The sequence below is a fragment of the Ruegeria sp. ANG10 genome, from assembly GCF_040705255.1.
In the GTDB taxonomy this organism is placed as follows: domain Bacteria; phylum Pseudomonadota; class Alphaproteobacteria; order Rhodobacterales; family Rhodobacteraceae; genus Ruegeria.
In genome coordinates this window covers 164,712-252,908 of sequence record NZ_JBFCVU010000006.1, presented here as the reverse complement: position 1 = coordinate 252,908, position 88,197 = coordinate 164,712, and the positions used below count along the sequence as shown (strand labels likewise).

The following is an 88,197-nucleotide window of genomic DNA, read 5'->3' as shown; positions in this document are numbered from 1 at the left end:
CCTCGGCAGGCTCATAACCTGAAGGGTGAGGAAGAACAGAAATCGATCCAGTGGATCGATTACCTGACGAACGCGCAAAGCGCTGGACCGTAGCTTCAAATCCTAATCCCGCAACCAGCGTCGGAATGTAAGCGTTGCATCTGACCCCCTAAATCACCCCTGATCAGCTCATACCTGGCAGTTTATGATGTCCGAAAAAGGATACAGGCATCATGAATTCTCAAGCTCTAGGTGAACTCGCAAGTGACCAGAAAATCGAAAAAGTCTTCCATGCCTAGCTGAGAAAAACCCGCTCTTTCTAAAACAATCCACAAAACCGCTGACGTCAGTCCCTGGGATCAAAAGCCTAAAACCCACTGACACGCTCGATCAGCCAATAGACCGACACGCTGCCGATGAGATAGCCAGTGATTGGTCGGGTAACCTCGCTCAGCCGTGATGGATTAAAGCGCGCCACCTGACGCCACAGAAACATTCCTACTGACAGGCCCGCAATAAAGGTAAGTTGTCCGGCCTCGACACCAAGGTTAAAGGCCAGAAGTGCAGCTGGGATATCCTGAGAGGGCAAGCCGATCTCGGACAGGGCACCGGCGAAACCCAGCCCGTGTAGCAGCCCAAAACAAAAGCAGACAATCCATGGGTATTGCTCGGACAGTCTGATACGCCCTTCTTTGTGTTTGAGAATTTCCAGGGCCAGGAACACGATCGACAGGGCAATCACCGCTTCGACCGGGGCGGCAGGAACGTGCAGCACCCCCAGCGTTGCCATTGCCAGCGTGATCGAATGCGCGACTGTAAAGGCCGTCACTGCGCCGACCAGCCGCCAAGGATCGCGCACCAGAATGAACAAGGCGAAGACAAACAGAAGGTGGTCCCACCCTTCCAGGATATGCTCGAAGCCAAGCCAGAAATAGCTGATGAAAACGGACCATGTGGTTGGATCCATTGGCAAAGTCAGGGTCGGCTCTTCAGGCGTGAACCGGAGGGTGGCAATTGCAGAATCCAGTGGCTGAACGCGTAGAAGAACATCATTGTTTTGTCGTTCGAGGCCCCGGATCGTGACTGTGTGTCCTTCGATCTCGGCCGCGCATTCGGTAACCCAAGAGGACACCCAAGCAACCGAGTCGAAGATTGGCGGTGGCCCGTGCGATGGCGCGCAAGCTTCGGGCAGGATCGCGTCGATCCCCATGGGGTGACCGTTTACATCCGGTATGCGCCACAGAACTTGCCAGGTGCCTGACGTCAATTGGCGAAGGTCCAGATATCCGGGTTCAAGCGCGTGTGTATTGCCAGGCTTTGGGGTGCAGACCAACCAGATTGCTATTATCAAGCAAAACAGCGCCCTCATTCACCGGACCCCGGTGTTTCAACCCGGTACTGCGCGGCAAGGATTTCGTATTGCGCCTGCGCCAGCTCCTCGGCCGTGTCCCGACGCCACGCTATCAGAACCGCATCGCGAATGTCCGTAAGTGGCGGCAGATATTCGGGGCGCGTTTCGGTGACACGGACCAGATGCATCCCATATCCCGATTGAATCGGCCCGGCCCAGACGCCCGGTTCTAAAGGGACCAGCGCAGCCGAAAACCCCGGGCCAAATGCGGCATCGACGGCGCTGGGGGGCGACAGCAGCATTGATCGAGGCATCAGGGATCGTACACCAATCTCTGACCATTCCCCGCCCGCTGTTAGTGCGGTAAGCGCGGTGTCCACATCCTCGGGCATCGGCTGATCGCCCAGATACACCTGATCGAATGCCATCTGCCGAGGTTTAGTGAAGCGTGCCGGGTTTGCCGCGACATAAGCTTCAAGCACAGCATCTTCGGGGTCTACCGAGGCGGCGATTGCATCCGACAGGAAATCCATCTTTTGTGCCAACCTTGCCCGGATTACCTGATCCCCGCGATCCAACCCCAGATTGCGCGCCTCGCGCACCAGAATTTCCTCACGCACCAAGGCGTCGATCAACGCCTGCAACTCGGTGTCATTGGGTGGGCGTTTCCAGGTTGTTTCAAAGCGGCTGACCAAAAGCGCGATATCAGTGTCGTCGATAACAATTGCATCGCCCCGTTCAACGTCTTCGTCCTTTGGGCCCACAATGGCAAACCAGCCAAAGATGGCTGCTCCGATCAGAATAAAGTGGAACAGGGGTTCTTTAAAAATATGCATGCTTAGTTCCGAAGACGCTTTCAGACCCGCCTCAATAGTAGTGGCGGGTCTAGTAACAAGTCAAACAGGCTGCTGAGAAATTACTCTTATATTCCAAAGCAGTGGTGGTTCTTCAAAAATGGCCATTCACCCGGGGGTGTACCATATCGGCGAGGAATAGGCGCGTTCCTGATGGATCAGTTGCGCGTTTTCAGGCAGCTCAATGCCAAACCGCAACTTGTCGTATAACAACCAACGCGGGGTCGGAATTTCCAGAACCCTGACATAATAAAAGGCCCGTTCATTCGGGTCGAAATCCGGGTCGGACCAAACGGTGATCAACTCGGACGCGCCGATTGTATTGCTCCAGCTTGCGGTTTCCACATCCACAGTGTTACCGACCTCGGGCAGGTTGCCGTCTGCATCCTGTGCCCGATCATCAGACCAGGCGACATTATAGACCTTTTCCTGCATCGCTCCGTCTGCATCTAGCCATCCCTTGACGACCTGAACCCGATCCAGATTTGCACCGATCGGGTCGCGCAGAGCACCGATCAAGAAATTCGGTGCGCCATCGCCTTCGCGCGGGCGCAGGTCACCTCCCATGGGGACACCCTTCGTGTAACCGACATCCGCCAGAAAGCGCGTCTCAAGGTCGCCCTCATCAAACGCCCAGCCGCCAAAGAATCGCAAGCCGATCCGAGGACCGGTGGTCGCGTAGGTTTCGCGGCGCTTGAACGCATCGAAAATGGCCGAGCGTGTGTTTTCAGTGGCCCAGACAGCCGTGTAGCCCGAGGCGACCAGCAGATCGCCCGGTATCTCGCCCAGTTCATTGGCAATAAAGGGATGTTGTATCCGGGTGGCCGACGGCTCCACACTGACGGATTTTCCAAAAAAGTTGTCTTCTTCGGCGGTTGCCAGCGAGGTATGGCTGTCAGTCGCGCCGCCCATCCCGAATTTATAAGGATTCACGCCGAACTTCTCTTCAAGCATCAGGCCGCGCTTGAGGGCTTCGCGCGCATACTCACCCGCCAGCATGTCCTCAGTTTTCAACTCGGTGATATCGAGGTTACCGACATCCCAGTTCTCATAGTCGGCAAAGGGGTCATCCGGGCTGAGATACGGGTGGGCCTCGCCGTCTCCTTTGATTTGCGTGACCTCGTAATGAGGCTCCCACCTTGCGCGGTTCTGGACGTATTCTTCGTCAACCTTGCCGCCGTGATACGTGTCTTCTGTTGGGAACATCCAGCCGTTCGACAGGTTGCCGTTATGGGCGAAAGCCACCGCCCGGCCGCCGGTTTTTGCCTCGTAATCCTCCAGCCAAGAATAAAGTGCCTTGGGATCGGTGTTACCGTAGGGTGGCTGTGTCACTGGCGGAACAACCTGCAATGCTCGGATTGGTCCGTCGCGCAACATAACATTCCGGTGTAGGTTGAAGCCCTTGGGCACCGAGGTCCATTCGAAGCCAATAAATGCGGTGAATTGACCGGGATCGTTGTGCCGTTCCGCGGCCAAGACGATATGTTCCCAAGTGAACGCAAAGGCATCTGCCCCCGGACTGTAGGACTCCAGCAAAATCTCCGGCAACGTCATCTGAGAGAAGTTTGTGATGATGTCGAAGGCTGCTTTACCGGCTTCTTCGCCACCGGCCTTGTATCCTTCGTACCATTCCAACCCTTTCGGGTCTGAGATCACACCGGGTTTGCCCGCTTGCAGATCGGGCGCAAAACCCATCAGGTCAGTATGATCGGTCAGAACCATCCAATCCAGCGGTCTGGCCAGTCTGACCGGTTGCCCGGTTGAGGAAATCACCTGCTCGCCCTTGGCAAATCGCCATGCGTCGTCAGGCAGCAGCGTGTTGCCGAATGCGCCGGCATCCAGCGACAACCCAGTATGCAAATGGGTGTCGCCCCAAAGCGGGCGCTCGGGGAAAGTGCGATTGGCGTAGGGTGAAAAGGGGCGCTCGGCAAACATCCCCTCGGCAGCTTCCTTGGAGGGAACTGCATCAGCAATGGCGGTTGCTGGGGCTGAGACCAAAGTAAGTAAGCAGATAGACAGTCGAAGCATGTGAACCTCCCCATTCACAGAGTTCGCGGAATTATCCTATGAAATGTTGGTATTATATATTCTAATTTGACGATATCATGTTGAGTGCTTCACGTGTGAAAAACTTTTTTGGCCATTACCCAGCAGGCGGCGTGGCCTGTTTCAAAGTGGCGACTGTATAAGAGAAACCAGCCGATCCGACGCGTCTGACAGGGTATCTTCGTCAAACGCCGCGTAACCTAGCAGAAGGCCCTGCATCTTTTGCGGCAACACACATTGGTCTGACAGCGCGCTGATACGCAGTCCATTTTCCCCGGCCCTCTGGCTGATTTCAATGTCGGACATTCGGGCCGCCAGGGCCGTGCGAAGTGCAACGCAAAGATGCATGCCCGACGAGTCGGGCTGAAGTTCCAGCAAGTCACAGACGAGGGCGAGCTTGCTGAGCAGATGGCCCTGACGTCGCGCGTAGACGCGGCGCATGCGTCTCAAATGCATGGCAAATTCACCGCTGTTCATGAATGTCGCCAAGGCGGGTTGCGGGATCAGCGAGGCGCGTGGCCCCACACGATCAAGATAGGCTCGCGTGCTTTGCAGCATGCGTTTGGGCACAACCAGATACCCGATCCTAAGCGCCGGGCTGACGAGTTTTGAAAAGCTGCCAAGGTAGATCGTGTCTTTGAGGCCATCCAACCCCGAAAGCGATGGCAAAGGTTGCCCCCGATAGCGGAATTCGCTGTCGTAGTCGTCCTCGATCACCACCGCACCGGTTTGTCTGGCCCAATCCAGCAAGGCGACCCGGCGGGGCAAGGGCAAGCTGACCCCTGTTGGATAATGCCGCGAGGGCGTGACGATTGTGGCATGGGCCTTTTGGGGAAGGCGCGTCACATCCAGCCCGTCCTGATCGATACGCACGGGGCAAGCTACGTTTCCTGTATCCGTCAGGATCGTGCGCAGTTTCGGCCAGCATGGGTCTTCGATCGCGACCTGTTTGCCCGCACCAAGCAGCCCGTGGAAAATCACCTCGAAGGCTTCGCGTGCACCCGAAGTGATCACAACCTGCCCCGGATCACAGGACAAGTGTCGCCACGCGGCAAGGTGGTCCGAGATGGCCGCGCGCAGCGGATACCAACCCAAAGGGTCCGCTCGCGCCAAAAGCTCGGGCGTTGGGCTGCGCCATGCGCGTTCAAGGTGGCGGGCCCATTGTTTGTGCGGCAGCAGGGATTGATCCGGCAGACCGGTTTGAAAGGGCTGCCATTTCTGGGTCTTTGGACCCGCCGGGCGGGGGATGGGCTGCGGTTGTGACAAGTGGGTGATCTCGCTGGCGACATAGGTGCCGCTGCCTTGTCGGGTGACCAGATACCCTTCGCTGATCATCTGGTCATAGACGGCCTGAACCGTTGTTCTGGATATCGACAACTCGGATGCCAGTGTGCGGCTGGCTGGCAGCCGCGCCCCAACCAGATCAGGGGACGAGGATATGAGACCGCGCAGCGCCTCAAGCAGCTGTGCCTGCAGCGAGGTCTTCAGCGATGCATCCAACGAGATCGCAAAAAGATCGCGATTTAAATTGGCCTTAGAAAAAGTTTCAAAATTGGACATTTGAAAATATCCAATACCCGGGCACTACAGTCATAGCAAGATCAAACCTGAGCTATGACCATGAACCAGACTTTAAACATCACCGACAGATCCCGCCTGCGCCGATCGCATGAGCGGGGGCATTTCGACCGTGCCACCATCAACAGCATTCTGGATGCCCAACCCATGTGCAGCGTGGGTTATGTGATTGATGGAAAACCCTTTGTCACGCCGACCCTGCAATGGCGCGAAGGCAATCGCATCTATTGGCATGGCTCCTCGGCCAGTCGTGCGCTGCGCAATTCCCGCGATGCGCAGGTTTGTCTGTCGGTCGCAATTCTGGATGGGTTTGTCTTGGCTCGGTCAGGTATGCATCATTCCGTCAACTCGCGGTCGGTCACGTTGTTTGGCACCGCTGTCAAGGTTGAAGACCCGACTGAAAAGCTGGACAAGTTGGGCCGGTTCGTGAACGGCCTGTTCCCGGGGCGTTATGAAAGCCTGCGGCCCGATCACGCGCAGGACTTGAAGGCAACAATGGTGCTGGGCATGGATATATCGGAAGGCAGCGCCAAGGTCCGCACGGGCGGCCCAAATGACGAGGAAGAGGATTATGATCTGCCCATCTGGGCCGGGGTCATTCCCGTCCATACCTCGGTCGGTGATCCGATCCCCGATCCGCGGAACATCGACGGCGTGCCGGTGCCCGAACATGTGCAAACCTTTCGACTGTAGGGCAGGGTGATGACGGAGCTCTCGGTAAATCTGAATGTTGCGGCCCTTTTGCGCAACCGGCGTGAACACCCCTGGCCGGATTTGATCGGTCTGGCCAGGATCGCCTTGAACGCGGGCGCGGCGGGCGTGACGGTGCATCCCCGACCGGATGAGCGTCACACCCGTGCCGATGACGTGCGCGGGTTGCGCGCCATGCTTGACGCGGAATTCCCAGATCGAGAGTTGAATGTCGAAGGCTATCCAGATGTGCGGTTTCTGTCGCTGGTGCAGCAGGTGCGCGCGGATCAAGTGACGTTGGTGCCCGATGATCCGGGTCAGGCGACAAGTGATCATGGTTGGGATTTCCCGGCACAGGGCGCGATGCTTGCGGATGTGGTTGCCGGGTTACAGGCGAACGGTCGCCGCGTGTCGCTGTTCTGCGACCCGGAGGCAGCGCACATGCCCCATGCCGCGATGACCGGAACAGATCGGGTTGAACTTTATACCGGCCCGTTCGGCGGATCTTATGACGACCCAGTCGCTGAGACGCGGGAACTTGACCGTCTGGCCGCCGCATCGACAGCGGCCGCGGCGCAAGGGCTCAAGGTCAATGCGGGCCACGATCTGACGGTCAGTAGCACGCGCAAACTGATCGCCCGGATTCCGTCGATTGCCGAAGTGTCCATCGGGCACGCTTTGTTCTGCGATTCCCTAACCTTTGGAGTGGCTGAGACGGTTCGCCGGTATCTTGGGGTTTGCAGTATCCCTCAGGCAGATGATCTGCGGGTGGAAACTGTCTGAAGCAGACAGGTGACGCCGACCATGGTCTCACCCGGCTTTTGGCGTGACATTTTCACTGCTATTTGAATAAGCCTTTGCGGCAATTCATCTGCAAATACTGGCGAGCCTGGATTGGCTGTAGTACACCTTTGCAGGTATGGGGAAGATTGCGGATAAACCTAAGCGGGAACAAGCAGATAGCGAGCAACGGCGTCAGGTCACGGTGCTGTTTGCGGATATGGTCGGCTATACCGCAATTGTTGCATCGCTTGGGGAAGAACAGGCGTTGGGCTTTGTTCGGCTGACTTACGATACGCTGGTCCGGGCGGTCGAGGCCCACGGTGGAACGGTGCGCGATTTTGCTGGCGACAGCATCATGGCGCTGTTCGGCATCCCCGACGCGGCCGAAGATACCGCACTGCGGGCTTGCCGGGCTGCCATGTCGATCCATGCGGCATTCGAAGCGTCCGCTGCAGATATCGAAGCGCGATTTGGTGTCCGCCCGAAGGTGCGTGTTGGGATCAGTTCCGGCACGGTTCTGATGGCGACGGTCCAGGGCGAGAGCGGCCCGACGACCGCTGTGGGCAGTACGGTGAATCTGGCCGCGAGGCTTGAAAATCTTGCCCCGTCGGGCAGCAGCCTGATCTGTGACACCACGCGGGGGCTTGTCGAATGGGTGACCGAGCTTGGCTTTTTCGGCAAACATCAGATCAAGGGTTTGTCCGCGCCGCAAAAGCTGTGGCAGTTGCAGGCCGTTCACCCCGACGCAACCCGGTTCGACGCATCAGTGGCGCAAGGGTTGAGCGGCTACGTCGGCCGAACCGACGAACTAAGCAGGATGTCCAGCGCGCTTGAACGTGCGAAAGAAACCCGGTCCGTGATTGATTTGGTTGCCGAGCCGGGGTTGGGCAAAACGCGGCTGGTGTTCGAGTTTCTTCATCGTCTACCCACGGAAGAGGTCTCGGTCCTGACGGGAAACTGCTTTGCCGATGGCCAGCAGGTTCCGTTTCTGCCGTTTCTGGAAATCACGCGAAACTCATTTCTCATCACTGATGCCGACAACCCGCTGCGGGTTCGGGCCAAGCTTGAGGCGGGGCTGAAAAAATCCGGGTTGTTCACGCAACAGAACCTTGGGTTGATGATGAATTTCCTGGGGCTCACGCCGCCCGAGGGGGCTCTGGACGGTCTCGACGGAGTTCTGATCGGCCTGCGCATTCGCGAGTTGCTGACCGAGTTGCTGCGCCTGAAATGCATCCGGAGCCAGGTTGTTCTGCTGATCGAAGATGGCCATTGGATCGACAGCGCGTCAAAGGATTTGCTGGCGAATATGGTCGAGGCTCCGGGTCTGTCGAACTTGCTGATCATCCAGACACGGCGACCCGAATATACGCCGGATTGGCAAAACATGGCCGGGGTGACAACCGTGGCGCTACGCCCGCTGAGGGTCGAAGACCTTGCCACCCTGGCGCAAAACCGTCTTGGAGTGGACGCTCTGCCCGAGGGGTTGGCCGAACAGCTCGCGGACCGTGCCGGCGGAAATCCACTGTTTGGCGAAGAAATCCTGAGCTTTCTGCTGGATCAGGGAGTTTTGCGCGTCAAAAATGGCCGCGCCCATATCGAAGCGGATATCAGCGACAGCGGGTTGCCCGTCACCATGCGCAGCCTTTTGACAGCCAGAATTGAACGGCTTGATCCCGAAGATCGCGCCTTGCTGCAGGCCGCGGCCGTGATTGGTCGCCGCTTTGATCCCGGCCTGTTGTCCCAGATCAGCGAGACGGTCGAAGCAACCGGTGGCGCCCTGCAACGTCTGCAAGCACAGGATGTGCTGTACCGCGAGCCGAACTCGTCGGATTACATCTTCAAACATGTGCTACTGCGGGATTCGGTCTATCAAAGCCTGGTTCTGTCCCGCCGATCCGACCTGCATCTTGCCGTTGCCGAGGCATTGGAGGTGCGCAACGCCAACCGGTTGCACGAGGCCGCTGAGGTGCTGGCTTTTCACTATGGACAGACAGATCGGGCAGATCAGGCGTTTCACTACAGTGCAATGGCTGGTGATAAATGCCTGGGCGTTTATTCGCTGGACGAAGCCAATCGTTATTTTGTTGACGCTCTTGAGCTGTACCAAAACGACCCAAGCTGCGCCACAGATGCCGAATTCGCCGGGTTCATGGCCAGTTTCGCACTGTGTTCCAATATCTCACTGCGGGTCAAAAAGATTATCGAACTAGCCGGGACAGTGCGTCCGATCCTGCAAAAGATCGGTGACAGTCAGGATCACGCGCTGTTCCTGCACCACTATGTCTCTTGTCTGGTCTGCAATGGCAAGTACCACAAGGCGCATTGGGTTCAACAGGAACTGACAGACATGGCCGGTCGTCTGAATGACCCGGCCTCCAAGGCGTATGCCATGGTGAATGAGCTGTCGGTCTCGATATATCACGCGTCGATCGACAATGACCGTTTCGAGGCGCGAAAACGCGATGTCGAGGCTGTGCTGGAACAGATCGACGACGCCTATATCCACAATTTTTATCAGGCCACTGTTGGTTGGAACGAACTGACGCGGGGGCGGGTGGCGCGGGCGCATGCCGCATCGGATCGAATGATCGCCTTGGGAAAAGCCAAAAACGACCCGCGTGCGCTGGGTTATGGAACCGCCATGAAGGCGCTGATCGCGATGGTCACCGATGATCACGAACTGGCGCTTGAAATGGCTGAGAAGGCGCGCAAAGCGTCAAAGGTCCAGTTTGAGCTGGCCATAGCCGAAGCAGCCAGAGTAGGGGCCATGGTGCCGCAGGAAGTGCAGGGCGTGACCGAGTTGGTTCAAAACCACATCAAGGCGTGCGACGAAAAGGGGTGGACGCTGTTCACCTTCGGGCCCGCGGCGATGCTGGGGGTGGCCTACGCGCTAAACGGTCGGATCACGGACGGGTTGCGCCAGATTGAATGCGCCATTCAGAAACGTACCGACGAGGGCACCCAGATTTCCGCTGACTGGGCCCGTCTGTTTCTGTGCGAGATGTACCTGGCCATCCTAACTGGTGAAGGCGGCGGTTCGCTGGGGGTTCTGTTTCGAAATTTCCGGTCGATCCTTTGGGTTATGCTGTTTGGAAAAAAACGTCTGATCGCGATGGTCGAGCAGGTGCGCAAGAACCCTCAATTCGACCAAAAGGGCCACTATATCGCGCGCTGTGATATGATCATGGGGCTGTTGTACAAGGCGAAGAAAAAGAAGGCGCAGGCTATCGAGCATCTAAGCCGGGCCCGCGTCATCGTCGAGTCTGCAGGGCGATCTCCGATGCTGACACGCATTGATACGGCGCTGGCGGAATTGGCATAGCCTTTCTATTCAAATTGCTCAGGCTGAGGGTTTTCGGGCGCGTCTTTGGTGGCTGAAGATCAACTGATTGGATTGGAAATCCGACCGGAAATCGGCGGCCCTGCCGGACAGCGCGTAATAGAACTTCATCAATCCGGGTTCGATATGGTGGGCTTGTTCGATGCAATCCTCGCATATTCGTTCAATCCGGTCCTGAGGGTGCCGGTCCCGAATGGCCGCGATCAGCCTTTGGTGGGTTGCTTCCAATTTCTGAAATTCAGGGGTTTCCAGTACGTCTTGATTGCCAACCAGCACGAATACGGGTTCCAGGTCGGTTCGTCCCTTAAGGTCGACATATCCGGCCTCAAGCATCGCCATTTCGTGCCGCGTTTTCTCATACACCGAACTTGAGACAACGATGTCATAGTCCACATGGCGGCAGCTTTGTTCGATCCGCGCGGCGACGTTCACCACATCCCCGATGACGGTATAGTTAAACCTGCGCTTTGATCCGATATTGCCGACGCAGGCCCGACCCGTGGCACAACCAGTCGCCAGCGCAATAGGCGGCCGCCCCTGCATGACGTCCGAGGCGTTGAACTCTACCAGCGCCCGTCGCATCAACAGCGCCGCCTTTGCGGCACGGCACGGGTGATCTTCGACCGGCAGGGGGGCGTTCCAAAAGGCCATCACCGCGTCACCGATGAATTTGTCTATGGTGCCCCGTTCCAGCAATATCTGGTCGCCGATCTGAGAAAACAGTTGATTCAACAAGGTGACGAGATCGGTGGCCGAAACCGACTCGGACAAAGGTGTAAAGCCCCGGATATCCGAGAACATGACGGTGATCTCTTGTGTCTCACCGCCCAGTTGAAGCTGATGCCCCGACACCTCAATTTCATCCAGAATCTCGGGCGCGACATAGTGGGAAAAAATCTGTCGGATCACACGTTTTTCGCGCTCGGTCGAGATGAACAGATAGCCCGCCAGCAGGCCGAAATTTGCCATGCCCCCCATTAGCGGAAAGGTAACGTCGAACAGAACCAGTTGGTGCTGGAATGCCAGCCAACTGATGCCAAGGACAACCGCCGCCGCCACGCCACCTGCAACAAATGACGCAACCGCCCCGAACCGCGCCATAACGGCCGTGACCACTACGCCAAGAATGACGAAAGACAGCAGTTCAAGCGCCGACGTCACATCCGAGCGGCTTAGCATTTCGTCGGTCAGGACCTGTTCAAGAATTTGCGCATGGATCGAGACGCCCGGAACGGATTCGCCCAAAGGTGTCTGGTGCATATCGAACAATCCGGCGGCCGACGTGCCGACCAGAATGATCCGCCCTTCGATTTCGGCGCGCAGATCGGGATTATCCTGTGGCTGCATGATATCATCAGCCGACAGATACAGGTCCGGATTATCGCGCCTGTACCTGACCCAGACCTCGCCGTTTTCGGTGGTTGGCAGGCGGAACTGGCCGATCTCGACCGCCAGCATGATACCGGCCTCATCCGGCATGCCTTCGGCAATGATGACGGGTTCGTCTATGGCAACCCTTAGCGCCTCAACCCCCAGCCCCGGCAGCGCACCATCCGGCCCGCCCCACAAGATAGGCACGCGGCGCACGATGCCCATACCGCCAAGGGGTGAGACATTGACCCCTCCGATGCCTGCCGCTGTCCGATCCAGCGGTGGGGCGGGTGGGGTCCAATGAGGAACGGTAACCAGCCCCGAGGTCGGCGATTCCCCAATTTCGATGATCCCGACCATCGGCGTGACGTGCCTACCGTCGCTGGATTGCCGGGCAGCTGCGCCTAATACAACCGGCCAATTGGCGATCTCCATTCCGAACAGCACGTCATGGTCCAGCTTCTCGGCGTGGCGCTCAACTGACAACACCCCAGAAAGCGAGGGTTCTTCCAGCAAACGTGCAGGCGAGAACCTGTCAGGTTCGACGAACAGAATGTCAAAGGCGATAGCGGCGGCCCCATATTCACCCAGGTTCTGGACCATCTGTGCCAAAAGGGTTCGGGGCCAGGGCCATTGCCCCCAGTTTGCCAGCGACTGTTCGTCGATATCCACCACGCGGACCGGCAAATCAGGGTTGTATTCGCGGGGTGAGATGCGTTGGAGAATGTCGAAATAGATCAGCCGTGTCATCCGCACCGGATACGGATCGAGAACACGGACAAAGCACCCGAAAAGGATCAGGCCCAGCCCGACCAGCTGGAAGGCCCGCCGCCGCCCTGTTCGTTCTTTGGGCTTCCCGGTCACGTTTGCCTCCGAATATCGTGGTCAGCCCGGACGGACCTAAACGGGATGTGCGCATTTTTCTGCGACAACGACTGATCTGATGTCATGCAGCGGGGCCTGTGTTTGCTCAACCGCCGCTATTGCCGCCGTTACCACCAGTGGTGCCACTGCCGCTGCCGCCGCCAAATCCCCCTGTTCCGCCACCCCCAATCGTGCCACCGCTGCCTGGCCCGCCGCTGCCGGAACCGCCGCCGATCGAGCCGCCACTGCCATCGCCACTGCCGCTACCGTTTCCGACATTGCCGCCACTGCCGTTGCTGCTGCCAGTGCTGCTGCCGACGCTGCCGCCATTGCCGCTGCCGACGCCGCCGCTGTTTGACGGGGACGACCCGAAGGCCCCAGCGCTTTGAACCTCACGCGGTCCCCAGTCCGAGTCGGATGCGGGGACCTCTGATCGTTGCGGCAGAGGTGGCACGGCGTCCCTTCCGCAGCCCGTCACATCCGTTTGCAATGGAATCAGCAATTGCTCTTGTGACTGAACAAAGGGGAACCCTTCTTTCACCGCTTGTTCGTAACTTTCCTGATCGACAGAGCGCCCGATACGTCCACTCTGTGTGGTGGCGAGAAGGTTGCATTTGCGCCCGGACTCTTGGCAAGTGCCGTTCTGACCACACATTTCTACCCGGCCCTGTAAGATCAGCATTGCACTTTGCGCACCGGGCGCGACCCATATGTCAAAAGTCGTTCCGCGTACGGCCATAGTCGCAGTGGGCGTTTGAATCGAGTAGGCGCGCTTTTTGCTTTTACCAGAGATAAAGCGGAAACTGCCGCCAAGGGCCTGAACCGCGAAGTTCTTGGCCTTTTTGTTGCCGCGCAGCATTGTCACATCCAGTGTCATCCGAGCATTCGGGCCAATCGCGATCTTGGTTTCATCAACGAAAACCAACTGAACCAGACCGCTGCCGTCGGTGGATATGGAATCGCCTGACGCAACTTCCATCCCTGCGCGCAGGGGCTGCGATTTCCCTGCGCGCGTTAATTCAGCGCCTTGTTCGACGCCGATGACTTTTCCTATGTTGGCTAAGGCCTGTGACGGCAGAAGCAAAACACAACAAACAATGAGTAACGATTTCAACCAAGCCAACCTAACGTCCTTCCCCCACAGATAGGTACTGAGCGCATCGCGCTCACCGCTCGGTTTGCTCCTCAATAAATTCGTATTTTTGAATTATGCGCTAATAAATCCATACAAATATGCCTTATAGCCTGTGTATTTGGCAAGTTTTCAGTTCAGAGCGTGTCATATTGGGCTGTTTGAAGATTTCCTTCGCGAAGATTCGACTGCCCTTTTTGGCCCTCAAAGGCGTCGAATTCCCGCTGATTGTGGGTGTGATTGTGACGAATGTGAGAAAAGTGAACGAGGTACAGAAAATCGCCTTGTATCCGGGTGACAGGCAAGGATATACCCGCCAGCGGAGACGTGGCCGAGTGGTCGAAGGCGCTCCCCTGCTAAGGGAGTAGGCCCGGAAGGGTCTCGAGGGTTCGAATCCCTTCGTCTCCGCCATCAACCTATTTCGGTGAATTGGCATGGCCTGTCTATCATGCCATATTCCTTTAAATAATCAGCACTTCCCATCTCATAGTATTATCTTGAGTTTTGTTGAGTGGTCCTTAATGTATTGCGTTGAGTGGTATGTTTTGTGGTATTTTCATGGCTGCGCTCAGCAGGAAGCTGGTAGAGAATCTTGGTACGGGTCGGCATGGCGACGGTTCTGGCCTGTACCTTGTTGTGGATCCTTTTGTCATATCATGCGTTCCAAAAAGGATTCAGCAGCCGTGACGTGTTGCTCTTTGACGTCCGGCGGCATGCGCTGTGCCGTGCGGCACATCATGGCCCATCGTGGATTGCTGGAAAGTCTATCAGCGTGCTTCAGGATAAAGCGCCAGTACAAACCATCCCATACATCCGCCCAGGGCCCTTTCCCCCAATGGCTCATTTTGCGAATGTAATTTGATCCGGAAAAATAGGGCTTTGTGGTGATCAACCCGCCATCGGCGTGTTGGCTCATCGCATAGGCGTTGGGCACCATAACCCAATCGTAGCTGTCCACGAACATCTCCATAAACCAGCGATAGACCGCGTCTGGGTCGATCTCACACAGAAACATGAAGCCGCCCAGAACCATGAGCCGCTCGATATGGTGACAATATCCGGTTTTGAGCACCCTTTGGATTGTATCATCCAAGGGATCAATTCCCGTGGTGCCCTGGTAGAATGCATCCGGCATCGGACGGGTATGGCCCCAGTGGTTGGTCGTCCGCATCTGTACGCCAAGGTCTTCGTACGTGGCGCGCATGAACTCGCGCCAGCCGATGAGCTGGCGGATGAACCCTTCGACCGAGTTAAGTGGGATACCCCTACGATCAGCATGCATCAAGGCTCCATCCAACACTTGTTGAGGTGTCAAAAGCCCGATGTTCAAAACGGGTGTCACCACGGCGTGCCAAAGCCAGCTTTCGCCTTCGACGATGGCATCTTCGTAGTCGCCGAAAAGATCGAAACGCCTTTCCAGAAACTGGGCAAGCCAATCGGCCGCAGCCTTGTGAGATGTGGGATAATAGAGCGTGTCTAGATCGCCCAAAGCCTCTGGAAACTCGGCCAGAACTTGCGCCTTTGCGCTTTCATCCACCGCATCATGGGCAGGCCAGTCGATCCAAGGCAAACTGGCCAGTTGGCTTTTGGGGACCTTTTTACGGTTGTCTTCGTCAAAGCTCCACTGACCGCCACGTGGTTGATCGCCCTCCATCAACACCTTCAAACGGCGGCGCTGGCTTTTGTAGAACTCGGCCATAAACCAGCGTTTGCGACCTGCCGACCATGCAAGATTGTCGGCGCGCGCGTTCAAAAAGCCAGGCGATGGCCGGAGATCAAGCGTGATGTTCGTGGCTTCTGCCGCCCTTCGCAGCCGCTTTTCGCATATATAATCAACCGGGTCCGCCATGATGACTTGACCAACACCGCACTGCCGCAGGTCTTCAAACAACCGCATACACGCCCCGGCCTCTGTCTCGTACGTCCAGACCGTGGCTTTGAAGCCCTGCGCCACCAGATCGTCGCGATACCGTGCCATCGAGGCCCGGTGCAGCCACAGCTTTTGCTTGTGCATTTTGGCAGGATAGATCGCATCGCCGAAGAACAGTGGATCCTCAAACAGCACGACGTGGTCGGGCGACGTAGAAAGACCTGGGTGGTCGGCAAAAAGCTGGTTTGGCAGAAGGATGGTGGCAGAGGGCATCGGGCGTTCGCGTGACTTGGTCAGGTGGCCAAATTCAATTGGCTCAAGATGGATGGGATCTTCTTTCTCAGGCCGAAGAAACCGGCTTTGGCGTGCGGCCAAGCCACAGCGTCATATGTTCGAACAACCCGGCGCACAGAAATACCAGCTTCTTTCAAGCCAGGTTCTGCGCGATCCAATCGGGACCTTACGGGACCTATGGGCGCGTAGGCCGTTGCAATGGTCGACACGCCGGCGGCCTTTGCCGCTTTGATCAGTGAGGTCGCCCAATCCTCGGCCGTTTCCGCATGCTGCGAGAAGGGAGCCAGAGCGTCGTTCATTGCGCCGAGGGCAAATGCCTGTGCCGTCGCGCCTATCGGATTTGGGGAACGACCATGTGTCGCGCTGAGACCGATCGCGCCAGCGGGCACAGACGACATTAGTGCCGCGCCCGACAGATCCTCTTCGGTCAAGAGCAGAAGATATGGGGTGTCGGGCAGCCTGTCAGGCAAGGCCAGAGGGACCCGCATGTGATCTGTCATTTCTGTCAGCGGTTCGGCAAAGGCCGCCAAACCCTGGGGCCGAAACTGGCCTTCGGTGTATTTGGCGATGTTATCGGGGCGCGCCAGATATGTTTTACCTTTGGTATGCAGGCCCCCAACCCACCGCCAGCTCAGCGTGTTTGACGCAGGATCGCCATCCAGCAGATGCCGCAGAAAGAAATCAGCGCCAAGCTGCCACGGCAGGCGTAGCGTGAAGGCCCAAATTGACGCAAACCACATGCGGGCATGGTTGTGCAGATAGCCGGTTGCCACCAGTTCGCGCGCCCAATGATCAAAACAGTCTATGCCGGTATTCCCGGCGACGGCATCTTTGAAACTGGTCGCCAATGCGGCGTCACGCTCCAGCCTTTCGAGCGCGCGCATAAGATCCCTTTGGTAGTGCGACCAAACGCTTGGCCGTTGCTCCAGCCAACCCTTGAAGTAAGTGCGCCAAAACACTTCTTGGATGAACTTTTCTGCGGCGCTGCTGCCATGCGCGGCCAGAACCCGTTCAAGCACCTCTTCTTCGGTGATCAAGCGGTGCCGCAGCCAAGGCGATAGGCCCGAGACGTTGCTGCGCCGTGCAGCTCCGAAATCATAGTTGCGTGTTCGGGCATAGTGCCGCCCGGTACGCGCCGAAAACTGCTCCAGCCTTTTGAGGCCATCGGCGCGGGTGGGCTGGAACGTGATCGGTTCCGCCGTGTCCGCAAGCTCAGGAAATACCTCGGTCATGCGGCCGACCTGCATTTTTTCGAGCAGTATTTCACCCCATCCCAATCCTTTGCCCATTTCTTGCGCCAGGTGAACGGGCGTTGGCAGACAGGGCAGATTTTCTGCGGCAGGTCGGCTTTCTTGCGATTCTTCATGATGGATCTCCAAAGGGCAGACTTAGCTGTGCTGGATTATCCGTGCCTGGCGCCCGCTTGTGCGGCCCCCGTCTGTTCTTTCGGCTGGCGTGTTTTGCAGAAATCGCTTGCGCCTGCTTGCGAAACTCAGGCCCACGCCGAATGCCCCAAACGCGCTCGCGCGCTAATTTGGCCGCGGCCAGATGGTCAAAGACCCGCTCTGGATAGAGGGTGCCAATGACCTCGGGCGCATTGGTTGCCGTCCAGGGCTCGTGGATATGTTGATCCGGGATTGCAGCCAGTTCCGGTATCCATTTTCGAATAAACACACCTCGGGGATCCTGATCGTACCCCTGTTTGACGGGATTATAGATGCGCACGGTGTTGATGCCGGTGGTTCCCGATTGCATCTGCACCTGGCTCCAATGAATGCCCGGTTCATAGTCCGTGAACATGCGCGCCAAATGCAATCCCGGTTCCCGCCAATCGAGCCAGAGATGGTAACTCGCCGTGGCCATCATCATCGCGCGCATGCGGAAGTTGAGCCATCCCGAGGCACGTAAGGACCGCATGCAGGCGTCCAGAAACGGATATCCTGTTTCACCGTTGGTCCAATCGGCCAGCAGCGCGGCATCCGGTTCTTTGGGCCGAAGTCCATCGTAGAGGCGGTGCAAATTCTCAAACTCGATACGCGGTTCGTCTTCGAGCTTTTGGATAAAGTGGCAATGCCAGTGCAATCGACCCGAAAATGACCGAAGGGACTTACGCCAATCCTTGGCCTGGGGTGGCAAGCTCGCTCGTTGTTTCTCGGTCGCTTGCGAGACCTCGCGCATCGACAGAGCGCCCCAGGCAAGATAGGGCGAAAGGCGCGAACACGCGACGGCCCCGGCAACAGGACTGGACATTTCGCGTTGATAGTGTTCCCCGCGATGAGTCAAAAAGCTGTCTAACCGTTCCAGTCCTGCACGCCGCCCGCCCAGTTGCCGCGCCCCGCATGGATCGGTCTGCAAGCCGAGGTCGCGAGCGGTTGGAACAGCACCAAGTTCTATCTCGATAGGTTCCAATGCGACCGGAGCAGACATCGGCTGTCGCATGAGAATGTCCCAACTCTCCGCCCACCCATCGCGCGATTTGAGCCTGCGAAACACGCCATGATTTTGAGCTTCATGCCATCGTATGCCATTGTCCCTGCACCAGGCAGAAACCTGTATGTCCCGCTGATACGCCCAGTTGTTTCCAGTCTCCTCATGTGACCACAGCCCTTCGACAAGTCCCTTGTCGCGCAACTCGGAGAGTACCGCCGTAACTTGTCCCGTTCGCAAAACAAGAGGTTGGCCCAGTCTGCCGAGATCTGCGCGCAATTGGGCAAGGGTTTCCGCAACAAACCCCCACTGGCGCGCTGACATATCGGGCTGCATCCAAAGTTCGCGTTCCACGACATACAACGGCAAAATCGGACCAACGCGCGCTGCTTGCGTCAATGCTGGATGATCTTCCACCCGCAGATCGCGTTTAAACCAGACAACCTGCACAATATCTCCATAGGGTTTATTGTGAGGGTACGTATGGCTAACTCCGATGGATTAATATTCAACTTTGGCTACTTGTGATCGTTGCCGCGTTCCGCGCAAAGCGGCCGTCGGCAATCAGTATCTCAATAGCTGGTTTGTCCGCGGAGCAGACATTGTGCGAACTTCCTAGAATGACCGCTACGCGGACAAAACGGACATGTGTTCAAGGTCTGTTTTCTATGCGCAAGATCCGAAATGATCTATCGTTGAAGAATGCCAACGCCCGCCGACAGGTCCTTTTCGGAAATCATTAATGCCCGCGGTGTTTTCACACCGCTTGGTGTGTCCCGTTCCCCTAAAGAAGTTTCCGATGCTGCGGCTGAAGCACTGAGCCGATATTTCGTGATGGGAGAGCTTCATGACGCCGTTGGACAACACATTGCAGACTCCACCGGCGCACCGGCGGCAACAGTTGTGCATTGCGTTGCCTCTGCAATTACGCTGGCGGTTGCAGCTTGTATAACTGGTACCAACAAAAAGCTAATTGAGCGACTTCCATTCACGAGCGGATTGAAAAACCGAGTTGTCCTTCCGCGACCTCACGCAGTCAACTACGGGCAGCCGATCGAACAGGCTGTCAAGCTCGCCGGTGCGGAACCCGTCCTAACCGGCACCCTAACATCTTGTAGCGAAATCGACATTGATGAGGCTTGTTCAAGGCCCAACACCTGTTGCCTTCTGCTGGTGTCATCGCGTCTTACCACAACGAAGGCGATCGACTTTGAAAAGGCAGTCTCGGCAGCGCACAGACATGGTGTTCCAGCCATTATCGACGGAGCCGCACAAGATTTTCGATTAACTGAACTGCTCGATACAGGAGCAGACGCAGTATTGATCAGCGGTCAGAAATATCTGGGTGCGCCAACTTCGGGGTTGGTCTTAGGACAACCTGATCTCATCAGTGCAGTCCGAGCTCAAGAAAATGGGATTGGGCGGGGAATGAAAGCTTCTAAAGAAGCGCTTCTCGGTGTCAGCGCCGCCGTAGAGTTGCGAAAGCACTTAAACGTGGACAACTGGGTATTAGAGCAAAGAGCAAAAGTATCGCGGTTTGTGGCTGCAGCCAACGAAATCGAAAATGTTACTGCCCAAACGCGCCCAGACCCCACTAACCTCCCCTTTGAGCGAGCGCACCTGCGCCTCGTATCAACATCCGATTCTATCAATGCAGCCAAAATAGCAGGCGATTTACGCACCGGATCACCCTCAATCTGGGTCATGGATCACCTTGTTGAGCAATCGGAAATCGTTTTTGAACTCGTCCAGCTCACAGATGGGGAAGTCAACGTGATCATCAAGCGTTTACGTGAGCTGATGTCCTTTGCTTGAAGGAAGAGAACAGATGTTAGCTAAGCGCCTTCGAATGAGCAAGTTGGGTTCAAAGCAGTCATCTGCGTCTTTTGGTCAGAAGACGGCTTAGGAACGGATAGCGGTCATTGTTGGTGGTCATTCCGAGAAATTTCGTCTGAAGGTTTGCACTGAACGGCAGCGGAGGTTCGCTGAAATCTTCTGAATAGCAGAGTTGCGGACGAACCCGCCATTTGAAAATTCGGTGGCTTCGCAATCTACTGATATCCGTCTGGGTCGTTAGGGGTGTGTAATAATGTGCCTTCAAACGCGTCGAGATCATCAGTCATTTGAAGCCAAGGCAACTTGCTTTGCTTGTTAACGTGAAAAGTCGGTTCGAAATTTTCCGGGTTTTCGAGCGACGCAGCATAGAGGTGCATACCACCTGGATAGTGATCGGCTTCAAACCCAATTGGTGACCCGCAAGTTCCACAAAAGTGCCTGAAAACGCCTTTGGAGCTTTCATAAGTGCGGGGTTTAGCACCGGTCCATTCAAAGTTTTCTATCGGCACACCGAACCAAGCAACCACCGGCGCGGCGCAATTCCGACGGCAGTCATCGCAGTGGCAATAGCATGACCATGTTTGGTCACCGTGGTAGACCCAACTTGTTTTTTTACACAGACAATACCCACGAGTCGCCATTCTTTTTTTCTCCTAACCTCCCGAAGCATAAGAATCTGGTGTTTTTTAGATGGATACTTTTGGACGTTTCATCAGCAGAAAACGTCGGAGCTCAAGTTCAATTCGGGCTCGAAACAGACGTCGGACAGCGTTGGTTGGATGGCTGGTGCTATGTTCCATCGGGAACCCCTCAAGCGGTGTCTGAAACCTCGCGAGGCCGAGTTGGGGATAGTTTAGCGCAAGCGAGGCCCCACTCAGACAGCGTTTAAAGCCGTGCAGACTAAGCTGGCTCAACGTCACTCACTACCGACGAACCAGCAACGTGGGTACCTTACTCTTGGACCGCAAGTGACCGTAAAGGTAAATTGTTAGATCACAAACGCAGTCTGCTTTTTGCAAGGGTAGCAAAGGAATTAGACTGCAGATTTAGAGCGTCAATACTGTTTTTCCGGCCGTACGTTGCCTCACCATCTCTGAAGTTTGCTTTGGCTAGTGGCAGAGATACTTTGTAGAAGGGCACAAGGACATCGGATGATTTTTCGCTATGGGCTTGAAGCTGTTTTTCTCCACGTTGCATGCCAGTCACAGAACCAAGCCCAATTTTGACTTCCAGTTGTCTTACTTCTAATGATCAAAAACATCTTGTGGATACCTATCGTAGTGCCAACTCACAGACAAACCCGTTGACTATCTGCTGCTTCCAATAGCGCCGCTGTAACTGCGTCGATCATTTTGGTTTGAGGCGATGCCGTCATACTTGCCAAGCCAACAATGCGTTCTGGTCCCTTCTGTTCAAGGGGGATCCTTTTGAGCCGCAGATGGTCATATGCAGCTAAACGGTTGTCTGGTATGATTGATACGCCAAGTTCAGCGGCCACCATACTTGAGATTGCTTCAAGACTCTCAAGCTCCATGGCGTCTTTGACTTCAATGCCCTTTCTTTGCAGCCAAGTCTCGATTTGCCTTCCTACAACCGCATCACGCGTAAAGCGAATAAACGGTGACGCAGCAAGCAGTTCTCTCGAAGGTAAATCTGGGGTGTTTTCCGAGACAAGCAGGACCAATTTTTCAGATACAATTTCTGAGAATTCCAATGTGTTTGGCAGAACATCTGGTCGGGAGATGATTGCCGCTTGAATCTGCCCGCGGTCCAACTGTAGCAAAAGCTGATTGGTCAAACCTGGAACAATCCGTACAAGGATATCCGGATGCACGGACTTTAGCCGCGCCAGCGCAGTCGGAACTAATCCAGTCAGGGTCGTTGGAACGGCACCCAAAGTTATTTCACCAGAGAGTTCGTTGTTCGACTTCACCCTTTCCGCCAAACCGTCATATGCGGCCACCACCGCAGCAGCCTCTCCGACGAACGTTAGCCCGGTATGAGTAAGTTTGGGCGACTTGGCTGATCGGTCAAATAGTTCGAGCCCCAACGCGACCTCCAGATTTCGCATCTGGTGACTGACCGCCGACGGAGTTAGATGCTCCGCCTCTGACGCGGCACGGAAGCTACCATGTCGATGAACTGCGATTAGAGTTCGCAGTGCCCGAATGCTCATTCCGATAACCTCGCTACCGCTAAAACCGTGATCATTATGTGAATTTTTTTCACTAATTAGTCAAAGATTTTTCGTTTTTGTTCATTTTTACTGATGTGTACCTTGCGCATAGCCCGCCCTATGAAACCAAACCCAGAGGTGCTTATGGTTGCTCCTAAATCCAACACCTATACTTCCATCGTCGCCAAACCCTTCGCTCCAAATCTCGGGGCTGAGATCTACGGAGTCGATCTAAGCCGGCCTGTACCTGACGATCAGTTTGCGGAGATCTGCGACGCTTTTCACACCTACCAGGTGCTGTTCTTCAAAGAGCAGAAGGAAATACCACCTGCGCAGCACATTGAATTTGGGAAACGCTTTGGGCCGCTTCACGCACACCCCGCAGCCCCAACGATGGACGGGTATCCGGAGATATTCGAAATACATGCAACTAAGAATTCCAAGGTAGCAAACGGTGAGTTCTGGCACTCTGACGTCTCTTGCGATGAGACACCCCCCCTTGGAACTATGCTACAAATCCATATCGCCCCTCCTTGTGGCGGGGACACTATGTTCAGTGATATGTATGCGGCCTACGACGATCTTTCTGAACCGATAAAAGGTATGATCGGCGGGTTATCTGCACTTCATAGTTCCGAGCATATCTACAAAGGCCGCTATAGCGACCGGGGGCAAAAAGACAGCGAAATTGACTGTCCCGAAGCTGTTCATCCGATCGTTAGGACTCATCCGGAAACGGGCCGGAAATCGCTGTTTGTGAATCGAACATTTACAACAAAGGTTTTGGGCTTGTCGGAAAAGGAAAGCGACGCGATCCTCAACATGCTTTTCGAGCATGCTGAACAGATCAACTATCAAATCCGGTTCAGGTGGTCGCTTAACGACATGGCCTTTTGGGACAACCGGTGTTGTATGCATCGCGCTATCTGGGACTATTGGCCCGCAGAGCGAAAAGGGCGACGTGTGACCGTGAAAGGCGATAGACCTGTTTAGACTCGACCGAACCGAATTGCTGGATCAAAGAAGCCAAATCTTTAGGAGCGATAAGTGCGAGCTGCAGTCGTAAGAAAGTTTTGTGAAGATCTTTCGATTGAGACGGTCCCGGATCCAACCTGCCCAGACAATGGAGTGGTCCTGGAGGTCGCTGCCTGTGGCGTATGCCGCTCAGATTATCATGGATGGTCTGGCGCACACCCCAAAGTAAAAAATGGCTCCATTTTAGGGCACGAATATTGTGGAACTGTAGTAGAGGCCGGGCCTCAATCGAAGCACAGTGTTGGTGACCGCCTTATAGCGCCATTCATCTTGGGGTGCGGTAGCTGCAACGCTTGTCAAACAGGTGTATCAAACACTTGTGCTAACCAAATCGTTCCTGGATTTGGAACGCCAGGTGCTTACGCAGAATACGTTGCCGTGCCTTTTGACCACAACTTGGTTCACTTGCCAGAAACGCTGTCTCCTGCCTTGGCGGCAGGGCTCGGGTGTCGTGTAACCACGGCTTGGCATGCTTTGACTGACCGTGCAGATGTCGCAGCTGGTGAATGGGTGGCTGTCCACGGAACGGGAGGGATTGGCTTGTCCGTTCTTCTATTGGCAAAAATGCTTGGATGCCGAGTTGTCGTAGTGGATGTGGTTGAAGAGAAACTTGAGCATGCAAAGCTCATTGGTGCAGACGCCACAGTAAATGCAAGCAAACAAGACGCCGCGGCAGCGATCCGAGATATCACGGATGGAGGAGCACAGGTTTCCATAGAAGCACTGGGCATCGAAAAAACGACGAACGCATCCTTAGAGTGTCTCGCCATCCTTGGTCGACACGTGCAAATTGGTATGCCGTCGGGCGACGGCCAGATGCGCGTGAACATGCGGGCAATCTATTCCAAACAACTCTCGTTTTTCGGCACTCGTGGTATGCCTTCATGGAAATACCCACGCCTTCTAGGACTGATCGAACGTGGTCAAGTGGATATCCAGCCAATGGTCGCCCGGGAGGTCCGATTGGAAGAGGCTAGCAATGAACTTCGAGCAATGAATGGACCAACTTCCCCAGGAACCGCTGTTATCACGAGGTTTCAGCCGTGATCAGTCCAAACGCCTGATAGGTTCTTTAAACAGTCATTCTCTTTATCGTTGTGCGCTCCTATGCAAATTCAGTTTTTCGCGCAAACTGGTTGTTCCGGGTAACGCAATGAACGCCTGCTTTGGGCTCTGATCAGTCATTCGCTGCACTCTGCCTGAATGACCGCGTTGCGGACAAAGCAGCCGCTAAATCCACTGAAGCGGATTGCAGGCTAGTCTCCGCTAAATTTAAGGCGACCTGCATTAAGCCAATCTGACAACTCTGTTCTTTCACTGGGGTCAGGTGGGCCAGCAGGTTTTGGGGGGTCAACAGGCAACGGACTCTCTGATCCGACGATCTCTCGAACACTCACGGTATCTTCCGAAACATTCCAAACGAGCATGTCCTGAGCCAAAGTGAGCGGTCCGTCATAGGTCTTTCGGATTGCAGCTATTGTTTCGGGAGCAATATCGAAATCGGCAAATGTATGGTAGGCAATCGCGTGCCGCGGCTCGATCATCGAGAATAGTTTTCCGCACGCGTCTGGTGGCGTGTGAACCACGGTTGCCACTAATCGGGCGCGTTCAGGGTCGTAGTTTTTGATATCGATGAATTGTTGGATCGTTAAGTAGCATTCGTGAATGACAAGATCCGCTTCTTTAGCGTTCTCCACGAACCACTTGTTCGGGTTGGTGTCACCTGAATAGACGAATTTTAGTCCTTTCCACTCCAAGCTGTAGGACACTGAACCGTCTATGCCGTGAATCGCGGGCCAGGATCGAATGACAACACCGTCGCTTTCATAAACTACTTGTGTCTGAGAATAGTCGAACTCAGTCACCGAAAGGTGTCCACCAGCGGAGGGCATATTCCCGCGCCGGCCTGCCACGTCCCAGGCCAACATTTTCTGGAGGCCATCCATGGCCGCAGCGGTCCCGTATTCTGGCTTTAAGCCACTTGGCCCCCAAACTTGCAGTGGAACCGTTCGGTTTGACACCCAGCCACCCACAAAAAGTGCATCGAGGTCTCCTATATGATCTACGTGCAAGTGGCTGATGAACACTTTGTCGAGATAAGTGTATGGGATTTCCAAAGCGGCTAAGTTTGCTAACGAACCGGTTCCGACATCGAAGAGAAACTTGTCGCCATTGCCAAGTTCAACCAACCACGACGCTGACGCTTGGGAATGTCGAAAATTAGGTGTTCCAGTTCCCAGCGAGATAACTCGCATCTCCGCTTCACCGAGCGGCTCTGTGTTTGGATAATAGAACTTTCTCTCTCCGGATGAACCAGCTGAAGCAGCGCCGCAGCAAATCGATGCAAATACAAAACTCAATGCCGGTAATAATCTTAGACGCACAGCTTCCTCCGACTTGCTGACGCAATCTATGTTACAACTAAATTATATCAGTCCAAAGTCCGACGTCTGCTTTGGGCTCAAACCGGTCATCTGACGGTTTCGGTAGGTCATCGGGTCGCTTCAGAGGGCATCAAGGTCAGCAACGCGGACGGAGCTGCCGTTGGTTATATGGATTACTCGGCGATCATAAAAAATTTGTGCAACGTATCCGTGATCTCCCAGATACATTTTGTTCCCTTGGAGATAAAAAATGTATCCCCACCAGAAAATGTGTGCGGTGTACCTTCATCATCGGTGATCGTTACAGAACCGGAAATAACCGTCATCATCTCGTTCACCGGATAGGCATCAATTTCTTCCCGGCACGGGGCGCATTTCCAAACCCCTGACGAAATTCCCGAGTTTTCATCAAGATGGTCGTAGTGGATAAGTTCCGTCGCGTCGCTTGTTGTAAACGCCTCTGTCGGAACAAGATCAGAAGGTTCAAGCTGATCTCCCGCAGGATTTAATCTGTGAATACCCATGGAACTTATCCCCCGCATTTCTTCTGATGTTGAATCCAATAAATCGCCAGTAGTGTAACCGCCGCGTAAATTCGGTCAATTCGAGCGCTGCACCTAGCCAAAAGCAGTGTTCGCTACGGGCTCTAAGCGGACGGTCGAAAGTCAACAATAGGGAGCGCCGACGTCTGCTATGCGGACAAAGCTGTCGTTTGCCTCGGGCACCATCGATCGGTGAAATCGGCTTATAAACCAATAAAGAACTGGAACGGTTTTTCTTAGAACGTCACAACCGAGACCAATTTGACTAACAGCAAAACAAATGTGGAAAAAGGCGCGGCATTCTTGTCCGTGAAATGCTAGGATTGCGAGACATCGCTTAGCCTTCCTTTTTTTGGTTAATGAGCCCATACATTGAGACGAATCCTTGCTTTCGCTGCGTTATCGGCAGCAAATTCGACCAATCCATCCCTTGCTCAAAGCGTAAATCCTGATGCCTCCGAGGCTGCTGCACGAGCGGCTTTGTCTGTCTTGAGTATCGCTGCCACCCCAAACGAGACTTTATCCTCGTTTTCTTTTCTTGATGCTTCCGGAGGTACCAAGAGTCTCCGCTCGACGCAGCTGCGAGGAGGCTACAAGCCATTTGGAAACGGGCTGTATTTAGAGGGTCTTGTTGCCTATCAAAAGTATAATCCAGTACTCTTTTTCCCAGAGATCGCCCCCGGTACTGAGTTGGATGTAACTTGGTCCAGTGTGGCAGCAACTGTAGGCATCGGCTGGGAGTTTCCTTTGGTTAATGAGTGGAAGATCCGACCGGTCGGACATGCCTCACTTGGCCAAGTAACTGCTGATGCCATTCTTGGCGACTTTCCATTGCTGCGAGCGGGATCCAGCTCCAACGAATTGATTGATGGAAATTTGAATGCATTGGGCGTTGGCGCTTCGCTTAGCATTTTCAGAGAGGCGCAATTTGGACCGTGGCAGGTAGAATATCGCATCCGTCAAACTTTCCTGGAGTTTGACCCGATCAACGAGCCGCAGGCTGGGAACGCAAGCGCGAGTTCTAATCAAACAACCCTGTTCTCACGTCATCGCTATCCGCTGGAAGACGTCAAAATCTTCGAACTCCCAACGCAACTTGTTCTGGATGCTGGCGTAGTGCTGTATCACGGTGACAGTGCAACCGTTCTTGATACCGATTGGCTAGCAACTGCCGGTATCGGACTTGAGATTGATACTCGCTTGACCGGGCTACCGGCCGTTCAAGCGGGACGTTTAATGTTAAACGGTGTAGTTGCTGAAGAATTTTCCGGTTTTTCGATAGGCTTCGGTCTGCGGTTCTAAGTCGAGACCGCTCCTGTCCAACAACAACCAGTAAGCTCAATTTCGTTTTGAACCGCCACTTGTAAGTGCGCTGATATGAAAAACGGCTAGGGCTCAAAGCAGTCGTTTGCTGCAACCCGCGTGAGTGTCTGTTATAAGTGTTTAACCAACGTTCTGTAACATGACACCTTGCGCTATGCCTGGCTTAATATCCAGCCTAGTGTGGTATCTATTGTGGTATTTACTCTTTGTGGCTCATTTTATTGTATATTTAACAAAAGCCTGCGAGCTTTGTTGCGCTGACTTCGTCTCCGCCACCTACCATTTTTTGATGCGGACGGAACAACGGCTTATGTTGTAAGCTATTGCGGGCACTTTATGGTTTGGCTTATTGGAAAGCCAATGGCCTCGCTTACTAAGATTACCACCGAAGTTTTTTCAGATGTACATCTCTATGCGCGCCTCGGGGAATGACCTGACCACGGCGTCAACGCGCGTTTCAGGCAACGCGCACAAGGCCGTAGACAGCCCGTCGGCAATGGCTGCGCTGGGGGCTGAGACCGATACCATGTGGCTCGCTGCTGTCTCGTCTTGCGGATTCAGGATGTGGCCTTGATCATCGGTCAGCATGAAGTTGCCTGCGTCCGAAGTGGCAACGGCGCGATCGCTTAATTCGATGGATTTGAGAACTTCTCTGCCGGGTCCGGCCATACCGACTTGCCAGGCTTGCCCGTCTTGGCGATGGCCACGGGCGGAGATTTCCCCCATATTTACAAGTACATCGCGTAGACCGTGTACGGCCAGCAAAGCCGCAATGCGATCAGTGATGGCGCCCTGAGCGATCCCGTTCAGCGTTAGGGCTGAAAGACCGGGGCGGGGCAGGCGGATCATTTCGGCCCCGATAAAAACGCGAGACCATCCAATGGATTTTCGGGCGGAATGGATCTCTTGTGAGGTGGCCCCGTTGGCCAACGCGGACCAGAGCGGTTGAACTGAAGGATCGAAAACGCCGTCTGTGGCCTCGTGCAAGGCCGAACACAAGCTGAGAACGTTCAGTAACTCGGGCGCCGGTGTTGAAAGGTGGCCGTCGCGGTTTAGGCGGCTGAGTTCGGATTGCGGTCGGTACAGGCTGAAGGTGTTCTCAAGCCGGTTCACTTCGGCTTCGACCGCGGCGATGATTGGCGCGGCCTGTGTGTCGGTCAGCCCCTCAAGTCGCAAGCTTGCCGAGGCCCCCAGCGCGACCCCGCGCCAGTGGGCCGTTGGGGCAGATTTGGCACCTGCGGGAAAGACGGCACAAGCGGCGGACATGGTCAGAAACCGACGGCGGGAGAGGGCGGTCATGAGGGGGTCTCCAGTTTCAAGTCCAGATCAACGGGGCCCAGAACCTCGGTGTCGGGGATGTCGGACAGAGGCAGCAAGTTGCCACCGTACTGGCCAATAAAGGTTTCGGCGGCAGCGGGGTCTGCAAAGGGCACTACCTCGCGCGCTCCCATGCCGCCGGCAACATTGGCCCCGACAACAAAGCTTGCGCCATCGGCGGCGATCCAGTTGGAAACGCCCGGCTGTTGCCAGTTGGGCGCAACCCCCATGTCACTGACATAGACGGCGGTAATGGGGGCATCACGCTCGGGACTTTTCAGATAGGCGATCATGTCGCGCACTTGGGCAAAGAACAGTGGTGTGGGGTAGCCTTCCAGATGGATCTGACCTTTGGGGCCACCATGTTCAGCGATGTTCATCTGGCAGAAAAAGCTGAGCGCATCGGGGGTCAGGTCCACTGGGTCCGGGGCCTCGGCGACTTCTTCCTTGCAGGCCGCCAGCGCGACAAACGCGATCAAAGCAAGACGTTTCATGGCTCGACCCTCCGGAAAGCGAGGCGGGCGAGAGCAAAGCCCAATACCGGCCAGATTAACAGGGAGGCAGGAGCGGCCCAGACCGGCAGTGCCTGCGCGGCGCCGGTCATGCCCGAGGCCATGGCAACGCCCTCGGTCGCGGCGATGTTCCACAAACGAAATGCGTCGGCCGGGTTGGCTACCATCACCCACGGAAAGACGGATTGAGTGAAGGTGCCGCCCTTGTCCATGACGACGGCTCCCAACAAGCCCAGATCATAAAGGACGACAAAAACCAGCCAGAGCCCGGCCGACAAACCTGCTGCTGCCGTGGCGCCCCTAGCCAGGGCAGACAGCAAGTAACCCAGCGCCAGAAACACGGCGCCCAGCAGGATGGATGTGAGAATAAGACGGGCCAGCGCCATCAGGCTGTCCGGCCCCGCGCCGCCGAACCACGCGGCCACCGCGCCAGCGGTGCCAAAGCCAACGGTCATGGCAAAGGCCAGCGCGGCCAGATGGGCGGTGAATTTGCCCAATAGGATTTCGCCACGTCCCGCCGGATAGGACAGCAGCAGCGACAGGCTGCCCCGGTCCACGTCTCCCGCAATGGCGTCGAAGGCAATCATCAGCGCCAGCAGGGGGGTAAGATAAACCGACAGCGTGGTCATCGAAGCGACCGAGACGGTCAGCATATCGACGCCCAGCGTGCCGGTGGGTGCGCTGCCCGCAAAGGTCAACGCCAAGGCGAACAGCACCATGATCAGCGTCGCCACCAGCAGCCAGCGGTTGCGGCGCAGGATCAGCATTTCGGTGCGGGTGATAGCAAGGAAGCGGGTCATTGCATCTCCTCCTGTGCGTAGTGGCGATAGAGGTCTTCAAGCTTGGGTGGGGTCATTTCCACATCCGCCACGGCGTCGCCCATTCCGGCGATCCGGCGCAGGGCCTCCATTTTGTCGTCGGGGGAACACAGCAGCTCAACGGATGCGCCGTTGATTCTGTTGCCGCCTAGTGCCACGGCCAGCTCTTCAGAGTTCATGCTGGCGCGCACGCGCAGGCGGATCGGCAGACCGGCCAGAGCTGACAGGTTCGTAAGAGTGTCATCGGCGACCATCCGGCCCTTTCGCATGATGGCGATGCGGTCGGTGCGCGCTTCAACCTCGGTCAGCGCATGGCTGGCGATCAGGACGGCGGTGCCTTGGGCCGCCAGTTCGTCAATGATGGCGTATAGATCCTGCCGCGAAATCGGGTCCAGCCCCGAAGTCGGCTCGTCCAACAGCGCCACTTTTGGCTGGCCCAGCAGGACCTGCGCCAATCCCAGACGTTGCCGCATCCCTTTGGAATAGGTTCCGATCCGGCGGTCCAGTGCTTCGGCAAGGCCAACACGGTTCAGCAGTCCGGGCACATCGGCTTTGGTTCCTGACAATTTCGCGAACAGGGTCAGCTGTTCCCGCCCGGTTAGAGCGGGGTGAAACGACACCGCTTCGGGAAGATACGCCGTTTCGCGCCGCGCTTTTGCGCTGCCGGGGGTGGCGTCGCCGATCCGGATGGCTCCGCCATGGATCGGCGTCAGGCCGAGGATGGATTTGATCAGGGTCGACTTGCCTGCGCCGTTATGGCCCAGCAGCGCCACGCGCTGACCGGGGGCAAGAGACAGGGTGATATCGTCAAGAACGCGGGTTTTCCCTCGGTCCTTGAATACATGGTCAATAGACAGGGCCTTATCCGTCATGAGGCACCTTTTTCATAGCTGGGGGTTCAGGGGCTTGCATCAATGGGTTGCTGTCCATCACGCCGCCCGGCAGCAGTGCCGGAAAGGCCGATTGTGACCAGCGTACCAGTTGTACGGCAGGGGAGCCGAGCAGTAACTTGGCTGCGGGTTGGGTCCACAGCACATGGTCCATTGAATCGTTGGGGCGATAGGGGGCATCGGCCACGCCGTCGCCATCCACATCATAGGCGGCAAAATCGGACCAATAGTTGCCGCGCCCGTCCTCGGACCACTCGACCCATTTGGTCGAGACATATTTCACCTGCGTCCGGTTCCCGATGAATGAATTGCCAACGATGCGGTTGCGTTCGCTGCCAGCGGTAAAGTGGATGCCGATGCCACAGCCTTGGAACCAGTTGTCAGTGAATTCGTTCTTGTTGGAATTATACAGGAAGGTGCACTTTTCCTTGGCACCTTTCACCACATTGCCGGTGATGGTGCTTTTATTGGCGTAGTTCAGCATCACGCCATGTTCGCGGTCACCGATCGAGACATTGTTGGCCACGGTCACATTGGTTGTGAACATCACCGCATAGCCCAGATCGTTGCCGATCGAGACATTGTCACTGACCACCGAGTCATCGGCATACATATAATGCACGGCAAATCGCAGATCGCGGAACAGGTTGCCGGTGAAGGTGTTCTTTTTCGACGAGTTCACAAAGATCCCATCACGGCCATAGCGGATGTCGTTGTCTTCAACCCGCGCACCGGGGGCGTTCCAGACATAGACGCCATTTCCGCGGTCATTCATCCGCCGGTCCTGCCGACCTTCGATCCGATTGCCACGTACGATGCTGTCCCTGGCGCCGTGAATGTCAACGCCATAGAGATTGCCCAGCAGCACGTTATCCTCGACCACCGGCGCCTTGGCTGTTTTGGTCAGTTGGATGCCGCTGTCGATCCCGTCATGGCTCGAGCCCGAGCCAATCACCGTCAGACCGCGCACCGTTACGCCCGGTCCGGTCACGGTGATGACACTGCCTGCGCCTTGTCCGTCGATGGTGGCCTGTCCCAGCCCGTCGATGGTGACGGGCCGGTCTAGCACAAGCGTTTCGGTATAGATACCGGGGCGCAGGCGGAGGGTGTCTCCATCCGCTGCCTGCGCCAGTGTTTCATTGATGGCCCCCGCCCGGTTGGGCACATCCCAGTCCGCCGCCCAAAGGGGCGAGCCAAGCAGGAGCGGTATGAGCAGGGGCCAACGCATGGGTTATGCTCCCTGCGGTTCGACCAGCATCCGGCCGCGCATTTCCATGTGCAGCGCGTGGCAGAACCACTGGCAATAGAACCAGTGCACGCCCGGACGGTCCGCAGTGAAGGTGATCGACGCGGTTGCCATTGGCCCGATCTCGAAGGCGATGCCGTAGTTACCCAGGCAGAAGCCATGGGTTACGTCGTCCACGTCATCCAGATTGGTGACGTAGATTGTTACCTCGTCGCCCTGTTTGACGGTGAACTTCTCAAGGCTGAAGGTCGGCGCCTGCGATGTCATGTAGACCCGCACCTTGTTGCCATCGCGGATGGGTTCCTCGGCACCTTCTTCCAGATCGATGCCATCAGCCTCGGCCTGTTTGCGGGCATCTTCCCAGGTGACGTCGGCGCGATCCCAGACGTTGACCGGATTGACGATGTCGCTGCGGACGATGATCGAGTCATGCGGTTCCGCAAAGGTCGGGCCGTCGTGAACCACTTTCATCTCGTTGGTTGAGATGTCGATGAGCTGCTCGTTCTCGGGCTTCAGAGGGCCGACGTTCAGGAATCGGTCTTTCGAGAACTTGTTCATCGAAATCAGCCACTTGCCGTCGGCGTCCTTCGTTTCGCCCATCGATGTCGAGTTGTGACCCGGCTGATAATGCACGTCGACCTTCGAGATGATCGGGTCCACATCGGCACCGCCGTAAGCCTCGATTGCCTTGTCGATGTTCCACTTCACGATCTGGCTGTCCAGGAACAGCGTGGTGAACGCGTTGCCCTGACCGTCATAAGCGGTGTGAAGCGGGCCAAGACCCAGCTGCGGCTCACCCACGATGCAGGACCGTGGATCGGCATCGCTTTCGAACAGGGCGTCCAGCTTGGAAACGTCCATGATCGAAACGGTTGGCGACAGCTTGCCATTGATGCAGACGTGCTTGCCGTCAGGCGCGGTGTTGATGCCATGCGGCGAGTTCGGGATCGGAATGTAACGGGTGTATTTCTTGTTTTGACCCTTACGGCCGTCCAGAACTTTGACGCCTTTCAGCTCCTGATAGTCACCAGCCTCGATCCCCGCCTCGATTTCAGCGATGTTGAAGACAACGACGTGGTCCAGCTCGTTCTCGGTCATCTCGGCCAGGTTCATACCCATTTCCGAGTTGTACGAGGTCGAATAGGCGTATTTGCCCTGATAGTCGCAGTCGGTGTTGTCGAGGTTACCCGAAACCATCACCTGCCATGCCACCTCCATGGTGTCGCCGTCCAGCGCGGTGAAGATGTTCACGTATTGCGATGGATCGTCCAGCACTGTGCCGTCATTGACCAGCGGGGTTTCATCCTCACCATTGGCAAAGACATAGCCGGTGCGCGGGAATTTCTGAGGACGCAGACCGTGGATCGCCTTGGCATTCGGGATCTCGGTGATCTTGTCGCATTTCATCACGTCACAGCGCACGCGGGCGACGCGGGTGTTGGCCTTGTCGTTCATGAACAGGTAACGGCCGTCATAGGTGCCATCGGTGAACGACATATGCGGGTGGTGCAGGTCGCCGTTGTCATAGGTTTTCATGCCGCGCTTGGCGAGAAACTCTTTGGTCTCCGGCAGCAGGCCGTCGGTCATGATCTTCAGCGATTCATTAGTCTGACCCCACCCGGTGGCCGAGCAGCGGTTGAACACTGGCACCCGCATTAACTCGCGCATGGACGGGAAGCCCAGGATGCGCAGTTCACCGGTCTGACCCGAGGACCAGAAGCCGTAATATTCGTCCAGCTCACCAGGCTGCAGGTTGGCATTGGCCGCAGCACTGGCCTGTTTCGCGGTCATCAGGGTTGAGCCCAGACCGGTTCCGGCCAGCACAGCGCCGGTTGCGGTCGCACCCAGCATCCCACGGCGTGTGATGTTCAGTTTGTTTTCATTGTCCGACATGATCGTTCCTCCTTTTTTAGGAAACGGATTGCGGTTTGGCGTTCGGATGGTTCGCCGGTGGTTGCCCGAGGGGGGTCTTGAGGTCGACCGACCCTGTCTTGGCCCGCCGTTTCAGTTGGCGGATAACGACGGGACATTTGTCCTCGGACTGGTAGAGCACCTGACAATGCAGGCAGGTGACGCACTCGTTCGGATTGATCTCACCGGTGGGGTGGATGGCTTGAACGGGGCATTCGTTGGCGCAGGTCTGACAGGGGGTGCCGCATTCCTTGTAGCGGCGCAGCCAGTCGAACATGCGAATACGGGCAGGGATCGCCAGTGCTCCGCCCAGCGGGCAGAGGTAGCGGCAGTAGAACCGTTCGATGAACAGCCCGATCCCCAGCAAGGTCAGCGCAAAGACCACGAATGGCCAGTCGCGCATGAATTTCAGAATGATCGCGGTTTTAAACGGCTCTACCTCGGCATATTTCTCGGCCAGCGGGATCGAGACGAAGCTGAGGCCGAACAACCCGAGGAAGATCATGTATTTCGCAGGCCACAGGCGTTCGTTCAGGCCCCAGGGCAGGGTCCATTGCGGCACCTTCAGCGCGCGTGCGATCTTGTTGGTCAACTCCTGCAGCGCGCCGAACGGACACAGCCAACCGCAATAGGCGCCTCGGCCCCAAAACAGCAGAGCAGCGGCAACGGCGAACCATTGGATGAACACCAGCGGGTCCAGCAGGAAGGCATCCCAACTAAATCCGGTCCGCAGGCTACCCGCCAGCGCCATCAGGTTCACAACGCTCAGCTGTGCATTGGCGTACCAACCGATGAAGAACAGGGTCAGGGTCAGATAACCGATACGGAACCAGTAAAAGACCCGCGCATTCATCGTGGCGTGGAATTGGAAGAAGAAGGTCGCGGTCAGTACCAGCAGCATGACGCCCAAGCCGGCGATCTCGACCGTGCGGTCTTTCCAGATACGCTTCCAAAGGGCGGCTTTGGCAGCGGCCTCACCAGTGGCGTCGTCAACCACTGTGGGTGTGGCCACCGGCAGCAGATATTGCTCGGGCAGTGTGTAGCCCATGTCGAAGGTCAGGAAGGTTTTCTCGACCGCGCCCACGGCCCGCTGTACCAGCAGTTGCAGGCGGAACGGTTCTGCCGGGTCGAACTCGGCCTCGGCCGGGATTTTAAAGATGTCCAACTCGGTGAAACTGGGCGCATCAGCGGCCGCAACCTTGCCAAGGCGCTCTTGCTGCTTGTCAAAGAACCGGACCGAGCTGTCGCCCTGGATCAGCTGAATCCGGTCGAAGATCCCGCCGCGCACATAGCCCGAACCCTTGAAGCTGTAGGCCCCGCGCCCCAGCACCAGAATGGCCTGTTCGCCGTCGTCCAGCCACTCGACCAGGTTTTGATACTCGGCTTCACCCAGCAGGGATTTCCCGATCGAGGGAACCGAGACCAACGCCATATGCATATCGATGAACGTATCATCCGGCTCGCCCGGTTCCGGGCGTTTGATGGCGCGCTGATCGCCGGTGGCCTCAAAGGCGGCGTTGACCTGACCGACGTCCAGCGTCAGTCGCCGGATCGAGCCGTTGCCCGACAGGATGGTCCAGTCGTAAACGGCGTCCTGCGCCATATCGACTTCGCGTTTCGGGCCATCGGCCTGCAGCGGAGACAATCCACCCAAACCCAGCGCGCGCGCCACTTTGATACCGCCGCGCACTAGGCTGTCGTCGATCACCATGATTGTGACCGTCGCGCCCGAGATGATGTCGAGGTCATGCCCCTCACCCCCGGTTGCGGTCTCGTGTTTCAGGTCCAGACCGGTGTAGCCTTCGGTCAGCTCGACCATGCGCGAATTGGGGATGCCGATCAGCACGATAGGTTCGGAGTGTTTGACCAGTTTCACCCCGGTCAGCACGGCATCGTCGTCGATGGCAGCGACCACATGGATAGGTTTGCCCGAATAGCCGGTGGTGCCTACGAAATCCGAGGTCAGGAAGGCCCAGGCGACGGTCTCGCCGCCCTTCAAAACCGGGGCAACGGGCACGTCATCGCGCACCGGGCCAAAGGCATCGGCACCGGGGGCCAGTTCGGCGGGCTCAATCTCGGGCAGGAAGCTGGCAAGGCTGTCGGCATGGGCGCTGATCGCCATCAGGCAGGACAGGACAAAGGCCAGCAGGATATGGGTTGCGCGACTTACGACCACGGCGCACCTCCGGTTACTTGGATTGACGCCATGGACGCGCGCGGGGCGCGTTCGGATGTTTCTTGGGGCGCGTGCGGGGGGCCTCTGGTTTCGGGCCATAACCGCCTAACTTGGTAGTAATTGACTAGATTGTGGTCATCGCAGCGAGCGACCTGAACAATCCCGTCCGACTTCAGTTCCGGCAGGTTTGGCAGTGGTGCCGCAGCGGTGACGGCACACAGGGCACAGTCGGCGCATTTCGGGCAGGGCGCGGTTGGGTCTTCGGTTCCTTCTTCGAGGTCCACTTGAACCCAGACCGCGCCTGCCTCCGAGCAGATCTCAACCCACATGCTTTGTCCGGGACTCGCCAGCGCCGGACTAAGCAGTTGCAACAGCAAAAGAAGGGTGCCTGCCATGGCGCACGCCGCGCGTAAAGCGCGGACAGACAGTGTGTGCAGTGGGACTGGGGCAGACATGGAGAATCCAACTCGGCGTTCTTTCCTTTGTCCTACGGGATTCTCTCAGACGGATACTTGACTTAGGTCAGGTATCCGAAATTTGTGACTAATCGTCGGCTTCATCCATCAACCCGCGCAACCAGCGCCCGGCCAGCCAGGATGCGGGCAAGCCCAGCGGGATCGACCACAGGATTGCGCTTACTGGTTCGATCACGCCAAGCCCCATGCCATTGGCAACCAGACCCGCCAGAAACAGGTTGATGGCCACGGTCAATGCCGTGGCGGGGTAGAGCAGGATGGCCAGTTTCCAGACCGGCCATTTGCCCTCAGTGGCTGGTACCTTCCGAGAAGGTGATTTTGTTCCAGACATTATATTTCCCCGAGGGTTTGCGCATTGGCAGACGGCGGACTTCTTCCAGCGTTTGTGCGTCATAGACGATCACCGCGCCATCATCCTCCCAGATCGACACCAGCGCGTGGCGGCCATCCTTGGTGAATTCGACATGGGCCACGGTTTTGCCAGGGGCAGGGCGTAAAGTCTTCACGATTTCCAGGCTTTGCTTGTCGATTACGTGCATCGCGTCCTTGTTGGGTCCAAAGAACACATCGGCCCAGACGTAAGGAGAATTCTCATGACTGCGCATGAAGAAACCCGGCCCTTCGGTCTTGATCCGTTTGACCGTTTCCCATGTCTGCATGTCGATCACAGACACGGTGCCGTCGGTCAGGTGCGGCGTGGCCATCACGGTTGTATCGCCGTACCGCCACGTGATGCCTGAACCCAGATGCGGCATGCCTGGCAGGTCCAGATCGGCCACTTTCTGACCGATGACCAGATCAATAACCTGCCCGCCCTTGCCGTCGCGCGAGGCACCCATGACGTATTCATAGCTTTGGTCGAAAAAGAAATCGTCCAGATAGTCAGGAGTGGTGATCTTGCGGACCGGGAAGGGATTTGGGTTCTTGAACTGCCCTTCGATACGGAAGTCATGACCCAGTCCGAACTGAGGCGGGTTGTCGCCGTAAAAAACCTCCCAAATCTCGGGAACATCTTTCAGGGCTAGCACAAAGCTTTCGCGTGGCGGGGCCTGATAAACGGCAGAAACGCGGCTAGGATTGCCCTTTTTGCTTTTGATCTCGATGACCTTGGCGACCGAAAGGTCGCTGGTCGACAGCAGGGTCAGGCTGTTGGGCAGGTAATTGGCGACGGCGACCCATTTTCCATCACCCGACATGGCAATGTTGCGGCTGTTCAGCCCCGCACGCACGCGGCCCACCTGTTTCAGAGCCCAGATATCGTATTTTTGAACCCAACCGTCGCGGGACATGATGAAGACAAAGCGCCCGTCGGGGCTGAACTTCGGGCCTCCGTGGACGGCGAATGGGGTTTCGAACCGATCCAATATTTCAAACGTATCACCGTCCAACACGCTGACATGGTGATCGCCGGTTTCGACGGCGAGGGTGATGTTCATCGGGTCGCTGTCCCAAACGGGGGCATCGACCGGGCTGTAATCTGCGTCCAACGTACGGCTGGCCATGATCTCGGCCTCGCCCCATTCGGGGTTGGTTTCCAGCGGGGATTTCAGCCAACCCGCCAGTTCTTCGATCTGCAAGGCGTCAAGTTCATGCGAGAAGGCGGGCATCTGGGTGGCTGTACGCCCCTCGGCGATCACGGCGGCCACCCGCGGGCCGCGCATGCGTTTCAGCGTCTCGGGGATCAGGGCCGGGCCAACACCGCCCAAACGGTTCTCGCCATGGCACGAGGCGCAGTGTTCGGCATAGTCCGACGGGGCGTCGGCCCATGCTGAACCAGCCAGCAGAAGCGAGCAGAGCGTGCCTATTTTTAACGTATCAAAAGAACTGATGTGCCGGATCATGACGTTTCCCCCGGAACGGCGTGACCTTCAGGCGTTCGCCCGCGTCATCCACGCCGATTTCTTGATTGGAAAGATAGCAGGCCGGATCTTCGGCCCAGGGATCGCCGGTCACCTGCAAAGCCCGGATACGAGTATTGCCGCCACAGACGTCCTTTAATTGGCAGGCCCCGCAACGCCCTTTCAGCGGACGTGGTCGGGTGCGCAGCATAGAGAGCATCTGGTCCTCGCTGGCCCATAGCTCTGAGAACGGTTTGGTCTTCACGTTGCCGACCGTGTAGTCGGACCAGTACGTATCGGGATGCACGCGCCCCAGATTGTCGATATTGGCGACGCCCAAGCCGCTGGAATTCCCGCCCCACGCGGCTAGATGTTCGCGCACATGAGCGGTCTTGTCGGCATCGAAATGCATACGAACCCAGTTCAGGAAGTACCCCGCGTCTGCATCATTATTGCCGGTCACAATGTCCAGCGGGCGCCCGCCCGAGGCAGCCTCCCACGCGCGGTCCAGCAGCAGGTCCAGCCCGTTCCGTGTGCGCAGATGTTCAGCATCTTCGCCCCGGTTCTTGTCCCCACGACCGGCATAGACTAAATGGGACAGGTAGAACTTGTCGACACCTTCGTCATCGCACAATTGCAGCAGGTCGTGCAGGTGGTGTTGCGTGCCCTCGGTCAGACAGAATCGCAGGCCCACTTTGATCCCGCGTTTCTTACACTCGCGCACACCGCGCAAAGCGTCGGCAAAGGCACCTTCAACGCCGCGGAACCAGTCATTTGTGGCCCCGATCCCGTCCAGCGAGATGCCGACATAGTTGAATCCCACATCGGCAATCATATCAGCGGTTTCATCATAAATCCGCGTGCCGTTAGTCGACAGCGCTAGCATCGGCACCAGATCGCGGGCGCGTTTGGCAATGTCGAAGAAATCGAACCGGTCCAGCGGTTCCCCACCCGAGAGGATCAGGGCCGGGACGCGAAATTGGCCCAGATCCTCAAGGGTTACCATGGCTTGCTCGTGACTGAGCTCACCGGGGAACGCAACATCCGCCGAGACGGTATAGCAATGGCGGCATTTCAGATTGCAGCGCCGTGTCAGGTTCCAGATCACCACTGGTTTCACCGGTCCGGGGCGGCGTTTGCGCACCGGCGTCGGTTTGACCAGTTGGTGCATGTATTCGGTCAGGCGGAACATGTTTCAGCCTTTCGCTTTCAGGCGCAGCCCGGTCTTTTTCAGAATGCGCGTGGAATAGAGGATATCCTTGGCCCGGCAGGCCTCGCCCAAAATAGCGGCGATTTCGGCACGCTTTTCTTCGACCTCGTTGCGGTCGGCGCCATGGACCATGGCGAACAGATTATAGGGCCAATCCGGCAGGGCGCGGGGGCGTTCGTAGCAATGGGTGACAAAGGGCAACTGTCCGATCCGGGTGCCAAGTTCGGTAACTTGGTCGTCATCCACGTCCCAAACGGTCATTCCGTTCGAGGTCATGCCCAGTTTGTAGTGGTTCGGTGCGGCGGCGATGCGCCGGATCACGCCGCGCGATTTCAGCTCGGCCAGACGGAACAGCAGCGCGTCTTCATCCAGCCCAAGCGTTTCAGCCACTTGGCGATAAGGCGCTGATACAAGGGGCAGACCACCTTGCAACGCCTCGATAATCTCTCTGTCTTTCGCGTCGATCATGCCGCCACCCGGAAGCCGATGAAGAATTCCTGCAATTTGGGGAAACGGAGAACTTCGATCCCCGTTTCCCGTTCGATCGCATCGGTGGTGGCCTCGATCCCCTCGGGCGTTTCGGTGGCCAGTACGAACCACATGTTCAGCCGGTGCGTACGTTCATAATTATGGGCAACCTCCGCGTGCGCATTGACTTTGGTCAGGACGGTTTCGAAATTTTCGACCGGCACCGCCATGGCGCACAGACAGAACGCACCCCCCATGGCGGCAGCGTCGAAAAACGGGCCGAAGCGGGTGATGATGCGTTCCTCTTTCATGCGGCTGAGGCGGTGTAGCAATTCGCTTTCCGGAATGCCAAGTTCGGTGGCAATCGCGGCATAGGGATGAGGGATCAACGGCAGGTCGTCCTGCATTCGGTTCAGGATTGCACGGTCGGTTTCGTCCAGTCTCATGCGGCGGCCTCTTTCGGTTGGATCAATGCGCCGGTCTGTTTGAAACAGCGGGTCGAAAACAAAACTTTGTGGCGCGCACCGGCCAGTTCCGGCAGGGCAACGGCGCCGGACAGAACTTCTTGCGCCTCGCTGCGCGAGCGGGCGTGGATCATGGAATACAGGCGGTAAGGCCAGACGTCTTCGACCGGGTTACGTTCATAGCACAGGGTCACGCCGGGATGTGCGGCCAGCGCCGGGCCGGCGGTGTCGATCTGACTGGCGGGCATGTCCCAAACCACCATCGCATTGGCCGACCAACCCAGCGCCCGGTGACGTACGATGACACCGAGGCGCGAGATGATGCCGGCATCGTGCAGCGCCTTGATCCGCGCCAGAACCTCGGGCGTGGATCGGTTCATTGATCGGGCCAGCGCGGTATAGGGTTCCGCGACCAGTTCTAGGCCGGAACTGAGCGCCTGTAGCAGGGCGCGGTCGCCGTCCCGCATGGCCGAGCGATCCACCTTGCGGGGGCCAGGCACACTGCGGGAATTGCCCGACATTCGAAAACCAAGATCGACGTTGAATGGGCGTACCAGCCGCAGGTCCAATACCCGCAGCCCGGTACGCCGGGCGATCCGGGCTAGCGTATCATTCACATGCGTCCTGTCCGGCCCGGTGGCAACGAACCACAGGTTCCACGTATCCTCGCGCTGGTAATTGTGGTTCACTCCGGGCTCCGCGTCGATCACGGCAGCGATTTCTTCCAACTGTTCCTCGGGGGCGGCTACGGCGGCCAGGGTGCTGGCCGATACTGCCCCCGGTGCAATCGTCGCACCCACCCGCGTGATCCGACCGGTTGCGCGCATTCGGGTCAGGCGATCGATGACCTCGGCCTCGTCCAGACCCAATGCTGCGCCAAGTACCTCAAACGGATGGTCGGTTATGGGAAAATCGCGCTGAAACTCGTCCAGCAAGCGACAGTCGATCGGGTCAGTGATGTGATCCATCGTCTCAAAGCCCCGTTCTGTGCGCACGTGCCGTGAAGAAGATGCCTGATGGGCTGTCCGCTTCAATCTCGCGCAGCTTTTCAAAGGTTTGCGTGTCATAAACCATGACCTTGTTGGCATCGCGCACGCTGATCCAGACCTCGTGCCCACGCGGGGTGAATTCCATATGCAGTACGGCTGGACCGGGTTTGAATTCGTGGATGATGTCCTTGGTGACGCTGTCGATCACTTGAATCGTATCGTTCAGCGGATGGGCGAAATTCACCCAGACCTGCCGCCCGTCGGGCCGGGCCATGGCAAAGACCGGCTGACCGTGGGTCTGTGTGCGCCCGGTTTCGGTCAGAGTATCGGCGTCAATCCAAAGAACCTCGTGATGGCCCACAGCGGGTAGGACGAATTCGCGGCCTGTCAGCGCCCAACCTTCCAGATGGGGCATCTTGTAGACAGGCATTTCTTCCTGCCCGCGCCCGTAATCCGGTAGGACGCGGATCGGTTCCGGGGCCTCGGCCCAGAGATCCAGCGCGGTCAGCCCGTCCTCGCCAAAAAGGCCAGTGATATAGGTGCGGCCATTGGCGGTGATCAGCGCGTCATAGGGGTTTTTGCCCATATCGGGGATCTTGGTGATCTCGGGCGTGCCTGTCGCGAAATCGGCAATCCAGGTTTCGCCAGAGTCCCACATGGTGAAGACGAACCTGCGGCCCGGCGCGTCGACCAGACCGATGGTTTTGCTACCCGTAGGGATATCCGCGACCAACTCAAGCGTATTGGAGTCGAACACGCGGACGCCGCCGGGTTCATAGTTCGACACGGCGACTAGCTGTCCGTCGTCCGAGATGGCACCACCGATTGCATTACCCGCTTGCACGACACGGTTCACGATCTGTCGGGTGACGATATCGACTTTGGTCAAGCCGCCATCACGCCCGAACACATAGGCAAAGCGCTCGTCGGGCGAATAGACCAACGAGGCATGGGACAGATCGCCCAGCCCTTCGATCCGCGCCAGCGCGGCCCGGTCGGATTGATCTACCAACAGGACCGAGCCCTTGGCGCGTTCAATCACCAGGCCCAGATCACCGGTGGCGGTGGGTTCAGCATGCGCCGAGGTCATCATCAGGGTGGCGGCAAGGCCAAGAATAAGCTGTTTCATTGTGCCTCCTGTTGCAGCAGGTAACGGGCGATCCATTCGGCCTCTTCTTCGGTAATGAGGGGGCGCCAGGGGGGCATTGCCGTGTCGGGAATTCCGTCGAGAATGACCCCGGTCAGCACGTCCTGATCATAGTGTTGCAGCGTTTGGGACCGCAGATCGGGACCAAGGCCACCTTTCAGCGACAGCCCATGGCACGACCCGCAATCCTGATGGACAAGCCGTTTCAGGGCGTCGGGGTTCAAGGTGTCGGCGGCAAATGCCGAGGTGGCGATCACAACCGCGCCGGCCAGCAGAACCGACGTCAACGGTTGGCTGCTCTGCCTGCCAGGTGCAACAGATCGATGACCTAGCCTAGCCATGGGCTTGTTCCATCAATTCGGCCACCGAACGTTCGGCATACAGCGAAACCACCTGTCCGATGATGAACAAAGTGGGTGCTTCAAGCGCGGCGCTGCGCACGTCGGTGGCCAGCCTGTCCAACCGGGACACGATGCGACGTTCGGCCCGTGTGGTAGCTTTGCTGACAGCCAGAACGGGGGTCGATCCGGGCAGGTTCTCGGTCATCAGCCCCATAGCGATTTGGCCGATGTTGGCTACGCCCATGTAGACCACCAACGTCGAGTCGGGATCGGCCAGCCGCTTCCAATCTAGGTCCAGCACCTTGTCCGCCTGCCGGTGGCCGGTGACATATTGGACCGAAGTTGCTAGCCCGCGATGGGTCAACGGCACGCCGGTCGAACAGGATGCTCCCTGCGCGGCCGTGATGCCGGGCGCGTACTCGACCGTGACGCCATGGGCCTTAAGAAACGCCGCCTCTTCCGAGCCGCGGCCAAAGATCATCGGATCGCCGCCCTTCAGCCGTGCAACGGTGTGACCGGCGCGGGCTTCTTCCAGCAAAATCTCATTGATGCGGTCTTGCGGTACTGTATGGCATTTGGGGGCCTTGCCGACCGGGATCAGTCGCGCCTTGTCATCATGCAGGGCTAGGATGTCGTCCGAGACCAGCCGGTCATAGACCACCACGTCGGCCTCTTGCAGCATACGCAAGGCACGCAGGGTCATGAGTTCGGGGTCGCCGGGGCCGGCGCCAATCAGAAAAACCTTACCGCTCATGTGCAAACTCGCTTGGTCTGAATGTCTTCCGAGCCCGGGTTTGCCTGCGAAAAGGGACGTTGCTGGGCGAACCGGGCGTGTCATGAGGGCAGGTTGACGGATTCTGCGCGCGGCTTCCTTGACTAAAGTTAAGGAACGCGGGATTTGCGCCCGCGCTCCTTTGACTTGCCTGTGTTTTTGCCTCGGCTCAGGGTTCTACGGTGATCATTCCGATCATGTTCTGCGTTTCCCAATGCGGCCCGCACAGGTATTCCTGTGGGCCTGGGGTGAGGAATGTCAGATCAACGGATTCCTCGGGAAACAAACGGTCGCTTTCGGGTTCGCTTCCATCTTTCAGCAGCACACTGTGGCTGGTGCGTTTGTCCACGTTCACCCAGCGCACTGTCGTTCCTGCTTTCACGGACAACTGACCGGGGCAGAAGCTGTATTTGTACATCAGCACCACTTCGGCGTCTTCGACGGCTGACGACGGTTGACCGTACAGGTCGACATATCGCTGCTCGGCCTCGGCGCAAATCTCAGCGGTTTCAGCCGCCAAGACGGGTGTGGCCAGAAGTAGAAGTACAGGAAGAAGGCAGTGGGGTTTCATGATCCATCTCTCCTTTCCAAAAAAGGGCAGGGGCCGGGTTTTCCGACCCCTATCCGTTATTGTTTGACCACGTTGATGTTGGCGCTGTCGTCGTCCAGCGCCAGGCTGGTGTTCAGCGTAACGTGGTGGAATCGCGCGGCGGCAAAGTCATCGTGGATGGCAAAACCCACCGTATAGGTCTGACCCGGTTCCAGCGGCACGTCGCCGGGTGCATCCGAGTTCAGCGGCCGCGAGAAGACGACGGTCCACACGCCACCGGACAGATTGGCTGAGGCGGCAATCTCTCCGTCATTGACCACGCGCTGTTCCAACAGATAACCGTTGGAGGCACTGCCGTCGGCATAAACGCGCATCAAGTCCAGATACGTGCCATCGGCCAGATATTGCTGGATCTGCGCTTCGGCTTCCAGCTTGTCCCAGCCACCCAATGCCTTGCCGCGGCGACCTTTGACTTCGACCTCGGTCCGGCTTTCGCTGATATACTTGGTCACTGTGTCCTGAGTGTTCAGGCGACCTGCGACATCCACATTGGCGGCAATCGCATCAGCGCCCGGATCAAAGGGCATATAGCTGTTGTCGGCGTGGCATGAGGCCCAGCAACCCACCTGTTCGCCCAGCTCGATCCCGGTGCCAGTGATCATCATGGCAACCTTGATCTGGTTGTTAGGGTCCATCTTGCCGCCATCGACGAAGGGGGCAGGGTTGTGACCCGCATCCGGCCATTGCATGCGGATATAAAGGTTCTCATTATCATGCGTTGCCTGCACGGTGGCATCGATCACACCACGTTTTCCGGGTATCGGGGTTGGTTCCAGATCACCGCCTGCTACGATCTTGTTGCCGATCGTATCCAGTTCCTTGGCGTGACAGGTCGAGCATTGATCGCCGCCCTTGGTCAGGGGACGGGCCCCGCCGTGGAACTTGCCGTTTTGCACCCACTCAAACGAGGCTTGACCAGGGTAGAACAGCTTCAAATCCGCGCTTGCAACGGCATTCCAGTCGATATCGCCACCGACATCACTGCCGCCGCCTGCCGGTGCTGTGGCTTCTTCGCCATTTGCTTTGGCGCGCTCTTCTGCAACAGCGGCGTCTACGGCGGCCGCGATCTGTGCCTGAACGGCCTCTTGCTGGGCGGCTTTGGCTGCTTTTTCAGTCTCGGCCTCGGCAGCTTCCTTGGCTTCGATCTTCGCAAGGCTTGTCAGGTATTCTTGGGGGATTTCACGAATGAAGGCCGGGTTGGGCGCCTCAAGCTTTTCCAGATAATCCTCATCGGCCCGGTCTCGGGCGTCCGAGTGCGCAATTCCCTTGTGGCAGTCGATACAGGTCTGGCCGATCTCCATCGCGTTCAGGTGCTGCTGACGCGCGCGCGGTTTCTGGAATTCGGGCATCATCGATTCAAAATCGTGGCAGTTGCGGCATTCACGCGAGTCAGTGGCCTTCATCCGCTCCCATTCGTTCATGGCCAGGTGCACGCGCTTGGCTTCAAACTTTTCGCGGGTGTTGATGGTGCCGACCAATTTACCATACAGCTCTTTGGACGCCTTGATCTTGCGGATCATCTTGTGGGTCCAGTCCTTAGGCACGTGACAGTCGGAACAGACCGCGCCCACGCCAGACCGGTTAACGTCATGGATCGTGCCAGTGTATTCCTCATAAACGAAATCGCGCATTTCGTGGCACGAGATACAGAATTCCTTTGTGTTCGTCGCTTCCATGGCGGTGTTGAACCCACCCCAGAAGATAATGCCGCCGACAAAGGCTGCAGCAATACCGGCCACGGGCATTCCCCACAGGAAATACCGGCGCCAGATCGGTTTTTTCTTTTCCGGTTCGGAAGTCATATCCGGGCTCCGTTTTGGCTGTCTTGTCTGGCCTTGGGTGGCAGGCCGGTGGATTTGGCTGTTTGGTCAAACGAGGAAAGGGCGGGCGAGGGGCCCGCCCTTTCTGGTGTTGGTCGCAAACCCGTCAGGTGACGTGGTTCGAGCGGTTGTAGACGTTGAACTTGCCGGTCGGAGCGAAAAGCCCGTCGATGCGACCGATCTCTTCCAGCGTCTTGGCGTCGAAGATCACGATCTGGCCGTTGGGTTCCAGCGAGTCCGACAGGTTCCACTTGGAAACCCAGACCTCAGTGCCATCCGCGTTGAATTCAAAGTGAACAGCGGCGCTGCCTTCGTCTTCGGTGATCTGGATGGTTTTCACGATCTCGCCGGTTTCTTTCGAGATGACCTGAACCGATTGCTGAACCTCAGGTTCCGGGTGCTTAGTCTGGTCAGCCCAGATGTAGTCCGAATTCGGGTGCGTACGGACAAACAGTCCGGGGCCGTCGGTTTCCACTTCGTAGCAGATCTTCCAAGCATCATCCGGGCGGTTTTCGGGATCGTTACCCCAGACGGTCACGGTACCGACACCAAGGTGAGTTGTACCGGCAACCGGGCCGCAATTTGGGTCGACCCAGTTGGCGCCCGGACCGGGGTGCGGCAACGCGGCTGTGTCGATCATCGCTTCCAGCTTGTGGGTTTCGGTATCGACAACCACCATCTTGTTCGACGCGTTCGCTGCGATCTGGAAATAGCGGCCTGTCGGGTCAAAGAACCCGTCATGCAGGAACTTGGCGCTGTCGATCTTGTCGATCCGCAGGTTGTCCAGATCGGTGTAATCGACCTGCCACAACTGCCCCAGCTCCTTCACAGCAACGATCCAGGTGGGCTCGTTCGGAGTTGTGTAGATTGCGGCCACACGGGCCTCCTCCACATAATCCCCGTCCACGTTCACACCGCGGGTTGATACGACCTTGACCGGTTCCATGGTCTGGGCGTCGACGATTGCGAAATGCGGCGGCCAATAGCCCCCACCGATGACGTATTTGCCATCGCCAGAAACAGCAACGTCGCGGGCGTCATAGGCAATCTTGACCTCGGATACCAACATCTTGTCCGGCGTCTGCCAGAGGTCGATCTTGGTCATCTTGCCGTCACGGCCCATGGTGTACCAGAAACGCCCGGGCTGTTCAGGCTCTTCCAGAGCGTGGTGTTCGGATGCTTTCAGAACGTGAACGGCATAGCCGGTCGGGATGTGTGTCAGAACCTCTTTGGTGTCGCCGTCGATCACCGCCACCTTGCCCACATCGCGTTCGATGACGACAAAGAAGTTTTCCCAGTTGCGGCCATGCAAAGGCTCGGTCGGATAATCGGCTTCTTCGACATAGACCTTGCGGGTCGCCATCATCTGTTCAAGCGACATTTCAGGCGGCTTTGGCGGCTCCATCATGATGTATGTCGCCATGTCCTTGATTTCCTGCTCGGTCATGATGTCCGAGAAGTTGTTCATACCGCCTTCGGTACCCCAGGCGATGATCTTTTCAAGCCGTTCCTGACCCAGTTTCAGGGTGCCGGATTCGGTTACGGTGCCATCGTCGTTTTTGGTTTCGACCATCGGTTCAAGACTTTTACCGGTGGCACCTTTTCGCAGAACGCCGTGACAGCCTGCGCATTGCTCGAAATAAAGTTGTTTGGAGGATTCAAAGGCTTCCTCGCTAAGAGTTGGCTCTTCGGCGAAGGCTGGCGCAGCGACGCTGCCCAGCAGCATCGCCAAACCGACCCCAAAGGCGCGGCCAGTTTTGTTGTAGCTGATTCCAAGTGACATGATCACTCTCCATTTGCGTGGTGAGGCAGGCCCAAGGGTGAGACATCGCGCCCGACGGCTCCTTGACGAAAGTCAACGCCAGGGGCCCATTTCAAGGGTTCGGTAGGAAAAAATGGCGAAAAAACCGTCAAATAATCTGTGTTTTAGAGGCATGTTTTCCGTGAGGATTGATTTTTGTTAAGTCCGCTGCGCGGGTGGGCTGCTAGGGCTGAAAAAAACGGTTGAGGAGAGCAGCCATGCCCACAATCATCACCCGCATTCTCGGTGAAGGATTTCGTGTTTTCTTTCTGTCTGCCGGTCTCTACGGCCTGTTTGTCGGTGTGGTCTGGGGGCTGTGGCTGATAGTGCCTTACATGGCGCCGGATTACGGTATGACGCCGCCGATGTGGCACGCGCATGAGATGATATTCGGCTATGCGACGGCCGCGCTGGGCGGGTTCTTTCTGACCGCAGTGCCGAACTGGACCGGCGCCCCCGAGGCGCGGGCGCATTTTATCACTCTGGCTGCCGGGCTGTGGTTGGCCGGTCGGATGGCGATGTGGTTTTCAGGGGTATTGCCGCCAGTCCTGGTCGCGGTGGTTGATCTGGCCTTTGTGCCAGTTCTGGCGGCCAAAATAGCCACGCAGCTGATCCGCCGTCCCAAACCGCAGAACATGATCTTCCTGCTGTTGCTGAGCCTGATCTGGGTCGCGGATTTGATGACGCATCTGCAATGGATGGGAATCACCGAAGGCACCCTGCAAACCGGGCTGCGCGCGGGATTGCTGGCTTTGTGTGCGATGATCGCCATTTTGGGTGGTCGGATCACTCCGGCGTTTACCCGCAATTCCATGAAACGTGCCGGGGTCCCAGAGGCGGACTGGCCGGTTTCGGTCGCCTTGTTCGACAAGACGGGTATGGTCCTAGCCCTGATCCTGCCGCTGGGCGTTCTGGTGCTGGGTGCAGGACGGGTGGCCGGGGTTGGGGCGCTTGCTCTTGGGCTGGTTCAGATTCTGCGCATGACCCGCTGGCGCAGCCGCTGGGCGGCACGGCAGCCTATTCTTCTGGCGCTGCATTTGGGTCTAGGCATGTTGGCGGTGGGGTTGATCCTGTGGGGGCTGGCCGTGCTGGGATTGGGCAATGAAATCGCCGCCTTGCATGTATTGGGCATTGGGTGTGTGGGCGGCATGACCCTGGCGGTCATGAGCCGCGCCGCGTTGGGCCACAGTGGCCGGGCGTTGATAGCGCCCGCGCCGATGGTTGTGGCCTATGGTCTGATGGCGGTTGCTGCCCTATCGCGCTGGATCGGTGCCGAACTGAATGCGGGCTACATGGTTGCGATGCTGTTGTCAGACGGCCTGTGGGTCTGCGCCTTTGCGCTTTACCTGATCGCCATGTGGCCTGCGCTGACAGGGCCCCGCGCGCGCCGGGAGGGATGATTTTCATTTACTTCCCCCAGTCTTGACTTTCGTTAAGGAACCCCCAAGGCCCGCCCGCCATTTTGAGCAGACTAGCTAAACTGCGCAAAGGAGAGCGCAATGCGAGAAGTCATGACCAAGAGCATGGCCCGCAATATATTCTATGGCGGATCACTGTTCTTTATCCTTATCTTTCTGGCCCTGTCGGCCCATTCCCACTGGTATATCGTGAATTCCGAGAATTCAGCGAAACTTGATGAGAGTGTGGTCCGGGGCAAACACGTCTGGGAAAAACACGCGTGCATCAACTGTCACACGATCTTGGGTGAAGGGGCCTATTTCGCCCCCGAAGTCGGCAACGTGATGACCCGTTGGGGTGTGCTGGACGACCCGGAATCAGCCTTTGAATCCCTCAAGGGCTGGATGGAGGCGCAGCCGACCGGCATTCCCGGTCGTCGGCAGATGCCCAATTTCAACCTCAGCGACGAAGAAATCCGTGATCTGACCAACTTCCTGATCTGGACGGACAATATCGACGCTCAGGACTGGCCGCCCAACGAGGCTGGCTGAGAAAGGGAACGGAGCAATGAAATACGAATCCCAAAAAATCGCCTACGCCTACTTTGCGGTGGCCATGGCCCTGTTCGTGATACAGGTTCTGGGCGGCCTGCTGGCCGGTCTAATCTATGTATCGCCAAACTTCCTGAGCGAGCTTCTGCCGTTCAACATCGTGCGGATGCTGCACACCAATGCGCTGATCGTCTGGTTGATCCTTGGCTTCTTCGGCGCGGCCTATTTCCTGATCCCGGAAGAGGCCGAGCGTGAGATCCACTCACCCAAACTGGCCTATCTGCAACTGATCATTCTTGTGGTCGGGACATTGGGTGTGGTGCTGACCTATACCTTCAACCTGTTCGAGGGCAATTGGCTGCTGGGCAAAGAGGGGCGCGAATTCCTAGAGCAACCCAAATGGGTCAAAGCGGGCATCGTCGTGGCGGCCCTGATCTTCCTCTACAACGTGTCGATGACCGTTCTGAAGGGCAAGAAGACTGCCATTTCCAACATCCTTCTGTTGGGTCTGTGGGGGCTGGCACTGCTGTTCCTGTTTGCTTTCTACAACCCCGGAAACCTGGCCTTGGACAAGCAATACTGGTGGTATGTTGTTCACCTGTGGGTTGAAGGCGTGTGGGAGCTGATCATGGCCTCGATCCTGGCCTATCTGATGCTGAAGCTAACCGGTGTCGACCGTGAGATTGTCGAAAAATGGCTTTATGTCATCGTTGCTGCTGCGCTGTTCTCGGGTATCCTAGGGACAGGTCACCACTACTACTGGATCGGGACACCGGCCTACTGGCAGTGGATCGGCTCGATCTTCTCGAGCCTTGAGGTGATCCCGTTCTTCGCGATGATGGCCTTTGCCTTCGTCATGGTCTGGAAAGGTCGCCGGGACCACCCCAACAAGGCCGCGCTGTTGTGGTCGCTGGGCTGTGCCACGCTGGCCTTCTTTGGTGCCGGTGTCTGGGGCTTCCTGCATACGCTGCACGGGGTGAACTATTACACCCACGGCACGCAGATCACAGCCGCCCACGGTCACCTGGCCTTTTACGGCGCCTATGTCTGCCTCAACCTGGCGATCTTCACCTATGCCATGCCGATCCTGAAAAACCGCGATCCGTATAATCAGGTGCTGAACATGGGTTCGTTCTGGCTGATGACCAGCGGTATGGTCTTCATGACCTTTGTGTTGACCTTCGGTGGGACCGTGCAGACACATATGCAACGTGTGATCGGTGACTACTTCATGGACGTGCAAGACCAAATCGCGATCTTCTACTGGATGCGCTTTGGGTCCGGTGTGGTCGTGGTCCTTGGTGCGCTGTTGTTCGTCTACTCGATCTGGGTGCCCCGGAAAGAGGTCATTGAACCCGGCGCAGCCGAAACCCCTGCGGAGTAATGCAAATGGATGGCTCCATACAAATGGGAACGGGGGCGGCAAACGCCCCCTTCTACCTGCCCCAGGGCGATGAATGCGATGTGTTCACCGCCGCCTTTAACAACGATCTGCCGGTTCTGCTGAAAGGGCCGACAGGCTGCGGCAAGACCCGCTTTGTGGCCCATATGGCCGCGAAACTTGGCCGCCCGCTCTACACCGTGGCCTGCCATGACGATCTGGCCGCCGCCGACCTGATCGGTCGCTATCTGCTAAAGGGTGGCGAAACCGTCTGGGTCGATGGCCCGCTGACCCGCGCGGTGCGCGAAGGCGCGATCTGTTATCTGGATGAGGTGGTTGAAGCGCGCAAGGACGTGACCGTCGTGCTGCACCCGCTGACCGACGACCGGCGCATCCTGCCGATCGACCGCACCGGCGAAGAGCTTGAGGCCGCGCCCGGCTTCATGCTGGTGGCATCCTACAATCCCGGCTACCAGAATATCCTGAAAACCCTGAAACCTTCGACCCGGCAAAGGTTTATCTCGCTGGAATTCGACTTTCCGTCGCCTGAGATGGAGGCTGAGGTTGTCGCCCAGGAAAGTGGCCTGGCGCTTGAGCGCTGCAAACCGCTGATCCGGTTGGCGAACAAACTGCGGGGGCTCAAGGGTCAGGATCTTGAGGAAGGCGTTTCTACCCGACTGGTTGTTTATGCTGCGACGCTGATCGCACAGGGTATGTCGACGGACCGCGCCATTCTTGCCGCAATGATCGAACCTCTGACTGATGACGAGGATATCAAACGCGGGCTCCTCGATCTTGTCACGGCTGTCTTTGGGTGAGGCCGGCCGATGGTCAAGATCGATTTTGAGCCATGGGAACCCGAAGAAACGATCGGGAAACTGTGGCACACCCTTGCCAGCCGTCTCGATGCACCTGAGGTGCATGTTGGAGCCGCGGTCGACCTCTCAGAGGTCGCGGGGCGGCTGGCAGTCCTCTTTCGGGGGCTTGGGGGTAGTCCGGGCGTTGAATTGCGCCCGGTCTCACCCGAGGTATCGCGCCACCGCCTAAGCTGGCGACGCCGATTGGGAACCGAGGTCGAGCTGATGCCGCGTGCCTCGTTCGATGGAGAGATATTGCGTCTGCCCGACCGTCTGGCTGTTTTCCCGGCGCGCGAGGCCAATGGCGCACTGTTTGTCTGGCTGGCCGCAGCAGCGGCCCATGCCGGTACCCGAATTGACGAAGAAGATCCCCTGCGGGCCGATTTGCGCGCGCTAAAAGCAGCGCGGTCGATGGTCGAGGCCACGTTGGAAAACGCGCCCGGTCTGCGCCCGCTCTACACTGAGCTTTGCAAGGGTCTATTGCACCAACGAGACATCCCAAACCTGCCCCCGGTCGAGGCGGCGCTGGAAGAATTGGTCCGGCACATGCTGGGCGATCCGGCACTGCTGTCTGACAAGGCGGAACAGCTGCTTGCTTTGGGTGAAGAATTGTCCGCCCCGCGCGGGTATCAGCGTTTCCGGCCAGTCCCCCTGTGGCCTGAACTGCGCGCAGTTGGCTTTTCTGAACATAACGAGGTGGAAAACCCCGATACCGAAGGCCCGCCCGAGGAATCGGGAGAGAAAACCCACCGCGCCCGCCGCCGTAAATCTGATCAGGCCGAACGGAAAGACAGCCTGATCTTGCACAAATTTGAGGCGATCCTCAGCTGGGCTGAGTTTCTGAACCTGAACCGCAGGGTCGATGATGACGATCCCGACAATGCAAAAAAGGCCGCAGACGATCAGGAAGAGATCGGGTTGGGTCAGATATCCAAAGCACCGCCCACCAAGCTGAAACTGCATCTCGATCTGGCACCCGAAGATGTGAACCGAGAGCGACTGTCGGGTCGTATCCTATACCCCGAATGGGACGTGCGGACCGGGCAGTATCTGCCGGACCACGTGAATGTTTTACTGTCGGATGCCGATATCCGCGAAGCCGCGGCTGAGTTTGGCAAAGATCCCGCCACCGCCCGCCGCATCCGTGCCGTCAAACGCCAGTTCGAGGCGTTGCGCCCCGGTCGGGTGATGACGCGCGGCCATCTGGACGGCGACCAGTTGGATATCGAAGCCGCCGTGCGTGCCGAGACTGAACGTCGGGCTTGTGGCGAAGGCAACGAGCGTGTCTGGCAGCAATCCCGCCCCGAGGCCCGCGATCTGGCGGTGTCGATCCTGCTGGATGTTAGTCGATCCACCGAAAGCGCCGTCACAGGCCGCGCCGTGATCGATATCGAACGCGAGGCACTGGCCGCGTTGGCCTGGGGGTTGAATGCTTGTGGGGATGACTTTGCGATCCACGCCTTCAGTTCGCTGAAACGCCAGCGCGTCTATGTGCAGCGCTGCAAACGTTTTGATGAACCAATGGGCGGAACGGTCGAACAACGCATCGCGTCACTGCGCCCAGGGCATTACACACGGCTTGGGGCGGCAATCCGGCATTGCTCGGCCGATCTGGCGGATCAATCGCGCAAGCGCCGGCTGCTGCTGGTGATCACCGATGGCAAGCCGAACGACCTGGATCACTATGAGGGTCGCCACGGCATCGAAGATACGTGTATGGCCGTCCGCGAAGCGCGTCGCGCTGGGCAATCGGTCTTTGGTGTCACCATCGACAGAACCGGCAAAAGTTGGTTCCCGCGCATGTTCGGGCAGGGTGGTTTCGCTGTTATCTCCGACCCACATCGCCTGACGATGGCCCTGCCGCAAATCTATCGCCAACTGGTCGGCGCATGAGCGATGCTTCTCTGATCGACGAACTTCCGGGCGAGTTGCTGATGTGGGTTCTGATCGTCTCGGAACTGCTGGTGTTCGGCGCCGGGATGATCGCCTTTATGGGTGTGCGTCTGACCGACCCGGCGGGTTTTGCCGAGGCGCAGTCACATCTACACCGCACGGGAGCGGCGTTTAACACAGCGGTTCTGGTCACGTCGGGGTATCTGGCCGCAAAGGCGCTGCACTGGCGACTGGTCGCGCGGCGGGCAATGGCGCGCATGGCTTTGATTGGCGCGGCCCTTCTGGGCGTTGTTTTCCTGATCATCAAAGGCATGGAATACACGGATAAAGCGGCGCAGGGGATCAATTATGAAACGCATCCCTTCTTCCTATTCTACTACCTTCTGACCGGTTTTCACGCGGCCCATGTTCTGGCCGGGGTCGGAATTCTGCTTTTGGTGTCTTGGCGGGATGCCGCACGCAATATTGAGGCGGGCGCGCAGTTCTGGCACATGGTCGATCTGGTTTGGATCATGCTGTTTCCAGTGATCTACCTGTTGGGATGAGGGCGATGGGGGGCAACACTCTGACACGGGCCTGGCTTGCCCTTTTGGGTCTAAGCGTCGGCTCAGCGGTACTGACCTTGTTGCCGGTGCCGGCTGCGGTCATGGGTGGGGGCATTCTGTTGCTTGCGCTGATCAAGACGCGGGTAATCCTTGCGCAGTATCTGGACCTTGCTAACAGCCCAGCCTGGTTGCGCGGATTCACCACGGTTCTAACCGGGTTTTCGGTGCTGATCTTTGCCCTTTATCTAATTTGAAGCAGAAAAAAGCCGCCCGATCTGGGCGGCAGTTTTTCAAGCAAGGAGCGCTTTGTTTATTGGGCGGCCATCGGCATCCGCGCAATCTGACACCGTTGCCACAGGGTCGACAGCGCGCCGACTAGATGTTCGATATCTTCGTCCGTATGCACCGGAGACGGGGTGATCCGCAGGCGCTCGGTCCCTTTGGGGACGGTAGGGTAATTAATCGGCTGGATGTAAATGCCGAATTCCTCAAGCAACGTGTCCGAGATGAATTTGCATTTCACCGGATCACCCACCATCACCGGGATGATGTGGCTGGGATTGGGCAAATGCGGAATGCCTTCGGCATCCAAACGGGCACGCACCTGCGCCACGCGTGTCTTTTGCAGATCGCGTTCGGCGTTTGACTGTTTCAGGTGTCGGATCGAGGCCGCAGCGCCCGCCGCAATCGATGGGGGCAGAGCGGTGGTAAAGATAAACCCGCTGGCAAAGCTGCGCACGAAATCACACAGCGCGGTTGAGGCCGCGATATAGCCACCAACCACACCAAAGGCTTTGCCCAGCGTGCCCTCGATCACGGTCAGTCGATCCATCAGACCTTCGCGTTCGGCAATGCCGCCGCCGCGCGGGCCATAGAGGCCGACGGCGTGAACCTCATCCAGATAGGTCATCGCGCCGTATTTGTCGGCCAGATCGCAAATCTCTTGGATAGGCGCGATATCTCCGTCCATCGAATAGACGGATTCAAAGGCGATCATCTTGGGGGCGTCAGGATCGGCAGCAGCCAGCTTCGCCTCAAGGTCTTCAAGGTCGTTGTGCTTCCAGATTACCTTTTGCGCGCGCGAATGACGGATGCCTTCGATCATCGAGGCATGGTTCAGTGCGTCCGAGAAAACGATAAGGCCAGGGATTTTCGCAGCAAGGGTGCCAAGGGCCGCCCAGTTCGAAACATAGCCAGAGGTGAACAGAAGCGCTGCCTCTTTACGGTGCAGATCGGCCAGTTCGGCCTCAAGCAGGACATGATCGTGCGTGGTGCCCGAGATGTTCCGGGTGCCGCCAGCACCTGCACCACACCGTTCCAGCGCGTCATGCATGGCCTCGGTCACTTTTGGGTGCTGACCCATGCCCAGATAGTCGTTCGAACACCAGATACGCACATCGCGCTGCACCGCCCCGTCGGTTTGACGCGCATTTGGGAATGACCCGCAGCGGCGTTGCAGGTCGATAAAAACACGATAGTTTCCTTCGTCCCGCAGATCTTCCAGGCTCTGGGTGAAAAATCGCTCGTAGTCCATTATACTGGCTCCCCGGATTGCTGGCTTTGAGCCGAATTTATGCGCATGACGACGCTTGCAACATGACAATAGTCAAGTTGAAGCAGGAAAAGGCTGGCGCGCCGGGCAGAGCTTTGGCATAGCCTTGCAAAGAAGGACGTACCGGTCGGACGATCGACTAGGGAAAAGGGGAAACTCCGTGGCACACGAAGCACAAAAAGCGATCGCGCGGCAATCGCTTTTGCTCAAGAGTTTGCCGGACCAGCATGTCGATACACTGCTGAGCCACGCAATATGGCGCAGTTATGATCGAGGCGAAACGATCTTTCTACAGGAAGAAGAGGCCAAGGCCGTCCACGTAGTTCTAGCCGGTTGGGTCAAGTTGTTCCGCATGTCCCCAACCGGGGCCGAGGCAGTGGTCAGCGTCTTTACCCGCGGCGAAAGTTTTGGCGAGGCGGTCGCGCTGCGAAATGTCCCTTACCCCGTTTCTGCCGAGGCCGTGTCGGCCTGCGAGGTGATGCATATCCCCAGTCCGTTGCTGCTGTCGTTGATGAAAGAAGACCCCGAGATCGGTGTTTCCATTCTGGCGTCCACGTTCACGCACCTGCATTCGCTGGTGGCACAGCTGGAGCAGCTCAAGGCGCAGACGGGCGCGCAGCGGGTGGCAGAGTTTCTTCTGAACCTGTGTGACGCCAAACCCGATGGCTGCGATGTAGAGTTACCATATGATAAGATGCTGATCGCCGGGCGTCTGGGGATGAAACCGGAAAGCCTTAGTCGGGCGTTTTCGCGGTTAAAAACGGTTGGTGTGCAAATCAACCGCAACCACGCCGTAATCTCTGATATCGAGCGTCTGCGGGATTATGCTGAAAGCGATCCGTCGGACAAATGACCAGCCCGACGGTTGTTTCAGGTTTTCCGCGGGGGCTGAGGGTACTGGTCAATGTCTGACTGAGGTTTTGTGCCCCCGTATTGCCGCGGATAGGTTGCGACAACCCGGCCCGTGATCCGGAATTTCCAACCGGTAAAAGCAGACAGGGCTGCGTTGCGCCCCTTGATACCGGGACAATCAAAAAACAAGGATGTTTGGATGGTGCTGCTGGAGAGAATTGAACTCTCGACCTCTCCCTTACCAAGGGAGTGCTCTACCTCTGAGCTACAGCAGCGCTGTGGGCGGGTGATTAGACGCAAACGAAACAGGGCGCAAGGGTCTCTGGACGGTTTTTTTCACCTCCTGTAGAGAAAGATTATGGCAGATAGAAATACACCCAAAAAACATGGCAAATCCGCGGACGCTCGGGAAGAGCGGCTGAAGGCGGCGCTAAAGGCGAATATGGCGCGGCGCAAGGCGCAGGCCAAGGCGCGCGCAAGCTCGGATAACGATGCCGAAAAGGACGAGGGATAAGAGCAGATGGATTCGATTCTGGTGACAGGCAATGGACCGCTAAACGGTCAAATACCGATTGCGGGGGCCAAGAACGCGTGTTTGACGCTGATGCCCGCAACCTTGCTGAGCGAAGAACCGCTGACGCTGACCAATGCGCCGCGGCTGAGCGACATCAAGACCATGACGCAATTGCTGCAGTCTTTGGGGGCTGAGGTGTCGTCGCTGCAGGGCGGGCAGGTGATCGCGATGTCGAGCCATGATCTGACCAGCCACACTGCGGATTATGAAATCGTGCGCAAGATGCGTGCGTCCAATTTGGTGTTGGGTCCGATGCTGGCGCGGTTGGGGCAGGCGGTGGTTTCGCTGCCTGGCGGTTGTGCGATTGGCGCGCGACCCATGGACCTGCACGTTGAGGGGCTTGAGGCGCTGGGCGCTGAGATCGAGCTGAAGGACGGCTATCTGCACGCCAAAGCATCCGGCGGGTTGAAAGGCGCGGTGCATGAGATGCGCTTTGCATCCGTGGGTGCGACCGAAAACATCGTCATGGCGGCCACCTTGGCCAAGGGCACCACGGTTCTGAAGAATGCCGCGCGCGAGCCTGAGATCGTCGACCTGGTTGAGTGCCTGCGTAAGATGGGCGCGCAAATCTCGGGCGAGGGGACCTCGACCATCGAGATTCAGGGCGTTGATCGCTTGCATGGTGCGACCCACCAGGTTGTGACCGACCGGATTGAACTGGGCACCTATATGCTGGCCCCGGCCATTTGCGGTGGTGAGGTAGAGTTGCTGGGCGGCCGCATGTCGCTGGTTGATTCCTTTGCTGCCAAGCTGGACGCGGCGGGTGTCAGCGTCACGCAGACCGAAAAGGGTTTGAAAGTGGCGCGCAAGAACGGGCGCGTGACATCGGTGGATGTGGTGACCGAGCCTTTTCCGGGGTTCCCGACCGACCTGCAGGCGCAGATGATGGCGTTGATGTGTACGGCCGAAGGCACCGCGGTATTGGAAGAACGTATCTTCGAGAATCGCTTTATGCACGCCCCTGAACTGGTGCGCATGGGGGCAAATATCGAAGTTCATGGCGGCACGGCTACGGTTACAGGTGTGGACCAGCTGAAAGGCGCGCCGGTGATGGCAACGGATCTGCGGGCCTCGGTCTCGTTGATTCTGGCGGGTCTGGCAGCAGAAGGCGAGACCACGGTCAGCCGGGTCTATCATCTGGACCGCGGATATGAGCATGTGGTGCGCAAGCTGGAAGGCGTGGGTGCAAAAATAGAACGGATCAAGGGTCAATGACAGACGCAAGTTTCCACGACGGGCGCGAGGCCCCTCTGAATCTGGGTGCCGAGGATGCAGAGGATCTGCAGGTCATCTCGACCCTGGCGCAGGACGCGGTATTCCCGGTAACCGAGATGACATGGCAGCCCTCGCAGCGCCGGTTCGGCCTGCTGTTGAACCGTTTTCGGTGGGAGGATAAGGATGCCGCCACCCGCCGCGATCGTCCGTTTGAGCGGGTTCAGGCGGTTCTGGTGTTTAATTCGGTGCTGTCAGTGGCCAGCCAGGGCATCGATCGCAGCGACAAGGACATGGTGATGTCCCTGCTGTCGATTGATTTTGAGGCAGGTGAAGACGGGGCCGGTCAGGTTTTGCTGACGCTGGCAGGGGATGGTGCCATCCGGCTGAAGGTTGAAGCACTTGACGCCACGCTCAAGGATGTGACGCGGCCGTACAAGGCCCCTTCGGGTCAGGTACCGCATCACCCCGAATAGATGCAGAACAAGCGCGGCATTTCACAGGCATTCTCGCAGATTCCGGCTGGAGTATCCCTGCGCCGCGCAACCGTTTTTGATGTGTTTGATCTGAGCCGGGTGCTGACCCGATCGATCACCCAGCTTTGTGTCGCGGATCATCAAGGTGACCGGCAGGCCATCGCATATTGGACCGCAAATAAGGACCCTGCATCAATCCGTGGCTGGATCGTAGCAGGAGCGCACATCTGGCTGGCCGAGCATGCAGGGCAGGTTGCCGCCGTGGGCGGTTTGCACGACGATGAAATCACGCTGCTGTACATCGACCCGGATTACACGGGTCACGGCATCGGGACGGCCTTGTTGCACCGGCTTGAGAAAGACCTGATTGCCTCGGGTCAATTCGATGCCAGATTAGAGGCGACAAAAACCGCGCAGGACTTTTACCGGCGGCACGGCTGGCAGGCCACTGGGCAATGTGGTGCGCGTGGCGACGTGTCCTGTTTCGCGATGCGCAAATCGCTGCACCCCAAGGACTAAGGGTTGAGGCCAACTCATCCCGGCGATATGTCCCCATCAAACGCCCCGGAGTGCCTAATCATGCCCGTTTTCCTTGATACCACGACGTCTGAATTCGAAACCGCCTTTCAGGCGCTGTTGTCGGCCAAGCGCGAGGACAGCCCGGATGTGGATGCCACCGTGGCGCAAATCATCGATGATGTGCGCAGTCGTGGCGACGCGGCTGTGATCGAGTTGACCGCCAAGTTCGACCGGCTTGAGCTGACGCCCGGTACGTTGGCCTTTTCTGCCGAAGAGATCGACACCGCGGTTGCGCAGGTTTCGGATGCGGACCGCACCGCGCTGGAACTGGCCGCCAAGCGCATCCGCGCCTATCACGAAAAACAGATGCCCGAGGATCATCAATGGACCGACGAAGCCGGGGCGACACTGGGCTGGCGCTGGTCGGCCGTGTCGGCCGCGGGGCTTTATGTGCCGGGCGGGTTGGCCTCGTACCCCTCGTCAGTTCTGATGAATGCAATTCCGGCCAAGGTTGCAGGGGTCCAGCGATTGGCCATTACGGTGCCAACGCCGGACGGGCAGGTGAACCCGTTGGTCCTGCAGGCCGCGCGGCTTTCCGGCGTGGATGAAATATATCGCATCGGTGGTGCGCAAGCGATTGCAGCGCTGGCCTATGGCACCGCATCCATCGCGCCGGTGGACAAGATCACCGGGCCCGGCAATGCCTTTGTCGCGGCGGCCAAGCGTCGGGTGTTCGGCAAGGTCGGGATCGACATGATTGCCGGTCCGTCCGAAATCCTCGTGATCGCGGACAAGGACAATGACCCCGATTGGATCGCGTTGGATCTGCTCAGCCAGGCCGAACATGACGAAAGCGCCCAGTCGATCCTTGTCACCGATGATGCCGCCTTTGGGCAGGCTGTGGCGCAAGCGGTTGAAAAGCGGCTTGAAACCTTGCAACGCCGCGCCATCGCCGGGGCCAGCTGGCGCGATTTTGGGGCCATTATCACCGTGCGCGATTTGGATGAGGCCGCCGCCCTGTCCAATCGCATTGCGCCCGAGCATCTGGAGCTGTGCGTCGCCGATCCGGTCGCGCTGAGTGACAAAACCATCCATGCGGGTGCGATTTTCCTGGGCCAATACACGCCCGAGGCCATTGGCGATTATGTTGGCGGTCCAAATCACGTGCTACCCACCGCGCGTTCAGCCAGGTTCTCATCCGGTCTCAGCGTGATGGATTTTCTAAAACGTACCACGCTCAGCCAGATGACGCCCGACGCGCTGCGCGCCATTGGCCCTGCGGCAGAACAACTGGCGCAATCCGAAAGCCTTGAGGCGCACGGTCTGTCGGTGACGGCCCGCCTCAACGGGCTGAATTGACGCAAAGACCCATGGCACATGGCGTTTCTGTGCGTTGCTCAATGAAAACCATTGCTATAGGTCTGTGCTGAACTGAACGGACCACACGCGACATGACCCGCATTTCACATATCGAACTGGATGATCGAAACCTGCCGCCGCCGACCCCCGAGATCGAGCAAGAGCGCAAGGTCGCCATCTATGATCTGCTGGAAGACAACAGTTTTACCCTTCCGCAACGGGATGGGCGCACGGCACCAGACGGGCCGTATCATGTACAACTGTCGATCCGTGAAAAACGTCTGGTCTTTGACATTGCCACCGAGGCCGAGGAAAAAGCCGCCGAGTTCCATCTTTCGCTAGGCCCGTTCAAGCAGGTGGTCAAAGACTATTTTCAAATCTGTGAAAGCTATTTCAACGCGGTCAAGAACCTGCCGCCCAGCCAGATCGAAACCATTGATATGGCCCGGCGCGGAATTCACAACGAAGGCAGCCGCGTGTTGCAGGAGCGTCTGGAAGGAAAGGCGGATATTGACACCGACACAGCCCGTCGTCTGTTCACGCTGATTTGCGTGTTGCATTTTGGGGGCTGACGCGTGAAGCCTCTGCCGCAGTCGGTCCTGTTTTGTTGCGACCACAACTCGGTCCGGTCTCCGATGGCCGAAGGTATCATGAAGAAATTCTATGGTACCGGCACCTATGTACAGTCTGCTGGCGTCCATAATGACCTTGAGATTGACGGGTTTTGCATTTCGGTTTGTCACGAGATCGGCGTCGAGCTGTCCCGGCATCGCTCGCGGTCCTTTGATGAGATGCAGGAATGGGGCGACGATCTTAGTTCATTCGACCTGGTCGTGGCTTTGTCGCCCGCCAGTCAGCGTCAGGCGTTGGAACTTACCCGAGTTTTTCATCTGGATGTCGATTATTGGCCAATAATGGACCCTACCGGACTGGGCGAGAATCGCGAACAAAAGCTACATCACTACCGACAGACCCGCGATCAGATCATCAAGCATCTGAAAGACCGCTGGGGCGAACCAACGGAGTGACCATGAACCAGACCGTCCAAACCTATTTCGATGCCTTCAACGCCGGCGATGTAGAGGGCATGTTGGCCTGCTTATCAGACGATGTGGCCCATCACGTGAACGAGGGCCAAATTCGTGTCGGCAAAGAGAAATTCGCGGCCTTTTGCGATCACATGAACCGTTGCTATCGCGAGAACCTGACCGATATCGTGGTGTTTGAGGCCAAAGGCGGCACTCGTGCGGCGGCCGAGTTTATCGTGAACGGCACCTATCTGGAAACCGATGCGGGCCTGCCCGACGCCCATGGCCAGACCTATCGCCTGCCTGCGGGGTCGTTCTTTGACCTCAACGACGGCAAGATTACTCGCGTCACCACCTTCTACAATCTCGCAGACTGGACCAAACAGGTGTCCGGTGGCTGAGGTCACCGCCGTCCGCCCCTTGACCGGAGCGGCGCTGGAGGCTGCTCTGGATGATGTCGCGCGTTTGAGGATCGAAGTGTTTCGGGCGTGGCCCTACCTTTATGATGGTGATCTGGAATACGAGCGGAAATACCTGCAATCTTACCGTGACAGCGACAAAGCATTTGTCGTCGGCGCTTTTGACGGCGATCATTTGATTGGCGCGTCAACCGGGGCACCTCTGACCGACCACGCGGACGATTTCGCGGCGGCGTTTGAGGGCACCGGTCTGGATCTGTCACAAATTTTCTACTGCGCGGAATCCGTTTTGCTGTCCGGCTATCGAGGTCAGGGCGTTGGCCATAAGTTTTTCGATCTGCGTGAGGAGCATGCCCGCGCGTTGGGTTTCAGCAAATGCGCCTTCTGCGGCGTTCAGCGCTCGGTGGATCACCCAATGCGACCCGACAATTACCGACCGCTGGACGCCTTCTGGCGCGCCCGCGGATACGAGCCGCTGCCGGGTGTGATCGCACAATTCTCGTGGAAGGATATCGGCGAGGAAGGTGAGACGCTGAAGCCGTTGCAGTTTTGGATGCGGGATTTGTAGTCGTAACTCACCGCTGCGCTTCAAGCTTAACGTTTACGGCTGAGTAAACCGTATTTAACGGCCCATCCTCTGAAGCTTCGGTTGCGGCGCTTTTCCGATTTCATCGCTTTTTTTTCTTGCGCGCCGCCCTGCCGATTGAATTCGAACACGTCAATCACGCGTTCTGCACAGCCGCAGGCTTCGCCCATGCCCACCTTAGCATAGTAGAACTTTTCGAAGCTTTCCGGGTTTTGCATGGCCATCCTCCTGCGCTTATAGAACCATTTCCGGGGTCACCTGCCAATTCACTTTCCCGTCGATGAAGGCAGAGGCGAACAAAGCGTCTGTACAGATTGAGTCACCCTCAATTAATGTCTCGCCTAATCAGGTCTGAGGAACCAGAAATGAAAGTCGCAACTGCCGCCTATAACCTCGATTGGCTCGACAGCTGGGCACAGTACGAAGACAAGCTGGACCGCTGGGTGTCCCAGGCCGCGGGGCAGGGTGCCGAGTTGTTGGTGTTCCCTGAATACGGCGCGATGGAACTGTCGACGCTGGACGGGGTTGAGGTGGCGGGTGATCTGGAACGCTCGATCCACGCAGTGTCTGATCGGATGGAGGCGGCGCAGGCCCTGCATCAGCGCCTTGCACAGGAATACAAGACCTACATATTGGGCGCGTCGGCCCCCGTCGTGGATGGGCCGGGCCGACCGGTGAACCGTGCAGCATTCTATGCGCCTGATGGTGGGCAGGATCATCAGGACAAGCAGATCATGACCCGGTTCGAGCGCGAAGACTGGGATATCGCACCGGGCGGGCCGCTGAAGCTTTTCAATACCGCGCTGGGTAAGATCGGCGTACTGATCTGCTATGACAGCGAATTTCCCCTACTGGGCCGTGCGCTGAGAGAGGCCGATCTGATCCTGGTCCCCTCATGTACCGAGGCGTTGGCAGGCTATTGGCGGGTTCGGATCGGCGCGATGTCACGGGCGCTGGAAAATCAATGCGTTACGGTGATGGCGTCTCTGGTCGGGGATAATGAGTGGTCCGAGGCCGTGGACAGGAACACCGGCACCGGCGGCATTTTCGGCCCGCCCGACAAGGGGTTTCCTGCTACCGGGGTGCTGGCCGAAGGTGCTTTGAACCAACCGGGCTGGACCTATGCGGATATCGACCTTTCAGCAATTGCCGAAGTTCGCGCTGATGGGCACGTTCTGAACCGCACTCATTGGGAGGAGCAGTCGCTCAGAGTCGATTCCGTCACATTATCGCGCCTTTAGGTGATTCTGGCCTTGAAATAAGCCCAAAATGGGCTCATTTAAGCGCACATCCCCGTAGATTCTGCGGGTGCAACGTAATGATGGAGACAACATGGCCAAGGAAGATACGCTCGAATTTCCCGGTGTCGTGAAGGAACTCCTGCCTAATGCGACGTTTCGGGTCGAGCTGGAAAACGGCCATGAGATCATCGCACATACGGCAGGCAAGATGCGCAAGAACCGCATCCGTGTTCTGGCCGGCGACAAGGTTCAGGTCGAGATGACCCCCTATGATCTGACCAAGGGTCGGATCAACTACCGCTTCAAGTAACGCCTGCCGCAATGGCGTTTATCTTAGGATCGGGCAGCCCAAGGCGGCTGGACCTGCTGGCCCAGCTTGGCGTGCAGCCTGATGCAATTCGCGCCCCCGACATAGACGAGACGCCTTTTAAAGCCGAATTGCCGGTGCCTTATTGCAACCGCATCACGCGGGCAAAAGTGCAGGCAGTTCAGGCGGATATTGATGATGTCACCCTATGTGCGGATACGACCGTCGCGCTTGGCCGCCGCATTCTGGGCAAGCCCGAAGATACGGGGCAGGCGGCCGAATTCCTACATGCGCTGTCCGGTCGGCGGCATCGCGTGATCACTTCGGTCGCTGTGCGGCGTGGGGATCGCGTATTGCAACGTGATGTGGTCTCGCAGGTCAAGGTCAAGCGCCTGTCGGACGTCGAGATCAATGCCTATCTGGCAACTGGAGACTGGCAGGGCAAAGCAGGTGCTTACGCCATTCAAGGTCCGGCCGGGGCGTTCATTCCCTGGATTTCAGGTTCGTTCACCGGCATCGTGGGCCTACCCCTGTCTGAAACTGCCGCCCTTTTGCAGGGCATCGGCTATCCCTTGTATCGTGAGGTGTCATGAAGGGCCGCACCATCGTGCTAGATCATATCGACAACCGCGAAGCTGCCGCCTTGATGGTGGATGGCAAGCTGGATGATTTCCTGATCGCAGGGGATGCCCCCGCACCGGGCACGATCTACCGCGCCCGTGCCGACCGCCCCGTCAAAGGGCAGGGCGGCATGTTCCTGACAACCCCCGACGGTCCGGCCTTCTTGCGGCAGGTGAAAGGATTGGCGCCGGGCGCCCTGATGCTGGTGCAGATCACTGGCTATGCGGAGCCGGGCAAGGCACTACCGGTTACAGATCGCATCCTGTTCAAAAGCCGCTATGCGATTGTCACACCTGACGCGCCGGGTCTGAATATTTCACGCTCAATCCGCGACGAGGACGAACGCGACCGTCTGCTAGAGATTGCGCATGACTGCATGGACGGCAGCACTTACGGCCTGATTTTGCGCTCTTGCTGTTTGGGCGAAGATGCGGGCGAGATCGCCGAGGACATCAACGCCATGTTGGCCCATGCCGATCAGGTTTTGAATGATCCGGGAACCGAACCCGAGCTGTTGTTGGAGGGCGATGGCCCTCACGTTCTGGCCTGGCGCGACTGGACTGACCCGGCCGAAGTGGTGACGCAGGACGGAAGCTTTGAGGCGCAGGGCGTGTTGGATGCGTTGGATGACGTGCGCGGTATTTCCGAACCGCTTCCAGGCGGAGGGTACTTGTATATTCAGCCCACACGCGCGCTGGTTGCGGTGGATGTGAATACAGGATCCGACACCTCTATGGCTGCCGGAACCAAGGCGAACTTCGCCTGCGCCAAGGTGTTGGCGCGTGCGTTGCGCGTGCGGGGTCTGGGCGGGCAAATCACCTTGGACCTTGCCCCAATGCCTAAGAAGGACCGGCGCGGTTTTGAATCAACCCTGCGCGCGGCGTTCAAGGCAGATGGAATTGAAACCACCCTGGCGGGTTGGACCCCACTGGGCCACTACGAACTGCAACGCAAACGCGGCCGTATTCCACTGACGGAGGTGTTGAAATGAGCTGCCCGATCTGTGGTGAAGACACGTTAACCAAGTTCCGCCCCTTCTGTTCAAAACGCTGTGCTGACATTGATCTGGCCAAGTGGTTGAACGGCTCATATGCGGTTCCGTCGCAGCGGGAAGAGGACTTGGATACGGATGGATCCGAAGGTCAAACCGAGCAATCGCGCCCACACTAAAAAAATCTGAAAAAGCCTCTGGACACTGCCTGTGGCAAGTCATAGAAGGCCTCCACCCAACGATGAACATCGTTCCCGTGCCCGGGTAGCTCAGGGGTAGAGCAGTGGATTGAAAATCCTCGTGTCGGTGGTTCGATTCCGCCCCCGGGCACCATTCCCAGCGCCAACATATTGATTGCCCTCAGTTTCTTAGTAAAACAACGCAGGTGCAGGACATGGCGTATGACAAATCGGTCCCCTTTTCGTTCGACAAGAACGGCATTCATTGTTTCGATCCATTGAGGGAGTTTTCTGGACAAACGTATTTTGGGCGAAGCAATCCGAACAGCCGGATCTCGTGATCTCAGCTAGAAAGTGTGCGGCTTTTAGTTAAACGCTCTCGTAGTCGTTCAATGACGACGTACAAAACCGGTACAAGAACGAGGCTCAGGACTGTAGCGACAATCATCCCGCCAAAGACTGCGGTTCCAAGAGATCTTCGGGCCGCAGATCCGGCGCCGCTAGCGATTACCAGTGGCACAACGCCCAGAATGAAAGCGAACGCAGTCATCAGCAAGGGCCTAATTCGGATGCGCGCGGCCTCCATGGCCGACTCTTCGATCGAAAGACCCTCTTGGCGTCGACGGCGGGCGAATTCGACGATCAGGATGGCCCCCTTGCTTGCGAGACCGATCAACATCACCAGCCCGATCTGGCAATAGATGTTGTTGTCGTAGCCGCGCAGCCATTGCGCAACCAGGGCCCCGAATATCGCAAGCGGAACCGCCAACAAAACCATCAGGGGCATAACAAAGCTTTCATACTGGGCGGCCAGAAACAGAAAGGCGAAGATTACTGCCAGCGCGAAAAGGATCGGGGCCACATTCCCTGCCTTGATTTCCTGATATGCGTTACCAGTCCATTCAAAGCTGTACCCTCGCGGGAGCGTTTGTTTCGCCAAGGCATCCATGGCTGTGATCGCCTGGCTTGAACTATGCCCGTCGCCTGCAGTGCCGCTGATGCTGGTCGAGCGGAACAGGTTGTAGTGATTGATGGTGCGTGCGCCGATCTGGGGCTTTAGCTTCACCAGCGCACTGAGCGGGACCATATTGCCTTTGTCGTTGCGTACATAAAGCCGGCCGATATCTTCTTCGGCCTGTCGCGCATCTACATCGGCTTGCAAATAGACTTTGTACACTCTGCCGTAGACGTTGAAATCATTCACATAAACGCCACCCAAAAACGTTTGTAGCGCATCAAACACATCTTCGATTGATATCCCTTCGGTCAGCGCCTTGGTTCGGTCCAACTCGATATGCAGCTGCGGTGTGCTTGCGGAAAACGGGCTGTATAGGCCGGATAGTTCAGGTCGCGCATTGCCAGCCGTGACCATATCCCGGGTCACCTGTTCCAAATCCTGAAGCGAGCCGCCCGTCGTGTCCTGCAATTCGAATTGGAACCCACCGGTTGGCGAAAGTCCGAAGATGGGTGGTGGATTGAAAGTGGCAAGTACGCCACCCGGCAATTGATCGAATTGCGCCTGCGCTTTGGCTATCAAAGCGGTCACGCTTTCATCTGAACCCTTCCTCTGGTTCCAAGGTTCCAGGATCGCGAACAGGTTTCCTTGATTCGGTGCCGACGTGTTGGTCAAGATGCTGAAGCCGGTGAAGGTAATCACCCCTTTTACACCGGGCAGGCCATGCAGAATCTCGTAGGCTTCGTCGACAACCTTTTGGGTCTGGCCCAGCGCAGTGCCTTCTGGCGTTTCTAAGCTAATGATGAAATAGCCCTGGTCTTCATTTGGAATGAAACCCGCGGGCACGACGGTGAACATGTATACAGTTCCTGCCAGCAGCGCAGCGAACCCCAACGCCACAGGTTGCCAGACCCGGATGAACCAACCGACCACAGCCTCATAGCGTTGCGTGAACCAGGCAAAGCCTGCGTCAAATTTTTGGATTATCTTGGCTTTTGGCCGCGCGCCACCAAGCAACAGGCCACATAGGGCAGGGCTGAGCGTCAAGGCATTGATCGCAGAAATTGCAACTGCCGACGCAATCGTCAGTGCGAATTGCTGGTACAGCTTTCCAGCCAATCCCGGCATCAGGGCGACAGGTATGAATACGGCCATCAGAACCAGCGATGTGGCCACGATCGGGCTGGTGACCTCGTCCATTGCGCGGCGGGCCGCAACCTTGGCGTCAGTCTCACCGTTTTCGATGTGTCGCGATACGTTCTCGACCACGACAATTGCGTCATCGACAACCAATCCGACTGCTAGAACGAGGCCAAACAACGTCAAAAGGTTGATAGAAAAGCCAAGGGCCAGCATCAAAGCAAATGTACCAATCAGGCAGACCGGAATGGTAATCACCGGAATAAGTGCCGCCCGCAGATTGGGCAGGAAAATAACGATGACAAAGACGACTAGCAGGATTGCTTGTCCGAGCGTGAGAAGAACATCCCGAATAGCTTCGCGATCAAAGTTCGTCGTGTCGTAGATGACCGTGTATTCAAGGCCATCCGGGAAATCCTGAGATAGCACTGCCATGGTTTCGCGAACCTGCGACGCCAGTTGCAGGGCATTAGCCCCCGGCAGTTGCATGACCCCAAGACCCACCGTTGGACTGCTGTCCAAAGTTGAGCTGAACGAATAATCCTCGGCGCCCAGTTCCACTCGCGCCACGTCCTTTAATCTTATGACAGCACTGTCATCGCCGATGCCAAGAACGATATCCTCAAACTCTTCCTTGCTTTGCAGCCTTCCCTTTGCCGTCAGTGTCAGTTGGAATTTCTGATTGTCGCCAATCGGTGGCGCCCCCAAGGCCCCAGCGGCGACTTGTTGGTTTTGCGCGGTGATGGCGTCATATACATCGGATGCTGTCAGGCCGAGGCTCGCCATTTTTTCGGGATCAAGCCAGATGCGCATGGCATAGACCCGTTCACCCCAAACCATCACCGTTCCGACGCCAGGAATACGTTTCAGGCGGTCGGTTATGTGAATGTCCGCGTAATTTGAGATGAAAAGCTCATCAAACTGGCCGTTTGGCGAAATCAGATTGACCCCCATGGTCAGGTCAACCGACTCCTTAGTGACTGTCACGCCAGATGCGACAACTTCATCCGGAAGTTGCGCCATCGCCGTGGAAACCCTGTTTTGCGTATCTACGGCTGCGATACTCAGATCGTAACCTTCCTCAAAAGTAACGGTTATGTTTGACGTGCCGTCATTGGAGCTGGTGGACGACATGTAAACCATGCCCTGAACACCGTTGATTTGCTCTTCCAGGGGAATGGTCACTGCTTCTTCGACAACCTCGGCGCTGCCGCCGGTATAGGTGGCACTGACGACAACTGTCGGCGGCACGACTTCTGGGAATTCGCCAACAGGAAGCAGCGGGATTGAAATCAACCCGGCGATTACGATGACCAACGCGATAACCGAAGCAAAGACGGGTCTGAAGATGAAAAACCGGCTCAGCATTCAGCCATCAGCCTTGTCAGTGTTCGAACCGCCGGATGGTTTTTGGACATCCACGGTCATACCAGATCGCACCCGTTGCTGACCTTGCACAACTACCTTTTCGCCGTCCTTAAGCCCCGTCGTCAGGATGCGGCGACCTTGATAGTTGCGGCCAACAGTCACCCGGCGCATTGTTGCCTTGTCGTTGTTGTCGACAACAAAAACAAAAGAACCTGCTTGATCCTGTGCGACGGCCTCAGAAGGGACGGTTATCTGGTCCGCTTGTTCGGTAAGCTGGATGTTCACTTTGGCATATTGACCGGGGCGCAGGGTTTTTTCGGGATTGGGAAACACGGCACGTACAGCAATGGTGCCCGTTGTTGGATTGATCCCTGGGTCAGAAAAATCAAGCGTACCTGCATGTGGATGCGCGCTGCCGTCGACCAATGTTATCGCCACCTTCAGATCAGGATTTTTCGATCTGTATTTTTCCAGCTCCAGAAATTGCGTTTCGCTGGGGCTTACATAGACGAACAACGGATCCATTTGGACCAGTTCGGTCAGGATGGTGTCATTTGCCGAAACGACATTGCCAACATCCTGATAGACGCGTCCGATCCGCCCACCGATTGGTGCAGACACCGTGGCATAGTCAAGGTTGACTTGTGCTGAGTCCACAGCACCCTGGCTGCTGTCGAGATCACCTTTTGCTTGGGCGGCCTCGGTGGTTGATTTGTCCAATTTCTCTTGCGCGACCGCCCCGTCATCCGCCAAAGCGGTAAAACGCTCTTTCTCCCTGTTTGCGAACTCCAAACCGGCCTGATTTTTGTCTCGCTCACCTTTGAGGCGGCGGAGTTCGGTTGCGTAGGGACGTTGGTCGATTACGAACAGGGTGTCGCCTTTGGCGATATCTGTACCCTCTTTGAAGGAGCGGGATTCGACGTGACCATCGACGCGCGACCGAATGGAAACTGTGTTGGGGGATACTGTACGCCCGGTCAGCTCAAGATAAAGTGGTACCACTTCTGTCGTTGCTTGCGCGACGACAACTTTGGGCGCGGTGGTTTTTGTTTCATCCGCCGCCTTGTCGAAGCAGCCAGTAAGGAGGAGTAGCAGGCAAAACGATAGAACGTGGCGTGCATCCCGGCTGTTACCTAAAATTTTCTTCCCCAGACGCACTCACCCCTCCCAACGCTTAACATTGCGACTAAAGGATAGCTTATTTTGAAAAAATTATCACCGACAACAGTTTTCCGCATGCCAGCGCATTCGGTTTTTCGTCAAAAACGCTGACATTGGGCGCGCAGCGATTGGCCCATTTTTCGTGGTCCCGAATTCTATGGATGCGTGGCAAAAGCCATCAAAGGTGTGCTGCGTGGCAGAGGTAAAGGCACGACACCTTTGAGCGGAACACTCATGCGTAGTCCGTGCTGCAAATGATGAACCGAAGCTCGGCCATCAAAGACGTACTGGATGATTGTGTCGCGATGTTTCTGGCACATTATAGGCAGGACGCGTGAAGCTTTTCGCAGCCAATGGCTTTAGCACGACAGTAACTCTACGTTCGCAAACGGCCCAATACGCGGCGCGGGGATTGCGAAGACTCAAGCGTTTCCGACCAACTTTCTGAAATCAGCCACCCGCGCGTTAGCGGTCAAAAGCAGGTATGTCCCTGCCACCTTTGCAAAGTGACAGGGGCGGGCCTTTAGCTCGGTAGGTATTCCGCACTCCAGGACAGGGCAACATCGCCAGATTTGATCATCACTTCGATGGCCTCATCCGCATAGCCGAGCTCTCTTAGGATTGCGCGGGTGGATGTTCCGAACTTCTCGGATGGTTCGACCGCAAACACCATTGCGCGGGCAGGGCGCACCGCATAGGGATCAAGCTGTGTCACCTCGTGCCCGCTGGGGTGATCGGTGTAAATCGAGAATGAGTAGCTGCCATTTTCAGTGCCCGGTGTGCCATCCGCTTCGCGTGAATTCCGCGCGCGCAATGCGTCCAGGTTTTCGCAAATTGCCGCACCGATATCGGCTGCGTTCAGCTTTTCCACCCAATCCGACGCAGGCAGGGCTTGGAATGCAGTCGCAAGGTAGGCGGCGCGATCTTCTTCTGGCTGATCAGGCAGATCCTCCAAGCCTTCAACCTCTCGGAACAGTGGCAGATCAGATTCATAGGCACTGAGCAGGATATAGCGACCCGATGCAGTGCTATAAAACCGGGTCAGTGCATCATAGCCGTTTGCCTCGGGGCCTGTCGGCTCACTAAACAGCCCGCGGCCCTTGTAATCAAAAGCAAAGGGGATTTGCAAAAGGCCGCTATTGGAACTGAGCGAGGTACGACCGCGCCCGATCCGACCGAACCGGTATTTTTGATAAAGCGCCGCTGCCACGCCAAGTGCGCCGCCAAATCCGCACATGACGTCGATCGTACCCACATGGGCGTGTTCCTCTGGTCGGTCCATGGCACCACCAAAGCGCAGCATGATGCCGGTTGTCGCCTGAACCAGGTCATCGTAGCCGATGTAATCGGTCCGCGTGCCCCGACGCACACCGCTGAAACAGTCAAGCTTGCAGAACAACGCGCCGGGGTTGAGCTTGCGCAGGCTGTCGGCATCAAGACCCATTTTCTTGATCTGATTGTCTGGTGCGTTCCAAACAATGACATCGACGGATTTCACAAGGTCCTCAAAGACCCGGCGTCCGTGATGCGAGGTGATGTCTGCCAGAACGGAGCGTTTGCCGCGCATCTGCGACATGCCATAGATGACGGTGTTCCAACTGTCATACATCGGCACGGACGGATCGAGCTTGATCACCTCGGCCCCGAAACGTGCCAGATAGCTGGCCGAATGCGGGCCCGCGATCACATTGCACAGGTCCAGAACCCGCACGCCGGACAGCCAGCCTTCCCTTGTGGTTTTGTCGGACGGCGTTGGTACCTCGGTTCGATGCGCTTTGAGGAGCCCCAGCGCTTCGTCAAACGCGACCCACCGGCGCGGTTCGGGCTGCAGGGCTTCTTCGCCGCTCTCTTCCATCCAGACCACCGGGCCGGGTTGCGTCATGTCGCCGTAAACCGGGTCCCAGACATCGATCATCAGCCCGGATGTTTCGGCATACTCGTCGTGGACCCATTCCTGCAGCCAGCGCTGCGGTGCGCCGGGAATTAGGCCCCGACCGAACATCTTTTTCCATTCATGCGATGTGCGGGTCATGAAGACCTCTTTCATCCGCGCGGCGATCTTGTCGGCCCAGAATTTCGGCATCGGATAAACTCCGAGCGAGGTATCATGTTTCCATTCCGACCAAGGCTTGTAGGTGTCTTCTTCCGATGTCAGCCCGTCGGCGACCAGTTCATCGTAAATGCCCAGCACTTCCAAGCACCGACGGGCGTGGTTCTTGTGGCTTGGACAAACCACGTAGAACATGCGTCCGTCTTTGCACATGTAACTGCGGAAGAATGGGTCCAACAGTTCCTGCAGATCGTCATACGCAACGTTCATTGGCAGGCCTTCGATGCGCCGGCGTTCAATCTCAACCTCGCGCTGGGTCAGATAACGCTCGGGCATGTTATCAACCTTGATCGAGTTGTAGCAGAGCCCCTCCATCACGGCGGCGGCCAGCGGAACTTCGATCTGGTCGCCAAGGCCAGTCACTTGCCGGGACTGCAAAGCCAGCACCGTAGCCGAAGCAGCGATCTGCGAGGCATAGGCCGAGGCCAACGGTAGTGGTGAAAAAGACGGGTTCAGCCCCATCAGCACCCGGTTCAGCCCCATGTCGGTGAACACGCCCGAACTTGCTGCGACGATACTTTCATAGGCGCGCAACTCGCGCCGTTCTTCGTCGTTCGAGGCAAAACCGGGGACCGAGATGGTAATCAGCTCGGGCCTTTCTTCGCGCATTGCGGCAAAGTCTATTCCAAGCGCGGTCAGCTTACCGGGGCGGAAGTTCTCGACGATGATGTCGGCCTCGGCGCAGAGTGTCTTGGCTCGCTCCAGCCCATCCGGGGTTTTTAGATCAAGGTTTACGATCACCTTGTTTCGGTTCAGCGCAGCGTTTGCCGGGCTGTCCCACATCGGGCCGTCAGGGGGGTCGATGTGAACCACGGTTGCGCCCAGATCGCCCAGCGACATCGCGACAGCGGGACCCGCAATGTACTGGCCGAAATCAACGACCTTCACACCGGTCAGCGGAAGATTGGAAAATGACTTGCGCATGGTTCCTCCCAGAAACTCTTATGTCTGCGTGCTGACAGGTTTTATTGGCCCGCCAGCATCCAGCCCGCGGCCTTTTCTGCGATCATGATTGTGGGTGAATTGGTATTGCCGCTGGTGATTTCGGGCATGACCGAGGCATCAACAACGCGCAGGCCAGCGACACCCTTCATGCGCAGATGCGGGCCGAGAACAGCGGTTTCATCGTCCTCGCGGCCCATCTTGATCGTACCAACCGGGTGAAAGATCGTACTGGCGATGTCGCCTGCCAACCGGGCCAATTCTTCGTCGGTTTGATATTCGACGCCCGGTTTGAATTCTTCAGGCTCGTAAGCCTCCATTGCGGGCTGAGCCATAATCTCGCGCACCTGCCGAAGGCTTTGGGCGGCCACTTTCCGATCTTCGTCTGTGTCCAGGTAGTTGGGTGTAATATCGGGCGCTTGACGGAAATCAGAAGACGCGATGCGGACATGCCCGCGGCTGGTCGGATTCAGGTTGCAGACACTGACCGTAATGGCAGGGAAGTTATGCAGGTCTTCGCCAAACGCCTCAAGGCTCAACGGCTGGACGTGGTATTCGAGATTGGCGTGCGGGCGTTCTGGATCCGATCTGGTAAAAGCACCCAACTGGCTGGGCGACATGCTCATCGGACCCGAACGTTTCAGCACATATTCCAATCCGATTTTAGCCTTGCCCACCATCGAATTGGCCAGTGTGTTCAGCGTCTTGGTGTCCCTAACCTTGTAGACTGCACGAATTTGCAAGTGATCCTGAAGGTTTTCGCCCACATAGGGCGCATCCATCACCACATCTATTCCATGCTCTTTCAGAAGCGCCGCCGGACCTATCCCCGATAGTTGCAGGATTTGCGGAGAGTTCACGGCACCTGCTGACAGGACCAATTCCTTTGCGGCCTGGACCGAAACATGCTGCCCCTTGCGGTGGACAACCGCGCCGGTGCAACGCAACGCAGCGCCGTCGCCTTTGTCGAAGGTCAACCTCTCGACCTGTGCTTCGGTCCAGATCGTCAGGTTCGGACGCGATTTGGCGGGGCGCAGAAAGGCCTTGGACGTGTTCCAACGCCAGCCCGAGCGCTGGTTGACGTCGAAATAGCCAACCCCGGCATTGTCGCCAGAGTTGAAGTCTTCTGTCTTGGGAATGCCGTTTTCAACCGCGGCATCAGCAAAACTGTCCAGAACATCCCAGCGCAGACGCTGTTTTTCGACCCGCCATTCACCGCCATGGCCGTGCAGATCGGAAAACCGGCTATTGTCACCGGTGCGCGGGTCGGCACCATCATCCAGCCTGTAATGGTTTTCATGAGCCTTAAAGTCTGCCAGCGAGTTTTCCCAGCTCCAGGCCTCTTCGCCGGTAAGCTTGGCCCAATTGTCATAGTCGCGGGCCTGACCCCGCATATAGATCATCCCATTGATTGATGAGCATCCGCCGAGCGTCTTACCGCGCGGGTATAAAAGGCTGCGCCCGTTCAGGCCCTTAGCTGGCTGGGTTTGGTACATCCAGTCGGCACGCGGGTTGCCGATGCAATAGAGATAGCCAACCGGGATGTGTATCCAGGGATAGGTGTCAGGTTTGCCCGCTTCAAGCAGCAGCACCCGGTTCTTGGGATCAGCGCTCAGCCTGTTGGCCATCAGGCACCCGGCTGATCCGCCACCAATCACGATATAGTCGAACCTGTTTGCGCCGTCAGACATGTTCGTGTTCCACCTATTGTTTCGTTGCCAGATGCGCCGGGGGTTGAAGCGATGAACTGTCTTTGTTCCCGCTGCCTCCGGTCACACTGATCTCTGAAGGACGCGTGGGCAAAAAGCTAATGACAAATCGCACAATGCCATATTAGAAAATTTTATATGGACCGATTTTCAAATATTAACACCATTTTGGCTTTTGTGACGGTGGCGCGCGAAGGCAGCGTTTCACGCGCGGCTGAGGTGTTGAACCTGACCCAGCCGGCCATCAGCCATCAGATCAAGCGGTTGGGCGAAGAGACGGGGCTCAGGCTGTTCAACCGAACGGCAACGGGTTTGCAAATCACCCAGGACGGAGTTGCGGTATTAGCGAAGGCACAACAAGTTCTTGATGCAATGAGTGATTTCCAACGCAGCGCTCGGCAGCGTGTGGGACGTGTGAGTGGAAAGCTGACAATCGGCACGATTGTCGATCCAGAGTTCATTCGATTAGGTCGTCTTTTGGCGCATCTGCGCGCAGAGCATCCTGGTATCGAAACCGAACTGATACACGGGGTCAGCGGAGACATCCTGACATGGCTCAAACGGGGTCGGATCGATGCCGGATTCTATCTGTGTGGCCCCGATGATCTCTCCGGCATCGGGTCGGACGGCGGAGACAAGATACACGCCATAAAACTCGCCGATTTCACCTATCGCGTGATCGGGCCGGATGGTTGGCAGAAGCAGGTGGAAGAGTCCGACTGGACTTCGCTTGCATCCCTGCCTTGGATTGGCACTCCCGAAGCCTCTGTCCACCATCGCCTTCTGGCCAGGATCTTCGAAGATCAGGACAGCCGCCCGAACGTGGTTGCTTTAGTCGATCAAGAGGCTTCGATGCTCGAGATGGTGAGATCCGGCATTGGCCTGAGCCTCTGTCGCGATTCCATCGCGCTCCACCAAAAACAATCCTTCGGGCTTGCCGTCTGCAATTCCGTGTCAGTTCCTGCGTGCCTGTGTTTCGTGGCGTTAGAACGGCGCAAAGATAGCCCGATGATCGCTGAAACATTCGACCTGCTGCACCGGTCCTGGTGACGCAATACCGGAAGCGGCACAGAAATACCCGCTGCACATATGGCGCAGACTATTAACTGGCGCGTTCTGCGAGTGGTATGGCGGGCAGTGCTAAAAAAAATTGCTCGGTCGCGAATGCTATGTTCTGTACTGACACCAAGGGCCATGCACATGCCGACACCTGCACGACTACAGCCACTTGGCGGCGACTACAGAGAGTGTGAACGCTTCAAGCGCAAGAAAGCCCACTGGGCTGCTAAGATCGCTAAAAACGGATCGCCGGGAACACTTGGCGATCATGGAAGTTCTTGAAATGACTGCATGCAAGTAGTCATCCTTATGCGGATTGACGTGTAAACGGTGTTTGCACATGTCGGCGGAATGTGGACACCCGATTTAGCTATCCCCGAAGTTAAAGAGGCTCATGGCGAGGGCCTTATGTATCTGATTCCCGTCTGGAGCTCTTTTAAGCAGAGGAGCCCATTATCCAACTTTCTGACGAAATCTCCATCGTCAGAGAAGATCGTATTGAGAGCAAAATTGGTCAGAAGGTTAAGGGTGACAGATGTTGGGCGGACGCTAAGGTAAATGCTCATATGGCTGTGAATGACGGGAAATCGCGTCAGCTAATCAATGCATACAATGGGTCTAGCTACGAGAACGCCAGTAGTTTCGATTTTCAATGCAATTGGCAAACGACCAGATATTATATTGAACAACAGTCTAGTTGGCCGGACTTCGGAAAATCCTACAAGGATCAAGCAAAGTTTGAACACGGGTTACGGTCTGCCTTCGCTGCGTTGACCATAGTGTCGAAGGCTTCCATTCGCAGCATTCCAGCTTTTAAAGTTGTCAAGCAGCCTAAACAACGAGGATATACCTGCACATTCTCATCGCAAAGAATGAGGCCCCGGCGTCTGATTAGTACTGATCTGACTTTTGAATGTACAACCAGTGATATCTACAACCTCAAGAAGATTTTTAACTTCGTTTTTGAGCGGCAGCACCCGGAAGCTTATTTGGCTACCCTCCGACTGATGAGGTCGATCAATCGTTTGCAGAGTGATGACGGTATTTTAGATTTAATGATCGCCTTGGAGGCTTTTCTCAATAAAGAAAAAGGGGAAAAATACAGGTTGTGTAATCGTTTAGCTCATCTCTTGCACCCATCAGATCGTATTCAACGGAAGAAAATTCATGATGCCGTGGAGAGTGCATACAGCACGCGAAGCGACTTCGTGCATGGTGGTAGGCAGGAGACTGATTTTCTCGAAAGTGCCCTAGGCAACCCACACCCCAAAAATAAATTTGCTGATGCGGACAAATTGCAAGAATTGCGAAGGAGCATGGAGGAGATAGTTTGTGCTGCCCTCGCCGAGCGGTATTTAACTCACGGCGATACCTCTCGAGAAGAGCTTATAAAGAAACTTGACGATCTCAGCATCTAATCTTGCTGGTAAATCGGACGAGCCAAGACCGTTAGAAATACATATTTGGTCTCGCAAAGCTAAAGCAAATCTGTCTCAAAGCTGGTAGCGTGCCTTAAACCCGCAGGGAGGATTTTGGATGCTGATCGCAATCGGCTGATTATTTAGAGGATTTTGGTAGCGGAGGAGGGACTTGAACCCCCGACACGCGGATTATGATTGAGTCTCAGTATCGCCACGAGAGACCATAAACCGCCACATCCGACCACATCAACTTATTGGTCACGTTGAGTTTCAGGCGAGCATACCGCCACATCTGACCACATGCCCCCACACTTAACCACACAGGTGTTTGTCACCCATACGCCACCCATTCCCGAAAGCGGAAGTTCATGCATCCCGTAGCGAATGACCGCCTTGAGCCCAATGTGACAAATGTTGCGCCGCGCGCAAACGTCTGCAATCGCGATGGCGTCATCTGATCCGATAGCCGGCAGGACACGCCATGAAGATTATGAATCCGCCCTCTTTGTAAAAGACAAAGAGCTATCCGAAGACGCCTGCCATTTCGCCATCATTGATAGCTTGTTGATGTCGCATGTCCCGGAATAGGGTTGGCGCGATGAAGTCGCTCAAATTCCGAAAGGCTACCGTTGCCGATGTGGTTCCGCTCAGCGCGCTGATCCAGCGCACAATCCGCGTTTCAAATGCCAAGGACTATGATGAAAAATCAATTGATATGCTGTGCGCGATTTTTGAACCGGAGCCGCTCACCGAAAGAATCGAAAATGAGGCTATTTTTTTGTGTTTCGCGGGCGCCAATCTTGTTGGAACGGTGGGGCTGAAAGGTGACTTTCTGCGATCATTGTTCGTGGACCCGGCGTTTCAGGGGCAAGGGCTAGGTAAAGTGCTGACTGCAAGAATTGAAGAAGAAGCGCGACAGAAAGCAATCCCGGAGATGATGCTTCATTCCTCACTAACAGCGCGGGAGTTTTACACGGCTCTTGGCTATGAAATTGTGGAATTGCAATCATACCCGGAGGGACCATTCGTCTTGATGAGAAAGCCGCTTAACGTTCGCCCGTGAAATACCGTGCGCCACGAAACACCGGCAGTGACGTTTGCCGATGTGTTGCGATCGTCCGTTAACGCCTCAGATCGGAGCAGACCTTCGTTTCCGCAAGGCCGAGTGTTGCTTAGTCCGCAGAGCAGGCGTTCGGTTCCGCTGCCTTGAATGTCCGCTTTCGGAGTTTTTAGGGCTGATCTGGAAACCCAGAAAGTCCAATGAGGAGAGCCTGTCGACTTCTCCATTGGCGTCTGAAGGAGTTTCCATACTTTGAGAATCACGGTGGCCTAGTCGCATAAGTGAGCGGATGTCACCAAAGGCACCCGAAGTCTGACCGCTCCAACAAACCGCCACATACTCACACATTCTGCCACATCTGTGACGCAGACAAACTTATGATTTTCTGCGATAATTTCGGTTACCACCCATGAGATTGGGCGACTGTCGGATTATATATCTTGTATGAAAAAGAAACTCACATCACGCTACGTCGACACCGTGACTGCCCCCGGCCCAAAACGTCTTGAGGTCTACGATCAGACCTTGCCGGGGTTTGGCATTCGTGTGTCGACCTCTGGCGGCAAGACCTGGTTTTGTTCACCGCGTGTCAACGGGTGCATCAAGCGGATCAAGATCGGAACTTACCCTGCGCTGGCGCTCTCAGAAGCGCGCGACCGTGCGAGAGAGTTGCTACGCGACATACAGCTCGGCGTCGCTCCTGCTAACAAACCCACCACTCTGGGTGAGGTCGTCCCACAATTTATTGAGCTTTGGGCAAAGCCACGCAATCGCGGCTGGAAGGAACAGGAACGTCTGCTCAATCAGAAATGGGTCCGGCTGTTCGACAAATCGCTGGAAGATATCGAACGCAGTGAAGTTGTTCGCATCTTGGATGAGATCGTCGCGAACGGAACGCCGGGCAGGGCCAATCACGCACTGGCCGCACTGAAGAAACTTTTGAACTGGTGCCTGGATCGCGGGATAATCAAAGCCAACCCGATCGCTGGTCTCAATCCTCCTACTAAACCGAAGGCACGGGATCGCATTCTAACCGACGCAGAGCTGAGTGCGCTTTGGTCGACTGCTGAAGACGAAGGGTATCCTTTCGGTACGTTGACGCAGATTTTGGTCCTAACCGGACAACGCCGTGGCGAGGTTTCCGAGATGCGCTGGTCACAGGTCGATTTTGCAACGGCGACATGGACGATCCCCGCCGAGCGTGCGAAGAACGGTATTGCGCATGATGTTCCATTGTCTCCTGCAGTCATCGACATCCTGAGCGGCATGCCGCGCTTTGCCGGTTCCGACCTTGTGTTCACTACCACTGGAACAACACCTGTTTCAGGCTTTGGCCGCGCAAAGGACCGTTTCGACCAAGCAATTGGTTCGAACGACTGGTGGTTTCACGACTTGCGTCGCACCGCTGTGTCAGGCATGGCGCGGCTCGGCGTGTCTCCGCATGTCATAGAAAAAGTGCTGAACCACAAATCAGGGATCATCTCCGGCGTCGCCGCAGTGTATAACCGTTACTCATATGCAGATGAGAAACGCGAGGCATTGGAGCAATGGGCAGCGGAGAACCTGAAGATAAAGAACCGCGCTTCGAGTGGGAGGACGAAATAGAGAGCACCATAGCCGACGTTCAGGGAGGTGACCTGACGTTTTTTCTCGAGAAAATTATCCACGCGGATGAAGTTCTCCATGACGGGCATGCTTTCTCGAAAAGAGATGTTAATCAGCTCAGAACGTTGGCGGAACTGGCTACCCCCACAGACGAAGATCTCATCAATGCCCTCGACCTTTTTGTCGTGCGTATAGGCTGGAAGCGCATGCGCCTCATTAAAAAGCGAGCAAGCGATCGTGTGAGCGACTTAAAACGAGGCCTGTTAACTCCTCTCAGGAAAGCATGCGAGGCGCTAGACGATCGCGACGTTCAGCTCGAGTTCGTTCAAGATGAGATGGCTTTTCGCCCTCAACATCGGGACGAATTGAAGGAAGCGATCGATGCCTTTTTGGAGACAGCCGCGGAACAGATCGAGTTGATCAAAGCGACATCAAAATCAGGCAAAGCCTACGACAACGATTTGAAATACTACCACGTGCACCTTACAGATGCGCTGCTCGAGGCCATGGGGTGTCCCATTTTGCCGTCTAGACTTGCAGATGATGCCAACTCTTGGTTTTTGAGCGTCGTTCGTCTGCTGGCAGGCCCGATCTTTGGTCGTGAACTTGATCGGGATGGATTCACCAGCCTGGTGAGGGAGTTCGTAGATAACCAGAACTCGAACATCAGGACGGAAATCGACAAGTTTCGGCAGAAACAGTGTGGAAAAGTCTCCAAATAATTTCTTAAGACTCTTCCACTGCATTGTTTTTAATTATTTTTCCTTTTTTGCGATGCTTCCTATAGCAGCAATGTCGCTGTCGCAAAGAAGGAAAGTGATCGATGTATCTTAGCAGTGACTCATCTCAAACCAATCGCGCGTCGCCCGTCGAAAAGACGACACTACAGGCGTCAAGTATTCATTCTGTGTTGATCTCATTCGACGATCTCCATGAACTTGGGATCACCTACAGCAAGGAGCATCTGCGCCGCCTTGAAGAAGCCAGGCAGTTCCCGAGCCGGGTTAGGTTAAGCCCTGCACGCGTGGCCTGGATGTTCAGCGAAGTTATGGCCTGGATCAACGAGCGCGCCCAAGTGCGCAGCATTGGTACGGGCAATCAACAATCGCGGAAGGCGAAATCATGTATGACGACGTAGAGCCGCTCGCAGAGATCCTAACGGACGCCATCAGGAATTACTTCACTGATGATAAGACGAATATCGTGGAGCTCGATCCCGCAGACAACGCGTATGCCGTTTGTATGGTTCTGGGCGATATACATTCACTATATCCGTCGGTGCCAACAACTACACTTACTGAGCTAATGGCGGAGATAATTTCGCGCTATCGTGAGCAATTTCGTGAGTACTACGAAGAAAACCCGCTCGAACGACCCGACGTCTTCAAAGGAACGCCGCAATAACCTAACTCGCCTAATCAACACGCATCTTTTGGTGGCACTAGATGGCATTTCCCAACGCGAGCGAGTTGAGTGGTTGATCGTCGACAAATATCGTTCTGACGACGTGACGACACTGATGTTGGACTGAAATCCGGCAAAATCATCGGTAAATTTAAGGAGAAACAACATGCGAACTCGCATGAACGACTGCGCACGCCCAGATGAGTGGTTAGCGCAAGCCGCCGAACCTATAGCTACGCGCTTAGCTCGCCTTCATTTCCTGCAACTGTTTCGATTCCGGCTTTTTTGTCAAATCATAGGAGACTCTGAGCATGCGCCAACGTGAGCTTCGAATTACCAAGGCTATGTGTTCAAAGGACCTCTGCACGGCTGCAGTAGCTTATATAAACGCCGGCTTTCGGGTCGTTCTGCTTCATGGCACGAGGCGCCGGCGCCGCTGCACATGCGGGAACTCGCAATGCAATAGTCCAGGAAAACATCCCATTTCCGAGTTTTTTCCGGAGGGGACCAAGAGCGCTACACGTGACGGCAAGTTGGTCGAGCGAGCCATCAAAAAATACCCGAACGCCAACATCGCCGTAACCCTTTGGGCGCAGACCGTTGTTGATATAGATGGCAAGTCAGGTGAACAGGTTTTCGAAGCACTTGGGCTACCGCCGACCGCCAAAGTCAAGACATCCCGCGGATCACACCACTATTTTAACAAATCACTCCAGAACGGCTCCTTTAAACTTGACCAGTTGGACGTATTGACCGGCAAAACGCGAATGACGGTGGTACCTCCAAGCCGCCACGTCTCTGGGCACAGGTACGCTTGGGATTGTCCACCAGGGACTTTAGCGTCTCGCGATGTATCGCCGATTGAGGCGCTCCGACCATCTGCTCGACGGGGCGATACCGAAAAAGAACAGCGAAAAAAGATAACGCACGGGGCTGCGGGTGGTCCAAAGATTCCAGAGGGAAAGCGAAATGATACCCTGTTCAGAGTCGCGCGAATGCTCCGACACTACGTGGACCAAGACGACGCTATCTCTTCCGCAATCCATGCGTTGAACAAGGACGCTTGCGACGAACCACTCTCCGACGCAGAAATAGATAGTCTCCTTAGGAGCAGCGGGCGTTACTCAGAGCCCCCGGACGAGATGTTTGGCCCTCCTGCGCATCGGCAATCACTTCCCGTGGAGTGGCTCTGGTATCCTTACCTCCCGAAATTCGGCGTAACGATACTGGCGGGTGATCCTGGTCGAGGAAAATCGATGCTAATCGCCTTGCTTGTCGCAATCGTAACCACGGGAGAACTTTGGCCACTTTCTGGAGAACGGTGCAAGCGCGGTCGCGTGTTGTTGTTATCCGCGGAGGACAGCTTTTCTCGCGTCACACTTAAGAGATTGGAGAAAACCAGCTTCGACATTAACTATCTCGACATTATGCACAGCCCTCGAGCCTTGACGCCGGAGCGGCTAGAAACATTGATTGAGTATGTGTTTGAAAAGAAGCCAGCGCTCATCGTCATCGATACTCTGTCGTTTTTTATGGGTGGCGGCAGGGACATGCATCGCCAAAACGAAGTCGGCGAATTTCTGGGCCGATTGAACGAAGTAGCGGAGGCCACCGGTGCCTGTATCCTTGGTCTCGGGCACTTAAACAAGCAGACAAACGACAATCCCTTGTTTCGTATTGTCGGATCCATAGGCTTCGTTGCAACCGTTCGATCGGCGATATTCCTTGGTGTTGATCCGGCTGACCCTGACCGTCTTGCCCTCGGCCACGGCAAAGCAAGCGCAAGTGCTCTGGGACCCACAATCGCCTTCGAACGCTACGGCGGCGGGCGAGAAGACGTTCCAAAGCTGATGGCAGTTGGCGAAATTGATGCGGACTACATAGAAATCTGCGCCCCGCAAAAACGCGACCCGGGCCGCCCGTCTATGCAAAGTGAAGCAGCTCGCGCGCACATCATGAAGGAACTCGGCAACGAGCCAAAACCCTGGTCACAAATATGGCAATCAGGCGACAACAGGAACATCGCTTCTGAGGCGACGTTCAATGCAGTCCGCGCAGAAATGGCGAAAGACGGTTTTATCGTTCAAGTCGGCAAGGGACCGAAGGCAAAATGGAAACGTGCAAACGAAACCAAATGATGAATCATCATAATGAACACCACACACATATTTTTATTACGACCAATCATGAATGACCATGAAACATGGTTAACTATCTATGATTAAAATAAAAATATGTGTGTATGAATATTTATGATGACTTCAAAAATGCCATCATATCGTTTAGCGCGCCATTTAGAAAATGCGGCGTTTCACGTATGTTGCCAGCGATATCCCAATGTGATCACAAAATAAGGACACGCGGGAAATGGCGATGCCAACGCACCAACCAACAGAAGACCAACGGCACATTGTTGAGGTTCTGGTGGCAGGCGGCACTCCGAAGACGATCATCGCAAAGGCATTGGGCATCGGTATGAAGACCTTGCAGCGGCACTATGCAGATGAACTAGAAACAGGGCTTGAATTGGCCAACGCCAAAGTAGTGCGTCGGCTCTTTAGGCTGATCGAACAGGGGTCAACGCCAGCGACGATCTTTTGGTTAAAAACACGCGCAGGGTGGAAAGAAGGCCAGACGGTGGAGATCGAACAGAAGACAGAACAGCAGGCGTACGACTTCTCAAAGTTGTCCGATCTGGAGCGTGCCGATCTTCGTGTGAAACTAGAAACTGTTGTTGGGCGGAGGCACTGACCATGAAACTACATATCCGAGAAGATGAACTGATGCAGACCTACGACGCCGCACTCGACTGCTTTGTGCGCGACATTAGCATATGCCCAGATACTGGCGTTGGTGTGTTGTCCACTTTCGGTGACCGTAGTCCGGACATGTCCGCTTGTATCGAACGGTTTGAGGAGCTCGACCGCGAGTTAGAAGAGATCCAGGTGGTCAATTGGTTCGGACACCAAGCAGTGCTAGACGGTTGCTTTCTTCGCGTTGATGGTTGCTGGCAAGCGTTCGTGTACCCCTACAAACGCCGCCGGACACGCTGAGATCGCCGCTGGGGCGCTTCTATGCAATTTGACGACGTTACCCCCGCGAAACAGGGCTCCGGCGGTCCAGGGGGCATCCTGGCAGCGCCAATCAAGAACGCCATTGGCCAATGTTCGAAGCATTGAGTGTCCAATGACACGTAAACTCCGTATCCGCGTGTCGATCGGTGCTTCATCTTTTATCTCTCTTCAAGATCAATAACTTAAAGACAGCGTGCGGGTGCGCGCCAACAAGTCTGGGTGATACATGGGTGACAGTCTTTGGAATTCACCTGGTATTTTTACTTTTAGCGCTGAAAAGTACTTCGAATTTCGGCTGAAACTAGGTCTTTGAGCGTACAAGATGAGTTCATTTCTGCCTGTAATGCTGACGTAAGTCGAAGCAATCCGCACGCCAAAAAAGTTCGCTCCCAAAGGGCTCTAAAAGTCCAGCCACCTTGCCTCGGTAGGTTGCCACAGGTGCGGGAAGGGATTTCTGAATTTTGAGTTCTGACCTTGTATGAGTTTCCAAAAGTAGCCTTTGAAGCAACCCCGCTATTGTCTCGCTTAGGGGCCTAAATCAGATCCCAAAATCGGTCGCTCGCGCGTCAAGTTGAATGGTCGTTATGCTTGCAAGAAACCCAATCCGCTGCGATAAACTAAATATAGTGGTGAGGGCGACATGAAGCACACATATTATGATTTCTTTGCTGGTGGAGGCATGGCGGGCATCGGACTTGATGCAGGTTGGGAGTGCCTTTTCGCTAACGACATCGATATCAAAAAAGCTGAGAGTTATCGCGCGAACCACCATGGCGGCGAACAACTTCTGCTAAAGGATGTTTCAAGTGTCACAGTGGATGAGATTCCCGGCAAGGCCGACCTTCTGTGGGCTTCGTTCCCATGCCAAGATTTGTCACTTGCAGGCAAAGGTGCAGGGCTAGCCGGAAAACGTAGCGGCATGTTCAAGCCGTTCTGGAAGTTGGTAAGGCAGCTGCACGCGTTGGGTCGCGGGCCAAAGATAATAGCCCTTGAGAACGTCTACGGCGCGATCAGGAGCAATGGCGGTCGTGATTTTGCTACTCTAGCCGCTGCCTTCTCGGGACTTGGATATCGCTTTGGGGCGGTTGTGGTTGATGCTGTTCATTTTCTTCCCCAATCACGACCTCGGTTTTTCATGATCGGGGTCCGTGGCGATATCCGAATTCCAAATGAACGTATGCAAAAAGACCCCTCGTCGCTTTGGCATCCTCCTGCGCTTCTGGAAGGGCATCGCTTGCTCTCGAAAACTGCCGCCGAGCGTTGGGTGTGGTGGAACCTACCCACGCCCGTGTTGAGAAATATTAATCTGTCCAGCCTGATCGAGGAAAGGCCAACCGGTGTGAAGTGGCACACAAAGGCAGAGACAAAACATCTCTTGGACATGATGACCGACCACAACCGAAAGAAGGTTGAGGCAGCCAAGGAACTAAATGCTAAGGTCGTGGGCACTATCTATCGCCGAACTCGACCGGACGAAGCTGGGATTAAGCGCCAACGTGCAGAAGTGAGATTTGACGAGATCGCGGGTTGCCTACGAACACCAGCTGGTGGTTCGAGCCGTCAGACGATCATGTTAGTCGAGGGGAAAAAAGTTCGCTCTCGCCTTTTATCACCGCGTGAGGCAGCTGCCCTCATGGGGCTGCCTGATACTTATGTTCTGCCTTCTCGCTACAACGATGCCTATAAGCTGGCAGGAGACGGCGTGGCGGTCCCTGTGGTTAGGCACTTGGCCGAAAACATCTTTGAGCCGATTCTGATAAGAAACCGACTCGCGCTAGTAGCTTGAAGTTAGTAGGTTCCGTTCATGAATGATCGGAACCAGGACAATACCAATTTTCCTCCCTTCGAGACAGAGGACCTGCGAGAGAATCTTGCAGCTTTCATAGCAGAGCCATTCCGTGACCCCATAGCTGGAATTGATCGGCCCATTGGTCAATTTAAGTGGGGTGTTTATGCGTTTTTTGACT

81 protein-coding genes, 3 tRNA genes and 1 pseudogene (1 of these 85 cut by a window edge) are annotated in these 88,197 nt (G+C 56.6%); 44 read left to right on the top strand and 41 right to left on the bottom strand.

Annotation, left to right across the window (positions count from 1 at the left end; translation table 11 throughout):
* Positions 1–346: 346 nt before the first annotated feature.
* The 4 genes from AB1A64_RS14890 to AB1A64_RS14875 all read right to left on the bottom strand — a co-directional run bounded on the left by AB1A64_RS14890 (position 347) and on the right by AB1A64_RS14875 (position 5,790).
* Positions 347–1,348: a HupE/UreJ family protein gene (locus tag AB1A64_RS14890; RefSeq protein WP_366552123.1), complete on the bottom strand. Its 1,002-nt coding sequence runs from the start codon at positions 1,346–1,348 to the stop codon at positions 347–349.
* Positions 1,345–2,166, bottom strand: coding sequence for a peptidyl-prolyl cis-trans isomerase (locus AB1A64_RS14885; RefSeq protein ID WP_366552122.1), 822 nt, complete (start codon positions 2,164–2,166; stop codon positions 1,345–1,347). The genes AB1A64_RS14890 and AB1A64_RS14885 overlap by 4 nt, the downstream gene beginning before the upstream one ends.
* Positions 2,167–2,292: 126 nt before the next feature.
* The gene (locus tag AB1A64_RS14880; RefSeq protein ID WP_366552121.1) at positions 2,293–4,212 is read right to left on the bottom strand and encodes a DUF3604 domain-containing protein; all 1,920 of its coding nucleotides are present in this window, start codon (positions 4,210–4,212) and stop codon (positions 2,293–2,295) included.
* Positions 4,213–4,353: 141 nt separating this feature from the next.
* A complete protein-coding gene (locus tag AB1A64_RS14875; RefSeq protein WP_366552120.1) occupies positions 4,354–5,790 on the bottom strand; it encodes a PLP-dependent aminotransferase family protein in 1,437 nt (478 codons plus the stop codon).
* A gap of 60 nt (positions 5,791–5,850) precedes the next feature.
* On the opposite strand from AB1A64_RS14875, the gene AB1A64_RS14870 reads away from it, so the two are divergent.
* The 3 genes from AB1A64_RS14870 to AB1A64_RS14860 all read left to right on the top strand — a co-directional run bounded on the left by AB1A64_RS14870 (position 5,851) and on the right by AB1A64_RS14860 (position 10,603).
* Positions 5,851–6,501 (top strand): pyridoxamine 5'-phosphate oxidase family protein, encoded by a 651-nt coding sequence (locus AB1A64_RS14870; RefSeq protein WP_366552119.1) that lies wholly within the window; start codon positions 5,851–5,853, stop codon positions 6,499–6,501.
* Positions 6,502–6,510: 9 nt separating this feature from the next.
* Positions 6,511–7,281: a pyridoxine 5'-phosphate synthase gene (locus AB1A64_RS14865; protein WP_366552118.1), complete on the top strand. Its 771-nt coding sequence runs from the start codon at positions 6,511–6,513 to the stop codon at positions 7,279–7,281.
* A gap of 136 nt (positions 7,282–7,417) precedes the next feature.
* Positions 7,418–10,603, top strand: coding sequence for an AAA family ATPase (locus AB1A64_RS14860; RefSeq protein ID WP_366552117.1), 3,186 nt, complete (start codon positions 7,418–7,420; stop codon positions 10,601–10,603).
* A gap of 18 nt (positions 10,604–10,621) precedes the next feature.
* On the opposite strand, the gene AB1A64_RS14855 is transcribed toward AB1A64_RS14860, so the two are convergent.
* Positions 10,622–12,856, bottom strand: a complete 2,235-nt coding sequence (locus tag AB1A64_RS14855) for an adenylate/guanylate cyclase domain-containing protein (RefSeq protein WP_366552116.1) — start codon at positions 12,854–12,856, stop codon at positions 10,622–10,624.
* A 106-nt stretch (positions 12,857–12,962) separates the two neighbouring features.
* Positions 12,963–13,835: a FecR domain-containing protein gene (locus AB1A64_RS14850; RefSeq protein ID WP_366552115.1), complete on the bottom strand. Its 873-nt coding sequence runs from the start codon at positions 13,833–13,835 to the stop codon at positions 12,963–12,965.
* 474 nt (positions 13,836–14,309) lie between these two features.
* Here AB1A64_RS14850 and AB1A64_RS14845 point away from each other — a divergent pair.
* Positions 14,310–14,399 (top strand) — tRNA-Ser (locus AB1A64_RS14845).
* Positions 14,400–14,637: 238 nt separating this feature from the next.
* Here the strand turns inward: AB1A64_RS14845 and AB1A64_RS14840 are convergent.
* The 4 genes from AB1A64_RS14840 to AB1A64_RS14825 are packed head-to-tail and all read right to left on the bottom strand — an operon-like array spanning position 14,638 to position 19,029.
* Positions 14,638–16,131 carry a cryptochrome/photolyase family protein gene (locus AB1A64_RS14840; protein WP_366552114.1) on the bottom strand — a complete coding sequence of 498 codons (1,494 nt, stop codon included), beginning with the start codon at positions 16,129–16,131 and terminating at the stop codon, positions 14,638–14,640.
* Between the two features lie 20 nt (positions 16,132–16,151).
* Positions 16,152–17,384 carry an FAD-binding domain-containing protein gene (locus AB1A64_RS14835; RefSeq protein WP_366552113.1) on the bottom strand — a complete coding sequence of 411 codons (1,233 nt, stop codon included), beginning with the start codon at positions 17,382–17,384 and terminating at the stop codon, positions 16,152–16,154.
* The gene (locus tag AB1A64_RS14830; protein ID WP_366552129.1) at positions 17,381–17,521 is read right to left on the bottom strand and encodes a DUF2256 domain-containing protein; all 141 of its coding nucleotides are present in this window, start codon (positions 17,519–17,521) and stop codon (positions 17,381–17,383) included. Before AB1A64_RS14830 ends, AB1A64_RS14835 begins: the two co-directional genes overlap by 4 nt.
* Complete coding sequence (locus AB1A64_RS14825; RefSeq protein WP_366552112.1) at positions 17,515–19,029, bottom strand: FAD-binding domain-containing protein; 1,515 nt, start codon at positions 19,027–19,029, stop codon at positions 17,515–17,517. Before AB1A64_RS14825 ends, AB1A64_RS14830 begins: the two co-directional genes overlap by 7 nt.
* Positions 19,030–19,281: 252 nt before the next feature.
* On the opposite strand from AB1A64_RS14825, the gene AB1A64_RS14820 reads away from it, so the two are divergent.
* Entirely contained in the window at positions 19,282–20,394 is a 1,113-nt protein-coding gene (locus AB1A64_RS14820) for a PLP-dependent transferase (RefSeq protein WP_366552111.1), read from the top strand.
* 236 nt (positions 20,395–20,630) lie between these two features.
* On the opposite strand, the gene AB1A64_RS14815 is transcribed toward AB1A64_RS14820, so the two are convergent.
* Both AB1A64_RS14815 and AB1A64_RS14810 read right to left on the bottom strand, forming a co-directional pair.
* The gene (locus tag AB1A64_RS14815) at positions 20,631–21,056 is read right to left on the bottom strand and encodes a GFA family protein (protein ID WP_366552110.1); all 426 of its coding nucleotides are present in this window, start codon (positions 21,054–21,056) and stop codon (positions 20,631–20,633) included.
* 647 nt (positions 21,057–21,703) lie between these two features.
* Positions 21,704–22,591 carry a LysR family transcriptional regulator gene (locus AB1A64_RS14810; protein ID WP_366552109.1) on the bottom strand — a complete coding sequence of 296 codons (888 nt, stop codon included), beginning with the start codon at positions 22,589–22,591 and terminating at the stop codon, positions 21,704–21,706.
* Between the two features lie 144 nt (positions 22,592–22,735).
* Between AB1A64_RS14810 and AB1A64_RS14805 the strand changes: the two genes are divergently transcribed.
* The 3 genes and pseudogenes from AB1A64_RS14805 to AB1A64_RS14795 all read left to right on the top strand — a co-directional run bounded on the left by AB1A64_RS14805 (position 22,736) and on the right by AB1A64_RS14795 (position 24,673).
* A complete protein-coding gene (locus tag AB1A64_RS14805; protein ID WP_366552108.1) occupies positions 22,736–23,584 on the top strand; it encodes a TauD/TfdA family dioxygenase in 849 nt (282 codons plus the stop codon).
* Positions 23,585–23,638: 54 nt separating this feature from the next.
* Positions 23,639–24,019, top strand: a pseudogene (locus AB1A64_RS14800) (alcohol dehydrogenase catalytic domain-containing protein); the annotation flags it as partial.
* Between the two features lie 147 nt (positions 24,020–24,166).
* Positions 24,167–24,673: a zinc-binding dehydrogenase gene (locus tag AB1A64_RS14795; protein ID WP_366552128.1), complete on the top strand. Its 507-nt coding sequence runs from the start codon at positions 24,167–24,169 to the stop codon at positions 24,671–24,673.
* A gap of 209 nt (positions 24,674–24,882) precedes the next feature.
* Here AB1A64_RS14795 and gntH read toward each other — a convergent pair whose 3' ends face one another.
* Positions 24,883–26,010 (bottom strand): guanitoxin biosynthesis MBL fold metallo-hydrolase GntH, encoded by a 1,128-nt coding sequence (gntH, locus tag AB1A64_RS14790; RefSeq protein WP_366552107.1) that lies wholly within the window; start codon positions 26,008–26,010, stop codon positions 24,883–24,885.
* A 173-nt stretch (positions 26,011–26,183) separates the two neighbouring features.
* Entirely contained in the window at positions 26,184–26,534 is a 351-nt protein-coding gene (locus AB1A64_RS14785; RefSeq protein ID WP_170401141.1) for a cupin domain-containing protein, read from the bottom strand.
* A gap of 390 nt (positions 26,535–26,924) precedes the next feature.
* Between AB1A64_RS14785 and AB1A64_RS14780 the strand changes: the two genes are divergently transcribed.
* A complete protein-coding gene (locus tag AB1A64_RS14780) occupies positions 26,925–27,854 on the top strand; it encodes a hypothetical protein (RefSeq protein ID WP_366552106.1) in 930 nt (309 codons plus the stop codon).
* Positions 27,855–28,271: 417 nt separating this feature from the next.
* Here the strand turns inward: AB1A64_RS14780 and AB1A64_RS14775 are convergent, their stop codons facing one another.
* The 20 genes from AB1A64_RS14775 to AB1A64_RS14680 form a co-directional block, all read right to left on the bottom strand.
* Positions 28,272–29,174 carry an FAD:protein FMN transferase gene (locus AB1A64_RS14775; RefSeq protein ID WP_366552105.1) on the bottom strand — a complete coding sequence of 301 codons (903 nt, stop codon included), beginning with the start codon at positions 29,172–29,174 and terminating at the stop codon, positions 28,272–28,274.
* Positions 29,171–29,686 (bottom strand): nitrous oxide reductase accessory protein NosL, encoded by a 516-nt coding sequence (locus AB1A64_RS14770; protein ID WP_366552104.1) that lies wholly within the window; start codon positions 29,684–29,686, stop codon positions 29,171–29,173. The genes AB1A64_RS14775 and AB1A64_RS14770 overlap by 4 nt, the downstream gene beginning before the upstream one ends.
* The gene (locus AB1A64_RS14765; protein ID WP_366552103.1) at positions 29,683–30,504 is read right to left on the bottom strand and encodes an ABC transporter permease subunit; all 822 of its coding nucleotides are present in this window, start codon (positions 30,502–30,504) and stop codon (positions 29,683–29,685) included. Before AB1A64_RS14765 ends, AB1A64_RS14770 begins: the two co-directional genes overlap by 4 nt.
* Complete coding sequence (locus tag AB1A64_RS14760; RefSeq protein ID WP_366552102.1) at positions 30,501–31,394, bottom strand: ABC transporter ATP-binding protein; 894 nt, start codon at positions 31,392–31,394, stop codon at positions 30,501–30,503. The genes AB1A64_RS14765 and AB1A64_RS14760 overlap by 4 nt, the downstream gene beginning before the upstream one ends.
* Entirely contained in the window at positions 31,384–32,640 is a 1,257-nt protein-coding gene (locus AB1A64_RS14755; protein WP_366552101.1) for a nitrous oxide reductase family maturation protein NosD, read from the bottom strand. Before AB1A64_RS14755 ends, AB1A64_RS14760 begins: the two co-directional genes overlap by 11 nt.
* A 3-nt stretch (positions 32,641–32,643) precedes the next feature.
* On the bottom strand, positions 32,644–34,551 hold the full coding sequence (gene nosZ, locus AB1A64_RS14750) for a TAT-dependent nitrous-oxide reductase (protein WP_366552100.1): 1,908 nt from the start codon (positions 34,549–34,551) through the stop codon (positions 32,644–32,646).
* 16 nt (positions 34,552–34,567) lie between these two features.
* Positions 34,568–36,691, bottom strand: coding sequence for a 4Fe-4S binding protein (locus AB1A64_RS14745; protein WP_366552127.1), 2,124 nt, complete (start codon positions 36,689–36,691; stop codon positions 34,568–34,570).
* Between the two features lie 44 nt (positions 36,692–36,735).
* Positions 36,736–37,140: a hypothetical protein gene (locus AB1A64_RS14740; protein ID WP_366552099.1), complete on the bottom strand. Its 405-nt coding sequence runs from the start codon at positions 37,138–37,140 to the stop codon at positions 36,736–36,738.
* Between the two features lie 148 nt (positions 37,141–37,288).
* Positions 37,289–37,552, bottom strand: coding sequence for a hypothetical protein (locus tag AB1A64_RS14735; RefSeq protein WP_366552098.1), 264 nt, complete (start codon positions 37,550–37,552; stop codon positions 37,289–37,291).
* Positions 37,509–39,062 (bottom strand): cytochrome D1 domain-containing protein, encoded by a 1,554-nt coding sequence (locus tag AB1A64_RS14730; RefSeq protein ID WP_366552097.1) that lies wholly within the window; start codon positions 39,060–39,062, stop codon positions 37,509–37,511. Before AB1A64_RS14730 ends, AB1A64_RS14735 begins: the two co-directional genes overlap by 44 nt.
* The gene (nirJ, locus tag AB1A64_RS14725; protein ID WP_366552096.1) at positions 39,037–40,251 is read right to left on the bottom strand and encodes a heme d1 biosynthesis radical SAM protein NirJ; all 1,215 of its coding nucleotides are present in this window, start codon (positions 40,249–40,251) and stop codon (positions 39,037–39,039) included. The genes AB1A64_RS14730 and nirJ overlap by 26 nt, the downstream gene beginning before the upstream one ends.
* A gap of 3 nt (positions 40,252–40,254) precedes the next feature.
* Positions 40,255–40,737 carry an AsnC family transcriptional regulator gene (locus tag AB1A64_RS14720; protein WP_366552095.1) on the bottom strand — a complete coding sequence of 161 codons (483 nt, stop codon included), beginning with the start codon at positions 40,735–40,737 and terminating at the stop codon, positions 40,255–40,257.
* The gene (locus tag AB1A64_RS14715) at positions 40,734–41,183 is read right to left on the bottom strand and encodes an AsnC family transcriptional regulator (protein ID WP_366552094.1); all 450 of its coding nucleotides are present in this window, start codon (positions 41,181–41,183) and stop codon (positions 40,734–40,736) included. The genes AB1A64_RS14720 and AB1A64_RS14715 overlap by 4 nt, the downstream gene beginning before the upstream one ends.
* Complete coding sequence (locus AB1A64_RS14710) at positions 41,180–42,169, bottom strand: Lrp/AsnC family transcriptional regulator (protein ID WP_366552093.1); 990 nt, start codon at positions 42,167–42,169, stop codon at positions 41,180–41,182. The genes AB1A64_RS14715 and AB1A64_RS14710 overlap by 4 nt, the downstream gene beginning before the upstream one ends.
* A 4-nt stretch (positions 42,170–42,173) precedes the next feature.
* Entirely contained in the window at positions 42,174–43,319 is a 1,146-nt protein-coding gene (locus AB1A64_RS14705) for a cytochrome D1 domain-containing protein (protein ID WP_366552092.1), read from the bottom strand.
* The gene (locus tag AB1A64_RS14700; protein WP_366552091.1) at positions 43,316–43,624 is read right to left on the bottom strand and encodes a cytochrome c; all 309 of its coding nucleotides are present in this window, start codon (positions 43,622–43,624) and stop codon (positions 43,316–43,318) included. Before AB1A64_RS14700 ends, AB1A64_RS14705 begins: the two co-directional genes overlap by 4 nt.
* Before the next feature lie 46 nt (positions 43,625–43,670).
* Entirely contained in the window at positions 43,671–44,432 is a 762-nt protein-coding gene (gene cobA / locus AB1A64_RS14695; protein ID WP_366552090.1) for a uroporphyrinogen-III C-methyltransferase, read from the bottom strand.
* A gap of 187 nt (positions 44,433–44,619) precedes the next feature.
* Positions 44,620–45,021, bottom strand: coding sequence for a plastocyanin/azurin family copper-binding protein (locus tag AB1A64_RS14690; RefSeq protein ID WP_366552089.1), 402 nt, complete (start codon positions 45,019–45,021; stop codon positions 44,620–44,622).
* Positions 45,022–45,077: 56 nt separating this feature from the next.
* Entirely contained in the window at positions 45,078–46,862 is a 1,785-nt protein-coding gene (locus tag AB1A64_RS14685; RefSeq protein ID WP_366552088.1) for a NapC/NirT family cytochrome c, read from the bottom strand.
* 124 nt (positions 46,863–46,986) lie between these two features.
* Positions 46,987–48,663 (bottom strand): cytochrome D1 domain-containing protein, encoded by a 1,677-nt coding sequence (locus AB1A64_RS14680; RefSeq protein WP_058283754.1) that lies wholly within the window; start codon positions 48,661–48,663, stop codon positions 46,987–46,989.
* Positions 48,664–48,899: 236 nt separating this feature from the next.
* Here AB1A64_RS14680 and AB1A64_RS14675 point away from each other — a divergent pair, with 236 nt between their 5' ends.
* The 7 genes from AB1A64_RS14675 (at position 48,900) to AB1A64_RS14645 (ending at position 55,560) form a co-directional block, all read left to right on the top strand.
* Entirely contained in the window at positions 48,900–50,081 is a 1,182-nt protein-coding gene (locus AB1A64_RS14675) for an NnrS family protein (protein WP_366552087.1), read from the top strand.
* Between the two features lie 99 nt (positions 50,082–50,180).
* Positions 50,181–50,630 (top strand): cytochrome c, encoded by a 450-nt coding sequence (locus AB1A64_RS14670; RefSeq protein WP_170350172.1) that lies wholly within the window; start codon positions 50,181–50,183, stop codon positions 50,628–50,630.
* Positions 50,631–50,646: 16 nt separating this feature from the next.
* Positions 50,647–52,014 (top strand): cbb3-type cytochrome c oxidase subunit I, encoded by a 1,368-nt coding sequence (locus tag AB1A64_RS14665; RefSeq protein WP_366552086.1) that lies wholly within the window; start codon positions 50,647–50,649, stop codon positions 52,012–52,014.
* 5 nt (positions 52,015–52,019) lie between these two features.
* On the top strand, positions 52,020–52,829 hold the full coding sequence (locus AB1A64_RS14660) for a CbbQ/NirQ/NorQ/GpvN family protein (RefSeq protein ID WP_366552085.1): 810 nt from the start codon (positions 52,020–52,022) through the stop codon (positions 52,827–52,829).
* A 9-nt stretch (positions 52,830–52,838) separates the two neighbouring features.
* On the top strand, positions 52,839–54,761 hold the full coding sequence (locus AB1A64_RS14655) for a VWA domain-containing protein (RefSeq protein ID WP_366552084.1): 1,923 nt from the start codon (positions 52,839–52,841) through the stop codon (positions 54,759–54,761).
* Positions 54,758–55,306 carry a cytochrome c oxidase subunit 3 gene (locus AB1A64_RS14650; RefSeq protein ID WP_366552083.1) on the top strand — a complete coding sequence of 183 codons (549 nt, stop codon included), beginning with the start codon at positions 54,758–54,760 and terminating at the stop codon, positions 55,304–55,306. Before AB1A64_RS14655 ends, AB1A64_RS14650 begins: the two co-directional genes overlap by 4 nt.
* A gap of 5 nt (positions 55,307–55,311) precedes the next feature.
* A complete protein-coding gene (locus tag AB1A64_RS14645; RefSeq protein ID WP_366552082.1) occupies positions 55,312–55,560 on the top strand; it encodes a cytochrome C oxidase subunit IV family protein in 249 nt (82 codons plus the stop codon).
* A 56-nt stretch (positions 55,561–55,616) separates the two neighbouring features.
* On the opposite strand, the gene hemA is transcribed toward AB1A64_RS14645, so the two are convergent.
* Entirely contained in the window at positions 55,617–56,840 is a 1,224-nt protein-coding gene (gene hemA / locus AB1A64_RS14640; protein ID WP_366552081.1) for a 5-aminolevulinate synthase, read from the bottom strand.
* A 178-nt stretch (positions 56,841–57,018) separates the two neighbouring features.
* Between hemA and AB1A64_RS14635 the strand changes: the two genes are divergently transcribed.
* Positions 57,019–57,711 (top strand): Crp/Fnr family transcriptional regulator, encoded by a 693-nt coding sequence (locus AB1A64_RS14635; RefSeq protein ID WP_366552080.1) that lies wholly within the window; start codon positions 57,019–57,021, stop codon positions 57,709–57,711.
* A 199-nt stretch (positions 57,712–57,910) separates the two neighbouring features.
* On the opposite strand, the gene AB1A64_RS14630 is transcribed toward AB1A64_RS14635, so the two are convergent.
* Positions 57,911–57,985 (bottom strand) — tRNA-Thr (locus AB1A64_RS14630).
* A gap of 83 nt (positions 57,986–58,068) precedes the next feature.
* Between AB1A64_RS14630 and AB1A64_RS14625 the strand changes: the two genes are divergently transcribed.
* From AB1A64_RS14625 to AB1A64_RS14585, 9 genes are all read left to right on the top strand, one after another.
* A complete protein-coding gene (locus tag AB1A64_RS14625) occupies positions 58,069–58,224 on the top strand; it encodes a hypothetical protein (RefSeq protein WP_170350212.1) in 156 nt (51 codons plus the stop codon).
* Positions 58,225–58,230: 6 nt separating this feature from the next.
* Entirely contained in the window at positions 58,231–59,499 is a 1,269-nt protein-coding gene (murA, locus tag AB1A64_RS14620; protein WP_366552079.1) for a UDP-N-acetylglucosamine 1-carboxyvinyltransferase, read from the top strand.
* A complete protein-coding gene (locus AB1A64_RS14615) occupies positions 59,496–59,972 on the top strand; it encodes a DUF2948 family protein (RefSeq protein WP_366552078.1) in 477 nt (158 codons plus the stop codon). Before murA ends, AB1A64_RS14615 begins: the two co-directional genes overlap by 4 nt.
* On the top strand, positions 59,973–60,491 hold the full coding sequence (locus tag AB1A64_RS14610; protein WP_366552077.1) for a GNAT family N-acetyltransferase: 519 nt from the start codon (positions 59,973–59,975) through the stop codon (positions 60,489–60,491).
* Between the two features lie 60 nt (positions 60,492–60,551).
* Positions 60,552–61,850, top strand: coding sequence for a histidinol dehydrogenase (hisD, locus tag AB1A64_RS14605; RefSeq protein ID WP_366552076.1), 1,299 nt, complete (start codon positions 60,552–60,554; stop codon positions 61,848–61,850).
* Between the two features lie 92 nt (positions 61,851–61,942).
* Positions 61,943–62,422 carry a UPF0262 family protein gene (locus AB1A64_RS14600; RefSeq protein WP_170350217.1) on the top strand — a complete coding sequence of 160 codons (480 nt, stop codon included), beginning with the start codon at positions 61,943–61,945 and terminating at the stop codon, positions 62,420–62,422.
* Positions 62,423–62,425: 3 nt separating this feature from the next.
* A complete protein-coding gene (locus AB1A64_RS14595) occupies positions 62,426–62,878 on the top strand; it encodes a low molecular weight phosphatase family protein (RefSeq protein ID WP_170350218.1) in 453 nt (150 codons plus the stop codon).
* Between the two features lie 2 nt (positions 62,879–62,880).
* Positions 62,881–63,279 carry a ketosteroid isomerase-related protein gene (locus tag AB1A64_RS14590; RefSeq protein WP_366552075.1) on the top strand — a complete coding sequence of 133 codons (399 nt, stop codon included), beginning with the start codon at positions 62,881–62,883 and terminating at the stop codon, positions 63,277–63,279.
* On the top strand, positions 63,272–63,865 hold the full coding sequence (locus AB1A64_RS14585) for a GNAT family N-acetyltransferase (RefSeq protein WP_366552074.1): 594 nt from the start codon (positions 63,272–63,274) through the stop codon (positions 63,863–63,865). The genes AB1A64_RS14590 and AB1A64_RS14585 overlap by 8 nt, the downstream gene beginning before the upstream one ends.
* A gap of 26 nt (positions 63,866–63,891) precedes the next feature.
* On the opposite strand, the gene AB1A64_RS14580 is transcribed toward AB1A64_RS14585, so the two are convergent.
* Positions 63,892–64,101 carry a hypothetical protein gene (locus tag AB1A64_RS14580; RefSeq protein WP_366552073.1) on the bottom strand — a complete coding sequence of 70 codons (210 nt, stop codon included), beginning with the start codon at positions 64,099–64,101 and terminating at the stop codon, positions 63,892–63,894.
* Between the two features lie 147 nt (positions 64,102–64,248).
* Between AB1A64_RS14580 and AB1A64_RS14575 the strand changes: the two genes are divergently transcribed.
* From AB1A64_RS14575 to AB1A64_RS14550, 6 genes are all read left to right on the top strand, one after another.
* A complete protein-coding gene (locus AB1A64_RS14575) occupies positions 64,249–65,124 on the top strand; it encodes a carbon-nitrogen hydrolase family protein (protein ID WP_366552072.1) in 876 nt (291 codons plus the stop codon).
* A 91-nt stretch (positions 65,125–65,215) separates the two neighbouring features.
* Positions 65,216–65,434 carry a translation initiation factor IF-1 gene (gene infA / locus AB1A64_RS14570; protein ID WP_005978431.1) on the top strand — a complete coding sequence of 73 codons (219 nt, stop codon included), beginning with the start codon at positions 65,216–65,218 and terminating at the stop codon, positions 65,432–65,434.
* An 11-nt stretch (positions 65,435–65,445) separates the two neighbouring features.
* Positions 65,446–66,024 (top strand): Maf family protein, encoded by a 579-nt coding sequence (locus AB1A64_RS14565; protein ID WP_366552071.1) that lies wholly within the window; start codon positions 65,446–65,448, stop codon positions 66,022–66,024.
* Entirely contained in the window at positions 66,021–67,043 is a 1,023-nt protein-coding gene (locus AB1A64_RS14560; RefSeq protein ID WP_366552070.1) for a ribonuclease E/G, read from the top strand. The genes AB1A64_RS14565 and AB1A64_RS14560 overlap by 4 nt, the downstream gene beginning before the upstream one ends.
* Positions 67,040–67,222 carry a DNA gyrase inhibitor YacG gene (gene yacG / locus AB1A64_RS14555; RefSeq protein WP_366552069.1) on the top strand — a complete coding sequence of 61 codons (183 nt, stop codon included), beginning with the start codon at positions 67,040–67,042 and terminating at the stop codon, positions 67,220–67,222. The genes AB1A64_RS14560 and yacG overlap by 4 nt, the downstream gene beginning before the upstream one ends.
* A 79-nt stretch (positions 67,223–67,301) precedes the next feature.
* A tRNA-Phe gene (locus AB1A64_RS14550) sits at positions 67,302–67,376 on the top strand.
* 189 nt (positions 67,377–67,565) lie between these two features.
* Here the strand turns inward: AB1A64_RS14550 and AB1A64_RS14545 are convergent.
* From AB1A64_RS14545 to AB1A64_RS14530, 4 genes are all read right to left on the bottom strand, one after another.
* Positions 67,566–70,685 carry a multidrug efflux RND transporter permease subunit gene (locus AB1A64_RS14545; RefSeq protein ID WP_366552068.1) on the bottom strand — a complete coding sequence of 1,040 codons (3,120 nt, stop codon included), beginning with the start codon at positions 70,683–70,685 and terminating at the stop codon, positions 67,566–67,568.
* On the bottom strand, positions 70,686–71,843 hold the full coding sequence (locus AB1A64_RS14540; protein WP_366552067.1) for an efflux RND transporter periplasmic adaptor subunit: 1,158 nt from the start codon (positions 71,841–71,843) through the stop codon (positions 70,686–70,688).
* Positions 71,844–72,369: 526 nt separating this feature from the next.
* Positions 72,370–74,880: a CoA transferase gene (locus tag AB1A64_RS14535; protein WP_366552066.1), complete on the bottom strand. Its 2,511-nt coding sequence runs from the start codon at positions 74,878–74,880 to the stop codon at positions 72,370–72,372.
* A gap of 41 nt (positions 74,881–74,921) precedes the next feature.
* Positions 74,922–76,589, bottom strand: coding sequence for a GMC family oxidoreductase N-terminal domain-containing protein (locus tag AB1A64_RS14530; RefSeq protein ID WP_366552065.1), 1,668 nt, complete (start codon positions 76,587–76,589; stop codon positions 74,922–74,924).
* Between the two features lie 156 nt (positions 76,590–76,745).
* On the opposite strand from AB1A64_RS14530, the gene AB1A64_RS14525 reads away from it, so the two are divergent.
* The 12 genes from AB1A64_RS14525 to AB1A64_RS14470 all read left to right on the top strand — a co-directional run.
* Positions 76,746–77,657 carry a LysR family transcriptional regulator gene (locus AB1A64_RS14525; protein WP_366552064.1) on the top strand — a complete coding sequence of 304 codons (912 nt, stop codon included), beginning with the start codon at positions 76,746–76,748 and terminating at the stop codon, positions 77,655–77,657.
* A gap of 575 nt (positions 77,658–78,232) precedes the next feature.
* Positions 78,233–79,084 (top strand): hypothetical protein, encoded by an 852-nt coding sequence (locus AB1A64_RS14520; protein ID WP_366552063.1) that lies wholly within the window; start codon positions 78,233–78,235, stop codon positions 79,082–79,084.
* Between the two features lie 601 nt (positions 79,085–79,685).
* Positions 79,686–80,150 (top strand): GNAT family N-acetyltransferase, encoded by a 465-nt coding sequence (locus AB1A64_RS14515; protein ID WP_366552062.1) that lies wholly within the window; start codon positions 79,686–79,688, stop codon positions 80,148–80,150.
* A 441-nt stretch (positions 80,151–80,591) separates the two neighbouring features.
* Complete coding sequence (locus AB1A64_RS14510) at positions 80,592–81,752, top strand: tyrosine-type recombinase/integrase (RefSeq protein WP_366552061.1); 1,161 nt, start codon at positions 80,592–80,594, stop codon at positions 81,750–81,752.
* Positions 81,695–82,474: a hypothetical protein gene (locus tag AB1A64_RS14505; RefSeq protein WP_366552060.1), complete on the top strand. Its 780-nt coding sequence runs from the start codon at positions 81,695–81,697 to the stop codon at positions 82,472–82,474. The genes AB1A64_RS14510 and AB1A64_RS14505 overlap by 58 nt, the downstream gene beginning before the upstream one ends.
* Before the next feature lie 101 nt (positions 82,475–82,575).
* A complete protein-coding gene (locus AB1A64_RS14500) occupies positions 82,576–82,890 on the top strand; it encodes an AlpA family phage regulatory protein (RefSeq protein ID WP_366552059.1) in 315 nt (104 codons plus the stop codon).
* Positions 82,875–83,156, top strand: a complete 282-nt coding sequence (locus AB1A64_RS14495; RefSeq protein WP_366552058.1) for a hypothetical protein — start codon at positions 82,875–82,877, stop codon at positions 83,154–83,156. The genes AB1A64_RS14500 and AB1A64_RS14495 overlap by 16 nt, the downstream gene beginning before the upstream one ends.
* Before the next feature lie 311 nt (positions 83,157–83,467).
* Positions 83,468–85,294, top strand: a complete 1,827-nt coding sequence (locus tag AB1A64_RS14490) for an AAA family ATPase (protein ID WP_366552057.1) — start codon at positions 83,468–83,470, stop codon at positions 85,292–85,294.
* Between the two features lie 229 nt (positions 85,295–85,523).
* On the top strand, positions 85,524–85,907 hold the full coding sequence (locus AB1A64_RS14485) for a hypothetical protein (RefSeq protein WP_366552056.1): 384 nt from the start codon (positions 85,524–85,526) through the stop codon (positions 85,905–85,907).
* A 2-nt stretch (positions 85,908–85,909) separates the two neighbouring features.
* A complete protein-coding gene (locus AB1A64_RS14480; RefSeq protein WP_366552055.1) occupies positions 85,910–86,209 on the top strand; it encodes a hypothetical protein in 300 nt (99 codons plus the stop codon).
* A 661-nt stretch (positions 86,210–86,870) separates the two neighbouring features.
* Entirely contained in the window at positions 86,871–88,016 is a 1,146-nt protein-coding gene (locus tag AB1A64_RS14475; protein WP_366552054.1) for a DNA cytosine methyltransferase, read from the top strand.
* Positions 88,017–88,034: 18 nt separating this feature from the next.
* Positions 88,035–88,197 carry the 5' portion of a GIY-YIG nuclease family protein gene (locus AB1A64_RS14470; protein ID WP_366552053.1) on the top strand. It continues 560 nt past the right edge of the window, so only the first 163 of its 723 coding nucleotides appear in the window; the start codon lies at positions 88,035–88,037; the stop codon falls past the right edge of the window.

Bases quoted from the DNA above. Each gene is read 5' to 3' on its own strand.
- AB1A64_RS14875 (WP_366552120.1), bottom strand. From the start codon at position 5,790: ATGTCCAATTTTGAAACTTTTTCTAAGGCCAATTTAAATCGCGATCTT.
- AB1A64_RS14625 (WP_170350212.1), top strand. From the start codon at position 58,069: ATGGCAGATAGAAATACACCCAAAAAACATGGCAAATCCGCGGACGCT.
- AB1A64_RS14565 (WP_366552071.1), top strand. From the start codon at position 65,446: ATGGCGTTTATCTTAGGATCGGGCAGCCCAAGGCGGCTGGACCTGCTG.
- AB1A64_RS14610 (WP_366552077.1), top strand. From the start codon at position 59,973: ATGCAGAACAAGCGCGGCATTTCACAGGCATTCTCGCAGATTCCGGCT.
- nirJ (WP_366552096.1), bottom strand. From the start codon at position 40,251: ATGTTCCGCCTGACCGAATACATGCACCAACTGGTCAAACCGACGCCG.
- AB1A64_RS14710 (WP_366552093.1), bottom strand. From the start codon at position 42,169: ATGGATCACATCACTGACCCGATCGACTGTCGCTTGCTGGACGAGTTT.
- AB1A64_RS14880 (WP_366552121.1), bottom strand. From the start codon at position 4,212: ATGCTTCGACTGTCTATCTGCTTACTTACTTTGGTCTCAGCCCCAGCA.
- AB1A64_RS14770 (WP_366552104.1), bottom strand. From the start codon at position 29,686: ATGAAACGTCTTGCTTTGATCGCGTTTGTCGCGCTGGCGGCCTGCAAG.
- AB1A64_RS14525 (WP_366552064.1), top strand. From the start codon at position 76,746: ATGGACCGATTTTCAAATATTAACACCATTTTGGCTTTTGTGACGGTG.
- AB1A64_RS14705 (WP_366552092.1), bottom strand. From the start codon at position 43,319: ATGAAACAGCTTATTCTTGGCCTTGCCGCCACCCTGATGATGACCTCG.
- AB1A64_RS14680 (WP_058283754.1), bottom strand. From the start codon at position 48,663: ATGTCACTTGGAATCAGCTACAACAAAACTGGCCGCGCCTTTGGGGTC.
- AB1A64_RS14530 (WP_366552065.1), bottom strand. From the start codon at position 76,589: ATGTCTGACGGCGCAAACAGGTTCGACTATATCGTGATTGGTGGCGGA.
- AB1A64_RS14810 (WP_366552109.1), bottom strand. From the start codon at position 22,591: ATGAGCATTCGGGCACTGCGAACTCTAATCGCAGTTCATCGACATGGT.
- AB1A64_RS14645 (WP_366552082.1), top strand. From the start codon at position 55,312: ATGGGGGGCAACACTCTGACACGGGCCTGGCTTGCCCTTTTGGGTCTA.
- AB1A64_RS14505 (WP_366552060.1), top strand. From the start codon at position 81,695: ATGGGCAGCGGAGAACCTGAAGATAAAGAACCGCGCTTCGAGTGGGAG.
- hemA (WP_366552081.1), bottom strand. From the start codon at position 56,840: ATGGACTACGAGCGATTTTTCACCCAGAGCCTGGAAGATCTGCGGGAC.
- AB1A64_RS14720 (WP_366552095.1), bottom strand. From the start codon at position 40,737: ATGATCGACGCGAAAGACAGAGAGATTATCGAGGCGTTGCAAGGTGGT.
- yacG (WP_366552069.1), top strand. From the start codon at position 67,040: ATGAGCTGCCCGATCTGTGGTGAAGACACGTTAACCAAGTTCCGCCCC.
- AB1A64_RS14785 (WP_170401141.1), bottom strand. From the start codon at position 26,534: ATGGGTATTCACAGATTAAATCCTGCGGGAGATCAGCTTGAACCTTCT.
- AB1A64_RS14745 (WP_366552127.1), bottom strand. From the start codon at position 36,691: ATGGCGATCAGCGCCCATGCCGACAGCCTTGCCAGCTTCCTGCCCGAG.
- AB1A64_RS14690 (WP_366552089.1), bottom strand. From the start codon at position 45,021: ATGAAACCCCACTGCCTTCTTCCTGTACTTCTACTTCTGGCCACACCC.
- AB1A64_RS14735 (WP_366552098.1), bottom strand. From the start codon at position 37,552: ATGTCTGGAACAAAATCACCTTCTCGGAAGGTACCAGCCACTGAGGGC.
- AB1A64_RS14840 (WP_366552114.1), bottom strand. From the start codon at position 16,131: ATGCCCTCTGCCACCATCCTTCTGCCAAACCAGCTTTTTGCCGACCAC.
- AB1A64_RS14615 (WP_366552078.1), top strand. From the start codon at position 59,496: ATGACAGACGCAAGTTTCCACGACGGGCGCGAGGCCCCTCTGAATCTG.
- AB1A64_RS14655 (WP_366552084.1), top strand. From the start codon at position 52,839: ATGGTCAAGATCGATTTTGAGCCATGGGAACCCGAAGAAACGATCGGG.
- AB1A64_RS14590 (WP_366552075.1), top strand. From the start codon at position 62,881: ATGAACCAGACCGTCCAAACCTATTTCGATGCCTTCAACGCCGGCGAT.
- AB1A64_RS14860 (WP_366552117.1), top strand. From the start codon at position 7,418: ATGGGGAAGATTGCGGATAAACCTAAGCGGGAACAAGCAGATAGCGAG.
- AB1A64_RS14835 (WP_366552113.1), bottom strand. From the start codon at position 17,384: ATGACCGAGGTATTTCCTGAGCTTGCGGACACGGCGGAACCGATCACG.
- AB1A64_RS14730 (WP_366552097.1), bottom strand. From the start codon at position 39,062: ATGATCCGGCACATCAGTTCTTTTGATACGTTAAAAATAGGCACGCTC.
- AB1A64_RS14490 (WP_366552057.1), top strand. From the start codon at position 83,468: ATGCGCCAACGTGAGCTTCGAATTACCAAGGCTATGTGTTCAAAGGAC.
- AB1A64_RS14520 (WP_366552063.1), top strand. From the start codon at position 78,233: ATGGCTGTGAATGACGGGAAATCGCGTCAGCTAATCAATGCATACAAT.
- AB1A64_RS14600 (WP_170350217.1), top strand. From the start codon at position 61,943: ATGACCCGCATTTCACATATCGAACTGGATGATCGAAACCTGCCGCCG.
- AB1A64_RS14665 (WP_366552086.1), top strand. From the start codon at position 50,647: ATGAAATACGAATCCCAAAAAATCGCCTACGCCTACTTTGCGGTGGCC.
- AB1A64_RS14580 (WP_366552073.1), bottom strand. From the start codon at position 64,101: ATGCAAAACCCGGAAAGCTTCGAAAAGTTCTACTATGCTAAGGTGGGC.
- AB1A64_RS14755 (WP_366552101.1), bottom strand. From the start codon at position 32,640: ATGCGTTGGCCCCTGCTCATACCGCTCCTGCTTGGCTCGCCCCTTTGG.
- AB1A64_RS14870 (WP_366552119.1), top strand. From the start codon at position 5,851: ATGAACCAGACTTTAAACATCACCGACAGATCCCGCCTGCGCCGATCG.
- AB1A64_RS14475 (WP_366552054.1), top strand. From the start codon at position 86,871: ATGAAGCACACATATTATGATTTCTTTGCTGGTGGAGGCATGGCGGGC.
- AB1A64_RS14485 (WP_366552056.1), top strand. From the start codon at position 85,524: ATGGCGATGCCAACGCACCAACCAACAGAAGACCAACGGCACATTGTT.
- AB1A64_RS14805 (WP_366552108.1), top strand. From the start codon at position 22,736: ATGGTTGCTCCTAAATCCAACACCTATACTTCCATCGTCGCCAAACCC.
- infA (WP_005978431.1), top strand. From the start codon at position 65,216: ATGGCCAAGGAAGATACGCTCGAATTTCCCGGTGTCGTGAAGGAACTC.
- AB1A64_RS14775 (WP_366552105.1), bottom strand. From the start codon at position 29,174: ATGACCGCCCTCTCCCGCCGTCGGTTTCTGACCATGTCCGCCGCTTGT.
- hisD (WP_366552076.1), top strand. From the start codon at position 60,552: ATGCCCGTTTTCCTTGATACCACGACGTCTGAATTCGAAACCGCCTTT.
- AB1A64_RS14650 (WP_366552083.1), top strand. From the start codon at position 54,758: ATGAGCGATGCTTCTCTGATCGACGAACTTCCGGGCGAGTTGCTGATG.
- nosZ (WP_366552100.1), bottom strand. From the start codon at position 34,551: ATGTCGGACAATGAAAACAAACTGAACATCACACGCCGTGGGATGCTG.
- AB1A64_RS14575 (WP_366552072.1), top strand. From the start codon at position 64,249: ATGAAAGTCGCAACTGCCGCCTATAACCTCGATTGGCTCGACAGCTGG.
- AB1A64_RS14760 (WP_366552102.1), bottom strand. From the start codon at position 31,394: ATGACGGATAAGGCCCTGTCTATTGACCATGTATTCAAGGACCGAGGG.
- AB1A64_RS14660 (WP_366552085.1), top strand. From the start codon at position 52,020: ATGGATGGCTCCATACAAATGGGAACGGGGGCGGCAAACGCCCCCTTC.
- AB1A64_RS14685 (WP_366552088.1), bottom strand. From the start codon at position 46,862: ATGACTTCCGAACCGGAAAAGAAAAAACCGATCTGGCGCCGGTATTTC.
- AB1A64_RS14820 (WP_366552111.1), top strand. From the start codon at position 19,282: ATGCCAACGCCCGCCGACAGGTCCTTTTCGGAAATCATTAATGCCCGC.
- AB1A64_RS14865 (WP_366552118.1), top strand. From the start codon at position 6,511: ATGACGGAGCTCTCGGTAAATCTGAATGTTGCGGCCCTTTTGCGCAAC.
- AB1A64_RS14670 (WP_170350172.1), top strand. From the start codon at position 50,181: ATGCGAGAAGTCATGACCAAGAGCATGGCCCGCAATATATTCTATGGC.
- AB1A64_RS14480 (WP_366552055.1), top strand. From the start codon at position 85,910: ATGAAACTACATATCCGAGAAGATGAACTGATGCAGACCTACGACGCC.
- AB1A64_RS14560 (WP_366552070.1), top strand. From the start codon at position 66,021: ATGAAGGGCCGCACCATCGTGCTAGATCATATCGACAACCGCGAAGCT.
- AB1A64_RS14740 (WP_366552099.1), bottom strand. From the start codon at position 37,140: ATGGCAGGCACCCTTCTTTTGCTGTTGCAACTGCTTAGTCCGGCGCTG.
- AB1A64_RS14515 (WP_366552062.1), top strand. From the start codon at position 79,686: ATGAAGTCGCTCAAATTCCGAAAGGCTACCGTTGCCGATGTGGTTCCG.
- AB1A64_RS14850 (WP_366552115.1), bottom strand. From the start codon at position 13,835: ATGGAAGTTGCGTCAGGCGATTCCATATCCACCGACGGCAGCGGTCTG.
- AB1A64_RS14495 (WP_366552058.1), top strand. From the start codon at position 82,875: ATGTATGACGACGTAGAGCCGCTCGCAGAGATCCTAACGGACGCCATC.
- AB1A64_RS14535 (WP_366552066.1), bottom strand. From the start codon at position 74,880: ATGCGCAAGTCATTTTCCAATCTTCCGCTGACCGGTGTGAAGGTCGTT.
- AB1A64_RS14815 (WP_366552110.1), bottom strand. From the start codon at position 21,056: ATGGCGACTCGTGGGTATTGTCTGTGTAAAAAAACAAGTTGGGTCTAC.
- cobA (WP_366552090.1), bottom strand. From the start codon at position 44,432: ATGAGCGGTAAGGTTTTTCTGATTGGCGCCGGCCCCGGCGACCCCGAA.
- AB1A64_RS14500 (WP_366552059.1), top strand. From the start codon at position 82,576: ATGTATCTTAGCAGTGACTCATCTCAAACCAATCGCGCGTCGCCCGTC.
- murA (WP_366552079.1), top strand. From the start codon at position 58,231: ATGGATTCGATTCTGGTGACAGGCAATGGACCGCTAAACGGTCAAATA.
- AB1A64_RS14890 (WP_366552123.1), bottom strand. From the start codon at position 1,348: ATGAGGGCGCTGTTTTGCTTGATAATAGCAATCTGGTTGGTCTGCACC.
- AB1A64_RS14765 (WP_366552103.1), bottom strand. From the start codon at position 30,504: ATGACCCGCTTCCTTGCTATCACCCGCACCGAAATGCTGATCCTGCGC.
- AB1A64_RS14510 (WP_366552061.1), top strand. From the start codon at position 80,592: ATGAAAAAGAAACTCACATCACGCTACGTCGACACCGTGACTGCCCCC.
- AB1A64_RS14715 (WP_366552094.1), bottom strand. From the start codon at position 41,183: ATGAGACTGGACGAAACCGACCGTGCAATCCTGAACCGAATGCAGGAC.
- AB1A64_RS14545 (WP_366552068.1), bottom strand. From the start codon at position 70,685: ATGCTGAGCCGGTTTTTCATCTTCAGACCCGTCTTTGCTTCGGTTATC.
- AB1A64_RS14675 (WP_366552087.1), top strand. From the start codon at position 48,900: ATGCCCACAATCATCACCCGCATTCTCGGTGAAGGATTTCGTGTTTTC.
- AB1A64_RS14885 (WP_366552122.1), bottom strand. From the start codon at position 2,166: ATGCATATTTTTAAAGAACCCCTGTTCCACTTTATTCTGATCGGAGCA.